The following is a 111,110-nucleotide window of genomic DNA, read 5'->3' as shown; positions in this document are numbered from 1 at the left end:
TCATGAAAGCTTAAATCACCTCCCTCCGGAGGCCTATCGTAAACAGTTAGAAAACTCTAGTTTAGGGTGTCTTAATTAATGGGGAGTGGACACTCTCCATCAGTTATCCCAACAGCAACAAGCCGGACGCGTTATTCGCCGTGGATTACCTCGTGGCTATCAAGACTACCATTACGATGTGAATGGGCGATTGGCTAAGAAAGTGGTGCATCAACACGGCTATCGCCCTCAAGAGTGGCGCTATCTGTGGAACACCCAAAACCAACTTATCCGTTGCTTTACCCCCAGTGCCGATGTCTGGCGTTACACCTACGATGCCTTTGGGCGGCGGCTCAGTAAAACTAAAACGGTGGATAGCGAAAAACACAATGCGCATCCCGCCTTCCCCGTGTTAAAACCTCGTGTGACCGCGTGGCACTACTTGTGGTCCGGTGACCAAATGGTGGAAGAGGCCCCCGTCTATGCCGACGGTACTGTGGCATATGATGCGGGTATTCAATGGCTCTATCAGCCGGGGCCATCACTCCTACTGCTCGCTATCAAAAGGGGCAATTACACTATGTGGTCACTGACCATCAAGGTACACCCCGAGAGATTTTTACTGAAAAAGGGATAGCCAGTTGGGCAGGACGCCTCAATACGTGGGGTCAAATGGCGTTTTGGCAGTCTCAAGACGGTCGAGCCGACAATGACCCAAATTATACCGAATGCCATTTTCGTTTTGCCGGGCAATATGAAGACCGCGAAACGGGCTTGTATTATAACCGCTTTCGGTACTATGATAAGGACAGTGGGCAGTATATTTCACCAGACCCGATAGGGCTATTGGGTGGGTTGAATCCGTATAGTTACGTACACAATCCAACGAAATTTATTGATCCATACGGACTGAGTAGTTTTGATCCATTTATGCATGGAGAAATTACTGATTTTCCTAAAGACCTGCACTTTGGCCAAAATAGAATAGCCCCAAACTTTAGTAGTATTGGTAGTCAGGCCGATCCTTTAATAGCTGGAAGACCTATTCTCGATGTTGCGAATGATATTAAAGTTGGACATATTAGCCCCGATACCTTTGTTATTTCATACACAATTGATCCAGCTACAGGTAAACCTGTAACTCTTAATAATCGTGGCTTAGCTGCTATAATTGAGTCTGGTAAATACCCACAGCACGCAATATATGTTCCATATGAAAAGGTGCCAAAACACTTAGTTAAAGATATTTTAGATAGGCCTCCATCTAGATCTATAAGCATCACACAAAATAAAGATGGATCTGGCCTAAACAAAATAATTTGTTGTAAAAATTAATAAGGGAAAATATGAAACTACTATTAGCGCCTGAAAAATTAGCGTTTAAAGTATCTACTACGGATCTTGAGGTAATTTATACAGAATCAGGTGGGGTAAAACTGAGGATTGATATTCAAGATATTGATAATTTTAAAAGTGATACGTATCGTGAAATAGAAATTCACTTTTTAATGGTGGCTGAATTAAGATGTGTTTCTATGAATTTTTTTGATGCTTATTCTGATAATTATTCTATAGAAGGCCAAGGAATCATAACTAATAGAATTAACTTTTGGGAGCAAAATGGATACCACCCTGATTCAGGAATTTACCAAGTAATGAATTCTGATATATTGAAACATAAAAAAGTACTTTATGACCCATTAAATAGATTTAATTTAAAACATTATTTAATTACTGGAAATGATAGTTATGTTGAAATAGTTTCATCCAATTATGAATGTAATTAAATATAGTTATTAGGCCAGAAGAACCTTCCAATCTTCTGGCTTCTTCGTTTTTAAGAGCCGCTCAGTTTTGCTTTTAGCCGCTTGTATACTCTGTCATCAGCTCGCGCATCGTGTGCCGTATGGCAGTTAGTTGCGCTTGCTGTTGTTGGTTTTGTTGCTTAATCTCTCGGGTGCCTTCGCTGTCGGGGGATTAATACCAAACAGCCGTTTAAAATCTTCACCGTAAAAGTGAAACCTGTCTCAAAACCCGCGTCTTTTAGCCCTAGTCCTTTAAAGTGTATCGTGGGCGGTGGACTGGCTTTGCTGCCGTTCGGGGCATCCCCCACAGTGTAATGACGTTCTGTTTTGGGGCTTGGTACCGTAGCGTGTGATGCGGAAATTCAATGGCTTTATCAGCCAGCGAGCATCACCCCTACAGCTCGCTATCAAAAGGGGAAATTGCACTCTATGGTGACAGACTATCAAGACACACCCCGAGAGATTTTTACTAAAAAGGGATAGCCAGTTGGGCAGGACGCCTCAATACGTGGGGATAAATACATTTTTAGCAGTCCCAAGACGGTCAAGCCGACAATGCCCCGAATTATACCGAATGCCATTTTCGTTTTGCCGGGCAATATGAAGACCGCGAAACGGGCTTGTATTATAACCGATTTCTATACTAGGATAAGAATACCGGACAATATCTATGTCCTGACCCAATAGGGCTACTGGGTGGTGTGAATCCGTATGGGTATGTGCACTGTCCGACAGTTTGGGTGGACCCGTTTGGGTTGGCGGGGTGTTGCCTTGGGCTCACAGCATCCATTAACTGGAAGGGGTTCAATCCTCAGAAGAGAGATTACCAAATTGATGGTGTGACACATAATAACTTATCTGGTTTACAATATCATTATCTTAAGCATGGTAAGAATTCGGTGATATCACTCAGCCTCAATATTTAAATAAAGCCAAAGAGTTTTCTAAAAAACCGCTTACGGAAAGCATGCAGGAAGCTAAGGTTAATAACATTATTATTAAACATGATAAGAGTACTGATGAGATCTTTGTCAGTCATGCTGGTAAAAGAGAAATGCGGACTTATTATATAGATGATGGTCGGGATAGCGATGCATTCCAAACTGCAATTGAATTAGCGAAGAGTTTATAATGAAGATTGAATTTTTATATTCAGAAGTGATTGATTTCTTGAAACTTCATGCATTATTTAAAGAGACTGTTGATGGGCGGGTTCAATTTCTTTTTGAGCTGAGTGAAATAGAAGATAAGCAACCACTAGAGGCAATAAAACAAAAGTATAATGATATAATACTTGATAATTTTAATTATTCAAAATTACTAAAAAATAGTTTTTTTGAAGAAATCATCAAAGATATTACAGGAAATGAAATAATAATTATAGACCGTGATGACAATTTAATTCGTGGTGTTCCTTGTTCCGCCTGTAACTATATTGTTTTTGAAGACAAAGAAGATGCATTTTATGAAATTTGTCCGGTGTGCAGATGGCAAAATGATGGTAGCTCTGGAGATGACTATAGTAGCTGTAACCATAGTTCCATGAATGAATACAAAAATACTGAATTTTTTAAACATCAATTAAATATAGAGAGTAAAAATTACGTGAAGTTTAATAACCAATAGCATATAAACAAGTAAAAACGATTATATTGAGTAATAGACCGGAAAGATCCCCCATGATTTTCCGGCTTTATTTGAGAGCTGCTCAGTTTACCCTTTAGCCGCTCACATACTCAGCCATCAAGTTGCGCTTGCTGTTGTTGGTTTTGCTGCTTCATCGCTCGAATGTCTTCGCTGTTCGGTATCAATACCAAACAGCTGTTTAAGATTTTGACGATAAAAGTGAAGCCTATCTCAAATCCTGCGTCTTTTAACCAATGCCCTTTTAGGTGTATTGCCGGTGATGGATTGGCTTTACTGCCGTTTGGGGCATAACCGACGGTGTAATAATGTTCTATTTTTTGAGATTTAAGGGCTACATTAGCCCCAGTTTTGGTGCATCAACACAGTTATCGCCCTAAAGAGTGGCGATATCACTGGAATACCTAACACCAATTGATGGTCTGTTTCTCTCCCCCTTCCCCGCTGTATAGGAGGAGTTTACTAACGTTTAGGTATTAATAATGACTGAAAACTTACCATTTAACACCGGTTTTATATAAAAATTAAATGAGTATGCATGAATGTTGATATCAGTTTTACTACAGAGATAAAAGCAGATTTAGAGAATATAAAAATACTGAATAGAAGTAATAATCACTAGCTTAATTTTTACTAAAAGAGAAAAAGATGAGTTTAGAATGGCTCTTGGGGACACTATTTAGTTACAGATATACCAATAAATTATCATAATAGGTTATTATTTTTATCGCTCAAATAAAACTCACACTCTAAATAAAAATGGAGGTCTGAGGTCTGAGTGCTTAGTGAAATTGAAGTATATTTAATATATTACTACTATTTATGTGCTCTTTATGTACAAAATCACTTATCTGGTATCCCCCATATAAATACCACGAATACCTCCCCATCATGATCACTTAACATGATGGGGAAATTTAAGAAATAACAATTAAACTCTACTTTATAACTTAAAGTAAAAATATAAAATACTTAAACATGCTAATAAGACTAAAAAATCATTAGATGAGTTTTATTTCAGGAGCACTTATGATTATTCAATGAGAAATAAAAACATTATAGTATTTATCTTGAACCATATTCATATCTATATCAAAAGCATTTAGATAAACCCCTTTAAAAAACTCAAACAGTGTAATTTTAAAAAAACCTAAAATTATAATCAAAACATCAGTAGGGATCGCACAAACACCGCACTCATATCTAGATATTTGCTGCTGAGATACATTCATAATTCCAGCTAATTCCCTACCACTTAAAGAATAACTTTTCCTCAATTTTCTTAATTCTATTCCTACAGCTTTAATAAACACTTCCCTATGGCTCAAATCTAATTCAATTTGTTCAAATTCTAAATTACTAATTTTCATTTTTATTTAACCCCGAGTACAGAACGAAACATAAAGTCTGAATCATTCAATATTTCTTCGGTAATCTAATCAATTATCCTGATTAAATCAAATTATCCTAAAACAATATCCATTGATTATAGAAACCCCAAAAACAACAAATAAGTGTAAAAACTAATGGATTCTCTTGAACTTATAAGCCTTAATAGCCATTAATCCAAAAAAGACTATCATTATTGAATAGTAATAAAAACCAAAAGAAAACTCAGGAGGGAATATATTCAGATTAAATATTCGATTTTTACAAAAAAAAGCATTTAAATTTAATTGATAAAGTATATATTACAAAAAAAGGTAAAAATCATTAAGATTTATTCAATATCTTATAAATTAGGTTAAAAAACAGTCTACGGTGTAATACTTATATTAAAAAACGAAATATTACGAAACACTCAGCATCAAACTGACATAATACAGGCAGTTTACTCCCCTCTACGGCTTATTCAAAAATCTGATTTAGACATTCTCATTTATATTACTTTACTCATTTTATTAGATACATTTTTCTCTTGAAAAGAGTATTTCATCTCTTCATCAAATAAAATTTCAGCAACTCAGTTAGAGCAGAGCTTACTTCAAAATCAATATATATAAATTGAATTTTTTTACCTCATAATAAAAAATGAAGGCACTTAAATTCAATTAGAAGATATATAATAAAATAAAAACCAAGTAAATTCGAAAACAATAAAATAGATATTGATCATCGAAAAAATTAAATCATGCTATATCTCAATGCTAACTGAGTGCATCATGATGATAGCTGAAAATTAATAATCATCTAAAATAATACTATAAATCTGAAATTATTCACTTACTACTTATCCTAAAATAAGACAGCGACAACTAGATTCACCCTATCCTTTTAAGTGATCATATGAACAACAATTTTACGGAAACATATAGCCGTAATAAATACGCCTATTATTCCCTAATAACCACATTTTAATTCACAGCCTGCTTGGCGATACCGTTGCTGAGTTTCACTCGATAGCCCACTATCGCTAATAATTGTTTTAATACAAGATAGGGTTGCAACAGCATGAGGTTCGAACATATCAAACTTTGTGTGATCCGCTAGCAAAATAACCTCTGGTGAACGCGCTATTAGTTTGCGTTTAACTCCCACCTCAAACATAGTAGCATTCGTTATTCCCATCTCAATCGATAATGCATCACAAGACATAAAGACACGATCAACGGCAAAAGCATTTAACGTCTCTAATGCTAGGCTTTCACCTACCGTAAAATAACCAGGCCTGATTAACCCCCCAATGATATAACTTTCTACATTTGGAAACATTCCAAGTTGGTTAGCTATTTTGATGTCATTACAAATGACTTTAACGCTAATATCCCCCAGACACTTCGCTAATTCTAAACAAGTAGAGCCTGAGTCAAGAAAAAAACAGTCGCCTTCATGAATTAATTTACGAGCAATGAGTGCGATTTCACGTTTAGATGCACAATTTAAAGAGCGTCTGACATCAAATTGAGACTCTTTATCTGTCGTACTGTCGTCGAAATTTAAGTGCCCATGAGTTCGCGTCATACCAGGATAATGTTCAGCGATATATTGAAAATCGCGACGAATTGTCGCTTCTGCACAACCAAACAACTCCACCGCTTGTTGCGTTGAAAGCTCTCGACATTTCCAAAGATAGTGCAGCATCTGTTGGATCCGATCAGATTTATACAGACTCATAAGCGACTTCTCTCCGAATTTAATTGCTAAGTTGTTTTATCGTATTTTCATAATCGTCTGTCGAAAACAGTGCTCTTCCTATGACAAGATTATTAATACCAACCTTTTTTAATGACTGAATTTTATCTGCACTGATCCCACCATCAGCCCAATACTCCAGTTGGCTAAAGAGTGGTGGTATTTGCTGAATTTTATCCACTATTGATGGTATAAATTGCTGATTTTCACCATCCGGCTCGCTAGTCATCAACATCAAAGCATCTAATTTATTAATGAGGTATTGATAAGGAGCAACTGGTGTACTTGGATTTAATGCTATACCTGCTTTTGCCTTTATCTTTTTTATTTCAGCAATAATTTCTGAAGGGTTTTGCACCGCCTCAGGATGAAAGAAGATCCATTTGGGGCTAAAAGGAGCAAGCTCCCTTATCCAAAATAACGGTTGAGACACCATTAAATGAATAGATAATGCATGTTCTGTAGCTTGTGCAACTGCTTTTACCAACTTAATACCAAAAGTAATATTGTTGATAAAATTGCCATCTTCAATGTCCAGATGTAATGACCCAATATTCTGATTAGCCAGTTTATTAATAATTGAACCCAGCCAAAGTGAGTCAGCAGAAGCCAAAGACGGGTGTAATATCATCATCACTCCTTCATGGATAAATCAATATGAATTTAGCAACCGCAAAACATCATCATGGGTTTTAGCACAACGAATTTCATCAAGTAATAATGGATTATCAATAAGTTCAGCGATGTACTGTATGAGTCGAATATGATCATCACTTTGAGTTGCGCAAACAGTCATTAATAACCATACAGGGTCACAATCTTCATGACCGAATACAACGGGCTGTTTTAAGGTTGTGAGAGTAATTTGGTTATAGATAGCCCCTTGTTCCGGACGTGCATGTGGCATAGCAATGCCCGGAGCAATTAAATAATAAGGCCCCCAACTTTGGGTGTTTTTAATGATGCCTTGTAAATAGTTAGGCTCAGCAGCACCATGAATAATTAAAGGCGTACAAGCTATGCTAAGCGCTTCTTTCCAATCGGCTGCAACTTGATTTATTTGGATCCATTTAGCATCATCAATCATTGTATATTGACTCCTTTAAGGTTCGGTATATGCTTGATTATTGAGTCCTCGCCTAACTTTTGGCGAAGCTTGCGAGGACTCTTAGTATCACGAGGGAGATAAGTATTTTGCTTATCTCCTTTCTTATTGCCTTATGCTATGCACTTTCTCCATAAATCTTTCCACTCGAGTTTGATCAACAAAGTTGGCAAAAATGCCATCTTTTTTAAAAGTCGTCGCGGTGACACAGCCATCAGCAATACTCAGCTGCTCTTCAACGTTTTCGAGGCAAACCCCAGTGTTGGCAAAGACCACAGTATTCGGCACCGTATCTTTCACTTGTTTCAAAATTGCACTATCTGTTTTTGCTCCAGCAGTTAATCCCGAAACACATAGTGCATCTGGTTTATTATTAAAAACGGTAGACTTTGCTATTGAGCAGATATCTCGTCCACCTAGATATACCGCGGCTTCAGGTACAATATTAAAAAGCGTTTTTACATCCCCTGCCCCAATACGATGTTGATGGCGAATAGTTTCACCAACATTGGTATTCCATACGCCAAAATCACTTGCATAGGCACCCGTAAATATTTCTCGGATAAATTTCGCTCCTGTCGCCATCGCTAAATCGAACGAAGCGATCGGATCCCAAAGAACATTTACACCAAATGGTATACGGATCTCACTCATTAATTGACCAATGATCCGTGCCATTGCCGCGGTTGTCTCCGGCTTCACTTTAGTGAGATAAGGCAGGCTAAATTCATTTGAAAACATAACTGCATCAACACCGCCATTTTGTAATGCCATTAAATCCTCATATGCCCTATCAATTACCCATTGCATACTATGCTGCGCATTAAAATCAGGATCACCAGGTAATGCACGTAAATGGCACATAGCAATGACTGCTTTTTCTGTTCCAATAACATCCTTCAACCAACTCATTTCTATACTCCTTATTCAGGTAATTCACGATTACGTAAGAAAATAACGACACAGGCAACAATGCCAACAGTTAACACGACACCGATAAGACCAAATGACATTAATTCGTAAATAGACCAACCAAACATATTGCCAACTGACAGTGCGCTAATCTGCGCGCCATTTTCGGCAAAGTTAAATCCGCCATTACGTGCCATTTCGGTAAAGAAAGGGGCAAACTGCGTTGCGATGAGCAAAACGGTGCTCATAACAATCACACCACTCAGTAATGTGCGTAATAAGTCACCGCGGTGGATCACCGTGGCCATACAGATAAAGAAAGGAGCAACTGGCAAGTCAGCGAGTGGTAATACATTGTTCAATGGCAGGATACTAGCCAAAATCAACATGATAGGGATAAGAAGCAAACCCACTGCAATTGTGGTTGGATGACCCAGCGTTACGGCGGTATCTAGCCCAATAAACACTTCTCGATCATTAAAATGTTTCTGGAAAAATTTACGAGCGCCTTCAGAGATAGGAAGTAAGCCTTCAACAATTAAGCGGATCATGCGAGGGAATAACACCATGATCGCGGCAACCGTAATCATTAAAGTCGCACAACCTTTAAAGTCTTCTCCTGCTGCAAGCCCAAATAATAATCCCAGTACAACACCGATAATAACCGGATCACCCACCATGCCATAGCGTTTTTGAATAGCTTGTGCATCGATATTCTTTCCTTTTAGGAAAGGGATCTTTTCATAGATAGCATCAAGAAGTACAAATAGAGGAACTGAGCTAGAGCCATACCCTTGAGGAATTGAAATACCCTCCAAACCAACAATCGTTTGTACGCGTTTTGCCGTCCAATCTGCCATTTTTAGCGATAAGATGGCATGACACATAGCACCAGCGATACCATAAACTAAACTCCCCGTCGCAATTTGAACAACTGTTCCGGTAATTGCATAGTGCCAATAATTATAAATATCAACGTTCATTGTTTTCGTTAGGCGAGTAAACAATAACGTGATATTAAGTAAGAAAATAACGGGAATAATGACTGCACCAATCGCCGTTGCATAGCCAACACCAGATGCTGGCCCTGCCCCTACATCAAGTACATGTAGCGATAAGCCAAAACGTTCAATCATAATTTTGATGGGGGGGCTTAGGCTATCAATAGCCATCACGATCACTAGCCCCATTCCGACAAAACCAATACCGACGGTAACCCCAGCTTTAATGGCCTGTAGCCATGGAATGCGAAAGATTAAGCCAATAATTATCATGACGATTGGGACAAATACTGTACCGCCTAGAGAAAGTATATAGTCAAACATAACGTCACCTATGAGGTTTATTGTGATAACAACGTTTTAATTTTTTGTTTTAATGCATCGTCATTAACTCCTGTTAGTAAAGCGGCTCCATTCAAAGTCGGTACGCCATAATCTGTATCCGTTTTCATTGCGGTGATGATCAAATCAACACCGTGGCTGTTTAGTGGGATTTCGTTTAAACAACATTGTGAAGTCGCCACTAAGATGCCTTCACTAGCTAAGTAATCTTGGAGTTTTTGAGCAATCATTGTGGACGTAGACATACCCGTTCCACATGCAACGAGGACTTTTTTCATTTTAATGTAACCTCTTGGTTATTGTCTGAGTCAGACTCGATAGGAAACTGATTAGCGGGAAGTGTCGCTAATGCAGCCAATAACCGGATGCAGTCACTGAGATCTCGTAAGCTAGCAACTTCAGCCGGTGAATGTGTGTAGCGGCAAGGAATAGATAGGCTTGCGCAAGGAATGCCATCTTGTTCAACCTGAATATATCCCGTTTCTGTTATGACACCTGGTGCAACTTCTCTTTGTACCGGAATATGATTTTTGGAAGCTGTTTTTTCTAACATATTGATTAAGCGAACAGGAGTTACTAATCCCGCAAGCGTGCCTCTACCGTGATAGTTTAAGCAAGTAATGCCGACACCCTTGTTAATCACTAAATCCGAATAGTCTTGAAGGTCGGGCGTATCACAAGAAGGCGTAATATCGATCCCAATAGCAAGGTCGGGTTTTACACGGCGTAATACTGGTAAAATCCCACGAATATTAAATTCCTCTTGCACTGACGCGACAATAAATAGTGCGATTTCTAGCTTTTTATCTTTAATCGCATCAGCTAAACCAAGTAAAGCAGTGCATCCAAGTCGATCATCTAATGCTTTACTACACACCATGTCATTACCTAATTCTTGAGGCGGGTTATACAGTGTGATTGGCGTACCGACTTTTATGCCCATTCTTTCAGCGTCAGCCTTATCTTTCGCTCCGACATCAATCCACAATTGATCAATCGAGGGTGATTGCGTACGTTCATCACCTTTAGCAAAGTGATAGGATTTAATACCGATACATCCAGGTATTGAGCCGTGCTCTCCCGCAAGACGGACAACAGATCCTGACATCGTCACCTGTGCAGGCCCTCCGACTCGTTCAAAACGAATAAACCCCGACGGTTCAATTTTTCGCACCATAAATCCCACTTCATCCATATGCGCAAATACCATTAAACGCAGCGCTTTTGCGTCGTCACTTCCATAACGAGCAACTATATTACCGAGGCGATCCTGCCAAACTTCCTTAGCGCTCTCTGTAAAATGTTTTTGCATAACATTGGCAATAGGGGCTTCATGACCTGAAATACCGTCCAAGGTCAGTAAGGAAAAAAGTGTATCTCGAATGGAAAATACCATAATGATGATCCTTCATTGACTAAAACGACATAAAGATGAGCGATTTATATGTAAAAAAAGATGGGATTATTGTGATTAAAATCACAACAAACCATTAAAAATAACAAATAGAAACAATTTTGTGACAAATATATAACAATTTCACTCATGCTGATTGCACTAAATTTTTAGGCATTGATGGCTTTTAAATACTTAACAATGGTGATAGTGAATAGATCTTAGAAGCGTAAATGTCGATTTATCATGGATATAAAGCGCGTATATTGCCTTAATGGACTATGTTAGTTTACACGTCATTCCACACTGAAAGCTGATAACATTTAACTATTGAGCTAAGTGAGCGTTTAAGCAGTGATATTTAATGAAAGGCAAATCGGCAGATTTATAGGGGATTGCATATCACTTTGTAGTAAATTTGCCTATCTTCATATTCATAAGTTGCGATGAAAATGTAATTACAAAACAGGGGTTTTTTAGTTAATTCATACTAAACCGCCTTTTAATATTTATGTTAGTCATTTACCTGTAGTATTTTCTGTAAACCCATCCAATACTGATGATTATTTATGAACCCATTTAAAAAATTGATCACTGGACAATACCCTCTTATATCTGTTGCTATATTTTGGTTTATTTCTCAATTTTTAATTGGGGCGTTATTGAAAACGATCCCGTTGTGGTTGATTAAACACCCTGATGAATCCCTTTTATATTCAATAATTGCGTCATACGGCTTAAAAGTTGTTCTCTCCGTTTGTGTTCTATCTGGGCTCATATCCTTTTTAAGAAGAAAATTCTCAATTATTTACTTGTTGACTACTATTTTTATCATTCTCCATATTATTTTTAATGGATATTTATTTTTTACATTCGCACATTCTATTTTGTCATCCCTCTAACATTGGGGTTCGTTATGGTTATCACAATAAATTAAGGCATTGAACACCCTTGGTGGTGGCTCGATACTTTTTCATAAAATTAATATTTAACGCTGACCATATATTGCAGCCGTAAACTAGCAGGCAAGCAAGCACGATTTCTATTGCTTCGTCGCCACCTAGCATTGAAGCTATCGAGAGCATTCAAACCGCAATAGAACCTGCAAAATCTAAATAATGAGTTAGAATGTACCATACTTCGATTAATGTCCTCTGCCTCGATTTCGATACCACCGTGGAAATTGTGAAAAAGATACTCATCCACAAGATATATACGATAGAAGAAAATAAGGAAGATCACCTAATCTAAAAGCATGTTGGATTAATATTAATTCACACACCTTATCAAATCATCTACTAATTTAAAATTAGGGCGTACTGTAATTGGAATTCGAATCGAAGTGTCCATTCGTGCAGTAATAACAGCTCGATGATACTTTACGCCACTAATGTAAATATCTATTGTTTTTCCAGTGTTTTTAACAGAAAAATCACTCAGCCCAGTACCGCTTTTTAGCATAATAGCTAATGAGTCGTTTGTATCTATATATGTATTGAGTTTCGCTGATTCTATATTTTTACAAGCTATAGAGATTTCACTCTCACTGGTTTTAAAAGACAAGCACTCATTATCAGGTTTGCATTGGTTAGCCGCTATTGTCGATGTAGAGAATAATAAAGCAGCAACAGCTAGTAATTTCATAATCATAAACTCATTTTTTAAGTTACATGGATTATATCAGTTAATCATAGAGAGGGTATGATTAGAATCATTTGTAAATAGCATAGTGAGGAGTATTAGGAAAAGAAAATAACCGTAGAAAATGAGGAAGTTTACGCAGCGCATATATATTTATGGGCTATCATTCGAGCTAAGCGCTAGATATCCAAGAAATACATCAGCAGTAGCCTACCGCACCAACACACTTTCAACGAAGACTTACATCACACTTGGGTAATCTGGGGAGGCTCTATCCGCGCTTCAAGAAATGGGCGACTGGGAAAACATTGATGATATTTTAAATGCGAATGGCACGAATATGACACGCAAGATAATTTAAAAATACTCACTCACACATAACGCACTGATTTAATTAGTGGGTCGTGGGGGGTTCGAACCCCCGACCAATTGATTAAGAGTCAACTGCTCTGCCAACTGAGCTAACAACCCGATGCACTTATTTAACGCCTCTCATTTAGCACAGTCAACATTATTCTGCTAATTTTACTTAACCAATTAAATTTTGGTTGCTAATGTTAACTTGGTGTTATATTCAGATTAAGATATCACCACTCTGATTACAGTCAGTTAAGTTTTTCTTACACTGACTGAGATTTGTGTCACAATATTTTATGCAAACACTGTCACACAATTAAAAATACACTGTGACTGCACATAACCACTTCTTTGGATAGATACTATGGAAGAAAATCAACCCTCAACATCAACAAATCCTCCCACAGAGAGGAATCAGCTAAAACGTAGCCTCAGCAACCGACATATCCAACTTATCGCTATCGGTGGCGCGATCGGAACGGGCCTATTTATGGGCTCAGGTAAAACTATTTCGCTAGCTGGCCCTTCTATCATCTTCGTTTATATGATTATTGGGTTCATCTTGTTCTTTGTTATGCGAGCGATGGGTGAATTATTACTTTCCGATCTTAATTACAAATCATTCAGCGACTTTTCTGCCGACCTGATTGGCCCATGGGCTGGCTTCTTTGTTGGTTGGACCTATTGGTTTTGTTGGGTCATTACTGGTATTGCTGATATTGTGGCTATCACATCCTATGTCAGCTTTTGGGTGCCTAATTTCCCTGAATGGGTGACCTCTTTCATCTGTGTTGTGACGCTGTTAACACTTAATTTAGTCTCAGTCAGATTATTTGGTGAACTGGAGTTTTGGTTTGCCATGATCAAAATTGTCGCCATTATCGCGTTAATTATCGTTGGCGGCACTTTAATCGCAATGAACTTCCAATCACCGGCTGGTCATACGGCATCACTAAGCAATATCTGGAATGACGGCGGAATGTTTCCTATGGGGATTAGTGGCTTCTTTGCTGGTTTCCAGATAGCTATTTTCGCTTTTGTTGGTATTGAATTAGTGGGAACTGCTGCTGCGGAAACCCGCGATCCCGAAAAATCATTACCAAAAGCAATTAACGCCATCCCTTTTAGAATTATTGCTTTCTATGTGCTATCGCTGATAGTTATTATGGCGGTAACACCTTGGCGCACCATCTTGGCGGATAAAAGCCCATTTGTAGAGATGTTTGTCCTGATCAGCCTTCCTGCCGCAGCAAGTATTGTCAACTTTGTCGTACTCACCTCTGCGGCATCCTCTGCCAATAGTGGCGTTTTTTCTACGAGCCGCATGCTATTTGGCCTATCAAAAGAAGGCGATGCACCAAAACAGTTTAGTCGCTTATCGAAAAAAGCCGTGCCTGCAACGGGGTTAATATTTACCTGCATTTGCCTAAGTTTCGGTATTATTTTGATCTACTTTATCCCAGATATCATGCATGCTTTCACGTTGGTTACTACCGTGTCAGCAATCCTATTTATGTTTATCTGGAGCATGATCTTATATAGCTATCTCAAATTCAGAAAAAACCGCCCACAACTTCATCAGGCTTCGCATTATAAAATGCCAGCAGGTATTGTGATGTCGTGGATTTGCTTGGTTTTCTTTGTCTTTATGGTGATCCTGCTCGCCTTCCAGCACGATACAAGGCAAGCTCTTATCGCAACGCCTGTCTGGTTTATTATTCTATTTATTGGTTACCAAGTAGTTAAACGTCGTAAGCAGACCCATTAAAGACCAGATAGCAAAGTGTTCCCATAAAATTAGATACTTTGTTCAAATAACTTATCAGGCCTGATTTCAATACACTTCTGAACTCAGGCCTTTTAACGTTTATCTGTGTCGTAATGGCTTATCCATTCATATCCATAGCCTACCGATATGGCATATTTCTGCGCCAAATATGCTCAGCTCAAACTTCTTCATTTGTGCGAGTACATTTTCAATGCACTTTTTCCTAGCTGTGCAGGCACCTTCTGTTAATGACGCCATTGACTTAAATTAGCATAGAGAATTTATATCTACGGACTATTAAGAATTTGAGCTGTTATTTATTAATTTATTTTGATATTACTTTGAAAGAGGTAAGTCACGAACTTGCCAGTAAAGTTCACTTTATCTCTAATGGGCAACGTTAAATTAAAGGTAAAAAAATGGCAGATTTATCCACATTAACTCTTTTTCATGATCCTACTTCAGAGCCAAGCAGAGCCGTTCACTGGCTTTGTATTGAAGCTAATATTCCCATCAATATCAAATACACATGGTTGACGCGGGGAGAACATCTTTCTAATGAATTTTTAGCCGTCAATCCGTTGCATCAGATACCCGCAATGCAGCACGACGATTTTTGCCTTTCCGAAGCAACGGCAATCATGAACTATCTTACAGATATTCACGGTTGCAGTGATAAATGGTTTGGAGCAACCCATCGAGCTAAGGCTGTCATCAATAAACATTTGTCTTGGTATCATACGAATCTTCGTAAAATATCAACATTGGAATATTTTCTTCCCGTACTGTTAATGCCTGCATATCTTGGGGTGGCAAAACCATCGGTCAATGAGATTGAAGCCAAATTAAATGCACTTCATGATATGTTTGCAAATTTAGATTTTCTGCTTGAAGGCAAAAATTTCTTAGCAGGAAGTGATATTTCCGCCGCAGATTTACTCTACGCTTGCGATATTTTTGCTTTAAGGATTGACCCCAATTTTAAGCAAATGATAGAAAAATACCCCAATATCCGTGGCTGGTTAACAAAACTTGAATCAAGGCCAAGTTATGAGCTTTCACATAAAGCATGGGATCATATTGTTCCGCAAATATTGGCACTAAACGGTGGGTCTAAGGGGTCTCCAGAGTGGATTGCGGATACTTGTGAGAAAGTCATCGGGTAACAAAAGCAGATAAGCGATTTAAACAAGCCTAGAGGAAGCAAGCTGAGCGCCTTACTCAAAGAAAATACTCAATTGGCTTATTTGTTCCGATTATTTTTACTGTCATTTACCGTGAAAAAACAACCAAAAAACTCAAATTTGAATGCTCATAAAATGAGACTATTTAAAAAATAAAATCAATGAAAAAGATCCATTAGTCATTTTATATTTGCTCATAACCCCCCAATAGTTGGTTACCCAACTATTGGGGGTTACTTTATTTTATCAATTATTTCATTTTATATTCCGCTTCAGCCTCATCAAAGCGGGCTTGAGCAGCGGCACTTGGCGCTTTAGTTATCATACTGACCACAATAATTGCAATTGTTGCAAGGATAAAACCAGGGATGATTTCATACAGATCAAACCATTTATATTTCATCCAGACTAATACGGTAACGGCACCAACAACCATCCCCGCAAGTGCACCTGTACGAGTCATTCGTTTCCATAACACAGAAATCAAGACGACTGGCCCAAATGCGGCACCAAAGCCAGCCCATGCGTTACTCACTAATGCTAACACCTTGTTATTCGGGTCACGTGCAATATAGATAGCAATCGCAGCCACTACCAGAACCATGATCCGCCCTACCCAAACCAGCTCTTTTTGGCTCGCATTTTTACGCAGGAACGGCTTATATAAGTCCTCGGTTAACGCACTTGCGCACACAAGTAATTGACAGCTTAATGTACTCATAACCGCCGCTAAAATAGCGGAGAGTAAGATACCTGCAACCCATGGGTTAAACAGTATTCCTGCAAGCTCCATAAAAATACGTTCGTTATTTCCCATCACCGATGAGGCTAGCGCAGGGTTAATTTCGAAGTAAGCAATACCAAAGAAACCAACCGCAGTTGTTCCTCCAAGGCAAAGGATCATCCATGTCATACTAATACGACGCGCAGAGCGAATCGTGCGATGTGAATCAGCAGCCATAAAACGCGCTAAGATATGAGGCTGACCAAAGTAACCTAGCCCCCACCCTAATAATGAAATAATCGCAACAAAATTCAAACCCTTAAACATATCTAAGTATTCAGGGTTTTTCGTTTGAATAACATCGATTGCAGTATCTAGTCCACCTAATGAGAAAATGATCACAATAGGCGTTAAAATAAGTGCAAATATCATCAATGAGGCTTGCACTGTATCAGTCCAACTGACAGCTAAGAAGCCACCAAGGAAGGTATAAGCGATAGTTGCTAACGCACCAAGCCACATAGCTTTTTCATAGCTAATATTAAAAGTACTTTCAAACAGTAATCCCCCAGCAACAACACCAGAGGCACAATAGATAGTAAAGAAAACAAGAATTACAACAGCAGAGATAATGCGTAAAATTTTACTATTATCCTCAAAACGACTGGTAAAGTAGTCAGGTAGCGTCAATGCATTATTATTTTTTTCCGTTTGAACCCGCAAACGCCCAGCAACAAATAACCAGTTAAGATATGCCCCCAAGCTCAGCCCGATAGCAATCCAACTTTCTGAAATCCCAGCGAGGAAAATAGCACCAGGTAGCCCCATCAACAACCAACCACTCATATCAGAGGCCCCTGCTGAAAGTGCTGTGACTACACTACCTAAACTTCGTCCACCGAGAATGTAATCATCGAAATTCTTCGTTGAACGATAAGCTAAATAACCAATAAGTAACATGCCAGTAATATATACGATGAACATAATGATCATCGGAGTGCTTACAGTCATCCGTCTTCTCCATAGAATAGTTATCTTCTTTGGTTGTTGCACTAAATTGCACGCAAGCAAATTAAATAATAAATATAGTGTGTGTTGTGTTTGTATTTAGTTGCACTTGATTAAAAATGCTACCTTAGCATGCTAGACAATCTCATTTCCGATTAACAAGAAATTAACGTTATTTTGTTCAATAAACGATATCCGTATCACAAATGTTAAATTTTTGATGCGAGAATTAATCAATTCACTCACAACTCATCTAGCAAAGCGAATTAATAACATATTGATTTTTAATAAAAATCAGCAAAATCCATTTCTAACCATCTCATTTTACAAATAAAAATACGATATATTTCACAATTCCTTTAGAATAGGCTTTAACAACGTTGCACAAAGTTGCAACATCGTGCTATTGATGTGTAACTTTTTTGTTTCTAGTAGCTAATTATTTAGAGGAAATGGGATGAGTAGTACGACAACTATGGGTGTGAGACTTGATGAAGCGACTCGTGAACGCATTAAAACTGCTGCTCAACGTCTTGACCGCACGCCGCATTGGCTAATTAAACAAGCCATATTTAATTATCTTGAACAGCTTGATAATCAACAGTTCATCCCTGAGATTTCCTCGGGACAAGATAACAAAGATGGCCAAATATCAGAAGAAGAATCCGTTACTGAATCGAATTATCAGCCTTTTTTGGATTTCGCTGAACATATTTTACCTCAATCGGTTAAACGCTCAGCGATTACATCTGCTTATCGTATTCCTGAAACACAAGCACTGCCGATGTTGCTACAACAAGCACAACTCCCCGCAGAGCAAGCAGATGCCGCCCATAAGTTAGCTTATTCCATCGCAGAAAAATTACGTAATCAAAAAAATGGGATCGGCCGCTCTGGTTTAGTTCAAGGCTTATTGCAAGAGTTTTCACTCTCTTCACAAGAAGGTGTTGCACTCATGTGTTTGGCTGAAGCTTTATTACGTATTCCTGATAAAGCAACACGAGATGCACTCATCCGCGATAAAATCAGTACAGGTAATTGGCAATCTCATTTGGGCCAAAGTAGCTCCATGTTTGTTAATGCAGCAACTTGGGGATTACTATTTACAGGCAAACTGGTTTCGACTCACAATGAAGCCAAGCTATCTAGCTCATTGAACCGTATTATTAGTAAAAGTGGCGAACCATTAATTCGCAAAGGCGTTGACATGGCAATGCGCTTAATGGGAGAGCAATTTGTTACTGGCGAAACAATTGCACAAGCATTAGCGAATGCAAGGAAGCTGGAAGAAAAAGGTTTCCGCTACTCTTATGATATGTTGGGCGAAGCGGCGTTAACAGAAAAAGATGCTCAAGATTATATGGTATCCTACCAACAGGCGATCCATGCTATCGGTAAAGCATCGAATGGCCGCGGTATCTATGAAGGACCGGGGATCTCTATCAAGTTATCAGCCTTACACCCTCGTTACAGCAGAGCGCAATACTCTCGCGTAATGGAAGAGCTATACCCTCGTTTGCTATCACTCGTATTACAAGCCCATCAATATGATATTGGAATTAATATTGATGCTGAAGAGGCTGACCGTTTAGAAATCTCCCTCGACCTACTCGAAAAACTTTGCTTTGAGCCGCAACTTGCAGGTTGGAACGGTATTGGTTTTGTTATTCAGGCGTACCAAAAACGTTGCCCATTCGTGATTGATGCAATTATTGATCTTGCTGAACGAAGCAAACGCCGCTTGATGATCCGCCTAGTTAAAGGGGCTTATTGGGACAGTGAAATTAAGCGCGCTCAAATTGATGGTTTAGAAGGCTACCCTGTTTATACGCGTAAAGTGTATACCGATGTTTCATACCTCGCATGCGCTCGCAAATTGTTGTCAGTACCAAATCTGATTTACCCACAATTTGCAACTCATAACGCCCATACGCTGGCTGCAATTTACCAAATTGCAGGTAAAAACTACTATCCAGGTCAATATGAATTCCAATGCCTACATGGAATGGGTGAGCCATTATATGAACAAGTTGTCGGGAAAGTTGCTGATGGTAAACTCAACCGCCCTTGTCGTATCTATGCACCTGTCGGAACACACGAAACCTTATTGGCTTATTTAGTCCGTCGCTTACTCGAAAATGGGGCGAATACCTCATTTGTGAACCGCATTGCTGATGCGACCATTCCACTTGATGAACTAGTATCTGATCCTGTCAAAGACGTATTAGAGTTATCGAAAGCAGAAGGACAAATTGGGTTACCTCACCCTAAAATAGCCCTTCCTCGTGACTTGTATGGAAAGAATCGTGTCAACTCAATGGGGCTAGACCTCTCCAATGAACATCGCTTAGCATCGCTTTCTAGCGCACTTTTAACCGCAGCGATGCAAGAAAAATTAGCTCAACCACTACTTGGTGGGGAATATCAACTGGCTAAATCAGCCGAAAATGCGCTTCCAGTGATTAACCCAGCATGCCATTCTGACATTGTCGGTCATGTTCGTGAAGCAACGTTGGAAGAAGCAGAGCATGCATTAAACATCGCCAATGATGCAGGAGCTATTTGGTTTGCGACTCCACCGTCAGAGCGTGCAGCTATCCTCTTACGTGCCGCAGACATCATGGAGCAACAATTACAGCCTCTACTTGATGTACTGGTTCGTGAAGCGGGGAAAACCTATGCTAACGCGATTGCAGAGGTTCGTGAAGCCGTTGATTTCTTGAATTATTATGCAACTCAAGTCCGCGATGACTTTGATAACAATACCCATCGACCGTTAGGCCCTGTGGTTTGCATTAGTCCATGGAACTTCCCTCTAGCAATTTTCACCGGACAGATTGCGGCAGCTCTCGCAGCAGGTAACACGGTATTAGCGAAACCCGCAGAGCAAACACCACTGATTGGCTCAATTGCAGTATCAATGCTCCATCAAGCCGGTATTCCACGTGAAGTATTGCAATTTTTACCGGGTAAAGGGGAAACAATTGGAGCGAAATTAGTGGGTGATGCAAGAGTTCGTGGTGTAATGTTTACAGGCTCTACGGAAGTTGCTGGATTGCTGCAACGTAATATTGCGGGAAGGCTGGATGCTCAAGGACGTCCAACCCCACTCATCGCAGAAACTGGCGGATTAAATGCGATGATCGTCGATTCGTCGGCCTTAACAGAGCAAGTCGTGACAGATGTTGTCGCTTCTGCTTTTGATAGTGCAGGTCAACGCTGCTCCGCCCTACGTATTTTATGTATCCAAGAAGATGTCGCTGATCGCACAATTCGTATGTTAAAAGGTGCGATGGAAGAGTGCCGTATGGGCAATCCAGAGCACCTTTCTACGGATATCGGGCCGGTTATCGATAATGAAGCTAAAGAGAATATTGAACAGCATATCCAGCAAATGCGTAGCAAAGGTAAAGAGGTCTTCCAAGCTGTATTTGACAATATTGATGACCTACGTGAGCAGTCCGAAGGTACTTATGTTAAACCAACACTGATTGAGTTAGACAACGTTGGCGAATTGAAAAAGGAAATTTTTGGTCCTGTATTACATGTGGTGCGCTACAAGCGCGAACAACTCACCGATCTTATTGAACAAATTAATGCGGCAGGATATGGGTTAACACTTGGTGTTCATACCCGTATTGATGAGACTATCAATCAAGTCGTTATGAAAGCAAAAGTCGGTAACTTATATGTCAACCGCAATATGGTAGGTGCTGTAGTTGGCGTTCAACCATTTGGTGGTGAAGGCCTCTCTGGTACCGGACCTAAAGCCGGTGGCCCACTTTATCTCTATCGGTTGTTAAGTGAACGCCCTGATAATGCGGTATCACGTACACTCGAAAGACAAGACAATGAGTTAGCAATGGATGCCAGCGCAAGACCACAACTCCTCGAACCTTTTGATGCCTTCTCGTCATGGTTGGAGAAGCAAGAAAATCGCATCGAACCAGCTATCTTTGAGCAGTTTGCACGTCATGCACAGGCGGGGACTTCGCGTTTATTACCTGGGCCTACAGGGGAAAGAAACACTTATACTTTAACGCCTCGAGGCACTATTTTATGTCTCAGTGATAACGAGAAAGACTGCTTAGTGCAATTGGCGGGAGTTCTTGCGAGTGGCTGCCAAGCATTATGGCCAGAAAGCGAAATACACCAAAAACTGTATAAGTCACTACCTGAAAAAGTGCGTAACGCAGTTTCAATCACCAAAGATTGGCAAGAGTATAACGGACATATTGAAGCGGTTATTTACCATGGTGACAGCGATCAACTCAAAATCGTCTGTGAAACGGTTGCCAAACGTAAAGGCCCGATTATCTCTGTTCAAGGCTTTGAACGAGGTGAAACTAACTTACTGCTAGAAAGATTAGTTCATGAGCGCTCACTAAGCGTCAACACCGCTGCTGCTGGTGGTAATGCAAGCTTAATGACAATTGGCTAATTAACCACAGCCTGAGCCTAAAAATATTGGGGTCAGGCTGTTTTTTTGGTTTTCAGAATACCTCAATTGATCAGACTCCCTACCCTCAATAACACGCTCCTATTCACGCTTTAATCACTTACCATTATTACTGGCGCTTTATGATATTGGTTAACTAAGAGCGAATTATGCTCAATAAACAATAGTCATTATTGCTTATTCTTTATATGACTTAATTGATCAAAATAATATCTATATTCTGATTCAGGAGTATTAAACTAATAAATATTTGGCAGTGTAATTGGTAATTGAATAATAAAAGTGGGCTTATTTAAAGGGAAAAGCAAAAAGGTGCCCAAAATGGACACCTGACATATTTTAACTATAACATTTTAAGCAAGCACTTGACTTGCTCTGATGCTATTGATTAATTTTTCTCTGATTCCCAGTATAAATATTGCTCATATTTACGGAGCGCAATATTATAATTACTGAAAGCCGATTCAGTCATTTTATCGCTTAATTGCTCTTGGATTTTGCTTGTAGTGAACTCTTTCATTGAGAAGTTTGATGATGAGAGTAGTTCATCTAGGCGGCGCAAACGAACAACATATTCACGAACGGTACTATGGCTCATTTCAGTCTGTAAAAACAAATACTGCTTAAATGACATAATATCAAAGAAGTCAGTATTACTATTGCAATAAATTTCGCTGCAGAAACGACAAAGTGCAGTAAATTTATCCTGTAACTCAAGCCAAGTATTTTCATCGACCAACTCAGTCATCTCAGCAATAGCTTCTTTATTCAAGATACTATCGTTAAAAACGAGAGAGATACGATCCAATGTTTTATGACAATGTGCACAATGTGTTTGGCTGTGTTTAAAGTCTTTAATATAACGACTCAGAGGCCGTTTCTTAACAATAGAAGCAGACATGATGATAAAGCCCTGTGTGTAAGTCTAAAATTAAAATTGTAGCGTGACATGTCACGTTACATTCTGATTATGCCCATAGCATTATTATTATCCGCTATGTTGCATAGTGATACAGATATACCTATATCAAGCTATTTACTTTCACTTAAGGTAAGCATTCATACTAAAAAAACACCGTATGCACTACTTCCCTCTGTGAAATGCATTCTATCGCGTCTATCGCTCTTTGGCGAATTTCTGCGAAGACTAGAGTTTGGTACGAATTTGATTTAGCGTCAACCTATTAAACCAGTCTTTTATTGTCTTTGCATAAAATCAAAGCACGATGAAATTTTATAAGACGCTCACCATACCAACCACTAGGACAGAAACTTTACTGATATTCACCAGTGCATTCAATGGAAATTTAATTTAAAAATCAGTTCTATAGATAAATTGACGCTAAAATAGCAAAAGTGTGACGCAAATCACTTAGCATAACTAAAATTTAACTATTTATGCCGTAGTTGTTTATTTTTTAAATAGTCCATAAGCTACTATAAACACTAAGATGTAAATTATTTTTTACATTTATATGACAATTACACATATGAATTTATTTTCTGATTATATGCAAAATAGTTATAGTTTATAGCAAAAAAGTCTATTAGGTTTATAGAACTTACTTAATGTTCCTCCAGAAAACCAGTAACTTAATGATATACAGCAAGTATATTCCTCTACGTACTTACTCATAGAAAAGGATAGTGAGTTCATCGAACGATGAAAAAATCATCATAGAAAATCTCACGCCATCCACATTTTCTGTGGGTAAAACCCCCTTCAATCTGTGGATAACTTTCTTGGTAAGTGATGAAATGGCACTTTGCATTATCTGAATGAAAAACAAGCGACTCGCGGCAACTGTTCTAACGGCTCTCAATATCCAACAAGTGGATCAGGTACACATATCGTACTTTCAATAACACATTTTCATCGTTCTTATTCCAAGCCTTATTTAATGAATAACTCGTATTGTTTAGACTAAAAAACCAAATAGTAAATTTATAACGATAAAAATATTTATTTTTGATTAACTTATAAACGATTTGTCGAGTTATTTTTTAGGATTTGTCACGTTTGATATTGCAGCAATCTCTTATATACTCGATTTTGCTACTTCAATAACAAATAATTTTAAGGTTGATTATGAAAAAGTTAATTTTAGCTTGCGGTATGGGTTTAATGGCATTGACTATCACTGCTTGCTCTGAAGAAGAGAAAAAAGCAGAAGTAGTTGCAGGTGCAACTGAGACTTGTAACGCATATTTTGCTGAAGTGGATGGTTTAATCGCTAAAGCTTCTGAAGATCCACAAGCAAAAACTCAACTGGACTCAATGAAAGGCCAGCTGGAAGAAGGTAAAAAGCAAATTGCAGCATTACCTAAAGATCAGCAAGATAAAGCTTGCCAACAAGGTATTGATGCACTGAAACAAATGAAATCTGTATTAGGTCTGCAATAATCAGATATCTTTGAAAATATGGAGCCATTAATCCTTGGCTCCATCACTCATAGCGAATCTCTTCATATCTTCCAATCGATGACATCCACGAAACGTATTATTGTTTTTTGAAAGTAATTCCATCTCTATTTACCTACTATAAATTATACGGAAAAAACAGTCATTGTGTGGCTATTAGACGCTATTTTAGATAATACGAAACTAACCTATTAAGATTCATTTTAATCGTAATCTAAATAACCACGTAATGATTAGATTTAAGGTTCTTTTAAATAGAGATTATTCAAAAGGGGAAAATATGAAATTTTATCTAACATCCACACCCACTAAAGCCTACGAAAGTGATACCTTTTTAAGAAAAATTAACAGTAAAGATAAGTTTATTGTCACTGTAGAGTCTGATAATAATGAATTAAAAGTTACCCCTCAAATAGCACCTAAAATAAACTATATTAAAAACACCCCTTTTGAATTAAAGAAAACATTAGAATTTGATATTAATCATATTCATGATAGCGTGAATCATTCCATCTCAGCATCTTTCCAAGATACCCTATCGAGTTTGACACGAGGGAAGCTTCCGTTTTTTAATCAAAAAGAAAAATCGAAGATCTATGAAAAGATTGTTGATGAATTTATCTTGCAAGAACAAAAAACCTATGTTTGCTCAATTATTAACAAAGAAATAGATAAAATAAACAGTCAAATTTTAACAAAAAACCAAGCTAACGATAAAAAAGAAAATATTATTACTAAAGCGGATAAAGCCAAAATATTTTCACAGATAGAGCAGTCTCATGGCATATACCTTGGTGTCGACTTTGATACGCTAGCTCAACCCTCAATTAAGGGGGCCGTTATCTCTGTCAAAGAGCTAGAAAGCAAGCTACACACTCTCGCAAAAGAGTTCTCGGACGGAAATAGCCTAGTAAGAGGCCAAATTAAAGAACTATGTTTAAACACAATTAGTGATTATATTTTCTCACACTATTACCCGAATATCTCATTAAGCAAGATCAGAGAAGATACGGCAACCCTCATCAATAATATTGTTATCGAGAAGTCCAAGCAACAACCATTAATTTTTGTTTGATAAATAAAAAGCAGTAAAGTAATCTTATATCACTTTACTGCTTTATTATGCCCCTTATATTACAGCCAATTACCAAACCGTTTAATATAAAACTGTTTCATTAACTGAGCGACAATACAATAACTGACTAGAGTTAACACCAGCCAAGGGAAATATTCAATTGGTAATGGCTGTAATCCAATCATTTCACCAAATGGCGAGAATGGAATATATAAACCTAGTACCATAATAAACCCGGTGGTTAATAATACAGGTAATGCTGCTGTACTTTGGATAAATGGGATCTTTTGAGTCCGTAACATATGAACGACTAATGTTTGTGATAATAATCCCTCGACAAACCAGCCTGATTGGAATAATGCTTCATGAGCAACCGTATTGGCCTGAAATACATACCACATCAGTGCAAATGTAGTGATATCAAATATGGATGATGTTGGCCCAATCCAAACCATAAAACGGCCAATGTTTTTTGCATCCCATTTGCGGGGACGTTTTAAAAACTCTTTATCCATTTTATCCCAAGGTAAAGCCAACTGGGAAATATCATACAATAAATTTTGCACTAACAGGTGGATGGCTAGCATCGGCAAAAAAGGAATAAATGCACTTGCAATCAATACTGAGAAGACATTTCCAAAATTGGAACTCGCAGTCATATTCAAATATTTAATGATATTGCCGAACGTTTCCCTTCCTTTAATTACGCCCTGCTCAAGAACCATTAAATCCTTTTCTAGCAGAATAATATCAGCGGATTCTTTCGCAATATCGCTACCTGTATCAACAGAAATTCCGACATCCGCATCACGAAGTGCGGGCGCATCGTTAATGCCATCACCTAAAAAACCTACTGTATGGCCATTCGCCTGTAGTAATTTTAAAATTTTGGATTTTTGTAAAGGTGTTAATTTACAGAATACCGATACCTGCTCTACTTTTTGTTTTAACGCCTCATCGGTCATTGCCTCGACTTCAAGGCCAGTCATAATTTCACTAATACTTATCCCAACGTCACGGCAAATTTTTTCCGTAATGATGGCATTGTCACCTGTTAATACTTTTACGGTTACCCCATTGTCTCGCAATGCGGCAATTGCTGAAATTGCACTTTCTTTTGCAGGGTCGAGGAATGTCAAAAGACCACGTAATTCAAGCTGCTGCTCAGCTTGGGCTGAAAGAGGTAAACAAGCCTCATCTTCATTTAAGTGACGAGTTGCAAGTAATAAAACGCGAAAACCTTGACGATTATAGTCACTCACTAACTCACTGATTTGCTTCCTAGCTTGTGAATCTAATAAGAGCGATTGACCATTTTGCTGATAGCTTGTGCATACCGCTAGCATCTCTTCCGCCGCACCTTTGCATATCAACAGAGCCTCACCTTCCGCTGTTTTTACCGTGACAGAAAGTTTACGACGAATAAAATCAAACGGTAACTCATCGATTTTTTGATAAGCACGTAACTGTTCAATCTCCTGTTTCCCTCTTCCTCGGCGAATAATTGCCTGATCCATCATATTTTTCGTGCCGCTTTGATTAAAACTATTTAACCACGCGAGCTGAAGGATTTGGTTATCTTTCTGCCCTGCACTATCTAAATAATGCTCTAATATGATCTTATCTTGCGTTAACGTGCCTGTTTTATCTGTACAAAGGACATCCATTGCCCCAAAATTTTGAATCGCATTAAGCCTTTTAACAATCACCTTGTGTTTAGACATGGCGATCGCCCCTTTGGCTAAATTAGAGCTAACAATCATAGGCAGCATTTCAGGTGTGAGGCCGACTGCAACAGCAAGAGAGAATAGTGTCGCTTCAAACCAATCGCCTTTTGTAAAACCGTTAATCAACAAAACAATCGGAACCATCACCAACATAAAGCGAATAAGTAACCAACTCACACTACTGACTCCACGATCAAATGCAGTTTGTGCACGGGTTCCTACGATTGATTTTGCTAATGAGCCAAGGTAAGTTTTTGCCCCTGTGGCAACCACAATACCTCTTGCTGCCCCACTGGTAACATTGGTTCCCATTAAACAAATATTGGAAATCTCCAATAATTCATTTTCCGTTGGTGAAACCGTTTCAAGACTTTTAGCACTAACATCCCCCAAAGTGTCATATTTCTCTACAGGAATTGATTCCCCTGTTAATATGGCCTGACTGATAAAGAGGTCGCGAGACTCAACGAGTTTGAGATCTGCTGGAACCATATCCCCTGCCGATAACAGTACAATATCTCCCGGCACTAAACACTTTATTGGAATTTCTTTACGGACTGAGCGCCCTGTTTGGTTATCACGACGAAATACGGTTGCTGTCGTACGAACAAGTGACTTTAACGCCTCCGCGGCCTTATTAGTTCGATACTCCTGCCAAAATCGCAATAATCCGCTTAGCAAAACCATCGTGACAATAATAATCACGCCCGTTAAATCAGTCTCTTCACCGTGTCGCTCTGGGATCAGGTAATCGGTGAAAAAACTCACTACAGCCAACGTCATTAAAACAAAAATAAAGGGATTCTTAAATGAAGAGAGTAGCTGTTTCCATGCTGGAGGGGCCTTTTCATGAGCGACTTCATTTTCCCCCACAGAGACTAATCGGTCGAGTGCTTCATTCTCGGATAAACCAAGTAAATGAGTTTGATACGCATTCAGCACTTGCTCTACTGTTTTGTTTGCTTGTTCGCCAACAATAAATTTTTGGCGTCCAGTCACTTTGGCATTTTTGCCAGTTCTGTGTTGATGCCTGATTTCAGTCATAACGTTTATCTCTACTAGGCACTTTGCGTGCGGCTTAAAACGCTATCTAACTGAAAATAAATTATTTATTCATAGTTAGATAGCTCCTGTATTGGCTCCATGACGGAGGGTGATCGTCCATTGCGGCTCCTTTTGTTAATGATGATCTGGCATTCAGGCTGGCAGCTCTGATGCGACTTTCCAATTGATTGCGCTAACACTCTGTTCAAGACTGATCCGACACACTAGCGCTTCAATTTCTTTCTGTTCCGCTGGCGTCGCTAAAAACTCCGCGAGCACCTCTAACTGTTCAGGTTTCAATGTATCGGCACTGCTTAATGACTGTAGACGAATATTTAACCCATTGATGGCCTGTAAAATTAAAGTTCTCACTAAGATTTCGTCTTCTTGATGGCACATCACGCAGATCTTATAGCGCTGCGCTATATCAATCGCCTGCTGCTGTGGCTGTTTGTTAATACGTTGTGCTGCCTCTCGCAGTAAGATATTGGCGCACAAGATAAGCATGGTTGCCATGGTCGCTAAAGAATATTGGCCAAGTCCACATAACACACCAATCCCCGCTGAGCACCAAAGGGTTGCCGCCGTATTCAAACCACGGATATTCATTCCTTCACGCATAATGACACCAGCGCCAAGAAAACCGATCCCTGACACGACTTGTGCCGCAATTCGTCCGGGGCTATCAGGTGAAGTTGTCACTGAGCTTAAAATAAATACAGCCGCCCCAGTTGCAACTAAGGCATTAGTGCGTAGCCCTGCCATACGTTGACGCCATTGACGCTCAGCGCCGATTAATGCTCCTAGGCACATTGCAGAAACTAAATTGAAAATATCAGGAGTAAATAACATGATTGTTCCTCCAAAAATAATTTGGATATATCAGTCATATTTCAAGCCACAGTGTTTTTAACAATATTTATTCACCGCAGAGGCATCATTAGCTATACCTCTGGCAATGTATTCTCTTGCTGCTTCACTGCATCTCAAATTATTTTGGGTAGATGAAAATATGGAAAATAAATTCCATATAGCCTTAAAGTGAATAATAAAATAATTATTCAGACGTTATAGGCATATACCCGGAGGAAATAATGAATAGAAATAGAGCTTCATGATTTTTACTCACAAAATAACAATAAGCTATTGATAGCTCATCACTTTATATTAAGGAGTATCGCGTGCATTTACGCTCGATACTGCCCGCCATGGTGGCAAGCAGTTAAATAGAAAGGTAATTAATTACTTGCCAATAAATTTAGTGTTTGTGTTACAACTCTGACTGTCCAAGTAATTATCTCCTAAGAAAATTTGCAAGAAGTATAGATTGCGTCATTTATGAAGTAAAGCTTTAAAAAAATATTTAACAAATTTAACTTTCAATAGGGCTGACAAATACGCCTTCCCCCCCCTCTTTTTCGTTAAAAAACCAAATACCGCCCGGGTACTCTGGCAAGGAAACTAAATACATTGTACCTTCATTAAAAGGCTCAATTAACAATATCTTCCCTTCACGACGACTCTGTCCGTCTGTTTTAACATAAACACGATCATGAATTTTCATTGATGGCGGTCTCCAGTAAAAAAATCCTCTGAAGCCTAGTTTAGCGGGTATGAAAAAGCCCGTCATTAAAAATGACGGGCTTTAGAAAATCAGTTAAGCAATTAAGCTTAGATTGCAGTTACGTTAGCAGCTGCTGGGCCTTTCGCACCATTTTCAATGGTGAATTCAACTTGCTGGCCTTCTGCCAGAGTTTTGAAACCAGCGCCCTGAATGGCAGAGAAGTGAACGAAAACGTCTTTGCTACCATCAGCAGGAGTGATGAAACCGAAGCCTTTAGACTCGTTGAACCACTTAACTTGACCTTTCATTTTGTCGGACATTTGACTTTTCCTATATAACATCAAAAAAACTTGCCTTTTCGGCATATATGGGCCAGAGTCAACTATTTAATCAGGAAAAAACCAAGATGAAGCGTCACGGTCAAAGGCTATCTGGGATAACTTTCTTCTTTAGAACACAAACTCAGTAATCGTACATCAAATAGGACTGCTAAACAGGCCGAGACTCATTAACTCATGAGTTAAGGATAATAGCAACTATTTTATATAGATTACCCCTAAAAAAATGCTGTTTTTTAAGTTACGTCACTTTTCACGCGGTTAACCGAACAAATTTTTTCGCATTTTGTTGATAGATTAAAAGATTTATTGAACAAATATCCCATTTGTCAGTGAGATTATTCTTATACAGTGACAATTACACTCAAAATTTTTTACAACTGATATATAACAATTCAACTTACGCATGATACTCTTCAAGGTATAGATGCCTTTACAGAGAGCTATCACATTATGGATATCATCAAAAAAATACTTATTGAAGATTTAGACACCATCAATAAAAAAGAAAAACGCGATGGCAAACCTTACTTCAACAGTCAATTCATCGCAAATCATCCTTACCTGTGTATCGGTATGGTCGCGGCCTATATTCCATTAGCAATTTTGGTTTTATATGCCCCTTATTTTGGTCTGTATTGGATGCTAGGTTTTACCGCGCTATTTGTTATTTTAGCGGCTGTCTTATTATTTGATATTAAACCTGTTTACCGTTTTGAAGATATTGGTGTGCTCGACCTGCGTGTTTGTTATAATGGCGAGTGGTTTGTTACCGAGCAAGTTTCTGATGCATCAATTCAAAAGATACTTGATTCAAATGAAGTCAATCATGCAATTAAGCAAGAAATAACCCGTTTGCTAGAACTTAAAGGGATGCTTTCATTTTATGATATTTATCATATTGCCTATCCTGAGATCCCATCACAGGCAAAGGCCCCTTTAATGACTCAGAATAAAGCGCAATATCAATAAGCTAGTATGAAAATCAACCATAATGCACAGTCAGTAATCAAACAGATTATTTTTGTGTTTTTATCGTTGACAGTCTGAGGCGATACCGTTAATATTCGCCTCGTTCTCAGGAACACAACAATTCCTCCATAGTTCAGTCGGTAGAACGGCGGACTGTTAATCCGTATGTCGCTGGTTCAAGTCCAGCTGGAGGAGCCAAATTTTGAAAGCCCGCTTTATAGCGGGCTTTTGCTATTTAAGCAACCGCATTTTTTAAGAATGCATTACGCCAATGCTGAACCCCCTGCGCATTTCGCTGATATTGCCTTATCGGCGCTAGCACCACACTAAAAAAGGCAAAGTAGCCTTCGCACAATTGGTTACGTCCAAATTGATTCAAATGAGCCGGGCAACCGCCTTGGCAAACCATTTTAACCGAGCATTGTTGGCACTCTTTGCGTCGACTCTTATTTTGCCCAAAAGGCAACGAGATAGATGCCTCGACAAAATCACTAAATCCTTGCTGCCCATTAAATTGACCAAGATAGTGACTTTGATTTGCTTGATGATCGCAAGCGTAAATCTCGCCTTGAGTTTCCATCATCATATTCGTGCCACAGCGTTCTGAATGAACACAAGTACTGCTCACCTGAGTAAAGTATTGGCTATATACCTGTTCAATGTTCATCACAAAAACACGCCCGATATGCCCTGACGCTTGCCACTGTTGATACACTGAGCTTAAAAATAGCCCCCAATTATTCGCACTGAGCGTGAATCCTTGATGGATAGCATCCCCCTCCAGCATAAGGGGTTGAAATTGAATATAGCGAATACCAAGTTGTACAAAATGAAGGTAAATCTCTTTGCCTAAATGAGCGACACCATCGTGTACCACCGTCAATATATTGAATTCAATGTCAAACTGTTGCAGTAGTGCGATCCCTTTTATTACGGAGGCATAGCTGCCACTATTTCCCCTTCTATCATGACGGTATTGATCATGGATAGATTCGGGGCCATCAAGGCTCACGCCAATAACAAAATCATGTTGTTTCAAAAAACGGCACCAAGAAGGCGTTAATAACGTCGCATTCGTTTGCAACGTGTTAATAATACGCACTCCGTGAGGCGCATATTTTTGCTGTAACGCAATCGCGCGCTTATAAAAATCTAACCCCGCTAATAACGGCTCTCCACCTTGCCAGACAAAATTGATCTCTTTGGTGTAAGCCGGCTGGGCAGCTATATAATTTTTAATAAATGGCTCCAACATGGCTTTGAGCATTGGCGCCGCTTTCTGCTCATTATGCTGGGGGTAATAACAATAATCACACTTTAAATTACATCCCGAACCAACAGGCTTTAATAAAATATGAAAAGGAATTGCTGATTTTAATGATTTCCCCTGCAATCTGGGAGGATCATAAAAAGAAATTTTCATATTAACCTCCCATCATTTCACCTTTGCAGGCTCAATACGCTTATTTGTCTTCGGATCTATGCCGATATAGTTCCCTGTAGACTCATCGACACCGATGTAATCGATAGCCTCTCCTTTCGCTTCAATAATCATGCCGGTCTTGGCAAATTGTTCGTATTTCTTTTGCAGCTTTTGCACAATTTCAGGGTGTTTTGCCGCTAAATCACGGGTTTCAAGTGGATCTTCTTTTAAATTGAAAAGTTGCCAAGGAGCCATTTCTGCTTTTGGAGAGGCTTTCACTAAACGCCTTAATTTCCAATCGCCTTCGACTAACGCCGCTTGATTATGTAATTCGACACCAAATAGCTGCCGTGGATTAACAGTCGATTTGCCAAGGAAATGGGATTTAAAGCTCGTACCTAACATCGGTAATGGATGGATATTTTTGATCTGCTTATTAGCATCAATACCAGCAAATTCATATAGCGTTGGGGCAATATCGTAAACCGCCATCGGTGTTTTATCTATACTCCCCGCCTTACCAATACCCGGCCCAGTGATAATTAAATCGGTATTGATCCCCCCTTGAGCACTGGTCGTTTTATGGTAATTGGCATAAGGTGCATTACTGACATTCGCCCATTGAGGCCCCACAGAGACAAACGAATTCTTACGCCCAAGATTTTCATAGCTATTATCAAACTGTTTCCAATATTCAGGGTCTGACTCATAATAAAAACCGGATGCAGGGTTTGCACCATTATCTGTCGCAAAAATAATAATCGTATTTTTATCTCTCCCCGTCTCTTTTAGCGTATTAATAACGCCACCAATCTGATCGTCCATATAGGCAATCATTGCAGCATATACTTGCATCGTTTTAGCTGCATAGCGCTTTTCTTCAGGGGTTAATTGTTCCCATTCCTTATCCAAATTTAATTTCGGCATCGGTGTTTTATCGTTAATAATCCCTAATTCTTTCAAGCGATTTATTCTTTGCCGATAAATTTTGCCAAATCCTTCGTCATATTTTCCGTCAAATTTACGGATCCAGTCATCAGGCGCTTGGATAGGATCATGAGGTGCGGTGAAAGCGAGGTAAGCAAATATTGGTTGATCACTCGGAGTCTGTTTAATCCACTGTTCCAATTGCTGCGCATAGTTTTTACTTGAATAAAAATCGCTCGGCAACGAAACTTTCTCGCCATTTAACGTATAATACGTATGGAAACTTTCAACCGTTCCAAGCGGTTTAGCATCATCAAAATGACTGGTTCCTCCTCCCATAAAAGCAAATGCTTGATTAAAACCTCGGTCTGTTGGCCTCGCACCTTTGGTATAACCTAAATGCCATTTGCCTGACATCAACGTGTTATAACCCGCATCTTGGAAGCGTTCAGCCATGGTTACCACTCTATCCGTTAAGCGTAATTCATAACCTGGCTTGCCGACCGTATTTTCATACCACCACATCCCTCCCATTCCCGCTTGTTGGTTTGTGGCTCCAGTCATTAACATTGAGCGTGCAGGAGCAGACATCGGCGAAGTGTAATACTGGCTCATCCTGACACCTTGCTCAGCCATTTTTTGCAAATTTGGTGTTGGGATTTCCCCTCCAAAAGGGCTAATGTCCGAATACCCCATATCGTCGGCAATGATGATCAGAACATTAGGCCTATCATCGACTTCCCCCAATGCCACACCCGACATCACGGAACTTAATGCAATTGCTAGCAGTGTTTTTTTCATCACATCACCATATTGTTAATTTATTGTATCATTAACGTTAAATATAGTTTTGCTTTATGACTATCGTTCTTAGGTATGATATCTACAGGTAATGTTTTTCGCCGACATAACCACCGCATTGCTCACTTAGCAATCACTTGGCATTTTTTTTCATATTTATACTTTACAAGCATGAACAGGATGGGTAATATGCGCCTCGTTCTCAGGAACGCAGCAATTCCTCCATAGTTCAGTCGGTAGAACGGCGGACTGTTAATCCGTATGTCGCTGGTTCAAGTCCAGCTGGAGGAGCCAAATTTTGAAAGCCCGCTTTTTAGCGGGCTTTTTCGTTATGCAGACTTGTTCTAACATTATTTGAATAAATCGCGTTCGTTAGCTAATAACTCTTTATTTCCCTTCTCTATGGTTTGCCTAAAACGTTATGAGAGATCTAAGAAATCAATAATGGTCAAGTGCTTTTTATTCATTTCTAACACTCGATTTTGTAAATATTGCTGAGTGATTTCATAACGGTCATTGTTAGCATATTTCACATAAACCATTCTTAGTAAAAAATAGAGCACAAAAAGTGCCAAGTTGAGCCCTAAGAATAACAACAGAATATGTAGATTAGCTATAAGCTCAGGAGCAAGGGAAAAAGAAAAAGGCATTAGTGAGAATGTCATAGTGAAACCAAAGAGAATGGCGAATTTTAATGAAAACATTACGCTATATCTTTTGAAGAAAAAAAATATATTGAAGTAAATAGGTAAGCTGATTGACTCGTATTATTAATGAGACCAATCACCGCTTTTTTCTCATCATGGATAATCTCAACATCATCCCCTTTTGCAACAATAAATGGCGCTTGGCTCCTCATAAAGATACTATTTTCCTTTCTTCGTTCATGAGTACCACAATAGTAAATATTGCCCTTACTGTGAATATAATGGTAATTATTGGATACATCAATTTCTACCCTTTTATCAGCAACATAGTTACTTATATGTACATTCTTATTAGTAGTTTCCTTTTCCTCAACTTCAAAATGACTAACATGCAAACCTAATTTTTTTATACGATTAATATTTATATCAGGATTACTTTCTATATAATAATGCTCAGTGAAACTCAATTTATTAATTATCTTTCTTAACAGAAAAAACATATAGAAATAGGCTTTTTTATTGAATATTCCAGTTTCACTTTGTCCCTTTTCTTTTTGTAAATTTAGAATCGCCGAATTAAAAGGAGAACATAACATTATCCACAATCCTTTTACCCCATAAATCAAACCTATGTAAACAATTGCCATCAGAATAAATGCTATTCCTGATAGGAATATATCTGCTTTTATAATCATTATCAGGATCGCCATGATAATTAGCACAAAAAAATTAAAGAGAAATACAAAATCTCCCTCTCCTCGCTCGTAATCAGTCGTCAATTCACATCCATTTTCAGCGATTAACCAATATAACCAATAATCACCACTATCGAGTTGACTAACACAAACCTTTAATTTTTCATTTTTTTTGATACTGTCTAATTTGGGAAGTATTTGGGGAAATTGAGAGCTATAACAATATAAAACCTTATTTGATGCTATGATCCTTATAATGTCATCACCACAAATTTGTTGAATATCATATCGGTCAAACTGTACCTCAATGACCGTAGTATCCTTTGGCACATGCTCCTCCTTGTTCTATTCCATTTTTAGTTTTATCGTACGTTAAGATAACGTGCCTACTATTATTAAATCAGTTATCCATACTAAAATATGCAAACCAAGCCACAAAAATAGCAATGACCATTCATCGCAAATACCACAATTATAGCGATCAGTTTATTTTTAGCACCTGTCAGATCCCTTATTCGATGAAAGTTACAGCAATTCGATCACATAACAAGCAATCGAACTTTTATTGCTGTTTCTTCTTTGACTTTTAGAATCAGTAACGCTAATATTCCTCTCGCTTTAAGGCGTTCCTCCATAGTTCAGTCGGTAGAACGGCGGACTGTTAATCCGTATGTCGCTGGTTCGAGTCCAGCTGGAGGAGCCAATCTCTTCTTATTTAATTCATCTTAATTCACCCAACCTTATCTTAAATTTATATTTGTTCTGTCCTATAATCAAACCATTCTTTTTCAAGATAATTGTGAATTAACATAGCTATTTTATCGTTTTCGTTTTATCATTCTGCTCCGGCTTGAGCATTTCGCTCATTACTCTATTTACCCTTTACGGAGCCGGTTTCATGACAACTGCAACAACTTTAACGATCCGCCGCCCAGATGATTGGCATGTTCATTTTCGCGATGGTGATATGCTAAAAACTGTTGTGCCTTATACCAGTCAATTCTTCGGTCGCGCCATTGTCATGCCAAATCTCGTTCCCCCTGTCACGACAATAGAGATGGCTAAAGCATATCGTGAACGTATTATTCAAGCAGTTCCTGAAGGTGATCGCTTTACGCCATTAATGACGTGTTATTTAACTGACACCACGAATGCTGATGAACTAATACGCGGCTTTCATGAAGGGGTATTTACTGCTTGTAAACTGTACCCTGCCAATGCAACAACCAATTCAAGCCACGGAGTCTCTGATATAAAAAATATCTACTCTGTACTTGAGGCAATGGAGCAAGCAGGAATGCCATTATTGATCCATGGGGAAGTCACATCCAGTCAGATTGATATCTTTGATCGCGAAGCTCGTTTTATTGAGCAAGTCATGGAACCTCTTAGAAAAACATTCCCTAAATTAAAGGTGGTTTTCGAGCACATCACCACTAAAGAAGCTGCCCAATATGTACTAGGGGGCGATGACTATCTAGCAGCTACATTAACACCACAACATTTAATGTTTAATCGCAATCACATGTTAGTTGGCGGTGTGCGCCCACATTTGTACTGCCTGCCTATTCTAAAACGCAATGTTCACCAAGAAGCATTGCGTGCAGCCGTTGCTTCAGGCAGTGATCGTTTCTTCTTAGGAACGGATACAGCACCTCATGTTCAACATCGTAAAGAGTCCTCCTGTGGCTGCGCTGGGGTTTTTAATGCTCCAACAGCACTTGCAGCTTATGCAACAGTTTTTGAAGAACTCGGCGCACTTGCTCATTTTGAAGCCTTCTGCTCATTAAATGGCCCTAAGTTCTATAATTTACCTGTTAATGATGGCTTTATTCAGTTAACTAAAGAAGAAAATATAACCACCTCATCCATTGAGTGCGGCCATGATGCACTGATCCCTTTCCTTGCAGGTGAGGATGCTCGCTGGTCTGTACGCGTTGTTGACTAGTCATATCGACGGGAAGCTCATCACTTCCCGTTAGTCCTTTTCCCTTTTTTGTCACTTTTTTGCATAATCTGTCATTTGGATGCAAAAAAAAGCGTATTTTTCTTTTCAATTGGCAAAATCCCCTTATACTGATTGATACTCGTTATGAGTTTTTCGCTCTTAGTCAGTTATCGATATATATTTATCACGCAGTATGATTAGGAGGTGTTTATGAATAGAAAAAATGAAGTGATTCAGACTCACCCTGTTGTTGGCTGGGACATCAGTACTGTTGATGCCTATGATGCAATGATGTTGCGTTTGCATTATCTCCCAGAAAAAAGTGAAAACAGTGAGAACGCCATTGTTGATAAAACAATGTGGTTAACAACCGATGTAGCCAGACAACTTATTGATATTCTACAAGCCGGTATTGATAAAATAGAGTCCGGTGATTATGTAGAGCCTGACTTTAAAACGCACTAGTGAAAATAATGGATATTTGGTAATAACCAAATATCCATTAACACCATCAATAATTCATATCTTTTTAGTATATTAAATTTTTATACTTCTAATAATTAATATTCATAATATAAAAATAATAATAGTTATTTTTATATTAATTGCAAAAACAAACTAAATTAATTATTTTTTATCACTAGTTTATTGACTTTAATATCCATTCCAATTTATTGTAATCCTCTTTCGAACAAGGATGTTCCTTATGAGAATACTCATTATTGATGAATGTTATTATACTCGAATTGGTATTACTGAATACTTATCTTCAAATAAAAAACTTGAGTTTATTAGTGTAGGATGTATTGATGAAGCTATTCATTGTATTAACAATAGTAAACCCAATATCATACTCGTGAATTTAACTTATTATTGTCACCATTCCAATTACTGTTTAACTTTAAAAAAGCTATTAAGCACATCAAATGAGATTAGATTCTATATCTACATTAATGCCCCTTATCCAATATCTGATAAGCCACTATTACTTAAAGATAATTATTTTATTATGTCTAAGAAAATCATTATCCCTACGTTAGATAAAGTGATCAATGATGCGGAACAAATAGAAAAAACAATAAGGCTAACTAATAATTCAAACTCATCAATATTTACACTAAAAGAACAATGCATTATTAATAGTTGGATGAATGAAACACCGAATCATATTATTTCAAAAAAACTGGGGATCAGTAATAGCACCGTTTATTCACAAAAAAGACATATTGTCACCAAAGTCTATGTTAAAAATCGTATTGAGCTATTTTTTATTTATAATATTTTTAAATATCTCTATTAAAAAAAGCCCTTAATCGGGCTTTTTTATGAGTGACTAATTATCGTTATTTAATAGGCCATCACTTAAGCGATGACGTGATTTATTAAATATTTTATTGCTGACTTCACGCCCTGCTCGACGTGCGCGTTGCACTTCTTCTGGCAGTTTCATCTCCTCAGTACAGGCAACACTACAGCAGCCTTCATATTTTTCTGCGCATGAAGGGCACTGAATAAATAATAAATGACAGCCATCATTACGGCAGTTCGTATGCGTGTCACAAGGTTCACCACATTGATGGCAGTGAGCCAATACTTCATCAGTAATGCGCTCCCCCATGCGGTTATCAAACACAAAGTTTTTCCCTTTAAAACGTAACGGTAAACCTTGCTCTTTGGCTTTACGCGCATATTCAATAATACCGCCTTCAACGTGGTATACGTTCTTAAAGCCATTATGCAGCATGTAAGCACTCGCTTTTTCGCAGCGGATCCCACCTGTACAATACATGACTATATTTTTATCTTTTTGTTCCTGTAGCATATCTACAGCCATTGGCAGCTGATCTCTGAAAGTATCAGAAGGCACTTCAATCGCGTTTTCAAAATGACCAACCTCGTATTCATAGTGGTTACGCATATCTACAAATACGGTATTCGGGTCATCAATCATCTCATTCACTTCATGTGCTTTAAGATATTGCCCTGTCTTTGAGGCATCAAATGAATCGTCAGTAATCCCATCCGCAACCACACGATCACGGACTTTCATGCGTAAGACCCAGAAAGATTTACCATCATCATCAATAGCGATGTTAAGACGTAAATTATTCAGTTCAGGGCTAGTGCTATAAATCAGTTCGCGCAACGCTTCGACATTTGATGAAGGCACGCTGATTTGAGCGTTGATACCCTCTTTAGCGATATACACACGACCAAACACATTAAGTGCTTTGAACTTCACATACCACTCGTTGCGAAATTCTACTGGGTCGTGGATGTTGAAATATTTATAAAACGAAATTGTGGTACGTGGCTCAGTCTCCGCCAACATACGCTCTTTAAGAATTTTATTTGAAATTTGATTATGTAACACTGGCATGGTGTTCTTTAAACCCTTATAACTCATTGAGATTAATTTAATAAAATGTACCAGTGTCCACATAGTGCCCACACTAGCCATTATGACTATTATCGCTGTTATTTTGTGAATAAAAAACCCTGAATGTTAAAAGGTTTTATATTGAATATTACAATGCCCTCTCGATAGTAAGTTGCACCATAAATTTATTTCACATTGAAATTAAGTTATGTTATAACATTTTTCGCCTATTTGACTTACTCGTTGAAATGTACCGCTTATGAAATTCAATGTGTTATTCCTCAGTTTGTGTTTAGTCTTTTCTTTCAAGAGTTTTGCTCACCCCCATAGCTTTATCGATATGCAGGTCATACCCGAAATCAACCAACAGCAAGTTATCGGCCTGACATTCACGTGGAAGATGGATCCAATGACCTCCGCGGATATTGCTTATGAGTTAAAAAATAGCCAAGAAGATGACATTCAATGGAAAACGCAAGCGGCAACATTAATGGCAAATATTCTTGCCCAAGACTATTTCACCGACTTTTATTCACAAGGTAAAAAAATAGCTTTTCAAGCGATACCAAGCCACTACCGCTTACAACGTGAAGGGCTACAGCTTATTTTTTCATTTACTGCGCGATTAAAACAACCCGTGCCGATAAAAGGATTGGATATCGAGTTTATGACTTATGACCCGACATTTTTTGTCAGCATGACCTATCCCAATCAACAGGCGGTTATTCTATCTAACACGCTAGACTCCCAATGTAAAATGACGCTCAACGAGCCTAATGTCACTGATGAGTTACGCTTTTATGCCTACTCGCTCGATATCAATCAAACACCTGAAGATGACACCACATTAGGGCTGCAATTTGCTCAAAAGGTGAAGATTGCATGCCAGTAATTCAACATAATAAGCCCAAGCACCTAAACTTAATCATCATTGGTGTAGTTTTCATCGCTCTCTGCGCCGCCGGCGCTTATCTCTACCAAAATTGGTCAGTTTGGTTACAAACCAGTGTTGCTTGGCAGCGCCAGCTCAATCTTTTACTCTCGGAATTACTGCAATCGACTCAGCGCGACCCATTACAAGCAGGTAGCTTGCTAGTCGCTGTCAGCTTTTTATATGGGCTCCTTCATGCACTAGGCCCAGGTCATGGTAAGCTGATCATTAGCACCTATATCGCCACCCACCCAACACGTTTAAAACAAAGTGTTATCCTTAGTCTACTCGCTTCTTTATTACAAGGTGCCGTAGCGATTGTGTTAGTTTCAGCTGTATTAGTGGTTTTCCAGCTCTCTACTCACCACTTGAATATGGTTAGCTTATACAGCGAAAAACTCAGTTATGGTTTCGTTGTTTTGCTGGGTGCCTTATGTTGCTACAAAGCATTTCATCAATGGCGAAAAGCCAGAAATAAACGGACAGCATCAGTCTTACATATCCAGCGCCTTTTGCCGTTAAATTCAACCTCAATATCCGCTATCAAGCCACCGCCTAAAATGGCTCCTCTTTGCCAGTGTGGTCACCAACATGTTGTCTCAAGTCAGCAGTTACAAGCCTCTTTACGCACCCAAGCCATTTTGGTGCTATCTATGGGGCTGCGACCTTGCTCCGGTGCATTATTGGTATTGCTTTTTTCTTATGTGATTGGGGTGTATACGTGGGGGATCTTCGCTGCACTAGCCATGGCAATGGGAACCGCATTCACCATCAGCCTTATTGCTTTGTTTGTCTATTTTATGCGTCATCACGCAATGCGGCTGACCAAAACTCAGGGGATCTCTTTTTCGCCTTACTGCCGCGCGCTCCTTTATTTGTGTACAGGGTTAATTTTTATTCTGTTAGGTGTCTTGATGTATCAAAGTTTGATGCTCACTGAAACAGCGTCACCTTTGCTATCGCCACGAATACGCTGATCAAAAGACGAAAAAAAGGAGGGCTCCCCCTCCTAGGCATCTGCCGAAGTTACGATGAGGTAGCCACATCGTAAAGCGCAATGTCAACTGTCTAAACTTATGGTGACCAGCGCAAAGTGCGCTGGTCTGTTATTACTTTTAACCGATTAATTCAATTCGAGCCGGTAAGCCTTGTCTCACTGAGGCACCGGATACCCAATCTAACCAAGTATTCGCCACTTCACGCGTCGGGTCGGCAAAACCTAAATCATTTAGGTTAATGCCTGAACCATTCGCAGCGTTCATTGGCATTGGCTCACCATCAAGGTAATGCTGTTTAGCCCCCATTTCTTTATGACCATAACCATGTTCGATGGCTAAAACCCCTGGCATAACACCGTCTAACACACTGATTTGTGCTTCAACATGACCACCTGGCGTAGTTATCTTGACCCAATCTCCATGCTTAACCCCCATTTTTTGGGCATCATCAGGGTGAATAGCCACAAGATTGGTAGGTTTCACATGGCGTAAACGTTCAATCATTGTCGTTGAGCTACTCATGACATGGGATTTAAATGACATAAGCTTTAACGGCCATTCTGTTGGTGGGAAAACCTTATTCACATCTTCCCCATTCGCTAAACGAGGCGGATAGTAAGTTGGACAACCACTATAGCGCTCCCCCGTAATCGCATGACGGTTCACCGCCACCGTTGGGTTCCAAATCTGCAACCCTTTCTTCCACTGAGGCCCTGTTGCATCACCATCCCACGCTTTTTCATAAGGCGCAAAACGACCACCGCGAGTATAGATATAGGCAACACGACGGATCTCTTCCGGTTTGAGTGTTTTTTCCATTGCAGGCAAAATCCGTTCCACACCACTGATTTGGATGTCTTCATTTGCTGCTTCTGGCACTGGTTTTTCACCTAACCATGCCATATTTGCAGCGACACGTAGGTAATAATCTTCAGCACAATTAAGTGGATATTTATTTCCATCCATATCTTCAATCACGTTGTCACCAAACCCAGGAAGGTCGAGCGCTTTCGCCACTGCGATACAAAATGCTTCCATTGAAATAGGCTGACCGTCGGCCGTTTTCGCGGTACGTGCTCCAACAATTGGCCAGCGAGCAGTACTGGCTTTCACTTGAACCCCCGACCAAGCCCCACTAAAGCCCCAACTTTCAAAGTTATGGGTATCCGGCACAATATAATCCGCCAGCGCTGTTGTCTCATTCATAAAGGCGTCAATACCAATGATAAGTGGAAGATGTTTTGGGTCTTTCAGCTTTTCTTCCATCACCTGACGAATGCCTGCAATACCGTAAACAGGGTTAGTCATGTTGGTGATCCATGCCTTAAGTGGATACGGATATCCCATCAATGCTGATGCTAATTGTTCAGTTAACTGACCTTTGGCAAACGGATACCATGGTGCTTTTGCAGGATAAGGATTTTCACCAGCAGCAACGCGAGCCTTGAATTCATCTGATTTTTCATAGGATTCGTTACTACGGGATAACACAACACCTTTTGGTTTCACTTTGCCAGCGTAGCTCGTTATCTTGTAACGAGGACCATCGCTTTCACCGTTGAATTTACCACCACCTACTGATACCCCACCTTTCAAATTCAGGTTACCAATAAGCGCATTCAGCATAATGACCGACCACGCGGTATAGAATCCATTACCCCCCATCATACCGCCATGCGAGATCACCGCAGCTTTACGATCATAAGAGGTTAATGCACGCCCCAGTGACTCAATGGTTTTAACTGGGACTTGGCAGCGTTCACTATACTCTTCCAACGTCATGCGCTCAGCCGCTTCTTTCAAACATTGGAAACTAGATTTAACCGTGACTTCGCTACCATCGTGCAATGTCACCTGACGCGTGACAAACAGCTCTGCCTGCGTCACATCATCTGCGGGTTTTAGCTCACCTGACGCATCCTGAACCAAATATGCTTTTTTGCTGTCATCATCTTCCGCCATCTGACCATTAAGATGTGAAGCGATCAATAATTGCCCTGCTAATGGATGCTCGTCATCAGTGATCACTAAATGAGTAGAGTTGGTCCAGCTCTTTTCGCCAACTGCTTTCATCGATTTTTCGCTTGGTACGCGCAAATATGCGGCATTGTAACGCTCATTTTCGATGATCCAACGGATCATTCCCATGACTAATGCCGCATCCGTTCCCGGCTGCACAGGAACCCAATGCCCATGATCATTCGCCAGAGTCGTTGTAAGTGGCAATGCAGGGGCAACCACAACATAGTTAAAATTGTCACGTAAACGTGCAGATGCCAGTTGGCGACCTTGGCGTTTAAATGGGTTACCCGACTGTGCTGGCGATGTTCCAATAAATAGCGCAAAACGAACATTATCCCAATCCGGTTTGACGTGCGCATTTTTATCCAGATCATCCATTAGTGCCCCAGAGCCAGCACGGTATGCCAGACCACAATAGGAGCCATGGGCACCAAAGTTTTTACTGCCAAAAGCATTTTGGGCAAAGCGGCGTATAAAACCATCACGACCATCATCCCCCGCGTTAGTCATCAGCAGTTGGTTGGCTTTGGGGCCTAATTTAGGTTGTGATGGATCGAGAGGCGTTTCAAGGTCACGGATCGCCCGTAAGCCATCAACATGCCCTTCACCAAATAAATCGCCCCCTTCAACCACTTCTTTGATTAATTGTTCAAAACTGATACGTTCCCATTTACCTTCACCACGTTTACCAACACGTTTCATCGGCTCTAGGATACGCAATGGGCTAGTTAACCCTTCCATTAAGGTTGCACCGCGAGCACACGCCGTGGAGCGATGTTCTAACCCACTTTCGCCGCCCATTTTATTAAACGCCGTTTTCAGTGGCATACCATACGGGAAATGTTTTTCGTGAGACAGAGGGTGATATGGATTCCCCGCAATACGTAGCACTTCGTTTTTTGCCGTATCGACACGAGCACGGATCCCACATTGAGTCCAGCATCCAAAACATTGGGTCATCGCAATAACTTGGCTAGGATACTCTTTCCAACCACCGTTAGCTTGCCCCTCTGGGCGCAATGAGTTGCCATGAATACGATCTAATGTGACTTTACCGGAAGTGCCATTGGCGAGGCCATCAACTGCACGCTTAGCCACATCACGGTAACCTGCACCAAATAGTGCTAAACCACCGACAACTAAACCACCTTTGAGCCACTGACGTCTTGAGAATTTAGCCATGTTGCACTCTCCTAGCAAACCAACGAACACCTTCACGAATAATAATAATCAGAGCGATCCACAAACCAAACGTACCAAGTAGAGCTAACAGTCCGTCCGTTCCCATCGGGAAGTGATATGGATTAACTAACACGTTATATTTTGGCACCGCTTGAACTTCCATTAGGAAAACCCAGCGCAAGCTCCACGTTAGCCCCATCGCCACTAATGCCGCTACTGTGATATAAACCATTGAGCGTGTAGCCTTTAATGTCATGATTGACATTGCCAATGCCACAACCCACAGTGCGCATATCCCCATGAGCATCCACCAGCCAGGGCTTGCGACCTCTAGTTGATGACGAACAGCAATACCCGAAACAGTGTCACCCGATAACCACAATGCAAAGCAGACAGCTAACAGAAGCAAGCTAATTGCCTGAAGACGTGCTAAGCGCTGCTGATATTGAGATTCACGACGAGCCCCCAAGCTAATTAACGCAGGAACCGCTTGCATTGCACTAAAGAACAGCAGTACAGGGATCCACCAGCTAAACCAAATAGGTCGTGCGATCAGCACCGAGGCTTCACGACCGGTATATAACAATAAACCTACCGCAGACAGCGCTGACAGTAAGGCCACCCAACGTGTTGCTTTAAATTCTTTTTTCCAAATTAATTTCACCAACAATGCAACAAAGTAGAGGCCGCTAAAAGTGGTAAACAATGGCAGTAAAACTGAGCCCCACCACATCCATGACCAAATAGTTGGATGAGCATAGAAGTGCCAAACACGCGCCGTTTGGTGTAAGTCGGCGGTCAGCGCTAATGGAGCCGTGATCCCCATCGTTATCGTGATAAAGACGGCAATCATCTCTAATCGGCTATTTTCACTCTTACCTTGCCAGTGCAAGTAACAAGCATAAAGTGTCGCGCAAGCCGCGATATCGATAAAAAAGAAGTATTGAACGGCCCAAGGCAACCAGAAAAACTCTTGTGGCTGTGCCATAATTTCCGAAATATAGGTCACTTGTTCGCTCATCAGAATACCTCCTGCCATAATGCGGGTTGCCCTTTACCGGCTAGCGGTTCAACAAAAGCATCATCCAAGCCTAAATAAAACACTTGAGGTAATGTGCCACTTTCCGGTTTCAGCACTTTAATTTCGGCTTTATGTTCTTCGAGCATTTTCCGGATCGTACTGTTTGGATCTCTTAAATCACCAATAATTCGCGCGCCACCAACACAGGACTCAACGCAGGCTGGTAGTAAGCCGACTTCAAGACGATGCGCACAAAATGTACATTTATCTGCGGTTTGGGTCGTATGGTTGATAAAACGCGCATCATATGGGCAAGCTTGTACACAATAAGCACAACCAACACAGCGCTCATTATCAATAACCACAATTCCGTCTTCCCGTTGAAACGTGGCTTGTACTGGGCAAACGGGCACACAAGGCGGGTTATCACAGTGGTTACACAAACGTGGTAATAGGACGTTTGCCACGCCCTCCTGCCCTTTTAAAGAAACTTGATATTGGTTAACCGTCGTACGAAACTGACCTTGCGGTGTCTGATTTTCAACAGAACAACTAACGGTACAGGATTGACAGCCGATACAACGGCGTAAGTCAATCAGCATGCCATAACGTTTTTCAGGGTTACCTTCGCGGCGAGTTGGGGAGAAATTGAGTCCAGCTTCGGCAATCGGTATTAACGATGCCCCCGCGGTGACTGCCCCTAATTGTTGTAGAAATTTTCGTTTACTCAGATCCATAATTGGCTCCAGTAGGACATTGCTAATGCAAAAATAGATGGTAAATATTAGTATGCTTTTGGTTTTACAGGCTTTATTTACCGTTACCTCAACCTATTTTTGATAACCACGGTAATTCTTATTTCTCTTTAAAAACGGTGTGTTATCTTTAATTAGCTTTATTGTATGAGGGGCTGCGTAACGACCCTATTGTGGTTTACCACATACCCGTAACTAAATTGATCTAACGCAACGAATAACCCAAATATGTTAAAGAAATCATCTATGTCTTTGTATCGCCTACTGTTCATCTTGCTTCTTGCTGGCAGTTTTCCTGCTATGGCGGCTGAATGGAAAATCGGGGTACTTGCACTACGCGGTGCAAACTCAACACAATCCCACTGGCAAATATTAGCCGACACATTAAATGAGTCTCTACCGGGTGAACATTTCACGTTACAGCCACTTAACTTGGATGAGATGCGTGACGCAATTGCAGAGCGTAAGATAGACTTTCTGCTGACAAACCCTGCTCAATTTATCCAACTCGATAGTCGCTATCATTTACGCTGGTTACTTTCATTGCGTTCATCCGTAGAGCCTGATAGCGCCACTCGTAACGTTATCGGAAGCCTTATTTTAGTGCGGGCAGACAGTGATATTAACGAGGTAAAAAACCTAATTGGTAAAAAAGTGGGGGCAATTTCTCCAGACGCTTTCGGCGGCTACCTTTTAGGTTATAAGGTACTCAGAGATATGGGGTATGACGCAGAAAAAGATTTTCGTATGCAGTTTCTCGGTTTCCCCGCCGATGCGCTCTTATATGCCTTACGCGATAGCTCACTTTCGGCTGCTATCATCCCTGTTTGCTTATTGGAAAATATGGACAGTGAAGGATTAATTGATAAAAACCAGTTTCGGCCTTTAATTGAGCATGCGAGCACTCTACCTTGTAAGACCAGCACTGAGCTTTACCCTAACTGGTCATTTGCTGCCTTGAATGATATCCCCGATAATTTAGTTGATAAGGTGACCAAAACATTACTTTCATCCGATAAATCTGGCATGCGTTGGGGAGCCCCAGCATCAGTGAACCAAGTCGAAACCTTGTTACGTGATGTAAACCAACATCCACAGCAACGACAAATTTGGCAAGACATTATGAGTTGGTTGATCCAGCATCAACTGTCGCTAGGCCTCGTCTTACTCTTTTTTATCTTACTTGGGGTCAATCATGTTTGGATAGCCTTCTTAGTTCGCCGCCGTAGCCGCCAATTAGAAGAGGCTCACAATCGCTTACGCCAACAGGAAGCGAATTTAGAAAAAGCTCAGCGATTAAATATATTAGGTGAAATGGCCTCAGGGTTTGCCCATGAGCTTAACCAGCCACTTTCCGCGATCCGCCACTACGCACAAGGTTGTATTTTACGTCTCAAAAAAGAGTCAGATGATCATCCCCTGATTAATGCCTTAACAAAAATTGATAATCAAGCGCAACGCGGGGCCGATATTATTCGTAATCTTCGCCTATGGGCTGGGAAACCTCACCAAGAGGTCGCACTGCAACTGAGTGAGCAGCATGTTATACCGACGATACAACATATTTGGCAATTACTACGGGTATCGCAACATTATCCACAGGTCAAACTCATGTTACCGGACTGCCGTGACGTTTCATTGAAGCTACCTGAAACACTGCTGGATCAACTGCTATCAAACCTCATTAGTAATAGCTTGCAAGCCGGCGCGACAACATTATGTTTTAGCTTTCACTTTGCCCCAGAACGGTTTTTACTCGTACTACAAGATGATGCAGGCGGCATGCAGCCTGAACAACTGACTCAAGGGATCACGCCTTTTGCAACCACTAAAAAAGAGGGATTAGGACTAGGTTTAGTGATCTGCCAGCGATTGATCCAAAGCCAAGGGGGCGACATTCGCATTGAAAATAATGTGAGTGAGGCTGGCTTAAATGGGCTAAGAGTAACCCTCATTTTCCCGTACCATCATGGAAAATCGAGCGAAACATAGCCTTATTCAGTAACGATAAATAGGACTTTCGCATACTATTGATAACATTAACTATGTTAATATGTAAAAATACATTCATCATGAATTTAAACATTGATATCCCAATTTGATGAAGTGAGGTTCTATTCATGCCTGTTATCCATCTGGTGGACGACGATCCGGCAGTTACCGATGCTTGCCAATTTCTCCTTGAAACGCTCGGTTATACCGTCGTTGTTTGGAATGACAGTGAACAATTTGTTCAGCAAGCCGACCTTCACCAAGAGGGCGTGGTACTCCTCGACATGCGTATGCCAAAACTGGATGGTCGCCAAGTTCACCAACTGCTCAAAGCCCAACAAAGCACATTAGCGGTGATCTTTCTCTCTGGTCATGGCGATATTCCTATGGCCGTCGAACAAGTCAAACTAGGCGCTGTCGATTTTCTACAAAAACCAATTGATAGCCAGCTATTAGCAAAAACACTTGAGCAAGCACAAGAAAAAACCCAACAAGCCACGGCAAGTTATCTTATTCAGCAGCGTTACCAAACACTGACACCAAGAGAAAAAGAGATTTGCAAATACGTTTTGCAAGGCTTAATTAACCGGGAAATCGCCGATGTGGCCTGTGTTTCTGTTCGAACCGTCGAAGTGCATCGTTCTCGCATGATGGAAAAAATGGCAGTACGGAATTTGGCCGAACTGATGAGTACCCTACAGACGGCCAATTTATTAAATGAATAATTTGTTATACTCACCATACTTTAGGTGGCAACGCTGTTAATTAAGTGAATTTACTCAAATTACGGCCTTAGGTCTCTACTGACCTGCCCCTCAAATTATTTAGAGTATATAATAGATACTATTGATAATTTGATTGCTTTTAGCACTAGCTTGCTTGCTCAGCTCATGGCCTTCTAGTCGCTAAAATCAATCTGTTAATCGCTGTTGTCATAAAAATTTAAACAACTCACAACAGCCTTCAGTCACTAACCTAATTTTTTGGAAACCAATGATACAAGCTCCAAAGTTTGATAAAAGTTTATTACACCCACGTTACTGGCTCACTTGGTTTGGTATCGGTCTGCTTTACGTACTGGTTCTTTTGCCCTATCCCATGATTTATTGGATGGGAACCCGTTTAGGCTTATTGTCCAAACATTTGCTAAAAAAACGCGCCCAAATTGCCGATCGCAACCTAGCGCTCTGTTTTCCTGAAATGAGCTTAGAAAAACGCCAACACTACATTGATAAAAATTTTGAGTCCGTGGGTATGGGGGTTTTTGAAACAGGCATGGCATGGTTTTGGCCTGAATGGCGCATACGCCGCTGGTTCAAAATCGAAGGGCGTGAACATATGATTGCGGCTCAATCGACAGGCCGTGGCATTATTGTATTAGGGATCCATTTTCTGACATTAGAGCTTGGTGCAAGAGCTTTCGGTATGCTTAACCCCGGCATTGGCGTTTACCGCCCAAATGATAATAAATTAATGGACTGGCTTCAGACCCGAGGACGCCTACGCTCTAACAAATATATGTTGGACCGCAAAGACGTCAAAGGGATGGTACGCAGTCTCAAACAAGGGGAAATATTGTGGTATGCCCCCGACCATGATTATGGTCCTCGAAATAGCTCGTTTGCCCCACTATTTGCAGTAAAAAATGCAGCAACCACCAATGGCTCAGCGATCTTATTGCGCTTAGCGAATCCGCTTATTGTTCCTTTTATTCCACGTCGCTTACCCGCAGGAAAAGGTTATGAGTTGGTTATTCAACCTGCTGTCGATGATTTCCCTATCGATGATGAAGTCGCGGTTGCAACCAAAATGAATCAACTTATTGAGCAAGCGATATTATTAGCCCCCGAACAATATATGTGGCTACACCGACGTTTTAAAACGCGCCCCAAAGGAGAAACTTCTTTGTACGGTGATTTAGACAAAATCCATCATTAGATAAAACACAACGGCTGTCAGTTATCTGGCAGCCGTTGTGTTTTAAGCATAAACAGTTGAGCAAGGAGTCTATGTTAAACAGAAACAGTTATTGGAAACGTAATCTTTATGTCGTTTGGTTCGGTTGTTTTTTAACCGGTGCGGCATTTAGCCTGATCATGCCTTTTCTTCCGCTTTATATTGAGGAGTTAGGGGTTACCGATCACAGCTCATTAAACCTATGGACAGGGGCCGTTTTCAGTATTACGTTTTTGTTTTCCGCTATTGCCGCTCCATTTTGGGGGCGTTTATCTGACCGCAAAGGCAGAAAGTTGATGCTACTACGCTCAGCACTCGGTATGGCAATAGTGATGGTGCTCATTGGTTTCGCTCAAAACATTTGGCAATTATTGATACTAAGGGCCTTATTAGGACTACTCGGTGGATTTGTGCCCAATGCAAATGCCCTCATCGCCACACAAGTTCCCGTGAAAAAAAGTGGTTGGGCAATGGGCGTATTAGCGACGGGTGCCGTTAGTGGTGCCCTGATCGGTCCATTGATTGGCGGGTTACTTGCTGACCAATATGGCTTACGCCCCGTTTTCTTTATTACTGCAACGGTCCTCTTTATTTGTTTTATTGTGACCTTATTCTATGTTCGTGAACGTTTTACCCCTGTTTCACGTAAAGACGCGCTGAATAACAAACAAGTATTTGCCTCCCTCAAAAATAAGAATTTGGTGATTAGCTTATTTTTTACCACCATGATTATTCAAGCTGCGATTGGTTCCATCAACCCTGTCATTACACTCTATGTTCGTGATCTTGCAGGCACGACTGAGAATTTAGCCTTTATTAGCGGGGTAATTGCCTCAATTCCAGGGGTTGCAGCGCTACTCAGTGCGCCTAGATTGGGGAAACTAAGTGATCGTATCGGGCCAGAAAAAGTGCTACTTGCAGTATTAGCGGCCTCTATTTTCGTTTTATTCCCTATGGGATTGGTGAGTAATTACTGGGAGTTGGGGGCGCTGCGTTTCTTGCTCGGTGCATTAAACGCCGCTTTATTGCCCGCAGTACAAACATTAATTATCTATAACATCTCACATCAAGTGACAGGGCGCATTTTCAGCTACAACCAAGCCTTGCGGGATGTTGGGAACGTGACTGGCCCGCTAATGGGCTCGTTTGTGGCCGCAAGCTATGGCTTTAGAGCCGTCTTTTTCTTTACCGCTGCCTTAGTTCTATTTAACTTACTTTATTCATGGTACATCATTAAACGTCAATCTCAGGATTGTAAATCACCATCGGCCTGATAAAAAAGAGAGGGTTAAGCCTTCTCTCGCTGTTGAACAAAACATCCCATCACGTTCACTGTGAATAATCGGTAGAGTTATTTATTCATTTCCCTCATTTATTGTAGGTATAACAGCATTTTATGCAAAAAACACAGAAAACATAACATAAATTTATGTTTTATAAGACTATGTTTCTTTTATAATCACCTCTTTTCTTGTCAACAAAATTCCTGTATTGTCGCCTACCTTATCGTGAAAAATGCGAGTGATATCGACTTTTCACCTTAAAAAAACACTTTTCACAATAAATATATTCTGTTTTTCAGTGTTTTTATAATAATGTATGTTAAAAATATGTTTACAAAATGAAGTTAACATATCTCTAAATTTTGGCACCTACCACTTTGTCAGGTGTTTTTTCAAGCACAACTAATCAAAATATAATTTATCGGAGTTCACAGATGAGTCATTCTGCGACTAAAACAAAAACCTTTTTTGGGCATCCATACCCACTGAGTTCACTCTTCCTCACCGAAATGTGGGAAAGGTTCTCTTTCTATGGCGTGCGCCCACTGCTCATCTTGTTTATGAGTGCCGCACTGCTACAAGGGGGAATGGAGTTACCTATTGAGCAAGCTTCCGCTATCGTCGGGATCTTTGCTGGTGGGGTTTATATCACATCACTTCCTGGTGGCTGGCTAGCAGATAACTGGCTAGGGCAGCGCAGAGCGGTTTGGTACGGCTCGTTAATCATTGCATTCGGCCACTTATCGATCGCAATGTCAGCGTTTTTAAGCAATACCTTCTTCTTTGTTGGTCTCCTATTAATCGTGTTAGGAACTGGTTTGTTTAAAACCTGTATCACGGTTATGGTGGGAACACTCTATAAAAAAGAAGATACTCGTCGTGACGGTGGTTTCTCCTTGTTCTATATGGGGATTAACATGGGGTCGTTTATCGCTCCACTGATCATCGGCCCTTTGCATGAAAAATACGGCTGGCATCTTGGCTTTGGTCTTGGCGGTATCGGTATGCTGATTGCACTCTTGATTTTCCGTTTCTATGCCATCCCACAAATGCGCCGCTACGACAAAGAAGTCGGGTTAGATTCAACGTGGAACCGCCCAACTGTCGAGCGTAAAAATGTCGGTAAATGGGTAACACTCGCTATGGCAATCCTCGCGGTATTAGTGATCCTTATCGACAATGGCGTTATCCCCTTTAATGCGGCGACAATCGCAAAAAGCTCAGCCTACATCATCTCCACGTGTGTGGGTATCTACTTCTTTTTCATGTTCTTCTTTGCCGGCCTTAATAGCAGTGAGCGTTCACGTCTCCTCGCTTGTTTGATACTGCTCATTGCAGCAGCTTTCTTCTGGTCAGCGTTTGAACAAAAACCAACCTCATTTAATATCTTTGCGCGTGACTATACCGATCGCCAAATGGGCTCATTTGAGATCCCAACCATTTGGTTCCAGTCTATCAACGCATTGTTTATTATCCTGTTGGCACCTGTCTTTAGCTGGTTCTGGCCTTCTCTTGCCAAACGCAATATCAACCCAAGCAGCATGACTAAATTTGTCATCGGTATCTTATTTGCTGCGGCAGGCTTTGCGGTCATGATGATGGCAGCCAACCAAGTTCTTGCCACACAAACAGGGGTTTCGCCGTTCTGGTTAGTTTCGAGTATTCTTTTACTCACTCTCGGTGAGCTATGCCTAAGCCCTATTGGCTTAGCAACCATGACTCTGCTGGCACCACAAAAGATGCGTGGCCAAGTGATGGGGCTCTGGTTCTGTGCAAGCGCATTAGGTAACCTTGCTGCTGGTATCATGGGCGGGAATATCAATAAAGAGCAACTAAATTCAATGCCTGAGTTGTTCTCACATGTTTCAATCGCATTAGTTATCTGTGCAATCGTGCTAGCTGCATTAATCATTCCAGTCAGAAAAATGTTAAAAAATGCAGATGATAACGAAGTAAACGCAAAATAATTTTCCGTTAGTTATCAATCATCCCCACGCCCGATATGCAGAATTGCCTATCGGGCGTTTTTATTTCATCCTTAAAACTATTATGTTAGTGATTAATTAACGCTATACTTTTCCCCTATTTAACCTGCTTTTGGAAACCGTTATGAGTCTTTCAACACTGCCTGTTTTCTATGTTGATGCTTTTACCAATACCCAGTTTCAAGGCAACCCTGCCGCGGTCGTATTACTTGATGAATGGTTACCAGATAACCAATTGATTGCGATTGCGGCTGAAATTAATTTATCAGAAACCGCATTTTTAGTTGGGGATCATATTCGCTGGTTCACACCGGCGGTAGAGGTCAATCTCTGTGGGCATGCCACATTAGCGGCTGCATTTGTCCTTAATCAGTTTAGGCAACACCCCATTAACCCTTTTATTTTTAAATCCCTCTCAGGGGAGCTGACGCTTTATAAAAATGGCAGTGGGTTTACTCTCGATTTCCCTATTCTCAACACACAACCCGCTTCAATTGCAGATTACCCACAGCTAGCCGATATTTTGGGGGTTGAAATTGAAGCATTGTGGCTAGCTAAAGATCGCTATGTCTGTTTCTTAAGTAGCCCTGACCAAGTGGCACACTGCTCTCCAAATATGTCTGCTTTAGCTGCACTGCCTCTACCTGGCCTAACAATTACAGCAGCAAGTCATGAACCACATATCGACTTTGTTTCACGCTATTTTGCCCCAGCTAAAGGCGTGGATGAAGATCCCGTCACAGGTACCTCGCATTGTGCCATTGCCCCATTATGGGCGGCTCGCTTAAATAAAAATCAGTTAGTCGGCCATCAAATATCGGCTCGTGGTGGTGTCGTACTATGTGCGGTTGAAGATCAGCGGGTAAAATTAACGGGTGAGGCAACACTGTTTTTAACGGGTCATATACATCTATGATCACTAATATATTTACCCTTGAAATATCATCGGTGTAATTTATTTTAAAAGCATATTACACTGAGTTGATAGATGAAAGGCAGCTAGGCGACGACGCATATGCCACTAAATACATACAAATGTATGCCATTATTGCATCAATGCCGTCAGCAATGCTGCCATTTGAAGTATGACGAATATCGTCTCCACAGCAATTATTGTAAGGCCATATTATGCGTTCTGACGTTGATGAGATAATCACGCAAAAAATTGAAGGTTCTATCACAAGTGTTTCAAAGGTTATTTTTCCAACCACCACTAACCACCACGACACCTTATTTGGTGGTACCGCTCTCGCTTGGATGGATGAGGTCTCTTTTATTACCGCAACACGTTTTTGCCGTAAACGCTTAGTGACAGTCTCAACCGAAAAAATCAATTTCACTCACCCGATTCCTTCTGGCACCATCGTCGAATTAGTCGGTAAAGTTAGCCGCGTTGGTCGAACAAGTTTGACTGTCAATGTGTCGATATTCTTAGAAGATATGTATCGTGAAGGACGCGAAGAAGTGATCCATGGTCAATTTAATTTTGTTGCCGTTGATGATAACGGAAAACCAACACCGTTATTTGATATGGAATAGTGTATATCTAGGTAGCAAGCTGTCAATCGAACCCGTTCAACAGGCACTCACCTGCTACCTAGCTGTCTAAAAACAACACGTTCAATCTAGATAGGAAAATTTCCGCGTATATCTTGATCAAATGCTTTTTTTTACTTGATTAGCTAATGATAGAATCCCCTCCCTTCGATAACCTCTCCCGATAGATGGCTCGATAAACATGTCAAGAGAATGACGGGTTCATTTTCTATTCTGGTTTAACTTTAATCATTATTTAAGAATCACTGTGAAAATACTTTTTTCTATTTCTTTAACAACCGCGATTTTGTCAGCCGTTTGGGCGTGGTTAGCGAATTCGTTAGGGCTGATTGGGTGGGCTGGTTTTTTAGGCTGTACCGCTTATTTTGCTTATCCAAAAGAAGGCATTAAAGGGTTGTTCATTACCTTCTTCACTACCGCCAGCGGAGTCGCATGGGGTCTCATTATGCTCCACAGCGATACCTTGTTTAATGGTATTCCTAATTTATTGGAATATTTGATCACGGGTATTGTGGCTTTTATGATGTGCATTCAAGCAAGGCAGCAATGGCTATCATATATTCCCGGCACATTTATTGGCGCATGTGCTCTTTTTGCCTCTCAAGGCGAATGGACAGCCGCCCTTCCTTCATTATTGGTGGGGGTCTTATTCGGTTATTTAATGAAAAAAAGTGGCTTATGGTTATCTGAAAAATTAAAGTGACATTTCAATTTTACGGGGTTGCCGTTTTATCATGACATTGATCAGTTAGTTGTGCTGATTTTTTACAAATAAGAACGACAACCCTCTACTAAAGATTAAACTTTGAAAAACAGCTAAGCGCGCCCATCACCAACATTTATCATTAATTTAAATCAAAATCACAATATAAAAATAAATTTATTACACAAATTTTCGTTATTATCCCCCATTACCTCTTCTGTGATTGACCAAGTAAAACCCCATATAAACGATAAAACACACTCTTTAAGAAAAAATTAGCTAATAAAATCAAACAATTAAATAACCCCACAAAATTCATTATAAAAATGCGACATCAATCACATTTCGGCGCCATTTACTCCCCCCACTTGTAACTTAATAACTATATTTACTTAGTCGTAAAACGAACATCAAAATGACACAAAGGGGAAACTTATGAGACATGGTGATATTTCAAGTAGTCCAACATCAGTGGGTGTTGCGGTTGTGAACTATAAAATACCTCGTTTGCATAATCGAAAAGAAGTTATTGAAAATGCAAATAAAATCTCAGATGTTATTGCAGGAATGAAAACCGGTTTTCCAGGACTTGATCTGATTATTTTTCCTGAGTACAGCACTCAAGGCATTATGTATGATCATGAAGAGATGATGGAAACGGCAGCAACTGTACCGGGTGATGAAACACAAATTTTTTCAGCTGCATGTAAAGCAAATGGTGTGTGGGGCGTATTTTCAATCACAGGTGAACAGCACGAAGAACATCCCTTAAAAGCCCCTTATAACACTCTTATCTTAATTGATGACAAAGGGAATATTGTACAAAAATACCGCAAAATTATCCCGTGGTGCCCTGTCGAAGGTTGGTATCCTGGCGATAAAACTTATGTTTCAGAAGGACCTAAAGGGTTAAAAATAAGTCTGATCATCTGTGATGATGGTAATTATCCTGAAATATGGCGTGATTGTGCAATGAAAGGCGCTGAGTTAATTATTCGCTGCCAAGGCTATATGTATCCTGCCAAAGAGCAGCAAATTATGATGGCAAAAACCATGGCGTGGGCAAATAACTGTTATGTCGCCGTGGCGAATGGAACAGGTTTTGACGGTGTTTATACCTACTTTGGTCATTCCGCTATTATTGGTTTTGATGGTCACACATTGGGCGAATGTGGTGAAGAAGAGATGGGCGTCCAATACGCGCAACTTTCCGTCACGGAAATTCGCGATGCGCGTCGATATGACCAATCACAAAACCATCTCTTTAAAATATTACATCGTGGTTACACCGGTATTTATCAATCAGGTGATGGTGATAAAGGTCTCGCAGAGTGCCCGTTTGAGTTTTATCGTAGTTGGGTTCTAGATGCAGAAAAAACTCAACAGCAAGTTGAAAGCATAACCAGAGAGACTATCGGTGTTTCAGAGTGCCAAGTTTACAATTTACCAACCGATGGCAATAAAATAAAAATTGTAGGCTAATGAATAAACTATAAATTTACTAAATATAAATTGTTATTTTTAAACGTTGTCGTATGCGTCAACAACGGGGAATATTATCGTATTTTATATAAATAGTTTTTCTTGATTTACTACTTAATAAATTATCACTATTTAGGAATAATCCATGCCCTTTATTAATGATATGCTAGCTGAAAGTCATAAAGAAAAACACATTTCAGAGCCCCAAAAAAAGATGGGCCATTTCCGGTTTATTTTTGATCCTGATAAAGTCATTCAATATATTGAAAATACTATTATTGGCCAAGAGGAGGCTTTAAAACAGTTAAAGGATATTCTTTATTGTATTAAAACCAATATTTTTGATCCCGAAAGGCCACTAAGTACCATGCTATTTCTTGGGCCAACTGGTGTTGGTAAAACAGAAACAGTGATCGCTTTAGCAAAAGCGCTTAATAATGGTAAAGCACATTATTGTCGCATAAATATGAATACGTTGTCTCAAGATCATTATGCCGCATCTTTATCTGGTGCACCTCCCGGTTACGCCGGGAGTAAAGAATCATATTCCTTGTTTGATATAGATAAAATCGAAGGAAGCTATAGTACACCAGGTATTGTCTTATTTGATGAAATAGAAAAAGCAAGCAAAGAAGTGATTAGAACACTGCTCAATATTCTTGACACTGGTGAATTGAGCCTTGCAAATGGCCAGAAAGTTATTAACTTCAAAAATGCCATTATTATTATGACTTCCAATTTAGGCTCTAGAGATATTTTAAATGAAAAACAGGGGTTAGTACATTTATTCACCAAAAAATACCATCAGCAAAAAATACTAAAATTGTTAGAAAATAAATTCGAACCTGAATTTATTAACCGTATCGATAGAAAGATTAGCTTTAATAAAATAGATTCAGAACAAGCGAGTAAAATTATTGATATTGAACTTTCAAAACTCAATAAAAGAATCGCTAAAAACGCCGTCACAGTAGTACTGGATACTGCAACAAAAATGAAAATAAATTCAATGTGCGATCGTCGCTACGGGGTAAGAGATATCAAGCGAATATTTAAAATTCATATTGAACCATTAGTTGCCGATGTAATATTACATGAAAAAAGCAGAGAGCACATAGAATTTACTGTCGAAAAAAATCAATTCTCCCTCAAGAGGTGATAAATGAATGGCCTATTACTCATTTTTATTGGTAGCGTTTTAATCATTAACGGTATTTCTATCATTAAAGGATATGACAACAAAGAAACAGGAATATTCAATGGCATTATTGGTTTTTTCTGCTTAATTGGCAATATTGTTTTAATGGTAAATGCTAAAGAAAATACTGCATACCTTGCCATTGCCCAATCAATGTTATTTACATTCACTTATATTTTTCTCAGTTTTATAAAGATATATTCACTATCAGGGAAACTATTTGGTTGGTACTGCCTTTTCGTCTTTTTTAATGCTTTATTCTACGCCTACTACACAAGTGCTGATGCTCGAATGATTGCACTATGGTTGCTTTGGGCTATTCTATGGTTTCTATTTTTCTGCGTATTTTCACTTAATAAAACCATTAAATATCTCGGTGAGTTAACTTTGGTAATCGGTATTGTGACTTGCACCTTACCTGGGCTAATGATGGTAACTAACGCCTGGTAAAATAACGTCTAAATAACAACATCCCCTAAATTGCTAGGGGGTGTTAACGATTTTTAACTTATATTTAAATAATTATACGTTTAAGAAAATGCCTAAAAATAACCGGCTTTAAATGCCGTTTTTAAGGGGTTGTTAATTGATTTTTATTTATTCTTTAGCATGCTTGATATTTCAAAAAAACTATCCCAATCCAGCATTAGCAAAAAAAACCAGCATATCGAAAAATACTATATAATATGCTAATTACAATATAATAAACTTATAAAATACTCCCACTCCGTCACCATCTGAATTTAACTCACCCCATGCCTTGTTTTATATTAAAAATACACATAATCTGCGTGATATCGATTCATCACATTGAAATATCTTCCATCATATAAAAAACGTTAAAACACATTGATATTCTATGTTTGGCGACGTAGAGTATTTAACGTAAAATTTATTGGTTAACCCTAACAACGATTGTTGATAATGTTATTATTCGCTTGATCTATGTCTTCATATAAAAACGAATCACTATCTTTATCTTGCTCACTGACACAATAAGATATTAATAGCACTATGTATAAAATCTACTCATTACTGTTACTTTTCATTCTTTCTATTCACTCAAGTTTCGCGGAAGTTCCAAAAGAGACGTTAAGAATTGTGGAGAATGAAGCCAAAAAAGGTGATATCAAAGCGCAAGTTATGCTAGGTATTGGCTATTACCTAGGCAAAGAGATAAAACAAGATTATCCTAAAGCTAAAAAATGGTTAACTATGGCGTCCAATAAGGGTAACGCAGATGCACAGCTTTTTTTAGCCGACATGTACTTAAATGGTAATGGCGTTGAACCTAACATTGAAACCGCAATCAACTGGCTTGAAAAATCCGCCAATCAAGGCAATGCAGAAGCCCAGAATTACCTTGGGCAGATATACTATCAAGGCGTTGGAGTGAAACAAAACTACATTATTGCTTTTGATTGGTTTAAAAAATCAGCCGATAAAAAGTTCCCACCAGCACAATACCAAGTCGGTAAAATGTATGAAAATGGTGAGGGTACAGAAATGGATGATAAAGCAGCGAGCGAATATTTAAATAAAGCCTGTAAAGGTGGTTTAAAAGAAGCTTGTAAAAAGTAATCTATTCGTTTGATTCACTGCTACAAGCCGTAGCAGTGATACTTTCCTCCCCTACTTTCAACACAGAACAGTTATCCCCTTTCATTTTTAACCAAAATAGCTAATTACATTTAAAATATTAATGATTAATTTCAATATGCTTTGAAATGTTCTAAACTTATAAAATAAAAGATAAAAAGGAGGATTTATGTACAAAACTATTTTAGTTCCGATCGACGTTAGCGAAGATGCACTGACTGATCTCGTCATACCCCATGTTAATGCAATTCAGAAATTAAATGACGCTGAAGTTCATTTCCTTGCTGTCACAGCACCTATTTCTAACTATTTGCGCTATGGTGGAACCATTCTTCCTAGTGATTTCCCTGACGAAGAAAAGCAAGCCGAAGTGATTCTCGATGAATTAAAAGAGAAAGTTAAACGCTTCTCTATCCCAGAAAATAAGATCCACGTCACCTCTTCTGTCGGCTCCGTGAAAGATGAGATCTTGGCTATCGCTGAGGAAATCAATGCAGATCTCATTTTAATCGGCTCTCGCCATCCAAGTATGTCAACATACCTGTTAGGGTCTAATGCAGCATCTGTCGTACGCTATGCAAAAACTTCAGTTTTAGTCGTTCGATAATAAAAATGCGATAGCAAAAAATAGATTTTTTAATAAAATATTCAGCCTTTAAACTCATCAAGATCATCTTTTTACGATGATATCAAGAGATAATAAATACACACAATTTATAAGACTATTACACAAGATTATCAGTTAAATTGAAGGCTCATAAACATTTTCGTGGCTTTCACGCCCTGCTTTTTAGCAGGGTTTTTTCTTCATTAACGATGATAGTTTCAATCGAAAACGCTTAAAAGCCACCCCATCAAAATCCACCTCTCCCTCTTCGATAAAACCATAGCGCCTAATTGCGCCCAGTTTTTTTCGACTTAGTGGGAGGTGGATAGTTATCGACGTTAATGACAGTTGAGCCGCCGCTTGCTCAACTATTTTTTTAGCAATATTTTTACCGTATCCCCAGTAATCTGGATGAAGCACTAACGCTAAATCTGCGTCTCCATTTTCATCTTGGAAACCACCCCAACCGCCAAATACGCCATCAAAAGTTAATGCCCACACACCAAAGCCATGTGTTTGCCAGTGTTGCTCTTTCTGTTTGACCCATTCCTTGCAAAAAGTCTCATCAAATTGATTATCACCTAGCGGCATATGCGCTAATACAAGCGGGTGAGTATTTAATGCGATGATGTCATGACAGTTAATTTGACTTAAACGTTGTAATTGGATATTCATTTTGTCCAGTTTTATCGATTTATCTTGTGTAAAAAACAAATGCTAACACACACACGGGGGTCCATTCCGTGAGTTTTAACATGCGAAATATAAAGTATATATACAGATGATATTTATTGCCCGCAAGGCCACGGGCAATAAATAGAGGCTATTTTAGTTTGATTGATCTAATGCTGATTTCATCACTTTTTGGAAATCTTCCCAAGAGCAGTATCCATTTTTATCTATTGGGCAATTTTTCATTTCTAGCGTGACATGTTTTGGTGGCGTTTCTAAAGACAGGTAACTATTATTTCTAAGTTGCTCTGCTGTTTGATATACATACTCCACTTTAACATAGTCTTTCTTATCGCTCTTATCATGCCAACGTTGGAAGACCAATTTTCCACCAATAGGCGTATATTCATATTGATCAGGTAGTTTATAAGGTTTGAAATCCATTGCTGACATTAAGGAAGCAATATTTGAGTCATGCCCAACCAACATAATAAATTTAGCAGTCTCACCTTTATCAGCGGAAACAAAGCCCTTATTGATATAATTTAATAATGGGTGAGCCACATTCTTCGCAATCAATTTGGGGGAAAATAGCGTTTCCTGATAACCATTTTTAAGGGTATTTAATTTAGTCCATTTATCATCCGTGTTGACCATACCCCAAGCCACTTGTGATTCAGGAAAACCCTCATAGTATTGCAAATCGATAGCATCTACTGCCGAGTTCGCTATTTTAAGTGAGCCAACAACCCCCGGTTCTTTATTCGCTTCAATAATAAAACTGTTTGTTTGCGATGAAAGCTCGCAGAGTTTATCGGTCTTACATTTCTCCGAATTTTTAATGTCGAGCACGGTATCCAATTCATCATAACCAGGTTTAAGGCTGAGGCCCTTTAAATGCTCCTCCATGGCTAATAATGCTTTTTGTTTAAACTCAGGGCTATCGTTAGTAATGATTGGATTAAAAACAGGATCCATCTTACCTATTTCAGGTTGGTGGTGGATCTTCACTGTGCACCCAGGAAATGCGCCCGCAGTGAAAAATTGAGCCGTTGCAATGGTTCTTTGTAAGCTATTCGTGTAAACGAAAAGATCTTCATTACCCGTTGGGCATAATTCATCGGGAACTAATTTATTTTGCTCAATCCATTCTCTAAAGTAGTGCCCCATATACACTTCTAGTGCACCACCTTTTGTTGTTAAATAGCCACTTTGCGCATCCCAAGCTGGCCATTTTTTATCGGTAACTTCAGTTAAGATCCCCGTATTCACAATCGGTGTGCGCAAATTATGACGACTTAATAATAAAACTTGGTCAAGTTGCATATTTTCGACATTATCGGTATTTGCAAGTACTGGAGTCATTGGGGTAAGCAATGCGGCTGATAAACAAACTGTTAAAACTTTATATTTCATCGAAAGCTCCCTACCATTTTGTTGTTGTATATTATCGTTATGATTCCTGCCGTTAATATTCTATAAAAACAATCCCATTATGATTATTTTTCTATAAAATTAACATTCCGTTATAATGAAGTAACTGACTTTTTTTTCTGCGATTAATATCTCAAAAATAGACTTGGCCTGCTGTTTTTCCCTCAATTAAGGATAAATACGCTATTTCTATGAAAGCTATTTTAAAATTGCGCTACGGCATATTAATCAATACACTCAAAGAAACGACATTGGGCTAAAGGCATCATTCATGGGTATTCAACCTGCTACTCCTGCACAATACCAGCAAATTATGGCTGTTTGGGAGTCATCCGTCAGAGCAACGCACGATTTTTTACCTGAAAATATATTACAGACGTTAAAAGTGGCAATCCGTGAACAATATCTTCCCCAATTGGCAACTTATGTCTCAATAGATGAAAATAACCAAATAAGTGGGTTTATTGGCGTTGATCAACATAAACTTGAAATGTTATTTATTTCAGCGGCTCATCGGGGTAAAGGAATAGGTAAACAACTCCTCAATTTTGCCATAAAAGAGCTGGGCATTAATGAAGTTGATGTCAATGAGCAGAATCCACAGGCTGTTGGTTTCTACCAACATATGGGGTTTACACAATTTGCTCGTTCTGAAACGGATGGTGAAGGTAACCCCTTCCCCATTCTCCACATGCAATTAACCACAAAATAATACAAGGTTTCACATGTCAATCATAGAACTTGAAACGCCTCGCTTACGTTTAAGACGCTGGGCCGAACAAGATAAAGAGCGTTTTTTTGATATGAATAGTTCACCGGAGGTAATGCGCTACTTCCCTTCGGTATTAAATAAATCACAAAGTGATCAAATGATGGACACGATTATGGAACGATTTGCCACCCAAGGAGGATGGGGCATATGGGCCGTTGAATTAAAATCGAACCATTCACTGATTGGGTTTGTTGGATTAAATATTCCAGAATATCCGCTTCCTTGCTCCCCTTGCACAGAAATCGCATGGCGATTACTTCCGCAATATTGGCGGCAAGGCTATACAACAGAGGCGGCCAAGACTGTTATCCAATTCGCTTTTAATCAACTTAAACTAAAAGAAATTGTCGCATTCACTGCGGTCGCCAATACCCCTTCTGAAGGCGTGATGAAAAAATTAGGGATGACCAAGGAGGCTGAAAACTTCGCTCATCCAGCACTCCCTGAAGGCCATTGGCTACAAGAACATGTGTTATATCGCCTACAAAACCCTTATTTGTAAATCGATACAACTATTGGCAAATATCTATCCAAGCACCTTTGGTCAGCTCGAGCATCCGTTGAGGCGATATTCTCAGCGCACTGTTTACAGAGCCAGCAGCAGGCAGTACCTCACTGTATTGTTGCAATGAAATATCGCAATATACAGGGAGTTCGGAAGGCAAACCAAATGGACAAACACCCCCAACAGGGTGACTGGTTAGCTCTACCACCTCATCGGCTCTGAGCATTCTCGCTTTCGAGCCTAAAGCCTGTTTAACCTTTTGGTTATCTAATCGAGCTTCTCCAGCACAAACCACAAGCACAACCTCATTTTTCACTTTCAATGATAAGGTTTTCGCTATTTGGTTAGGCTCAACATTATGAACGATGGCAGCTTGCTCAACGGTAGCCGTCACGCCATCGGTTTCAATAATGTCGATATCCGGCGCATGTTGAGCCATAAAGCGTCTAACAGATTCAATACTCATAGTCGTACTCTTTTATTGTTGTTTGCAAGTGATTGTTAATGTATGTCGCTGACTTCGCTCCGATAATTGAAGTCGCTGTTCTAAGCTATGCTGCTTTTTATGTTTGTTTTTCAGAAAAAGTGCTGTTTCAGTTCAATGGGTCACACGCACATTGATTTGCTGAATAACGAAGCGCAAGGTTTATATGGTGATACAGTTCATTGGTTAACCTATCATATTCTGCTTCTAACCCTTTTTCATAAGCTAAAAATGGGGATGAATCATTCCATGACCCCATACCACCGAATACCCAAGCGCCACATGCCACATCAAATAATCGTTCACAAAGCATCTCATTATCTTCAACTGGCTTTTGGAGTTTTTCTGCTTGCGATTTAAAAATAGCAGCAAATCCTGTTTCACCGATTTGTTCAGCTAATTGTTCAATTTTTTGCAGCGTCAGCAAAAATGCCTGCAAGTTATTCCCTTCATTTTGCAATGATGACAGAGATTGCTCTGATACTGATTCAACAAATATGGCACTTTCATCTGCCCATTCTAAAGTTAAAACTATTGAAGTAGGCTTATCGCAAGTGATGACGATTTGTTGCTGTTGATTAAAATAGTATTGGCTGTTTCTTGTTATATTTAAATAACGGCGTAACTGTTCGATAAAATCATCCACCTGAATTTCTCGGATAACTTCTGCGCCTTGTTGGTTACATAAAACCCAATATTTCACATAAGACATTTTACGTAATAATGAACGGTCTTTTTCTCGTTTTAATGCTCGAACGGAACAGTAAGCAATATATTGGTCAGCCCGCATGTTTTTTTCCTCTGCATATGCACGAACCATTAACACTAACAAAAAAATCGCCAAAAAAAAGCCACCGCATTATTGCAGTGGCTTTGAATTAAAAATGGAAAGCGTTACGATTTGTTTTTTTCCGTTTCCGCCTCTTTTGCTTCAATTTCTCGATACCAACGAGGGTGATGTTTTTTCGCCCAACGACGACTGACTTTCCCTTCAATCATCCCCTTAATCGAGCCTTTAACCCAAAATGCCATATACATATGGATCAGAATAGCGTGAATTAAGATGATTGCCGCCGCCGCATGGATAAATAAACTCCAGCGTACTAACCACATTGGGAATAAATGCGCAAAATATGGACGCCAGATAATGATCCCTGTTGCTAAGAGTACAAAAATCATACTCATGATGCTCCAGAACATCATTTTTTGTCCTGCGTTATATTTGCCTACATCTGCAACATGGTGTTCGTTACCTTTAAGAACCTCAACAATGTTCTTGATCCAAGGTAAATCTTGTTTATCTGGAATGTTATGTTTTACAAAACGGAAAAACATAAACATCAACACCACAAAGATTAATACACCAAAAAATGGATGTAGGATCCGCCCCATTTGTGGTGTACCAAAGGTTTCAGTCAACCATTGCAATGTTGGGAAAAAGAGCGCTATCCCAGACAAAGCAACTAAAAAGAAGCAGATAACCACGGTCCAGTGGCATGCTCGGTCAATAAACTTTGTCCGAACAATCATTTTGCTCTTTTTACTCATGACCATCTTCCTCCTCTTCATCATCCACTTCTTTATTAGGGCCAACTCCAACATAGTGGAAAATCAACCCTGCAAAAGTGGCAATAAAGCCGACTACTGAAAGTGGTTTCAAGACTGCCTTCCACAAGTTAATCGGTGTATCAATTTGTGGATCCTTTGGTAACCCATGATATAACTCTGGATTATCCGCATGTTGGAGTACATACATCACATGTGTACCGCCCACGCCTTTAGGGTCGTAGATCCCTGCGTTTTTAAAACCACGTTTTTGTAGTTTATCGACACGCTCAGAGGCATATTCCAACATCTCTTTTTTAGTACCGAAATGAATAGCCCCTGTTGGGCAGGTTTTCACACAGGCTGGCTCTTGGCCTACCGCGACTCTATCCACACACAAAGTACATTTATAAACTCGATTATCTTTCGGGTTTAAACGAGGAATATTAAATGGGCATCCCGCAATACAATAACCACAACCGATACAGTGCTCAGATTGGAAATCCACAATACCATTTGCATATTGGATAATAGCGCCTGCTGAAGGGCAAGATTTTAAACAACCAGGATCCGTACAGTGCATACAGCCATCTTTACGGATAAGCCATTCTAACTTGCCATTTTCAGTCGTTTCGCTAAAACGCATCACTGTCCATGACTTAGCGCTCAAATCCAGAGGGTTGTCATAAACCCCCACACAATGGCCGACCTCATCACGAATGTCGTTCCATTCCGAACACGCCACCTGACAGGCTTTACAACCAATACAGGACGTTACATCAATGAGTTTCGCAACTTCAAACTTATCATCACGCGCTTGTGGTGGAGGCGTAATACTGTTGGTCGCGGAACGTTTAATAATGTCTTGAGATTGCATTCGTTCCCTCCCTTACGCCTTCTCTATATTAACCAAAAACGCTTTATACTCAGGTGTCTGAGAGTTTGCGTCACCAACGGATGGTGTTAACGTATTCGTAATGAAGCCTTTTTGCGTTGCACCTTCAAAGCCCCAGTGGATCGGTACCCCAACCGTTTCTATCGGTTTACCATCGACCATCAACGTTTGTAAGCGCTGTGTCACAACAGCTACTGCTTTAATGAAGCCACGTTGACTGCTCACTTTGACTCTATCGCCATTTGCAATACCTTTTGCCTTCGCCAAGGTTTCACTGATCTCAACGAATTGTTCAGGCTGCACAATCGCATTTAAACGCGCATGCTTCGTCCACGTATGGAAATGCTCCGTTAAGCGGTAAGTCGTTCCGACATAAGGGAACTGCTCATGGTTTCCAAGGCGCTTTTTATCGTCTTCAAAAATACGTGCCGCTGGGTTAGAAACGACATTTGGATGTAGCGGGTTCGTACCTAATGGGGTTTCAAACGGCTCATAATGTTCAGGGAATGGCCCTTCCGCCATTTTATCAATTGCAAATAGACGGCCTAAGCCTTCAGGTTGCATGATAAATGGCCCAGTACCGACTTCAGGTGCCGAAGCATTAAAGTCAGGAATATCATTACCGACCCATTTTTTCCCATTCCACTCGATCAACATCCGTTTTTTATCCCATGGCTTACCTTGTGTATCACAAGATGCACGGTTATAAATCACGCGGCGATTCAGTGGCCATGCCCACGCCCAACCTAATGTATTTCCGAGTCCTGATGGGTCACTGTTATCACGGTTTGCCATCTGGTTCCCTTTTTCGGTCCAGCAACCAGTATAAATCCAGCAAGACGAGGCCGTAGAGCCGTCATCGCGTAACAGTGCGAACGAGCTAAGCAGTTCACCTTTTTTGGCTTGCAAATTACCGTCAGCATCATACAAATCGACCAATGCAACGCCATTGTTCTCTTTCGCAACTTCTTCTGATTCAGGATGGAATTGGCGTTTGTAATCCCAACGCATCTGCATTAATTGATCACGACCTTTCCCGCCTTCTTGCTCATAAAGCTCGCGGATTTTATATAAAATACCGGTTAAGATCTGGCCGTCATTACGTGCTTCACCCGGTGCGTCTGCTGCCTTCCAGTGCCATTGCAACCAACGGCCTGAGTTAGCAATCGAACCATCTTCTTCGGCGAAACAGGTTGATGGCAAACGGAACACTTCAGTTTGGATAGATGCCGTATCAACGTCATTCATCTCACCATGGTTTTGCCAGAAATTAGCCGTTTCCGTCACCAAAGGGTCAACAATAACTAAGTACTTCAATTTACTTAAGCAGCTAACTACTTTGTTCTTGTCCGGGAACGATGCAACAGGGTTAAAACCTTGGCAAATATAGCCATTAACTTGATCTTTACTCATCATGTCAAAATACTTCATGACATCATAAGCCTGATCCCATTTTGGCAACCAATCATAGCCCCATTGATTATCTTTTTGCGCAGCATCACCATAGAAAGACTTCATCAAACTGACAAAGAATTTTGGATAGTTACTCCAATAGTTAACCTGATTTGGCAACGTTGCTTTTGGTGTATTAGCAGCTAAATAGCTGTCTACTGTCACCATTTTTTCAGAAGGCAAAGTGAGATATCCCGGTAGACTTGTTGATAACAAACCGAGATCCGTCAGCCCTTGAATATTTGAGTGACCACGCAGCGCATTCACCCCACCACCAGCCATACCCATATTGCCGAGCAGCAATTGGATCATCGCCATAGTACGAATATTTTGTGCACCAACAGTATGTTGAGTCCAACCTAACGCATATAAGAACGTTGTTGTTCTATCGGCAGCGCTGGTTGAAGCCAAAATTTCGCAGACTTTTAAAAAGTCATCTTTTGGTGTACCACAAATTTGTTCGACGATTTCGGGTGTATAACGAGAAACGTGCTGTTTGAGCAAATTCCATACACAACGAGGATGTTGTAAAGAGTCATCACGCAACGCATGACCATTTTCATCAAATTGATAGTTCCACGTGGTCTTATCATAAGCGCGTTTTTCCGCGTTATAACCACTAAATAGACCATCTTCAAAGCTGAAATCATCCCTTACCAAGAGTGCCGCATTGGTATAGTGTTGTACGTACTCTTTATTAATTTTGTTATTTTCTATCAGATACAGTAGTACCCCTGACAAGAAGGTAATGTCAGTACCTGAGCGAATAGGCACATAGTGATCAGCCACTGATGCCGTACGCGTAAAACGTGGATCAATGACAATCAGTGTGGCATCGTTGTTATTTTTCGCTTCAATTGCCCAGCGGAATCCAACAGGATGTGCTTCCGCAGCATTTCCGCCCATCACAACGACGACATTAGCATTTTTGATATCAACCCAGTGGTTGGTCATCGCACCGCGACCAAATGTTGGAGCAAGACTTGCTACCGTTGGTCCGTGTCAGACACGCGCTTGGTTATCAACCGCTAACATCCCGAGGGAGCGTGCAAATTTCTGAGTTAACATACCGGTTTCGTTGCTCGCCGCGGATGCACAAAGCATCCCTGTCGATAACCAACGATTTACCGTTGTTCCTGGTTCATTTTTTTCGATGAAATTTGCGTCTCGGTCATCTTTCATTAACCGAGCAATACGGGTGAAAGCTTCATCCCAACTTATACGCTGCCATTTATCAGAGCCTGGTGCGCGATATTCAGGATAACGTAGTCGATTTTCACTATGGATGTAATCAAGTAGGCCCGCCCCTTTAGGACATAAAGCTCCACGGTTAACAGGATGATCAGGATCTCCTTCAACATGGAAAATAGCGGATTTAGCATTCATGGCACCATCGCCCATGCTATAGATTAATAATCCACACCCTACAGAACAGTAAGTACAAGTATTACGAGTCTCTTTAGACTGTAGTAATTTATATTCACGTACATTGGCCATTGCCGTTGCTGGCATAAAACCTAACGCTGCTACAGTAGTACCTGCCATCCCGCCGGCACAGATTTTAAAAAACTTTCTGCGACTGACGTTCATTGCTTCCCTCTTTATATTTATTGTCATTACCCTAAATAATCCAAGCATGCGATAGGTGGCTAACAACGCTATTTCGAGACAAAGATAAATTCTATAACTCGAATTAATCGGTGCAGTCCAACACTAAGCAACTTGAAACAAAATGGGTATAAGTCGGTCGCAGAATATCAGCGTATGATAATTATATATTGCCTAAAATCAATGAATGTGAAAATAAAAGGTAAATTAATATTAACTGAGTAGTTAATCTCCAATTAAATATACTACCAATAGAGTAGCTATTTTAAATATTGATACAGATCAATTAACGATAAATTTATAAATTGCAAAAATACAATTCAGATCAAAATATAAAAACCACAAGACCAAACAAAAATAAAACTTAAACCAAATAACGCGCTATTTATCATTATTATTAAATTTAACTTTAGGAATACGTAATTTTACTTTAATTCAAATAATCATCCAACTAAAAACAAAAATCCCTTTTCATTAATAAGCGTTAACTAATTATATTAATTTAAAATTAAACGCTATTTCCAGCCACTAATAATAATACCAGCACCAATAAATACTACTACAGCCCCCACCCAGTCCGTTGTGTTTAATGATACACCATCGACTATACGCAACCATATCAATGCAGTTGCAATATAGATCCCCCCATATGTTGCATAAATTCGCCCACTTGCTTCAGGATGGAGCGTCAGCAACCAAACAAACAACATTAAACATAGTGCAGCAGGCAAAAGTAACCATGCACCACCTTGCTTTTTCATCCATAAATACGGGAAATAGCAACCTGCAATCTCAGCTAACGCCGTTAAAAAGAATAAACCAATAATGTTTAGTGACATAAAAGTATTCTCTACATTAGAACCGTTTTCAAACACGGGAAGATTGCATTAATTGATTATTTGCCTTTAATAATTCAATACATTCCTGTGCACCACGCTTTAACACCTGACCTTTCAAGCAAACAATATGTATCGGTAGCTCTAAACCATTCGGCGTATTTTTAAACTCTAATCGTTTCAGTGAACCCTGCTGTAATTTATCTTTAATTAAAGAGAGGGGTAAATTTCCCCATCCCATTCCAGCTTCAACTAATCCCAATGCCATTGAAAAATTATCTGTTCGCCAATAATTAGTCGCAACTACAGCACGAATATCGCTGAGCTGATGCTGAAAACTAGTAATAATTATTTGACGAGTTTGCACGAGATCTTCCATATATAAGGAAGCTGAATGCCCAATTGATGGATGTTTTGATGAGATGGTTGCGACTAAAGACTCATAGCCAATACAGTGAAACTGCTCTTGTGAATTGACCGATATACCACCAAATGCAATGGCTAATTGAATATGATTTTGATGCAATAAAGGTAAAATATCATCTTGAGGCGCGGTCATTAATTCCACATGCATTAATGGGTAGCGCTGACTCAATATTTTTAGCGCATCAAATAATAAATCAGGGTTAATTCCTTCCGCAATTCCAATCGTTAACGTACTTTCTACCCCTTGAGTCAACTCGCGAGAAAATACATTCAACTGCCATAGATTATCCACAATATTACGTGCATAAGGTGCTAAGGCCAGCGCTTTTTCGGTTGGTTTAGGCTCCCTTGTATGCCTTTCAAACAACAAAAAGCCCAACTCCGCCTCTAAATTGGCGATAGCCATACTCACCGCGGACGGCACACGGTGTAATGCCCTTGCCGCTGCTGAAAAAGATCCTTTTTCTAATACCGTTAAAAAGATCATTAAATTATCACTGTTAAATGGCATCTCTAACCTTTCAATAATATTGATAGTAGCTGACTTTTATTATCATCAATCTTGATTTAATTTACCAGACCTGACGACACAGTAAATGAGATAAAACATGCAAGGTATTAAGCGTAAAATTGTTTTTATCACCGCCTATGAAGTGATTGGCTGGGTGATTTCATCATTAGCACTCGCATTTCTTTCGGGGAATTCAGCGGGTACAACTGGGCCATTGGCTTTGGTAATAACCACTATCGCCGTTAGTTGGAACTTTATTTTCAATGTCGCTTTTGAATATTGGGAATCCAAACAGAAATCCCGAATTCGCACATTTCGCCGCCGGTTTGCCCATGCGGTTTTATTTCAATTAACCTTGGTGATCTTTCTAATTCCATTGATTGCTTGGTGGCTATCAATTAGCTTGTTACAAGCTCTGATATTGGATTTTGCTTTAATTATTTTTATCCCTATCTACACATTCTTTTTTAATTGGGCCTTTGACAAGATATTTGGGCTTCCGGCATCTGCCTTGCCGCAACAGGAGCACAGTCATTAATGAGCTAACTCAAATAGCCATCCTAAATAAGGATGGCTATTTGGTTGTTGACGAAATAGTTAGAATAACCCGCAAACACTAGCCAATCATATTATCATTCACTGACCATCCCATCATTACTCCACCCACTTCTTCAATAGAGTGACTGTTGTCGTTCAAACAATGCCGCTTTCTACCTTCCAGCCAACTGAATGAGAGAGCGTTTTCCCTTCCTTTGAAGCGGATAACATTCCTCGCTGGTAACATGCCTCCATGATTTCATGGGTATACAGAATCAAACTCGCGCAATTCCTTGGCGACGATAACTTTGATCAACAACCATCGCTTCAAGGTAATTCACCGAAATGAGGCCATCATGAATTACCCTATTTCTCTGTAACGGTCATAAATGACTTTTTTAGCTACACTAGAACGTTTTCACCGTTTTAATAGCCCCCTAGTTAAACACTGAACTAGAGGATTCTGTTATTCCAGATCCTCCCCATGACTCGCGATGACTTTTTGATACCAGTAGAAGGATTTTTTTTTCTTTCGTTCACGTGTTCCCCTACCTTGATCGTCAAGATCAACATAAATAAAACCATAGCGTTTACTTAATTCCCCAGTGGACGCAGCAACCAAATCAATACAAGACCATGCTGTGTAGCCGATTACCGGAATACCATCCCCAATAGCCTCAGCCATAGCACGAATATGGCTACGTAAGTAGCTAATCCGATAATCATCATTAATTTCCCCGTCTTCCGTCACTTCATCTTTTGCACCGAACCCATTTTCGACTAAAAAAAGTGGTTTTTGATAACGGTCATACATCATATTCATCGTGATACGTAAGCCCAAGGGATCGATACCCCATCCCCAATCACTAACCTTGATATAGGGGTTTTTCAAGGACTTAACGACGTTGGCTTCGCTGCTATTCTGCTCGCTCATTTCTGAGGAAGTGCAACGGGAAGTGTAGTAACTAAAAGAGACAAAATCGACGGTATTGGTGAGAATCGCTTCATCTTCTGGCTCTACAACAAGCGAAATGTTCTTCTCTTTAAATAAGCGAGTCGCATAAGCTGGATAATATCCACGTACCTGTATATCCGTGAAAAAGAGGTTCTCGCGATCTTTATTCAGTGCCGCCCATACATCATCAGGACGACATGACCAAGGATAAAATCCCCCTCCAGCTAACATACAGCCAACTTGGTTTTCAGGATTAACTTCATGCGCAATACATGTCGCTAAAGCGCTGGCCACTAACACATGATGAGCCGCCTGATATTTAACCTGTTCAGGATCTTCATCAGCCTTGAAAACAAGCCCTGCGGCAGAAAAAGGGCTGTGCAGCATAATGTTGATTTCATTGAAAGTAAGCCAGTACTTTACTAAGCCATTAAACTCTTCAAAACAGGTTCGCGCATAACGGCTAAAAAAATCCACCATTTTTCGGTTACGCCATGAACCATACTCAGTCACCAAGTGCATGGGAACATCGAAGTGGCATAAAGTAACGAGTGGCTCAATATTGTATTTCTTACACTCATTAAACAGATCACGATAGAAAGCAATGCCTTCAGCATTAGGCGCCAACTCATCACCATTAGGATAAAGCCGACTCCATGCGATGGACGTTCTAAACACACTAAAGCCCATTTCCGCGAACAGTGCGATGTCTTCTTTATAGTGATGATAAAAATCAATAGATTGGTGACTGGGGTAATATTCATCCTTACGTAAGCTATAGCGTTGTTCCAACCCCAGTTTAACCGGCATCCGATGACTACCATAAGGGATCATGTCCACCGTGGTCAGCCCTTTTCCACTTTCACGGTATGCTCCCTCAGCTTGATTGGCTGAGATAGCTCCCCCCCAAAGGAAATTCTTGGGGAATTTTACTGTGGACATACGTGTTTCTCCTGATTTATTCATTCACTCAGATAATTATTTGTTACGAACGAGATAAAGCCTGTGCTACCTGTTTTGGTTTATCATCCTGTTTTTCAACAGGAATATCTTCAAACCCAAGTAGCAGTGTCACAATAAATGACATTACCACCGACAAGATCATGACTCCAAATACCCAAACGATACTCATCGGATTTTGTGGATCAAAAAACTGTACGCTGGTGAATAGACCCGGAGCGGCCATAGAGTGACTTGCTAAACCACCGATTCCAGCAATTGCACCACAGAAAAATCCAGTGATTAAACAAGCGATTAAAGGTTTCTTAAGACGTATTACTACGCCATACAGTGCAGGCTCTGTGATCCCGGCGACAATCGCTGAGGCCGCAGCGGCAAGTGCCGTCTGACGTAATTCAGGGTTTTTCGTCCGCCAAGCAACCGCCAGCGATGAGCCACCCAATGAGAGGTTGGCACCAATTTCAGATGGCATCACCATGCCTTCTTTTCCTGTCTCAGCAATTGTCTGAATAATGGTTGGAGTAAATACTCGATGCATACCCGTCATGACAAGCAGTGGCCAAATAGCTCCCATAATGGCGACAGATAACCAACCAAGATAGTCATGAATAGTGTAAACCAGCGCTGAAATGCCACTCCCAATCCAGACCCCCATCGGCCCAATCAGGATAATGGCAATCGGCGAAGCTATCAGCACAATGAGCATCGGTTTAAGGAAATTCTTTGTAACCGCAGGGGTGATTTTATCAATCCACTTTTCAATATAAGAGAGGATCCAAGTCATGCATAATGCAGGGATCACAGTATAGGTGTATTTTACTGGAGTAATTGAAATTCCAATAAAATCGACAGGTTGACCTTGCGCTGCTTTAGCCATTAATTCAATAAATGCTGGATGCACCAACACCCCTGAAATAGCAATGGCGAGCGACATATTGGTTTTGAATTTCAGTGCAGCAGAGGCGGCAACCATAATCGGTAGGAAGAAAAATGCCCCATCACCAATGACATTGAACAAAATAAATGTGGAGGAACTTTTTGTCAGAATGCCAGACATCTCGAGGATCATGGCCAGTAATTTTACCATTGACGCGCCAATAATCGCAGGGATCAGCGGTGACATCGTGCTGATTAAAGCATCGAGAATACCGCTTCCTACACGGCGAAAAGACCAGCTTTTTTTAGCGATAAGTTGAGTTTCCTGCACAGCTCCTTCTGGTAGCAACTTGATCACTTGCTCATAAACCTTTGAAACTGTATTACCAATGATGATCTGATACTGTAAGTCCATCTTCACTACACCCAGCACACCATCGATACTTTTTAAGCGTGCAAGGTCAACAGGCTTATCGCTTTTCAATACAAGCCGCAGACGGGTCATACAGTGAGTAATAGCAGTGATATTTTCACTCCCGCCAATAGCATCAACAATTGCACGGGAAACAGCCACATAGTTCTTTGACATAATTAAATGCTCTCTTGTAATCACACTTTTCATTCAGCGGTATGCAGCTATACCCGTAACGAATACATATTCTGGTTTTTTGTAAACGCACCTAAACCTATGTATTAATAGATATTTAATATCATTGCTTAAGTGTTTATATTACTGGGCAACAAATAGGTAACCGGTTACATATAATATTTAATATATTTGAAAGTAGTTCAAGACGTTTATTATTTTAATTGTTTTTATGTGACAGTTTTCACGTAATAGGATTGGGTTTTGGCTGGGATCCGCTTTGGTAGTGACATAGACCTCTGCATCTCCCTATATAAAAGTGTAAAATGATTTTGATATCAATTTGTCAGGATAAAGATATGTCTACAATGCAGGAAGTAGCGAAACGGGCAAACGTATCAAAAGCGACAGTTTCGCGAGTACTATCTGGAAAAGGCTACACCAGCGAGGAGACCAAAGTACGGGTCTATCAAGCCATTGAAGAAACCGGCTATCGTCCTAATTTACTAGCGCGTCACCTTTCAACCAGCAAATCCGCCTGCATTGGTTTGGTGGTGACCAATAATCTTTATCAGGGCAGTTATTTTAATGAAATCCTGTCACAAGCAGCAAAAAAACTAGAGGACAACGGCCGGCAACTGCTCCTTGTTGATGGAAAGCACAGTGCAGAGGAAGAGCATGCTGCGATTCAATTTTTGCTCGGATTGCGTTGTGATGCGATTATTGTATATTCACGCTTTCTGAGTATTAGCCAGATAGATGAAATAATTGATCAACATACCCAACCGATTATGGTTGTGAACCGTAAACTGAGAAAAAATCACAGTCACTGTGTTGTCTGCGATCATAGGGGCGCCAGTTTTAATGCGACACAGTATCTCATTTCCCGAGGGCATAAAGAAATTGCCTTTATCACTGGTTCAATGGACTCGCCAACCGCGATTGAACGCCTGTCTGGTTATAAAGATGCCTTATCTGCCAATGGTATTGATATTAATGAGTCACTAATTATTTCTGGTCACTGGACACCATCTTGTGGTACTCAGGCCGTAATAAAATTACAGCAGCAAGCGACGCCTTTCACCGCTATTCTAGCCAGTAATGACGATATGGCCATTGGTGCAATCAAAGCGTTGGATGATACAGGTATAACCGTTCCACACCACGTTTCCGTTATCGGTTTCGATGATATTCCATTAGCCCCCTTCCTAAAACCTGCTTTATCCAGCATTAAAGATCCCATAAGTGCAATGATTAATGAGGCGATCCATCGCACTATTTCGATGCTTGATGGTGGCTATTTTTCAAAAGAAAACATCTTTACGTCTGAATTGAAAATAAGGGATTCAGTCGCTGATGGCCCTTATTTGTAGCGACTCACTATTGATCTCGTATGAATTTGGTGGCCATCAATGAGTTTGTTACAAGTTCTGATATTGGATTTGGCTTTAATTATGTGTATCTCTATCTACACATTCTTTATTAATTGAGCCTTTGACAAGATATTTGGCTTACCCAAAACCAGCATTACCACAAGAAGCGCAGATAACTTAATAATACCAATACGCCATCCATCATAAGGATGGCGATTACTTAACTCTTAACAAAAAATAGAGAGAATCTTTTCGCTAGTGGCAGAACGACCAGTACGGTAGGAAAAGCAATTATCCATGATAACATCCAAGAACTTAACCAAGGTGCTAGCATTTCACTATTCAACCCTAACGCTTTAACTGTACTGATTAAAGAAACAATACCACTCATCACTAATGACAAGAAAAAAGGGATCAAAAAGATCAGTGCTCTGGTGGGAAGTTTAGGTATTCCAAAGAGGGTATTTTTATTTTGTGAAGACATCGTGCAGACTCCAAATAAGACGAACACAACAGCATATAACTGTTGCATGACAAGTTATATGCGTTGATTAACGTAAACGCTTACGAGTCCTTAGACTAAAAATCAGCCTGTATTCTATATATAACAATTTTGTTGTCAAACTGGATTACCATTTAATGGTTTTATTTTTATCAATAAAATGAAAACTAACCTAAATATTATTAACAGTAATCCAGAATAATAACGCTATATTATCAATTTTGATTACCACTGATCACCGCCACGAAAATCACAGTAAAGCGAAGCGGTAAAATCAACCTCACCATCCGCTTTCCAGCCCATGACTCCGCCTTCTTCTTCAATAGAACGGATATAGCTCCCTTGTTTCAATTCAAACAACTTACCTTTCCAGATTTGCCATCCAACCGAATGATACAATTTTTGTCCATCATCTGAAGCCGACAGCAGCCCTAATTGATAACACGAAGCTATAATTTTATTGGTTTGCAGCATCAATTGCCGCCCAATACCTTGGCGACGATAACTTTGTTCAACTACCATCGCTTCAACATACCCTACAGAGATAGGCGTATTATCTAGGGCCATATGGCGTTGAATAATTGCAACATGACCAACCAATTTTTGTTGATCAAAAGCCATGACGTGCATTCCACCTAAAGTGTGCGCGAAATCGTCATGCGAAAAATCGCCTTCAAAACCTTCAATTAATAAATCGTAAAGCGCTTCTTTTTCACTCAGTGTCAATTGGCTGGTATGCAGACTGCGGTATTCTATGCCCATAAAAACCTATATTAAAGTCGATTAAAGATACCGATACATTATAACGCCATTGAACCACCAAAAAGCGAAACAATCGTGCACTTTTCTTCACTTAACAGCTTATTATGGCACCGTATGTCGCTCGATTTGCTTTTTAATAAACGAATAAAGTTGCTGAAACTCTTCTTGTGAAGAAAACACTCGTGTAGGGAAAATAATAAAATCATTATCTCCAACCTGGACAAATACCAAATCTTCTTGCACATCAACCTTGTTAACTCGAGGCCATAACACCTTATACATACTGTTATCTTGAATGGACTCAATAAAATAACGGTTAATTTTAATATGTCTAATATATGTCTCATCATTTTGCTCTTTGTGTTCATATTTTTTCATAAAATATTTTTCTAACACACTAGAAAGAAGGAGCGCCATCACTGCTGTGACAATAAATGCTAGGGCTGTGCCACTCATTCTTTGTAAGCGAGCCATACTCGGGTCTATCTCTGTCGATAACAACAGCAATAATGCAATAGCAAAAAAGAATAATAAACCGATGACAAGACTATACAAGCTTAGATTGGCTATATTAAGGACCCAATGATAGGGTTTAGCCACGCTTATCACTTTGTTTGCTTTTATATACTTTTGTATTTTTCGTATTTCAGAAATAGAAAGTGAAAACTTGATGTCATAACGGTCTTTCATCTCACTAATGCCCCCAAACATTGGCTTTTAGTCTATTTTGGCAAGTATCACTATAGAGATATAAAAATGATATTTCCTCATGAAATATCACCCATAATAGTCTTATTCAGACACGTTAAGTTATGATAACAACAATATTTTCACCATTCTATGAAAGGAAAATTGACTAAATCGTATTGGTGAGTTTACCTCTAACAATAACCTTTGCTGGCTTCGCTGTTTCATCCGATGCCCTTCTCACCGCCATGTTAATCACTTGCCAAGAGATTTCTTGCAAATCGTGCGAGATACAAGGGAAGTTAAAACCATAAATTGATGAATAAGAGACCTCATCAATACTAAACAGTGAAACATCATCACGTAATGAAATTTGATGCTTAATACAAGCCTTGATGATCCCCAAAGAAATCTGGTTATTACAGCCGACAAAGAAATCAGGGGCACTGTTTTTTTGTAGATAGCTATCCGTTACTTTATAAGCTTCATCCATCAGAAAATCTGCATATAAAATTTCAACCTTATCGACACTTCCTTGTAATGCAGCTTTAAGCCCTGTCACCCTATCCCGTGCGACATTAGAATCTTCGGGTCCTGAAACAATGACAACACTTTTTGCCTCTTGTGACTGTATAAAACGCCCGGCTTGCAAACCACAGTCTAAATTATCAATATAAACACCACTACAGTGCTTAATATCAACTTCTCGGTCGACTAAAATAACGGGGATATTTAGCAGCTCAAGCTGCCGAAAATAATCGGGCTTATAAAAACGATCAGACGAAACCACAGAAAGAATGATGGCGTCAACATTATAACCTATCAACTTTTCAATGATACGCGCCTCATTTTCCTTTGACTCATAAGAATCAAAAACCAATGTGTCGTACCCTACTTGATAGGCTTCTTGTGTCATCAACTTCGCTAAACCACCAAAAAATGGGTTCCCCATATCGGGGCTAACAATACCAATCGTTTTTGATGACTTAGCACGTAAATTGCGCGCTACGGCATTAACGACATAACCGATTTTGTCTGCCGCCTCTAAAATCCTTTTCAGCGTCTCGGGATGAACTTTATCTGGCTGAGAAAAAGCGCGTGATGCGGTGATTTTGCTGACATTAGCAAGCGCTGCGACATTTTCTAATGTCACTTTCTGTGACTTATGATCGGCCAATTTCATCTCCTTATTAAATTAAGTATCATTTCGTACCATTATAGTATCATTTAATCGTTTCAGTCATGCAAAACCGTAATATTATTCGACCCCTTCTAAACGTCGTACTCTTGGGTCGGTAAAAATATCAAATTCATCACGACTTTCACTTGAGAACTCAGAAACAACCGCTCCCATACTGCCAGCTTTAAACCAATGTAATGTATTAGGTTTTATCGTATACTGCTCTCCCGGTTTGAGTAAAATAAAGCGGTCACACTGATACCACTGCTCATCACCTTCTGGTTTAGGGCAAATCGGTTCCCCCGATTCATTTTTATTCAATGTTAACGAATCATCATCAACAAATAGGTATACTTCCCCCCACCGACAACGAAAAGTTTCTTGCTTACCCATTGAAGAGCCAAACGGTGGATGCCGATGCTCAGGGCAAACCTGATGGGGAAACAGCACCAACTCTTTAGCACAATAACGTTCGCTATTACAATAAGTTAACAGTTGTAAGCCTGAACGTGGATAGTCTGGTAATCCAAAACTGGCGATCTCAATTCGTGCTTTTTCTTCTTCTGTGAGACGGATATGTGCTTTTTCCAGAAAATTAACGACTTGCTGCCGATAGTGTGCTTTATTCATGCTCTGCTCTCCTCAATGATACCGATAACATTATAACGGCATCCCCCCCTCAAAAAATGTGATCAGGTAGCCTATTCTTCCGCTTTTGTTTACAAAAATGCCACTCATTTAATGAAACTATAACCTGCGTCACATAAAAATAATAAAATTCGATCTAATATCCGCATCATAAAAATGATATCGATACCATAAAAATGAGCCAGAGGTAATCATGAAAGCATTAGTACTCGAAAAAGCAGGGAAAATTTCTATTCAAGATTGGCAAAGTCCTGAAGTCCTTGGAGAGGATGATGTCGAAATTAAAATTCATACCGTAGGTATTTGCGGTAGTGATGTTCACTACTACCAACATGGTCGTATCGGCCCCTTCGTCGTTGAAAAGCCAATGATTTTGGGCCATGAAGCATCCGGCGTAATTACCGCTGTTGGTAAAAATGTCACTCATCTAAAAGTTGGCGATCGCGTATGTATGGAACCCGGTATTCCTAATTTACAATCCACGCAATCGCGCGCTGGCCTGTACAACCTCGATCCCGCTGTACGCTTTTGGGCGACTCCTCCTGTTGATGGTTGCCTACGCGAGAGCGTTATTCATCCCGCTGCGTTCACTTTTAAATTACCTGAAAATGTCTCTTTTGCTGAAGGCGCAATGGTTGAACCACTCGCTATCGGTATGCAAGCCGCGACCAAAGCTGAAATCAAGCCCGGTGATATCGTACTCGTTATTGGTGCGGGAACTATCGGTATTATCACTGCGTTGTCTGCACTCGCTGGCGGCTGTTCAGATGTCATCATCTGTGACCTCTTCGATAAAAAACTGGAAGTCGCTAAACAATATCCAGGCCTACACCCTATCAATAGCAAAGATACTCAAGCTATCGCCGATAAAGTTAATGAACTCACTGAAGGTAATGGGGTGAATGTCTTATTCGAATGCAGCGGAGCGAAAGCGGTGATCGCTAATATCACTGAGCATATGGCACCGGGTGGAACTGCCGTATTAGTTGGTATGCCAATTGATCCTGCGCCTTTAGATATTGTTTCAGCGCAAGCGAAAGAAATTACGTTTAAAACCATTTTCCGTTACGCAAACATGTACCCACGTACTATCCGCCTACTCAGTTCCGGTAAGCTCAACGTAAAACCTTTGTTGTCAGCCACTTATAAGTTTAAAGACAGTGTTGAGGCTTATGAGCGTGCAGCTGAAGGCCGTCCAACCGATATTAAGATTGTGCTGGAAATGGAGTAATACATGACATTGTATGCTGGGATCGATTGCGGTACACAAAGTACCAAAGTCGTTATCGTGGATAGCGAAAGCGCACAAATTTTGGGTGAAGGCTCTGCGCCTCACCCACTCATTAGCGAAGCATCTGGGCGCCGTGAACAGCATGCTTCTTGGTGGACAGACGCACTTGTCAGTGCGTTTCACCAAGCGCTCAATAATGCCAGTATTGATGGTAAAGAGATAGCCGCAATCGCCGTTTCAGGCCAACAACATGGTTTTGTGCCTTTGGATGCCCAAGGCAAAGTGATCGCACCGGTTAAACTGTGGTGTGATACGGAAACAACGGCAGAAAACCAAAAGATCATTGATGCTTTAGGTGGCACTGACGGTGCGTTATCTCAACTCGGACTCATGCCTCAAACAGGTTATACCATTTCTAAAATTTTATGGTTGAAAACTCACCACCCTGAACTTTGGGAACAGTTAGAGACGGTATTACTGCCACATGATTACCTCAATTTTTGGCTAACGGGCGTTCGTGTGGCTGAATTTGGTGATGCATCTGGTACTGGCCTGTTAAATATTCGTACCCGTGAATGGGATGTTCATACCATCAATCTAATTGATGATTCAGGCCGTCTACAACGAGCTTTACCTCCACTTGTCACTGCTGAAACCTGCATTGGCACCGTACTTCCTGAAATCGCCCATAAACTTGGCATTTCGAGCCAAACGAAAGTGGCATCAGGCGGGGGTGACAACATGATGGCTGCAATTGGTACTGGTAATATTATACCGGGTATCATCACCATGAGCTTAGGTACCTCTGGCACACTATTTACTTATTCGAATACACCTGTTGTCGCCGATTCAGAAATGATTGCCGGTTTCTGCTCTTCAACCAATGGTTGGCTGCCTTTGATTTGCACAATGAATGTCACATCAGCCACCACGACGATACAAAAATTTTTGAATCTTGATCTTAATGGTTTTAATCAGGCCTTAGAGCAAACAGAGCCGGGTGCTAATGGGTTACAAATACTGCCATTTTTCAATGGCGAACGTGTTCCTCAGCTGCCTCTCGCTAAGGCGAGCATCCATAATATTGATAGTAATAATTTAAATGCACAAAATTTGAGCCTTGCTGTCGTAGAAAGCGCCACTTATGGTTTGCGCTTTGGCATTGATTTATTCCGTAAACAAGGGATACAAACCAACGAAATCCGCCTAACTGGTGGCGGGGCTAAAAGTGCCAAATGGCGTCAAATTGTCGCGAACATTATGAATTCCCCTGTTATTTGTGTGACTAACAGCGAAGCTGCCGCACTGGGAGCGGCTATTCAAGCTGTTTGGTGCGACACCTTAACAGAGCAAGATAATAAAACAGAATTATTAGCAAAAATTTGCCAGCGTTTCGTTCACCTTGATGAGGGCACGCTGGTCAATCCTGATAGTGAAAAAGTTTCTCGCTATGAAGCTTTATATCAAGACTATCTTTCGTTACTCCAAACTGAATATCCAGAGGTGGCTGTATGACAAACTCAGCGGGCATTCAGGCGGATGAACTTTTACATATTACTGGGGTTAAAAAATCGTTTGGGCCAGTCGTTGCGCTGAAAAATGCGCAATTTAGCCTGAAAAAAGGATCTATTCATGCTTTATGTGGCGGCAATGGCGCAGGTAAATCGACCTTTTTAAGTATCCTAATGGGGTTCATTCAGCCTGACTCAGGCGACATTTTTGTGAAAGGAAAACGGTGTCACTTTCATCAACCAAAGGATGCACTCAATGCCGGTATAGCGATTGTTCAACAAGAACTGAGTTCGATTCCTGATCTGACAATTGCAGAGAATATTTGGTTAGGTCGCGAGCCTAAAAAACTCGGTTTCGTTGATTTCAAAAAAATGAATCAACTGACAGCAGATTTAATGGCTGACCTACATTTTGATCTTTCGCCAACAGAAAAAGTGCGCAATCTCAGCGTTGCTGAACAACAACTGGTGGAAATTGCTAAAGCACTTTCTCACTCAAATGCTGACATCATCATTATGGATGAACCAACATCCGCAATAGGTGAAGAGGATGCGCAAAAAATCTTTGATGTGATTACGCGTTTAGCTCAAAAAGGCAAAGGGATTATTTATGTTTCCCACCGCCTATCCGAGATATTCCAAATCGCGGACACTTTTTCGATTTTCCGTGATGGCACATTTATCACTGAAGGGGCGATTGCCGATATTACTCGCGAACAATTAATTGAGCATATTATCGGTGGCGAATTTAAAGATGAATTCGCCAAATTCAACCAACCAACTAATGAAACTATTTTAACTGTCGAACAATTAAGTTGGCTCAATAAAATAAAAAATATCAGCCTCACCCTGAAAAAAGGCGAGATCCTTGGAATATATGGGCTGGTTGGGTCGGGCCGTAGTGAGTTTCTTGATCTTATTTTTGGTATTGAACACGCCTCATCGGGAACCATTAAAATTAATGACATCCAATTAGGGAAACACTCCCCTCAAGATGCCATTAAAGCGGGCATTGCTTATGTCACTGAAGACAGGAAAGAAACGGGGTTAATGCTGGGTCGTTCAATTAACGAAAACATTAATATCGCTTCATTCTCTGATATTAGCCGAGCGAGTTTTATCAATGAGAAGAAAGAGCAAACTCGTGCAGATGACATGATTAAACTCTTCAACATTAAAACACCAGATGCCGATCAACTTGCAGGAAATCTTAGTGGTGGTAACCAACAAAAGGTTGTCTTAGGCCGTTGGGCGCTTCTCGACCCTGAAGTGATGCTACTCGATGAACCAACCCGTGGAATCGATGTGGGAGCCAAAAAAGAAATCTATCGTTATATGTCGGAGTTCGCTTTAAAAGGCAAAGGGATCATCATGGTTTCTTCTGAACTGTCAGAAATTATCGGTATGAGCGACCGCATTATTGTATTCCGTGATGGTGAATTAGCTGGTGAGTTATCGGCAACTGAAGCAACTCAAACAGAATTAATGAAACTTGCTGTTTAATTCAGCACATTGGTTTTTATTCAAAAAATAAAGAGAAAAACTATGAATAGTACTTACTCTACGCCAACAACGGGGATGTCCTTTTTAGCCCGCAATAAGAAAAACATGCACAAGTACGGCATTATCATGGCTTTCTTTGTACTTTGCCTAATTGTTGCTGTGATAGGTGAAGTGCAAGTTGCGCGCGGCGAATGGACTAACAACTATTTTCTTAGTCAAGACAATATGTTGATTGTCTTACGCCAAATATCAATTAACGGTATCTTAGCGATTGGCATGACCTTCGTCATTATCACCGCGGGGGTTGACTTATCGGTTGGCTCAGTCCTCGCTCTGAGCGGTATTGTAGCAGCGCGTTTTGCAACCACAAATGCAGGCCTATCCATTGGCGACACCGCGAATGCCGTTATGATGCCAATGATCATCGCATTAGGCATTGGTATCATCTGTGGTCTCATTAACGGAACTATTTTAGCAAAATTCAACCTACAACCGTTTATCGTGACCATGGGGATGCTCTCCGCTGCCCGTGGCCTAACCCTATTAACTACCGACGGCAACCCCGTATCACAACTCAATAATGACTTTAGATGGTTAGGTAATGGCTATATCTTTGATATCCCCGTGCCCGTCGTCATATTAATCGTGATCTTTGCACTCGCTTGGGTATTGCTAAATAAAACAACATTTGGTCGTTATGTCTATGCGGTTGGTGGCAATCCTAAAAGTGCAAGAACATCCGGTATTAGTGTCATCAAAGTCAAAGTGCTGGTTTATACCCTGTGTGGTGCATTGGCAGGTATTGCTGGGCTGATCCTTACCGCAAGAACTGGCTCTGCACAAACCAGTGCCGGAGGAGCCTATGAACTAGATGCTATCGCTGCCGTCGTTATTGGTGGAACCAGTATGTCTGGTGGCGTTGGTACACTGGTTGGCACCTTCTTTGGTGTGCTAATTATCGGCGTTATGAACAATGGATTAGATTTGTTGGGTGTCCCCTCTTATTACCAACAAATCATTAAAGGTGCGTTGATCGTCATCGCAGTTCTGCTCGACCCTTCACGTAAACAAAGACGTGACTAATTAAAACAACACTGACCCTCACTGTGAAAGGTATCATAATGAAAAAAATGACTAAAATTGCAGCTCTTACCACTGCACTATTCATGAGTAATATGGCGCTTGCAGCCAAAGAGGAGCCTGTCAAAATTGCTATTTTGATGTATGGCATGAAAGCTGAATTTGTTCAATTAATGGAAAAAGCCGCCAAAGAGCACCCTGCGGTTAAAGAGGGTGAAGCGGTGATCACCGTTTACGATGGTCGCTATGATCCGATGGTGCAAAACAACCAAGCGGAAACAGCAATTCAGACTAAAGCAGATGCTATCATCATCAACCCAATGGATTATGAAGCGAACATTGATGTCGTCACTATGGCAAATGATGCCAAAATCCCTGTGATCGTGACTAACGCACGCCTCAACACGGATAAAATGACCGCTGAAGTTGTTTCTGATGACGTTTTAGGTGGTTATATGGAAGCAAAAACCGTCCTCGATAAAATGAACTGTGAAGGTAATGTTGTGATTATCGAAGGCCCTAAAGGGGGTAGCGGTGAGATCCAACGCGGTGAAGGTAACGATAAAGCTATCGCTGAATGTGGCCCCGGAAAAATTAAAGTATTAGAACGCAAAACAGCTAACTGGTCACGTGCAGAAGCAATGCCACTCATGGAAAACTGGTTACAAAAACACCGTGGCAAAATCAACGGCGTCATCGCTCAAAACGATGAAATGGCTTTAGGTGCTATCGAAGCCATTAAAGGTGCTGGCCTTGATGTAAATAGCTTTGCTATTGCTGGTGTGGATGGTGTTTCTGATGCGATCCTAGCAGTGCAGAACGGAGAAATGGTTTCTATCCTACAAGATGCCAATGCTCAAATGCAGGGCTCGATTGATATCGCAATGAAGTCAGTCAAAGGCGACAGCTATCAACCCAAATCAGCTATTTGGAAACAATATGCCGATCAACTGCAATGGAATGACGGTAAAGATAAACGTTACCAAATCCCTTGGACTGTAGTCACAAAAGACAATGCGCAACAACTGTTAGACGCACGTAAGTAAGTTATTTTTATCGCCACTCATACTTTGGGTGGCGATATTCAGCTCACATTATGAACAATCGGTAATTTCGTTATTTCCAATTCCGCTTCCCCTATTTTCGTGCATTCGACCTTTTCCCCATCCTTATAAATAAAATAGTAACGTTTATGATCCCCTGCCTTTTTCACTAATGAATCACCATTTAAGAAATTATAAATTTTATAGTTTACATTGTGTTCGTTATAACTAATGGCCGGGTGAGAGACAATAAAGCGGCTTCCCCATTTCAATGTGCTAATTAAATAATTTGTATGTAGTACGGTCATCACTCCCCTTTCAGGGCATTTAAGATCATATTCTTTCATCGCTTGCACAGGTAAACAAATCGCACACAACATCGCAATCGAAATCCCCTTTTTTAGCATTTTCCCTCCGTATTATTAGCTTATTAATATATTACTCGCATCACCATTCGGGTTTTTATGAAAACATTGCCTCTACACAATTGCAATATTTTTCCTGTGAAATCATAGCGCTATTCTATTTATAAATAGAAAAAATCGATATTACATATAAGAAATATAGGTATAACAGGGAAAGGCGTTGGAAAAGAATTAGGGGCGAATAAGAGCAAAATAAAAAACGAAAATACCCTACCACCTAAATGTTGAGATGGCCTCACAGAGCGTGAGGCCATCAGTGATATTATTTATTTTTCCATATCAATGCTGTCGGCATTGACATCTTTAATATGATCCCGCGTTAAACGGTAAACAACCGGACTTAACAATAATAGAGCAATCAAGTTCGGTATCGCCATCATCGCGTTTAAGGTATCTGCAAGTAGCCAAACAAAATCAAGAGATTGGGTTGCACCAATCGGTAATGCAATAAGCCATAACACCCTAAAGACCTTAATTGCCCTCACCCCAAATAAATATTGCACACATTTTTCACCGTAAAAACTCCATCCTAGGATAGTGGTAAAAGCAAATATGGCTAACGCAACGGCAACAATATAATTCCCACCGGGGATCGCTGATTGGAAAGAAGATGCGGTTAGTGTCGCCCCTGTTTCACTTGTTAACCATCCACCAGTAATAATGATAGTAAGACCTGTTACCGAACACACAATAATGGTATCGATAAAAGTACCTAACATTGCGATCAACCCTTGGCGGATCGGGTTTTGTGTTTTTGCCGCAGCGTGAGCAATAGGTGCACTTCCCAAACCAGCCTCATTGGAAAATACGCCACGCGCAACACCAAAGCGAATTGCCGCCCATACAGCAGCACCTGCAAACCCACCCTGAGCCGCAACCGGTGTAAATGCTGAGGTAATCACTAAAGAAAATGCAGCTGGGATCTCCGTAAAATTGAGCCCTAATACCAATAAACCTGCACCAAAATAAGCCACGGTCATGAATGGTACGAGTTTCCCTGCAACATCAGAGATACGACGCAATCCACCAATTAACACAGCACCAACTAAGATTACAAGTGCCCCAGCAGTCAACCATTTATGCACGCCGAAGTTACTTTCCAGCACATCGGCAACAGAGTTCGCTTGTACAGTATTCCCAATTCCAAAACTGGCGCAAGCACCAAAAAGAGCAAATAATGTACCTAACCAAATCCATTTAGGCCCTAAACCATTTTTGATGTAATACATTGGGCCACCAACATATTGTCCATACTTATCGACTTCTCGAAAACGTACCGCAAGCACAGCTTCTGAGTACTTTGTGGCCATACCAACCAATGCCGTGATCCACATCCAAAACAGCGCGCCTGGCCCTCCCATCACCACAGCGGTGGCAACCCCTGCGATATTACCAGTACCGATTGTCGCCGATAATGCTGTCATTAACGCATTAAAAGGCGATATTTGCCCTTCACCCCTATCCTCATTTTTCTGAAACAGTAACTTAAACCCTGTACCCAATTTACGGATTGGCAAAAATGCCAATCGGAGCTGCATATAGATCCCAACACCGAGGATCCCAATCAACATGGGAACTCCCCACACAATACCGTTAAGTTCTCCTAACCAAGCTGTTATCAGTTCCATTCTGCCCTCACATAAGCTGTATTCACTTTATTCTTTATCCGTCTGTCACAATTCAATAACATTTCTGTATAAAATTTAATAAAGACGATAAATCTATTAAGTGCGAGAAAAAAATGTCTTAAATAGCAAGATAAGTTAAAGAATGTGAGTAATGTCACCTCGTTGCGATTAGAAATTAAGCTTTTGTTAGACAATATGTGAGCTTTGCTACTCAAGAGTTCAAGAGTAGCCTATTAACATTTAATGATATGAATGACAGGTTTTAACGAATATTCTTATTTTATCGGAACAATATTCAATGATTAAATTAATTTTAATTTAATCATTATTTCTCAAAACGCTATTCCATCCTATGAAAACGATTACAAATTAAATAAGATTATGTATTATTCAGTCAGTATATGCTGACGTTATATGACTATCGAATATAATGAAATTCACCCTTTCAGAAAGGATTCCACGATGATTGGCAATATTCAGCAAACAAAACAATGGCTATGGGGATTGCTTTTCTTATTGTTCTCTATTCCCACTTTTGCGAATACACTTTCTATTCCCACGATGACCAGTCACGTCGTGGATGAAGCACATTTATTAACAACAGAACAGCGCGATAGTTTAGCTCGACGGTTAGCGCTATTTCAGCAACAAACTGGGTCGCAAATTGCCATTTTAATCGTAAAGAGTACTTCCCCATTAGATATTGAAAGCTATGCAGAAAAAGTATTCAATCAATGGAGGATTGGCCGTATAAATATTGATGACGGTGTTCTTTTACTCGTCGCTGTCAATGACCGTACAATGCGTATCGAGGTGGGTTATGGGTTAGAAGGGGCAATCAGCGATAGCCTTGCAAAGCGTATTTTAGAATATGATTTTATACCTGAATTTAAGCGCGGTAATTATGCAGGAGGTCTCAACCGTACTATTGATTCCCTAATCGCCTTAATAAAAAATGAGCCACTCCCTGACGCCAAAACTCCTAGCTTTTTTATTTCTAAACAACCTGCTCCCTTTGGTTTATTAGATGCTTCACTTGCTATCGTACTAGCGGCAAGCGCTTATATCTGGCTTTTTATCATATATCATCTTATTAAATTACATAAACTTAAGGCTGCAATTCCAATCGCTATCATTCTCTTGTTAACTGCTTACACTGGCGGCTTTAATAACCCCGCAGGTAATGGCATAAAGTTTGGAGAAGATTTTTTATATACAGAATTACCACGTTGGAGCCAATTCCTTTTTCTCAAAATACTACCCACCTGGATGGTGTTCATCCTCGCTTTCACTATGTTTGTTGCGATATTTCTACTTTTATTTTTGGCTGTTGCTATTATTTATAAAATACTTGGCCTCATTATTAAGTCAGAAAAAAAGCGTCTTTCGATTACTATTGCCTTCTTATTTACTGGTTTTATTTTTCTATTTGCACTCGTCATATCAGAAGGTGATTTTGTTATTTCATCCGTTATTTCAAGTAGTGTTGGTTGCATCATTGGCATTGGTCATTATTTTGGTTTTATCAATGTGTACATTGGTGGGAGCAATAATAATGGCCGAGGCGGCAGTGGTGGAAGCCGAGGCGGTGGCGGATTTAGCGGAGGTGGTGGCGGGAGCTCCGGTGGAGGCGGCTCTTCAGGGTCGTGGTAAATTTCCTTAAGACTACGCCATAGTAGCCATTCACGGGATACGCCTAACACGAGATTTCAAGTTAGGTTGCTAAAATAACAATTTATACCCTCTTATAACTGGCTTTTAAAAATTAAAAGCCAGTTATACTCTGAGAGGGCGATTCTTGGACACGGACTAAAGCTCCTTTATAAAAATTTCGCTATCAATAGAATGACACTTCCGTCGTACTATCTTTGATTAACTTAATGTCCTGACCATTTTCATTTATTGTTAGTTCAAAATGACACTTATGTGCAATATTTTGGCTATTGTAATCACATTTAGAGTCTACTTGTAGAATAGTCTGACCTAACACACGAATTTTCATTAACAGATCAAATGGCTTAGTGATATCTTTCCCATATGTAATAATGGTTTCAGATATTACTTTATTATCTTTGTAATATTTTATCGTTGTTGGTAGTTTAAACTCATTATAATTATTTTCGCTAAACTTTGTTTTATTATCTGCCAATACAGAGCCGATAATAATCCCTTCTTTGTTATATCGATATATCAGTTTTCCATTATTATCCTTTCTTGATAATATCGTACAGTTATTACCGATTTCCATTTCTACAGGGCCATTATTATCCCTACCAACTAATTTATTTTTAACTCTCTCAACAAAGAGATAATTATGTACACCACTGAGGTATTCATCCTTTTTTTGGTTTAAAGCAAAACTATCTATGCAGCCATCACGACCAATTTTTAACAATGACTCATAGTTAATAGACTTGTCTTTATTGTAAACGACGGACCTAATTTCTTTAACATTTCCTTTAACTGGATTAAAATCATAGAGTTGTGCCATGTTGAACACAACAGGATTATATTGTTGCTTTTGAAATGCCAAAGATTCAGAAGCGATAAAAAAAGTAATTAGCGGTGTAATTGCCAATAGGTATTTATTACTCATTTTTAATTTTATACCTCTAAACGACTTGTATGCTGTGGTTTATTTTCAATAATCATTAATTTAATTTATTATCAATATAATATTTTACATAAAAATCAGTTAGTTAATAAAAAACATTACACGTAATAATAGCATGTATGCCCCTAAATATGCTAATGGTAACCACCTAAATAAATAAGATTTATCTCATCTTTTCGAGCCATCCGATGAGCAAACTTGAGTGAAATTTAAGCAAAAAGACACTTAAATTAGGAAAAATAACTTTTAATTATATTATACTTACGAAATATTCCAAGCACTGTAAAAATATCTTTACTCTTATAAATCCGAAGTCATAGTATGCATAGAAACAGGTACTGTTGTTAAGGTTAAATGGCTTTAATTTTCACACCCCAGAATATTGATATAAGTAAAAATAACTATATTTTCATTCACTCACCATCAAGCGTAATAAAATAGCTTATCGCTCATCATTTAATTTGATAAAAAAATTACTACTCATTAACATAAATGTTCAATGCACAATCATTATAAATCGATAACATCAGAACATGTGCAAAGTGAGATGAGTGATGATGGCATAGCGACAAAATCATCCTTTCCGCAATTCCCCGTCTTATCACACACCAATCTATATCATACGGTACTTTTTATGGTCGAAGTGATTTGCGCAGTTCAGAAGATTAGATACCTAAATGTGAAGAAATTGCCATAACACTATTCACCTCTTTATATGGCAATATGGCGCCACCCGACGTTCATAGATGAAGAGCACACCGAGGACACGTCTTGATCGCTTATGTATCCCCTCTTTAGCTATAGAGGTGATGTTTTACAAGCAAAGGTCAAAAACAGTTATTTCAATCCATCAGTAGGGTTGAAACTAGCATAAATTTATATCAATGTTCCTAGTCAGTGTGGTACGTTTATATATTACGATATTGATAATTCAACAATGGAAAAGAAAAAAATATACTTTATCTATATGCCTAGCCCTATACTTGGCAGAAACCCTATACAAGGGGTAACAGGTTCCGGTATTTTCGGCGCTTTGTTTAATTTATATACCGAAGATAACTATATATTAGCCCTACAAAAAGCGATAGCACAGAAAAATTTAGACTGGCATGTTTACCGAGATGACACCGAATCAGATATAAAAAAACTTATTCAACAAGGTGCTAGACTTCTGGTCTGCGCCCTAGGTTTGAAATACATGTTTTATAGAAAAGGATTCGACAGAAAAAACATTATTTATCTCGACACTTTTGAATATGCGAATAATGTCACAACACCTGTTATAGATAGAATTGTCGAATTAGAAAATTTGCAGTGAATATACGTTTATTCATCTTTATTTACGCATGTGGAAGTACCATACGCCGTCTCTAAATCAACATATAAATGTACTGTTTTTTCAACAACATAAAACACCAACTCTATCAACACATCTATCATTAAGACCTTAAATTAAGGTTGTTTCTTAAGAAAATAAGAAGGAACTAGTTAAATTGAAAATACTGTTTCATTTTTTTTGAAAAACACAAAAATGCAGTTAACAGCAAACATAATGCAGTTTCCTCATACTTCCCCCAAAGTGCCCCCAACCTTTCAAGATCACTATCATAACGAATAGGACCTTCTGGGATGCTGGCCCACCCACCACTAAAATTAGAATATAAGAATGAAATAAGAAAACAAAACCATCCTAATAAGGTAAATATTCTGGCTAACCGATTTCTTTTAAATGATAAATACAAAGCAGCAACTTGAATGACTAATACTAATAACATGATTGCGTTAAAGAAGTAAGTTTCAATTTTCAAGTAAAGAGGAATGTTCATCTTGTAAACAACAAATAAAAAAGATGTGTTTTTTAAAAAATAAAACAAAAATGAAGATATATTAATTATAATAATTATCTGAATTATCCATAATGAAATAGGTTTTTTCACTTAATATCCTTATCAGCTTACTAAAAATTTTAGACAAGAATACAGGATATTTAACTTACTGTCACCATTTCGTATTTCATAACTTCCTTTCATTAGTGGGCTGTAATTTTTTCATAATCTAGCTTCAATAAATGATAACTTTCATATTGAGCCAGTACATTCCTATAACATTTTAATTATCGTTATTTGACCAAAGGAGTATAAAATCAATTAGATAACCTACTGACTGGCATTCATTTAATATGTTTAAAAAAGTCGCTAGGAAAGATTTTATTCCTCTGCCCCATAGGTCATTATCAGATTACGTTTAAAAACACCAAACTTACATCATCTATAAGATACGTATATGAGATAACACGAAAATATGAGTATACTCTACAAGTGACGGTTATTTGTTGTTGTAAACTTCAAGTCATGACCTATAACAGAAGCCCATGTGGTAGATTTATAAGGCCACTTCACTATAGTGACCTTTTGTTAAACTCTCTGAAAATTATTTTTGCTCGCTTTTTTCAGTAGGATCAAACGGTAGACCGTTAGCAAAAATAAAGGATAAAGCAACAATCAAAAATGTAGCGACCACGAATAATTTGTCTATCACTTTTTTCATATCGATCCCCCTAGTTTTAATCTATCAAAAATTATGACAAGTTCTATGATTTAGCAAGTAGCCTTTCATTGAGACAGCATTAAAGAAGATATATGCCAATAAGCCCGTTGTACGGGCTGTTTGACGAAAATAACTTGACGCTAAAAATGACTTAATACTTCATATGTTATTGATTGTTCTGAGCTATCAAGCACTTTAATTTTTGCGCCTTTGTATGAAATAATATTACTTTTCTTTAAATCATACTGGATATCATTATTAAAGCCTTGGTTTTCAATATTAGAACCTATTTGCCTATAGCCTATATTTACAGAGTCACCATTTTTCCCATTGAAAATTAATGCTTCTTCAAAGGAATTTCCTGCAGGATTACTTAATTTCACCTTATCAAATTTAGCCTTATCGCTACAGATAAAGACATTAAATTCGGTGACGACACATAGCTCATGACTCTCTTTTTTTACTAATAATGAAGTCCATGGTTGCCCAATAACTTCAACGACCACACTACCAGAATCATTCGTATTCGTAGGCATATAAAAATCACCTTTATCGCTTTCCCCTACCTTTTTAAAGGTTCCTGGCGTCACTTTATAGGCTAAATCTATCTGAGTTGAATCGAGCACTTTGATCCCATCAATCTCACTAATTACTCCATCCCTTACTAAGGGTTGCCCAATACTTATCGTGTTTACAGTTCCTATTTTTGGCTCGCTCACCTTATGTGAAGAAGGGGTATAGTTATATTCCGTAACTGCGCATCCCGATAAGGCAACCATACAAACACATAAGACTGATAATTTTCTCATTTAACTAAATACCTATATGGACAGAATAATAAAATATTTTACATACCGAATGTTACATTTATTAATAATGACCAACAAGTTATTGTCGAGTAACAGTAAAATGCGATTATCTTTTATCACCTAGTTATTCTTAATATTGCAGTTAATCGATGATTTTACCCCACTCTTTCATAGCAAAATTCCATTTATGTTAATTAATATACCGACAAACAATATGATGAAAGAGGTGAGTGACGCTGATATTGAGTTAAACGTTCGTTGTACTAGCTAATATTGCACCTCTCCCATAAATCGAGATGCTTTATATGTTACTTTAGCTGCACAAGTCCGAGCATTTTAGTTTTTACAAGCTTTCTTCCTAAAAAGATGATAGAAAGGGTTTCTGTCACAATAATAAAAGGCTTGATGGTCAGAGAAAGCATTTAGCTGTCTGTGGCATTGAAAAATATCTGGGTATATTGGGGCAGGGTTGCTTTGAAAATATTGGTACTTTTCCGAGCTACCGCAACGTCTATGTAATCTATTTTATGTTTTAGGCACGACACAAAAGCGACCATGCCCAACCTCACATTGAAGATATCCAACCTATTAACGATACACAAAACGTATAGAACCTATTTATTACACAGGAGCAGTTAATGCAAAACGAGGCAACATACTCGGTTGAGCACGGCGTCAAGGTATACCTTGTGAACTCATTTACCCAGAATAATTCTGGCGGTAATCCTGCTGGGGTGGTTCTCAATCCCCCAAACCTAAGCATTGCACAAAAAATAGCTATCGCACGTCAAGTTGGTTTTTCCGAGACTGCATTTGTCTATACTGGCGAGGAGACGGATTTTGAAGTGGATTTTTTCACATCGGAAGGGGAAGTCGATTTTTGCGGGCATGCAACACTAGCCGTTTTTTTCACTCTAGCCTCACTTAATTTGATTACACCAGGCTCTTATACACAAAAAACCAAAGCTGGTATTCTAAACGTAACCGTCAGTCCTGACAGTATCGTCATGGATCAAGCTTTACCTATCATGCGGCATGGGCCTGATGTTGAAGATATCGCCGCTGCCATCGGTATACGGCCCGAGGCTATTACAGGAACTGGCTTTCCCATTGAAATCATTTCAACAGGTTTGCCTGATATCATCATTCCCGTGCAGGCTGGCCAATTAGATATTCTGCACCCCGATCATGACGCTATCGCAAACTTAAGTCGTGAATTCGGTACTATCGGTTTCCATGTCTTTGAGCTGAGCCACCATGCCCCCATCACGGCCCACTGCCGAAATTTTGCCCCTCTATATGGCATAGATGAAGAATCGGCAACTGGCAGTGCCAGCGGCGCGCTAGGGTGCTATTTGGTCAATCATGTCTTACCTAATGAAACTCACTTTCTGTTAGAGCAAGGGCGAGCAATGGGCTGTTCTTCGATGATCCAAGTGACGATTGATAGACAAGCACAGGCGATTCGTCGTGTTAGAGTTGGAGGGCAAGCCACGATGATTGGTACAAGAGTAATTAGTATTTAATCAAGCACATCACAATTATCGTCCAAGTAAACCGTCGATAACGTTTTGCACTAATGGAGAAACAGCCATAGGCATTTCCACTCATTACCGATTAAATTCAGGTATTAATAGATTTGAGCGATTATAATAAAATGAATCCCTAACAAAAACTGCCACCACTAAGACTAGCGTATTTATACATATGTAGGATTGTAAGATAAATATTTTTACATATGACGAGCTTTTTCTATACTGAGTTTTGACAGTTTTTTTACTTTACAGGTGCATAAATTAAGGAACCGCATATGACAATACTAGTTACAGCTCAAGAGCAAATTATCGTGGGGCAGGAAAAAGTAATCGAAAGTTTGGCCCCTGAAGGTACATTTGCAGCTGTATTTGAAGATGATGGAGAAACAGGATACTTCTATGCGCTAGATGAATCTGCTGACGGCAACCCAATTCAGGACGCCCTCCATATTTACAATGTAGAGGATATTTCAGATAGAAACATTCCATCTGATGTCAAAATTGGCTGGTCAGAAGATAGTCTTAAGTGCGTTCTGTTAATTAATAATTACCCACATGGTATATTTAATTTTGAGACTAAAAATGGGTATTGTCGTAGTGGTTTTCCGCCACCAACAAATCATAAATGGTCTATTTTAGGACACGAATGGAATGATACTGTTCATGATTTTTTTAAGTAACGCGTCTGGCATTTTTTAGTTATTACTTTTTAAAAAACGATATCTCAACTGTCCACTTCCCCTAAAATAAGATAGCTATAATTAGAGTTTCTGCCCAAAAATTACAGAAGCCGTTATGAAAACGTTCGTTTTACTGAAACGCAAATTGTCAGCAACTAGAAAATTCTAAATGGGTGTGTCTCAATTAGTAGGGAGTGGACATCGTCTGTATCGGCTTGGATTAAGCATATAATCAGAAAAGAATTACAAAGCCGTGGCATTGAGTTAAAGAACTGGCCGAATTGGGTAGCTAAATAGCTACCCTTTTTTATGGAGTCCGAAAACTCTACGAACTCCTCAACCAATGGCAAAGAATTATTAGTTTAGCAGGTGGTTCGTTAATTCTCCTCCAAACGTTGAACTAACCAACGTTGTGCCAATTCAGTCAATTGATCCTTTCTTTGTACTGAGGGTGTATCTATATCAAGGAAAGCGCAATTACGAGCTTCTAAATAAGCCAGTAATTTCAATTGATCCGCACTCATACAATAAAAAGAACACTACCCCCATAACTACCAGTAAAGCTCAACTATCAAGTCAGTGAATTGGGTTCGAAGGTTTTGATTAACTAATTAAATGCAATAATGACGACTGCATTTCCAGTGTAATACCCAGGTGTTACCGTTCCTGATGCATGTAATTCAGAAGTGAATGTAAATGAATTCGCCGCATTATTTCCAGAAATGTTCATGTTCACGCCATTCCAGCCATTTTGATTGTTAATTAATGGATTTGAATAAAAGTTAGAAGTCGAATTTAAATATACATAACGCTCACCCGTGGTTGAACGAGCAAATAAATTGATATTTGTAGCCTGTGTACAAGTGATATTGCCAGAAACTGAGTTTGTTTTACCATTCAAACTTGTGTTACTGAGAGCCCCGTGATTAACAAAAGCAGGCAAAGAAATACTACATGTTTGATTTGTAGGTGGGATTTTACCACAGACGCTACCTGGCCACTGGATTGCATTCCTAACGCCTGGGGTTGGTTTATGGTTAACATAGAATAATCCAATACAAGTTGCATTTGGGCTATCAATGACAAACGATGCACGATAAGGAATTCCTTTTGCGCTACGAAAAGCCGCTGCGACTTCTTCCGCTGTTCGATACTGGTTAATTCGAATGCAGTTACCATAATCTAAGCAAGATCCACTCAACGACGGCGCACCAGATGCATACAGAACATCAGGGCCTACCCAACATTCGGTTGATCCATAACAAGGGTTAGTAACACCACTTGCTTCACTCCAAGAAAGAATGTCCATCGCAACACGAGGCCAAGCTCCAGAGGTCATACTCACAGGCATTACATACGCAATCGCATTGGCAGGGCGAGAAGGAAATAGAGACGCTAATGCGATGATTAATAATAAAATACTCAAACGGCTTGTATTTAACATTCCGTATATTTTTGCTTTTTTCGCATACATAATGATTTACTCATAATCTAATTTGAACGTGGCACTCGCAGCCCATGAACCAAGCACAATTGATTTATTTTGCAATGCAACTGGCTCAGCTCTCACATACGCTTGAAATCGTAGGTCATTATTATTTCCGGCATACAACCCTTGGGTATAACTGCCACTATTAATTTTGATTGCCGTACCGGAAATACTTTCAATACCAACCGCCACACCTGTTGCTTGGCTTCCAGCATCTAACGCTAATAAACCAGGTAAAGCCAAACTTTCTGCGCCCATAAATGTGACTTTCACTTCATGGCCTAATGCTAAATCGCAATTGATTAAGCGAATGGTAAAAGGCTGGCTATTTGTTTGAGTATTCAAATACAGGTATTTATCCACTATCGTACCGAAATCTAATTCAATCGATTCGTCGCCAGGATAAACGTCACAAGCATCTTCAATTAGCGTGCCATCAAATTCCACATTTGCAGAAAAAGTGGCAGTGACCCCCAAAAACCATAAGCCAAAGGCAAAGCTCATATTACGTTTAATATTCATAGTTATGACTGCCGCCTCCTATTCAAAAATAATGGTTAACGTGCCTGATGCAGTAAAATTATCCCCTACGAGCTCGCTTCCTGATCGCATGACAGGAACTGCTGAAAGGGATGGTAGTGAAGCCGCATTAATCAAAAAGGGTTCATTCAATGGTTGAGGTTGGCCATTTTTCTGAATTTGAATTCCTAATTTGCCATTATTCAACGGTGTCACCGTTCTTAATGTCGCATTATCAAATCCACTTCCCGCAGGTGTTCCTCCGAATATCAAGCTGATATCCCACGGTTGTGTCATATCGCCAACACAATTTAATTGAAAAGGAATAGGTTGCTTGAAGGCGGTACCATTGATTTTTCGTACACCGACTTTACCAAATGAAACTTTTATCGGGTCGTCATGGCTTAATTGGCAAACAGGAGGAATAATTAACGTGCCATCAAATGCCCAAGCCCAATTTGCTTGCGCTGAAGATATGGACATCACCATTATAAATCCTGCCATCCAATGCTTAATTTGATTGTTATTCCACATAATCATTCTCACTGATACTCAATTTTCAGTGTTGCCAGCGCTGTAAAAAATCCGCCATCGGTATTCGTAAAATTGGCATCACTGTTTTTTACTGGAGCAACCTCCAAGGTTGGCAGCGCTGTATATAACACATTGAAAGGCTGGTTAATAACTTGCTTAGCATTGTTCACATAAAAGGAAAGCCCGAGTTTTGGGTTACTCGTTTTTAATGCGCCATTGCTATTAAATGATGTTCCATCGCCGACAAGCGTGAGCTTTATAGCGTTTTTCGCTAGATTTGTGCAGCTGAGTCTCATTGGTACAGTACGCTTGTATTGAACTCCATCGATACGTGGAAGCAATATATCGCCAAAATGTATAGTTTCTTGCTGGTTGTTATTCAAAATGCACACGGGCGGTGTCACCAATAATCGACCTTTTAGCTGGATACCAAGTGTTGCTGCTTGGCTTTGGCTAAACAGGCTAAGAATCATGCAGACCGAGAGAAGATAACGGAATAATTTCATTGATATCATCCTATTGGTAATCCAATACCATCGTGAGATTGCCCGTAAAATCCCCACCTGATGTTAAGTTTACGCCTGTAGGTTTAACAGGGACGGCATACAAAGCAGGCGAACTCCCATAATTAAAATTGAATGTCGCACCATTACTAAGGCGGGTTCCATCACGGTAAATGGCAATACCTAAATTCGGGAGATTGGTCGTCACGGATGACTCACCATTAATTTGCCTATCAGTCCATTTCAGCGTCATCTTTAATGTATTCTTATATAAGCCATTACATATCAAGTTATAATTAATAGGTGAGCGCCCATAAGCACCATCAATCTTTGCCTGATGTATATCGCCAAAATCTACAGAGGTCGTTGTTGCACCGCCAAGGGTACATTCCGGCTCACCGTATACCGTCACGCGAATTTGGATATTAGAGCTTAGATTTGCAGCGATAGCATTGTAAGAAAAGCTGAGTGAAATCAGAGTACCAAAGAGAATTACCTCAGCTAGAACACACGCTTTCAAGCCTATAGTAAAAAAATAAGCTCCTCTCATCTCCATGCTCCTATTCATAACTTACCTGAAATCTAATTAACGCCTGATAAGCTCCAGCATTTAGTTGAGCAGAGGTACGTACTGGCGTTACATAGTAAGTTAATTGGTTTTGCCCAGGTGAAACCAACTGTGGTGTACTGTACTCACCTAAGTTAATTGGTGAACCCGCTGCATCACTTAATTGCAGGCCAATCCCCTGAACACCGATAACAGCTGCCAAGCGCGGGTCTTGAATATCTATAGGAGCCAAAAAGCGGACCTTCATTGACGGCATTTGTTGGCTCCACAAAAGATTCCCCTGTGCAGTGCGGCTGCGGCTTTCACCACTTAAACAATCCTCTAAACGCAGCTCAATCGCAACAGGGTTACCTGTTTGCCCGACATGCTGAAGCTGTCCTGTTCCCACAGTACCTAAATTAATAGTTTGATATGCTGATAACATTGCTAAACGACAAGCACTTTCCGTCAAGGCTCCATGGACATATAGCGTGCCATGTGAACCATCTACATCCCAGTTATCAACTTTATTTAGGGCTGTTCCCATCGCCATGTTACTGAATAAATTCAGCGCTAAACTTCCTAAGCCCACATAACGGAGCATCCTGCTTGTGTTTGTCATGATATTCTCCTGCTATCTCATCGCGCATTTCAAATCAGTCTATTTTTTTTCAGGTACCACATGGCAGCTATTTCCCTGACATGTAAACGACAGTGTTGGACGACCACCGTAATCATTGATATAGGTCAGCACAGGTTTATTACCTAATGCGTCTGCACTGACGTTCAGTGCTTTGCTGCTTTTTGGTGCCACCATCACTGGCTCAAACCCTGCGACCGTTTGTCCATTTTTGTTGGGAACAGCATCGACAAAAGAAACGTAATAGGCAGTTGGGTTATTAATCGTATACTGGTTACCCTGACGCGTAAGAGTTACTTTTTCCTGCCATGGGTTATCCATTTGCTCACGTGTCGGAATGATTGCTTTCGGTCTATAAAACAATTTGATACGTGTCTGTAACGCCAGTTGCAGTGTATTGGGCTTATCACTTTTTGGTGGAATCTCACGCAAATTAAAGTAATACACGGATTCTCTGTCTTGCGGCAGTGCAGCAGCACTTGGCAGCGCTTGGATTTTGATTTGGCTTTTTGCCCCTGGTTCAACACGCTGCACCGGTGGCAATACCGTAAATGGGTCGCTTATTTTTTCACCTTTCTCATTCTCCACCCAACCTTGAGCAAGATAAGGTAATTGTTTGTTTTCATTACTGATATTTAAACTGATCGATTTTTCATCTCCTGTAATAATCGCTCGAGTTCTGTCTAAGGCAACTGCTGCTTGAGCAGAAGATAGCGTTGTTGAAGTCAACACAACGCTAGCCAATGCGAATACTGCTCTATGGGCATTTTTTTTGTTCATCAATTTGTTTTTCATCATGTTATTCATCATATTGTTATCTTCTATGGTTAAGGAACACTCATCGCTCTTTGCGTACCACCATTTTTATTATTTTTGTAACCAGCGACTTAGTCCCTTTGGCGCCATTCTTTCAACAACAGGCACAACAAGTTCTGCTGTTTTCGGCATTGCTTCTAATGCACGACTGGCTGATTGTGTCTTTATGGTCGCTGGCGATGCGGCTTTTGCTCCCGGTTTGTGGCACGGTAGTAACCAGCTTGCCTGTAAATAATCATCTTCTGGCAAGGTATTAGGGAGTGTGATTTCACACTGCACTTGGTCATCCCAACGAACTTGCAAGGTATCTTTTGCATTTAAACCAGTGAGATAGGTATTTCCATCATCACCCACCATACCGACTTGCTGACCACGACCGTTTAAGACTATTGCTCCGAAAGGTGGTGTACTATTGTCCGATAGCCTTAACAACGCCATCGCACTATTTCCTGCGACAACATCAAATTGACGGTAGCCAATTGCCCCTTCTGTTAAAGTGCCTTGCTTTATAGATTGAGACACTTGTGCTTCATCTGGTAATGCATTCAAATCAACGCTAATTTGGTTGCGGTAATAGCTATTCACGTCACTAATAACGGCTTGTCCAAAGCGGTTAGTACGTACAATGGAGCCGTAACCACGTAATGGGATATTAGGCACACCATCGGTATCAACAAATATGCGAGTACCACCAATTTGACTACCACGATGTAGTACGGCACCTTTCTCTGTTGCGGTGAAACCACCTTGCAAAGAGAACCCTGCAGATCGATAACGGTCTTGTTGGTAAGTTGCGTTTGCGTTGAGCTGTGCTAAGTCTCCCTGATGAGTGTAATAGCCACTCACGAGCGCACCTGAACGCGCCCATCCGGTACTTAGCTGATAGTTATTTCTCTCATCGATGGTACTGTAGTAACTCACACGCTGTGAGTTATCATTTTTATCCCAACTACTGTTATAACTAACGGAGCTTTTTTCACCCCAAGGCACTGTGAGTGACGCATATACGCCATCATCATTACTTTCACGATAACGATTTCGATAGGCCGTCAAGTTGAGGCTAAGATTCTTCCATTTACCAATATCAAAATAGCGCGCTAACGAAATACTATAGCGGTCGTTATCGGGTTGATCCCAATAGGTTTGATGGTAATAATTGATGAACGCACTCAGCCCTAACTCTGAAAACTGTTGGTTATAAGAGATGGTATACATTTCTTTGCTGTTGTATTGGCGAGCACCTGTTTCCTGCGCATCCAAATACTCAGACATACTCATAAAACCTTGCTCAGAGAATCGATATCCTGCAAATGTCACTTGGCTGTTATAGGTATCAAAACGTTTAGAGTAACTTAAACGATACGAGCTCCCACGATACGTCTTATCGTCAATACCACTTAAGTTGGTTAAATGCGCCCGAGCATGAGTGACATCAAATGACAATGCACCGAATACCATTAAGTCACGACCAATCCCTATAGCCGCGGATGCATAGTTTTCTGCACCAATTCCACCACCATACAGTGACCAGCCGTTGTTAACCCCCCAAGAGAATTCGCCACTTGCAAAGGTATCGCCACTAACATGATGGCGCCAATTTGTTGGGCGCCCTGCGGCTAATTTGTAACGCAGTTGCCCCGGACGTGTTAAATACGGAACACTTGCAGTATTTACAGTGAAATTCTGTGTTGAGCCGTCTTGTTCTTTAACTTCAACATCGATTTGCCCAGCTAATGCATCATTTAGGTCTTGGATACGAAATGGGCCCGCAGCGACTTGAGTTTGATAAATAATGCGTCCTTGTTGGCTCACGATGACGGTTGCATTACTTTTTGCTACCCCAGTAATTTCTGGTGCGTATCCACGTAGATTAGGTGGTAGCATATTGGTATCGGTAATCAGGCTAAGCCCTGTAAACCTGAAACTATCAAAAATATCAGAGGTTAAATAATCCTCACCTAAGGTGAGTTTTGCGCCTAAGGATTTGATTGCTCGGTAGACATAATAACGAGTCCAATCTAGTGATGTGGTCGTGCTTTGCCCTTGTTGCTTATCAATACGCATTTGCCAGTCAGCACGAACACGCCAAGCACCCAAGTTAACACCAGCAACCCCATTACCGCTGGTACTGTAGTTAGTTTGTTGTCCTGAGCGGGTTTGTTGGCCCACTTGTGCATTTAAGTTGTAATCAAACAATGCGCCGGGTAATCCTTCTTCCCAACGTGCAGGAGGATCCCAATTCTCAGCGGTATATTCGAGGTAGGCTTGCGGCAAACTAATATACATAGCCGAAGTCGCAAGGTCGGCTTTAACTTCAGTTCCGGGTAAACTTTCAAGTGATAAACACTGTCCTTCGTGCCACCACTTCAATGTCGACATCAATTCAGGTTTGATACCGAATTTTTCAACTAAAGCAGGGCTCAGGCAAGGGAGGCTTTCATTCGACTCACCTTCAGGTGCATAGTAAAAGACAGTTTCTTCCGGCATGCTTTGCTTGTTTAAGAAGACCGTAAAACTGTATTCACCAGGCATGAGATAGCCTGGACGCGCAAATTGGCTTAGATCAATGTTGTTACGATCATTGACGTCTAGCATATCCATATTAAATGTAATATCGGATGCGTGACCACCAAAGCTAATAGCCAACGCGACTAAAAGCCCTAATCTGCAAGGCCGAGTTATCTGTAACACAGGCGTGTGAATGAAATTCAGGGTCATCATCTCGACCTTCTTTTGCGTTCTTTTATCCGTAATGTCATTTCGCTCACGAAGCTCATCCTACAAAGGGAGTTTCATTTATAAGAGGAACCGACTATTCATAATCCAGTTTGAAGCGTAATTGACTGTAGTATTGGCCTGATACCAATGGGCGGTTATTCGCCACCAACCGTAGCCGATAGGTGAGATCTTTTGTTCCAGCTGTTAGTGCGCTCACTGACATTCCTTGGCCTGGTATGGCAATTTCACCATCTCCCTCACGTTGAATTTGTAATCCAACACCTTGAGCTTGTCCGTTTACACCAAATAACCCCCTGTCATGGGAGCCATCGAATGTTACGCGAAAGTATTGCCAATTCGGTTTGTCAGGATTTTGGCGTTCAAGAACACAATTCACTAATCGGATAACAAAAGGGCGAGCAGGTCCTTGTCCATCACGGCGAATTTGAGTCAGTGCAATACTTCCCATATCAATAGTTTGATCACGGCTGCCGACATCAATTGCACATGCTGTTTCAATAATGCTTCCATTCATACTCACTGAGCCTTGAGCATGTGCAGTTGATACCGCAGTCAACGTGCCTATACTTAAGATCAATGAAAACACTCCACTGGTTATCGAATGATTCATTGCTTCCTCTCTTACACCCAATTCAGTCGGAATGAACCAACAAATTAATTTGTTGGCTCAAGATGAATTACTCGTAAGACAAAGTGAAATCCGCTACTGAGCTAAAGTCACCGGCAGTGATAGTGTCGATATCGCCACCATTACCTTTTAAGTAAGCAGCGAAATTCAGTGTGTTGTTACCATTTTGAATTTGTTGGAATGGTGTAGCTGTTCCTAAAGTCACCACATTGCCGCTACCATTAGTGATCTGAACACCAGCGCCAGCACCAGTACCAACAATACCCAGTGTTTTATTGGTATTGTCGAAAGATGCAGCAGCACCACTAAAGGTTAATTGAACACCTTTAGCCAGTTTAGTGATATCACAATTATCTAAAGTGATTTCGAATGGACGTGGAGTTGATTTACCGCCATCAACTAATGCCATGTTAGAAATTTGGCCTAATTCAACTGTTTGGTCGATTGAGTTAGGAGAGATTGAGCATGGTGCATCGATAATAGCGCCTTTGAACGTTATTTTACCGTGGCCTTGATCCGCTGCATTTGCTGCAGAAGCTAATCCCAGAGCCATAAAAGTTGCCATTGCAATAGATTTCATTTTCATGAATATAAAGTCCTATGTTTTTTGTTAAATAAAGAATGAGTGTCAATTTTTATTGCTCATTGCTCATTGCAGACACTCTATTTGCAATGAACTGGAAAAAAGCAGAGCACTAGCATTTGATTTTAAAAAAATCAAATGCTAAAAATTAAAATTTAATTATTAATAATTAAAATAACATATTTAGTCTTCTATCAAGAAAACTTGAATTGGTACTTTAAATAACTCAGATAATTGAGAAAGAAAATCAATATTAATATGGTTACCTCCTGATTCATAACGGGAAATTTGCTGCTGACTTACGCCGATATATCTCCCTAACTCCTCAGCAGTTAAATTCATTTCTTTTCTGTATCTTTTTATTTTCTTTCCTACAATAATATTAAATGTTGGTTTTATTATATTTCCTGACATAAGGTTAAGCCTATTTCATAAATTGACTAGTTCCAGAAAACCATCCTTCAGCTTTAAAATAACATTCCATATTATGGATATAATTTATTGAGTTATTTTGAAATCCAACGCCATCTAATAAACAATTAATATCAATATCAAGCGAGTTCGCAATTTGCTTAATCTGCTCTAGGTGTAGTCGAATAACTCCGCGCTCAATACGTGAAACATGTTGCTGAGAGCATAAAAGTAAATCAGCTAACTCAGAACCACTTAGCCCTTTAGCTCGGCGAGCTTTATGTATATTGCTCCCAACAATTTCTTTAGGAGATAAGTTAGATTGCATAAAATCCTCCTCATGAAACTGAATGATTTACTAATTTAACTGTTGTCAAAATGCACCAAATTGACAACAGTTGCATATTGATAGTTAAACATTTCATTAATCAACTGAAATTCTTGATTTTATTTTTTATTTTTAAAACTATCGGTTGATTGTTCTAAATAAAACATTTCAAAATATTACAATGTGTAAGTTTGAAGTGTTATGGAGAGCTTGAGCGTGTGAAAAAATTAATAAATTCAATGATCTTTTAATAATGGAATGTACTTATTTTTAGTAATATATACATAGCGTTATTTACACGCCACGTATTTGACGTGTATTTTCATTTAGCTTAAGATGCACCTAATTCATTAAGTTTGTCAATTTGGTGCATTTTGACAACCCTTTTAACGCCTTTATCTCACCATACTCCCCGAAATCTTGCTGGGTTACTTGCTGTGTATCTTACGGTATGTTGTATATTCGTGTGCCCCAAATAATCCTGAATTAAACGCGTATCGGCGCCTCTATCCGCTAATGCATAACCACATGCATGTCGTAACATGTGGGGATGAATACCTAGAGTTAGTTCAGCTAGCTCACCAAGTCGTGAAAAAAGTTGATAAAAGCGCTGACGAGTCATGGCAGTCCCTCTTTCAGATAAAAATAACCACTGACTTTCTTTCCCTTTCCATGTATTTCTAATTTTTAGCCAAGCTTTAATGAGAGGGATCTCTTCATCAATCAGTGGGTGATTAACTGAAAAACCATTCTTTAAACGATGTACATAAAGCTCATTACTTTCTAAGTTAAGATCAGATAATTTTAGCGATAGGGCTTCGCTTGCCCTTAGACCATGTATAAAGCACATATAAATTAAGCAAGAATTACGTTCGGGATGTCGCGACAAATGACAAGCAGCTAAAAGTCGAGATATTTCCTGTTGGGTTAAATACTTACGAGTGGACATGAACGTTTCCCCATTTAGTCAAAAAATGGGCAATTATATCTAAATCAATCGACCTGACATATTAATTTTTTAGATAAATATAATTTTTTCAGCCCATATACAAAAATAAAAAACAACTTAAAACCCATATTTAGGGTAATAAAAGAGAGATTAACTAAATTTTATATTTAGTTAATTATTTTGGCACTATTGCAAAGTTTGATTTTTATAAAAAATGAATCGTTATAGCCACAATATATTGGATTTTTGATCATCTGAATGACAATCTATAGTAGAGAAATTAATCTCAGTAAAACTTTGCAACAGTGCCTATATAACTACCTTATTTACCGCATTCTGTTTGAATAGCCACCGACTTGATAGACACCTTTTAGTTAGACAAAATAGCGAAAAGAGAGGTGTTTATGAGCAGCAAACAATATCCAGAAAAATTGAAAATTGAAAATTGAAAATTGAAAATTGAAGCAAATCACGAAAAAAGGACATAGTATAGCCCGCGCGGCTAACCGACTGAGCACAACAACGCATAGTCTTTACGCATGGATTAAAAAATATAGCCAGACTCTTCGCAATATCAAATTATATCTATTGAAAGTGATAACATTCTGCGACTTAAAAAAGAGTTACAAAGAGTCACTAAAAAGCAGGATACATTAAAAAAGCCGCGTTGTACTTTGCAAGTCAATCCGACTTAAATATGCCTTTATTAAAGCCAACCAACATGGTTATGAAAGTACGGACTACGCTTGTCACTCTCAGCCTGAATAGTCATTGTGGCCATAACTTTACCTGTAGCTGTTTTAACTCTCTCAGGGGATTTTATTACCGTTCCTGATGTGGTGATTCTGGTTGATTTCGCTTTTCTCATTTTTGATTTACTCACCTTCATACCATCATAGTAAATGCTGTATAACTTGCTTTAATTTGAAACCGAAGATGTACCTACTGCATACTCATAAAACACTAGTGATAACAAAGATATTAATCAATCCAATCTAATTTTGGTCAATGGCAAGCATTAGGTTTTATATAGCCCAATCAATAGTACCACCGTGGTTTATCACAGTACCATTTTGGTACGTTATTACTATGAGTCTTTTTGATATCAAAATAACCACACCGTGTTTGCTTATGGTTATTAAAAATTATTTTCCTATTAAAAGCCTTTTCTCAATTAATAGTATTTAGTAGGCTAAAATGAAAAACATGCTAGCTAGGGTAATATCTATGTCTCAAGATTTTAACGTTTACCTCTCTTCTAAGTCACTCCCATCACCTTTCGAGTGGCAGGCGGAAATAGCCAAGGTTAATAAATCACTGATTATGGATACTGATTTTGACTTACTCACCTTTTCTGGTTTTCTTCCTTATCAATTAGATAACGAGATTACCGGCTTTGAATACGGCTCATGGTTTATGGATGATGATCATAAAAAAGAAATTAATATACCTACAGCTGATTTCTGTATTTTATTCTCAGTTGGTAACCGACCGCTTGAATTGATAGCAGCTGTAATATCCGCATACTGCCTTGTAAAGCTAACTGATGGAGTCCTGTCAGATCCCCAAGCAGGTATTCATATACCGCCATCTCAGATTGACTCTTGGATGAAGGCGATGTTGGCAAAGTAGCCCTAGCACTCTACGCCCATCAATATACTGAGCATGATTATACGTTCCACGAATAGAGTTTATTAACGTGTGCTAGCTGTGTCTCAATCCATGCAGTGTTATAACCTTGTTCATGTAGGATGGTGCTCATTGTGTGCCTGAAGCCGTGGCCTGTGGCTCGCCCACTATAGCCCATGCGCCTAATCATCGTATTCAGTGCCATATCTGGTATGTGCTTTCTATAATCAGTGCGACTAGGGAATATATATTGATAACTGCCACTGATGGGATGTGTCTGTTTCAGCAAATCAAT

General features: G+C 39.8%; 102 protein-coding genes, 4 tRNA genes and 3 pseudogenes (1 of these 109 only partly in view). 47 read left to right on the top strand and 62 right to left on the bottom strand.

Going from position 1 to position 111,110, the window contains the following annotated elements:
• Positions 1 to 85: 85 nt before the first annotated feature.
• From PSF11_RS02340 to PSF11_RS02330, 3 genes are read left to right on the top strand one after another with little or no spacing between them, the layout of a single operon-like run.
• A complete protein-coding gene (locus tag PSF11_RS02340) occupies positions 86 to 616 on the top strand; it encodes an RHS repeat domain-containing protein (protein ID WP_072502166.1) in 531 nt (176 codons plus the stop codon).
• Positions 499 to 1,314, top strand: a complete 816-nt coding sequence (locus PSF11_RS02335; protein WP_376739123.1) for an RHS repeat domain-containing protein — start codon at positions 499 to 501, stop codon at positions 1,312 to 1,314. Before PSF11_RS02340 ends, PSF11_RS02335 begins: the two co-directional genes overlap by 118 nt.
• Positions 1,315 to 1,325: 11 nt before the next feature.
• Positions 1,326 to 1,766: a hypothetical protein gene (locus tag PSF11_RS02330; RefSeq protein ID WP_072502164.1), complete on the top strand. Its 441-nt coding sequence runs from the start codon at positions 1,326 to 1,328 to the stop codon at positions 1,764 to 1,766.
• A gap of 158 nt (positions 1,767 to 1,924) precedes the next feature.
• On the opposite strand, the gene PSF11_RS02325 is transcribed toward PSF11_RS02330, so the two are convergent.
• A complete protein-coding gene (locus PSF11_RS02325) occupies positions 1,925 to 2,092 on the bottom strand; it encodes a SymE family type I addiction module toxin (RefSeq protein ID WP_154611413.1) in 168 nt (55 codons plus the stop codon).
• A 659-nt stretch (positions 2,093 to 2,751) separates the two neighbouring features.
• Between PSF11_RS02325 and PSF11_RS02315 the strand changes: the two genes are divergently transcribed.
• Together PSF11_RS02315 and PSF11_RS02310 are read left to right on the top strand one after the other, a co-directional pair.
• Positions 2,752 to 2,916: a hypothetical protein gene (locus tag PSF11_RS02315; protein ID WP_154610408.1), complete on the top strand. Its 165-nt coding sequence runs from the start codon at positions 2,752 to 2,754 to the stop codon at positions 2,914 to 2,916.
• Positions 2,916 to 3,410 carry a CPCC family cysteine-rich protein gene (locus PSF11_RS02310; protein WP_004918541.1) on the top strand — a complete coding sequence of 165 codons (495 nt, stop codon included), beginning with the start codon at positions 2,916 to 2,918 and terminating at the stop codon, positions 3,408 to 3,410. The genes PSF11_RS02315 and PSF11_RS02310 overlap by 1 nt, the downstream gene beginning before the upstream one ends.
• A gap of 110 nt (positions 3,411 to 3,520) precedes the next feature.
• On the opposite strand, the gene PSF11_RS02305 is transcribed toward PSF11_RS02310, so the two are convergent.
• The 11 genes from PSF11_RS02305 to PSF11_RS02255 all read right to left on the bottom strand — a co-directional run bounded on the left by PSF11_RS02305 (position 3,521) and on the right by PSF11_RS02255 (position 13,425).
• Positions 3,521 to 3,745, bottom strand: a complete 225-nt coding sequence (locus PSF11_RS02305; RefSeq protein ID WP_071881667.1) for a SymE family type I addiction module toxin — start codon at positions 3,743 to 3,745, stop codon at positions 3,521 to 3,523.
• 720 nt (positions 3,746 to 4,465) lie between these two features.
• The gene (locus PSF11_RS02300; RefSeq protein ID WP_004918538.1) at positions 4,466 to 4,798 is read right to left on the bottom strand and encodes a helix-turn-helix domain-containing protein; all 333 of its coding nucleotides are present in this window, start codon (positions 4,796 to 4,798) and stop codon (positions 4,466 to 4,468) included.
• Between the two features lie 970 nt (positions 4,799 to 5,768).
• The gene (locus PSF11_RS02295) at positions 5,769 to 6,542 is read right to left on the bottom strand and encodes a DeoR/GlpR family DNA-binding transcription regulator (RefSeq protein WP_004918537.1); all 774 of its coding nucleotides are present in this window, start codon (positions 6,540 to 6,542) and stop codon (positions 5,769 to 5,771) included.
• Between the two features lie 19 nt (positions 6,543 to 6,561).
• Complete coding sequence (locus PSF11_RS02290) at positions 6,562 to 7,191, bottom strand: epimerase (protein ID WP_072502163.1); 630 nt, start codon at positions 7,189 to 7,191, stop codon at positions 6,562 to 6,564.
• Positions 7,192 to 7,212: 21 nt separating this feature from the next.
• Positions 7,213 to 7,647 carry a PTS sugar transporter subunit IIA gene (locus PSF11_RS02285; protein ID WP_004918535.1) on the bottom strand — a complete coding sequence of 145 codons (435 nt, stop codon included), beginning with the start codon at positions 7,645 to 7,647 and terminating at the stop codon, positions 7,213 to 7,215.
• A 123-nt stretch (positions 7,648 to 7,770) separates the two neighbouring features.
• Positions 7,771 to 8,577, bottom strand: coding sequence for a BtpA/SgcQ family protein (locus tag PSF11_RS02280; protein ID WP_004918534.1), 807 nt, complete (start codon positions 8,575 to 8,577; stop codon positions 7,771 to 7,773).
• 11 nt (positions 8,578 to 8,588) lie between these two features.
• A complete protein-coding gene (gene sgcC / locus PSF11_RS02275; RefSeq protein ID WP_004918533.1) occupies positions 8,589 to 9,902 on the bottom strand; it encodes a PTS sugar transporter subunit IIC SgcC in 1,314 nt (437 codons plus the stop codon).
• A gap of 17 nt (positions 9,903 to 9,919) precedes the next feature.
• The gene (sgcB, locus tag PSF11_RS02270; protein WP_004918532.1) at positions 9,920 to 10,198 is read right to left on the bottom strand and encodes a PTS sugar transporter subunit IIB SgcB; all 279 of its coding nucleotides are present in this window, start codon (positions 10,196 to 10,198) and stop codon (positions 9,920 to 9,922) included.
• Complete coding sequence (locus tag PSF11_RS02265) at positions 10,195 to 11,316, bottom strand: M42 family metallopeptidase (RefSeq protein WP_004918530.1); 1,122 nt, start codon at positions 11,314 to 11,316, stop codon at positions 10,195 to 10,197. The genes sgcB and PSF11_RS02265 overlap by 4 nt, the downstream gene beginning before the upstream one ends.
• 1,266 nt (positions 11,317 to 12,582) lie before the next feature.
• Positions 12,583 to 12,957 (bottom strand): hypothetical protein, encoded by a 375-nt coding sequence (locus tag PSF11_RS02260; protein ID WP_225829581.1) that lies wholly within the window; start codon positions 12,955 to 12,957, stop codon positions 12,583 to 12,585.
• Between the two features lie 395 nt (positions 12,958 to 13,352).
• Positions 13,353 to 13,425: transfer RNA gene (locus PSF11_RS02255), tRNA-Lys, on the bottom strand.
• 250 nt (positions 13,426 to 13,675) lie between these two features.
• Here PSF11_RS02255 and cycA point away from each other — a divergent pair.
• Entirely contained in the window at positions 13,676 to 15,079 is a 1,404-nt protein-coding gene (cycA, locus tag PSF11_RS02250; RefSeq protein WP_072502161.1) for a D-serine/D-alanine/glycine transporter, read from the top strand.
• A 419-nt stretch (positions 15,080 to 15,498) separates the two neighbouring features.
• Complete coding sequence (locus PSF11_RS02245) at positions 15,499 to 16,245, top strand: glutathione S-transferase family protein (protein ID WP_004918526.1); 747 nt, start codon at positions 15,499 to 15,501, stop codon at positions 16,243 to 16,245.
• Positions 16,246 to 16,513: 268 nt separating this feature from the next.
• Here PSF11_RS02245 and putP read toward each other — a convergent pair whose 3' ends face one another.
• Positions 16,514 to 17,998, bottom strand: a complete 1,485-nt coding sequence (gene putP / locus PSF11_RS02240; protein WP_014658023.1) for a sodium/proline symporter PutP — start codon at positions 17,996 to 17,998, stop codon at positions 16,514 to 16,516.
• A 454-nt stretch (positions 17,999 to 18,452) separates the two neighbouring features.
• Here putP and putA point away from each other — a divergent pair, with 454 nt between their 5' ends.
• Positions 18,453 to 22,436 (top strand): trifunctional transcriptional regulator/proline dehydrogenase/L-glutamate gamma-semialdehyde dehydrogenase, encoded by a 3,984-nt coding sequence (putA, locus tag PSF11_RS02235; protein ID WP_014658022.1) that lies wholly within the window; start codon positions 18,453 to 18,455, stop codon positions 22,434 to 22,436.
• A 406-nt stretch (positions 22,437 to 22,842) separates the two neighbouring features.
• Here putA and fliZ read toward each other — a convergent pair whose 3' ends face one another.
• The gene (gene fliZ / locus PSF11_RS02230; RefSeq protein WP_004918523.1) at positions 22,843 to 23,355 is read right to left on the bottom strand and encodes a flagella biosynthesis regulatory protein FliZ; all 513 of its coding nucleotides are present in this window, start codon (positions 23,353 to 23,355) and stop codon (positions 22,843 to 22,845) included.
• A 1,188-nt stretch (positions 23,356 to 24,543) separates the two neighbouring features.
• Between fliZ and PSF11_RS02225 the strand changes: the two genes are divergently transcribed.
• Both PSF11_RS02225 and PSF11_RS02220 read left to right on the top strand, forming a co-directional pair.
• Complete coding sequence (locus PSF11_RS02225; protein WP_004918520.1) at positions 24,544 to 24,858, top strand: DUF5339 domain-containing protein; 315 nt, start codon at positions 24,544 to 24,546, stop codon at positions 24,856 to 24,858.
• Between the two features lie 298 nt (positions 24,859 to 25,156).
• Positions 25,157 to 25,951, top strand: a complete 795-nt coding sequence (locus PSF11_RS02220) for a hypothetical protein (RefSeq protein WP_225829582.1) — start codon at positions 25,157 to 25,159, stop codon at positions 25,949 to 25,951.
• 59 nt (positions 25,952 to 26,010) lie between these two features.
• Here the strand turns inward: PSF11_RS02220 and mgtA are convergent, their stop codons facing one another.
• The 4 genes from mgtA to cspE all read right to left on the bottom strand — a co-directional run bounded on the left by mgtA (position 26,011) and on the right by cspE (position 30,606).
• Positions 26,011 to 28,722: a magnesium-translocating P-type ATPase gene (mgtA, locus tag PSF11_RS02215; RefSeq protein ID WP_053110766.1), complete on the bottom strand. Its 2,712-nt coding sequence runs from the start codon at positions 28,720 to 28,722 to the stop codon at positions 26,011 to 26,013.
• A gap of 153 nt (positions 28,723 to 28,875) precedes the next feature.
• Complete coding sequence (locus PSF11_RS02210; protein WP_072502160.1) at positions 28,876 to 29,574, bottom strand: MgtC family protein; 699 nt, start codon at positions 29,572 to 29,574, stop codon at positions 28,876 to 28,878.
• Between the two features lie 520 nt (positions 29,575 to 30,094).
• Complete coding sequence (gene dsrB / locus PSF11_RS02205; RefSeq protein WP_004918512.1) at positions 30,095 to 30,286, bottom strand: protein DsrB; 192 nt, start codon at positions 30,284 to 30,286, stop codon at positions 30,095 to 30,097.
• A 107-nt stretch (positions 30,287 to 30,393) separates the two neighbouring features.
• A complete protein-coding gene (gene cspE, locus PSF11_RS02200) occupies positions 30,394 to 30,606 on the bottom strand; it encodes a transcription antiterminator/RNA stability regulator CspE (RefSeq protein WP_008911725.1) in 213 nt (70 codons plus the stop codon).
• Between the two features lie 471 nt (positions 30,607 to 31,077).
• On the opposite strand from cspE, the gene PSF11_RS02195 reads away from it, so the two are divergent.
• Both PSF11_RS02195 and PSF11_RS02190 read left to right on the top strand, forming a co-directional pair.
• On the top strand, positions 31,078 to 31,596 hold the full coding sequence (locus tag PSF11_RS02195) for a YlaC family protein (RefSeq protein WP_004918510.1): 519 nt from the start codon (positions 31,078 to 31,080) through the stop codon (positions 31,594 to 31,596).
• 122 nt (positions 31,597 to 31,718) lie between these two features.
• Positions 31,719 to 31,794 (top strand) — tRNA-Asn (locus tag PSF11_RS02190).
• Between the two features lie 37 nt (positions 31,795 to 31,831).
• Here PSF11_RS02190 and PSF11_RS02185 read toward each other — a convergent pair.
• Positions 31,832 to 33,019 (bottom strand): anaerobic sulfatase maturase, encoded by a 1,188-nt coding sequence (locus tag PSF11_RS02185; protein ID WP_072502159.1) that lies wholly within the window; start codon positions 33,017 to 33,019, stop codon positions 31,832 to 31,834.
• 12 nt (positions 33,020 to 33,031) lie between these two features.
• Positions 33,032 to 34,747 (bottom strand): arylsulfatase, encoded by a 1,716-nt coding sequence (locus PSF11_RS02180; protein ID WP_004918507.1) that lies wholly within the window; start codon positions 34,745 to 34,747, stop codon positions 33,032 to 33,034.
• 218 nt (positions 34,748 to 34,965) lie between these two features.
• Between PSF11_RS02180 and PSF11_RS02175 the strand changes: the two genes are divergently transcribed.
• Positions 34,966 to 35,041 (top strand) — tRNA-Asn (locus PSF11_RS02175).
• A gap of 125 nt (positions 35,042 to 35,166) precedes the next feature.
• On the opposite strand, the gene PSF11_RS02170 is transcribed toward PSF11_RS02175, so the two are convergent.
• Complete coding sequence (locus PSF11_RS02170; protein WP_004918506.1) at positions 35,167 to 35,451, bottom strand: hypothetical protein; 285 nt, start codon at positions 35,449 to 35,451, stop codon at positions 35,167 to 35,169.
• Positions 35,451 to 36,419: a hypothetical protein gene (locus PSF11_RS02165; RefSeq protein ID WP_225829584.1), complete on the bottom strand. Its 969-nt coding sequence runs from the start codon at positions 36,417 to 36,419 to the stop codon at positions 35,451 to 35,453. The genes PSF11_RS02170 and PSF11_RS02165 overlap by 1 nt, the downstream gene beginning before the upstream one ends.
• Positions 36,420 to 36,716: 297 nt before the next feature.
• Between PSF11_RS02165 and PSF11_RS02160 the strand changes: the two genes are divergently transcribed.
• From PSF11_RS02160 to PSF11_RS02145, 4 genes are all read left to right on the top strand, one after another.
• Positions 36,717 to 36,792, top strand: a tRNA-Asn gene (locus PSF11_RS02160).
• Positions 36,793 to 36,987: 195 nt separating this feature from the next.
• Positions 36,988 to 38,037, top strand: a complete 1,050-nt coding sequence (gene pyrC / locus PSF11_RS02155; RefSeq protein WP_004918504.1) for a dihydroorotase — start codon at positions 36,988 to 36,990, stop codon at positions 38,035 to 38,037.
• A 210-nt stretch (positions 38,038 to 38,247) separates the two neighbouring features.
• Positions 38,248 to 38,502 (top strand): biofilm formation regulator BssS, encoded by a 255-nt coding sequence (gene bssS, locus PSF11_RS02150; RefSeq protein ID WP_004918503.1) that lies wholly within the window; start codon positions 38,248 to 38,250, stop codon positions 38,500 to 38,502.
• Between the two features lie 241 nt (positions 38,503 to 38,743).
• Positions 38,744 to 39,337 (top strand): LuxR C-terminal-related transcriptional regulator, encoded by a 594-nt coding sequence (locus PSF11_RS02145; protein WP_014658016.1) that lies wholly within the window; start codon positions 38,744 to 38,746, stop codon positions 39,335 to 39,337.
• A gap of 33 nt (positions 39,338 to 39,370) precedes the next feature.
• Here the strand turns inward: PSF11_RS02145 and trhO are convergent, their stop codons facing one another.
• Complete coding sequence (gene trhO, locus PSF11_RS02140; RefSeq protein WP_014658015.1) at positions 39,371 to 40,417, bottom strand: oxygen-dependent tRNA uridine(34) hydroxylase TrhO; 1,047 nt, start codon at positions 40,415 to 40,417, stop codon at positions 39,371 to 39,373.
• Positions 40,418 to 40,676: 259 nt separating this feature from the next.
• Between trhO and PSF11_RS02135 the strand changes: the two genes are divergently transcribed.
• Positions 40,677 to 41,309 (top strand): DUF1007 family protein, encoded by a 633-nt coding sequence (locus PSF11_RS02135; RefSeq protein WP_060561359.1) that lies wholly within the window; start codon positions 40,677 to 40,679, stop codon positions 41,307 to 41,309.
• Complete coding sequence (locus PSF11_RS02130; protein ID WP_105874261.1) at positions 41,300 to 42,325, top strand: nickel/cobalt transporter; 1,026 nt, start codon at positions 41,300 to 41,302, stop codon at positions 42,323 to 42,325. The genes PSF11_RS02135 and PSF11_RS02130 overlap by 10 nt, the downstream gene beginning before the upstream one ends.
• A 138-nt stretch (positions 42,326 to 42,463) precedes the next feature.
• On the opposite strand, the gene ttrA is transcribed toward PSF11_RS02130, so the two are convergent.
• The 3 genes from ttrA to ttrB are packed head-to-tail and all read right to left on the bottom strand — an operon-like array spanning position 42,464 to position 47,308.
• Positions 42,464 to 45,550 carry a tetrathionate reductase subunit TtrA gene (gene ttrA, locus PSF11_RS02125; RefSeq protein WP_072502158.1) on the bottom strand — a complete coding sequence of 1,029 codons (3,087 nt, stop codon included), beginning with the start codon at positions 45,548 to 45,550 and terminating at the stop codon, positions 42,464 to 42,466.
• Positions 45,543 to 46,571, bottom strand: a complete 1,029-nt coding sequence (gene ttrC, locus PSF11_RS02120; protein WP_272682732.1) for a tetrathionate reductase subunit TtrC — start codon at positions 46,569 to 46,571, stop codon at positions 45,543 to 45,545. Before ttrC ends, ttrA begins: the two co-directional genes overlap by 8 nt.
• Complete coding sequence (ttrB, locus tag PSF11_RS02115; RefSeq protein WP_004918495.1) at positions 46,571 to 47,308, bottom strand: tetrathionate reductase subunit TtrB; 738 nt, start codon at positions 47,306 to 47,308, stop codon at positions 46,571 to 46,573. Before ttrB ends, ttrC begins: the two co-directional genes overlap by 1 nt.
• A 264-nt stretch (positions 47,309 to 47,572) precedes the next feature.
• On the opposite strand from ttrB, the gene ttrS reads away from it, so the two are divergent.
• The 13 genes from ttrS (at position 47,573) to PSF11_RS02050 (ending at position 61,688) form a co-directional block, all read left to right on the top strand.
• Complete coding sequence (ttrS, locus tag PSF11_RS02110; RefSeq protein WP_081368615.1) at positions 47,573 to 49,318, top strand: tetrathionate respiration histidine kinase TtrS; 1,746 nt, start codon at positions 47,573 to 47,575, stop codon at positions 49,316 to 49,318.
• A gap of 128 nt (positions 49,319 to 49,446) precedes the next feature.
• A complete protein-coding gene (gene ttrR, locus PSF11_RS02105; RefSeq protein ID WP_004918493.1) occupies positions 49,447 to 50,043 on the top strand; it encodes a tetrathionate respiration response regulator TtrR in 597 nt (198 codons plus the stop codon).
• A gap of 268 nt (positions 50,044 to 50,311) precedes the next feature.
• Positions 50,312 to 51,256 (top strand): Kdo(2)-lipid IV(A) acyltransferase, encoded by a 945-nt coding sequence (locus PSF11_RS02100; protein WP_004918492.1) that lies wholly within the window; start codon positions 50,312 to 50,314, stop codon positions 51,254 to 51,256.
• Between the two features lie 71 nt (positions 51,257 to 51,327).
• Complete coding sequence (gene mdtG, locus PSF11_RS02095; protein WP_004918491.1) at positions 51,328 to 52,548, top strand: multidrug efflux MFS transporter MdtG; 1,221 nt, start codon at positions 51,328 to 51,330, stop codon at positions 52,546 to 52,548.
• A 443-nt stretch (positions 52,549 to 52,991) separates the two neighbouring features.
• The gene (locus PSF11_RS02090; RefSeq protein ID WP_004918490.1) at positions 52,992 to 54,524 is read left to right on the top strand and encodes a peptide MFS transporter; all 1,533 of its coding nucleotides are present in this window, start codon (positions 52,992 to 52,994) and stop codon (positions 54,522 to 54,524) included.
• A 142-nt stretch (positions 54,525 to 54,666) separates the two neighbouring features.
• Positions 54,667 to 55,458 carry a PhzF family phenazine biosynthesis protein gene (locus PSF11_RS02085; RefSeq protein WP_036943694.1) on the top strand — a complete coding sequence of 264 codons (792 nt, stop codon included), beginning with the start codon at positions 54,667 to 54,669 and terminating at the stop codon, positions 55,456 to 55,458.
• Between the two features lie 212 nt (positions 55,459 to 55,670).
• Positions 55,671 to 56,081: an acyl-CoA thioesterase gene (locus tag PSF11_RS02080; protein WP_014658007.1), complete on the top strand. Its 411-nt coding sequence runs from the start codon at positions 55,671 to 55,673 to the stop codon at positions 56,079 to 56,081.
• A 265-nt stretch (positions 56,082 to 56,346) separates the two neighbouring features.
• Complete coding sequence (locus PSF11_RS02075) at positions 56,347 to 56,802, top strand: DUF1097 domain-containing protein (RefSeq protein ID WP_014658006.1); 456 nt, start codon at positions 56,347 to 56,349, stop codon at positions 56,800 to 56,802.
• A 435-nt stretch (positions 56,803 to 57,237) separates the two neighbouring features.
• The gene (locus tag PSF11_RS02070) at positions 57,238 to 58,284 is read left to right on the top strand and encodes an aliphatic amidase (protein ID WP_004918358.1); all 1,047 of its coding nucleotides are present in this window, start codon (positions 57,238 to 57,240) and stop codon (positions 58,282 to 58,284) included.
• A 145-nt stretch (positions 58,285 to 58,429) separates the two neighbouring features.
• Complete coding sequence (locus PSF11_RS02065) at positions 58,430 to 59,443, top strand: AAA family ATPase (protein WP_060560717.1); 1,014 nt, start codon at positions 58,430 to 58,432, stop codon at positions 59,441 to 59,443.
• A 3-nt stretch (positions 59,444 to 59,446) separates the two neighbouring features.
• Entirely contained in the window at positions 59,447 to 59,932 is a 486-nt protein-coding gene (locus PSF11_RS02060; protein WP_036943690.1) for an AmiS/UreI family transporter, read from the top strand.
• Positions 59,933 to 60,496: 564 nt separating this feature from the next.
• Positions 60,497 to 61,063: a tetratricopeptide repeat protein gene (locus PSF11_RS02055; protein ID WP_004918352.1), complete on the top strand. Its 567-nt coding sequence runs from the start codon at positions 60,497 to 60,499 to the stop codon at positions 61,061 to 61,063.
• Between the two features lie 187 nt (positions 61,064 to 61,250).
• Entirely contained in the window at positions 61,251 to 61,688 is a 438-nt protein-coding gene (locus tag PSF11_RS02050) for a universal stress protein (protein ID WP_004918350.1), read from the top strand.
• A 183-nt stretch (positions 61,689 to 61,871) separates the two neighbouring features.
• On the opposite strand, the gene PSF11_RS02045 is transcribed toward PSF11_RS02050, so the two are convergent.
• Entirely contained in the window at positions 61,872 to 62,363 is a 492-nt protein-coding gene (locus PSF11_RS02045) for a GNAT family N-acetyltransferase (RefSeq protein WP_014658003.1), read from the bottom strand.
• Between the two features lie 153 nt (positions 62,364 to 62,516).
• The gene (agp, locus tag PSF11_RS02040) at positions 62,517 to 63,776 is read right to left on the bottom strand and encodes a bifunctional glucose-1-phosphatase/inositol phosphatase (RefSeq protein WP_072502965.1); all 1,260 of its coding nucleotides are present in this window, start codon (positions 63,774 to 63,776) and stop codon (positions 62,517 to 62,519) included.
• A gap of 289 nt (positions 63,777 to 64,065) precedes the next feature.
• Between agp and PSF11_RS02035 the strand changes: the two genes are divergently transcribed.
• Together PSF11_RS02035 and PSF11_RS02030 are read left to right on the top strand one after the other, a co-directional pair.
• Entirely contained in the window at positions 64,066 to 64,506 is a 441-nt protein-coding gene (locus PSF11_RS02035) for a GNAT family N-acetyltransferase (protein ID WP_004918344.1), read from the top strand.
• Between the two features lie 13 nt (positions 64,507 to 64,519).
• Positions 64,520 to 65,068: a GNAT family N-acetyltransferase gene (locus PSF11_RS02030; protein ID WP_080998005.1), complete on the top strand. Its 549-nt coding sequence runs from the start codon at positions 64,520 to 64,522 to the stop codon at positions 65,066 to 65,068.
• Positions 65,069 to 65,078: 10 nt separating this feature from the next.
• Here the strand turns inward: PSF11_RS02030 and PSF11_RS02025 are convergent, their stop codons facing one another.
• The 7 genes from PSF11_RS02025 to PSF11_RS01995 all read right to left on the bottom strand — a co-directional run bounded on the left by PSF11_RS02025 (position 65,079) and on the right by PSF11_RS01995 (position 72,828).
• Positions 65,079 to 65,537: a YbaK/EbsC family protein gene (locus tag PSF11_RS02025; protein ID WP_036943686.1), complete on the bottom strand. Its 459-nt coding sequence runs from the start codon at positions 65,535 to 65,537 to the stop codon at positions 65,079 to 65,081.
• Positions 65,538 to 65,664: 127 nt separating this feature from the next.
• Complete coding sequence (locus PSF11_RS02020) at positions 65,665 to 66,345, bottom strand: hypothetical protein (RefSeq protein WP_036943684.1); 681 nt, start codon at positions 66,343 to 66,345, stop codon at positions 65,665 to 65,667.
• 104 nt (positions 66,346 to 66,449) lie between these two features.
• Positions 66,450 to 67,103, bottom strand: coding sequence for a formate dehydrogenase-N subunit gamma (gene fdnI, locus PSF11_RS02015; RefSeq protein WP_004918336.1), 654 nt, complete (start codon positions 67,101 to 67,103; stop codon positions 66,450 to 66,452).
• Entirely contained in the window at positions 67,096 to 67,977 is an 882-nt protein-coding gene (fdxH, locus tag PSF11_RS02010) for a formate dehydrogenase subunit beta (RefSeq protein WP_004918334.1), read from the bottom strand. Before fdxH ends, fdnI begins: the two co-directional genes overlap by 8 nt.
• A 12-nt stretch (positions 67,978 to 67,989) precedes the next feature.
• Positions 67,990 to 71,037 carry a formate dehydrogenase-N subunit alpha gene (fdnG, locus tag PSF11_RS02005; protein ID WP_272682731.1) on the bottom strand — a complete coding sequence of 1,016 codons (3,048 nt, stop codon included), beginning with the start codon at positions 71,035 to 71,037 and terminating at the stop codon, positions 67,990 to 67,992.
• 533 nt (positions 71,038 to 71,570) lie between these two features.
• The gene (locus PSF11_RS02000; RefSeq protein WP_014657996.1) at positions 71,571 to 71,894 is read right to left on the bottom strand and encodes a YnfA family protein; all 324 of its coding nucleotides are present in this window, start codon (positions 71,892 to 71,894) and stop codon (positions 71,571 to 71,573) included.
• A gap of 28 nt (positions 71,895 to 71,922) precedes the next feature.
• Positions 71,923 to 72,828, bottom strand: a complete 906-nt coding sequence (locus PSF11_RS01995; protein ID WP_004918324.1) for a LysR family transcriptional regulator — start codon at positions 72,826 to 72,828, stop codon at positions 71,923 to 71,925.
• 97 nt (positions 72,829 to 72,925) lie between these two features.
• Here PSF11_RS01995 and PSF11_RS01990 point away from each other — a divergent pair, with 97 nt between their 5' ends.
• Positions 72,926 to 73,366: a PACE efflux transporter gene (locus tag PSF11_RS01990; RefSeq protein ID WP_004918323.1), complete on the top strand. Its 441-nt coding sequence runs from the start codon at positions 72,926 to 72,928 to the stop codon at positions 73,364 to 73,366.
• 465 nt (positions 73,367 to 73,831) lie between these two features.
• Here the strand turns inward: PSF11_RS01990 and PSF11_RS01985 are convergent, their stop codons facing one another.
• Both PSF11_RS01985 and ascF read right to left on the bottom strand, forming a co-directional pair.
• Positions 73,832 to 75,262 (bottom strand): 6-phospho-beta-glucosidase, encoded by a 1,431-nt coding sequence (locus PSF11_RS01985; protein WP_072502963.1) that lies wholly within the window; start codon positions 75,260 to 75,262, stop codon positions 73,832 to 73,834.
• Positions 75,263 to 75,305: 43 nt separating this feature from the next.
• Positions 75,306 to 76,745, bottom strand: coding sequence for a PTS cellobiose/arbutin/salicin transporter subunit IIBC (gene ascF / locus PSF11_RS01980; protein WP_040132984.1), 1,440 nt, complete (start codon positions 76,743 to 76,745; stop codon positions 75,306 to 75,308).
• 356 nt (positions 76,746 to 77,101) lie between these two features.
• Here ascF and PSF11_RS01975 point away from each other — a divergent pair, with 356 nt between their 5' ends.
• Positions 77,102 to 78,115: a LacI family DNA-binding transcriptional regulator gene (locus PSF11_RS01975; protein WP_036943676.1), complete on the top strand. Its 1,014-nt coding sequence runs from the start codon at positions 77,102 to 77,104 to the stop codon at positions 78,113 to 78,115.
• A 220-nt stretch (positions 78,116 to 78,335) separates the two neighbouring features.
• On the opposite strand, the gene PSF11_RS01970 is transcribed toward PSF11_RS01975, so the two are convergent.
• From PSF11_RS01970 to PSF11_RS01950, 5 genes are all read right to left on the bottom strand, one after another.
• Positions 78,336 to 78,599, bottom strand: a complete 264-nt coding sequence (locus tag PSF11_RS01970; RefSeq protein WP_014657992.1) for a DUF2798 domain-containing protein — start codon at positions 78,597 to 78,599, stop codon at positions 78,336 to 78,338.
• 243 nt (positions 78,600 to 78,842) lie between these two features.
• The gene (gene aac(2')-Ia / locus PSF11_RS01965; RefSeq protein ID WP_004918308.1) at positions 78,843 to 79,379 is read right to left on the bottom strand and encodes an aminoglycoside N-acetyltransferase AAC(2')-Ia; all 537 of its coding nucleotides are present in this window, start codon (positions 79,377 to 79,379) and stop codon (positions 78,843 to 78,845) included.
• Between the two features lie 102 nt (positions 79,380 to 79,481).
• The gene (locus PSF11_RS01960; RefSeq protein WP_225829641.1) at positions 79,482 to 80,069 is read right to left on the bottom strand and encodes a YcxB family protein; all 588 of its coding nucleotides are present in this window, start codon (positions 80,067 to 80,069) and stop codon (positions 79,482 to 79,484) included.
• A gap of 166 nt (positions 80,070 to 80,235) precedes the next feature.
• A complete protein-coding gene (locus PSF11_RS01955) occupies positions 80,236 to 81,249 on the bottom strand; it encodes a LacI family DNA-binding transcriptional regulator (protein ID WP_171830839.1) in 1,014 nt (337 codons plus the stop codon).
• 75 nt (positions 81,250 to 81,324) lie between these two features.
• A complete protein-coding gene (locus PSF11_RS01950; RefSeq protein WP_004918301.1) occupies positions 81,325 to 81,876 on the bottom strand; it encodes a D-lyxose/D-mannose family sugar isomerase in 552 nt (183 codons plus the stop codon).
• A 211-nt stretch (positions 81,877 to 82,087) separates the two neighbouring features.
• Here PSF11_RS01950 and PSF11_RS01945 point away from each other — a divergent pair, with 211 nt between their 5' ends.
• The 5 genes from PSF11_RS01945 (at position 82,088) to PSF11_RS01925 (ending at position 88,265) form a co-directional block, all read left to right on the top strand.
• Positions 82,088 to 83,125, top strand: a complete 1,038-nt coding sequence (locus PSF11_RS01945; protein WP_272682730.1) for an NAD(P)-dependent alcohol dehydrogenase — start codon at positions 82,088 to 82,090, stop codon at positions 83,123 to 83,125.
• 3 nt (positions 83,126 to 83,128) lie between these two features.
• Entirely contained in the window at positions 83,129 to 84,640 is a 1,512-nt protein-coding gene (xylB, locus tag PSF11_RS01940) for a xylulokinase (protein ID WP_072502960.1), read from the top strand.
• The gene (locus PSF11_RS01935; RefSeq protein WP_061064186.1) at positions 84,637 to 86,139 is read left to right on the top strand and encodes a sugar ABC transporter ATP-binding protein; all 1,503 of its coding nucleotides are present in this window, start codon (positions 84,637 to 84,639) and stop codon (positions 86,137 to 86,139) included. Before xylB ends, PSF11_RS01935 begins: the two co-directional genes overlap by 4 nt.
• Positions 86,140 to 86,181: 42 nt before the next feature.
• Positions 86,182 to 87,222 carry an ABC transporter permease gene (locus PSF11_RS01930; RefSeq protein WP_036943664.1) on the top strand — a complete coding sequence of 347 codons (1,041 nt, stop codon included), beginning with the start codon at positions 86,182 to 86,184 and terminating at the stop codon, positions 87,220 to 87,222.
• Between the two features lie 83 nt (positions 87,223 to 87,305).
• Complete coding sequence (locus PSF11_RS01925; RefSeq protein WP_376738367.1) at positions 87,306 to 88,265, top strand: substrate-binding domain-containing protein; 960 nt, start codon at positions 87,306 to 87,308, stop codon at positions 88,263 to 88,265.
• Between the two features lie 38 nt (positions 88,266 to 88,303).
• Here the strand turns inward: PSF11_RS01925 and PSF11_RS01920 are convergent, their stop codons facing one another.
• Both PSF11_RS01920 and PSF11_RS01915 read right to left on the bottom strand, forming a co-directional pair.
• Complete coding sequence (locus PSF11_RS01920; RefSeq protein WP_004918288.1) at positions 88,304 to 88,669, bottom strand: hypothetical protein; 366 nt, start codon at positions 88,667 to 88,669, stop codon at positions 88,304 to 88,306.
• Positions 88,670 to 88,953: 284 nt separating this feature from the next.
• Positions 88,954 to 90,315 carry an alanine/glycine:cation symporter family protein gene (locus tag PSF11_RS01915; RefSeq protein WP_004918286.1) on the bottom strand — a complete coding sequence of 454 codons (1,362 nt, stop codon included), beginning with the start codon at positions 90,313 to 90,315 and terminating at the stop codon, positions 88,954 to 88,956.
• Positions 90,316 to 90,777: 462 nt separating this feature from the next.
• Here PSF11_RS01915 and PSF11_RS01910 point away from each other — a divergent pair, with 462 nt between their 5' ends.
• Complete coding sequence (locus PSF11_RS01910; protein ID WP_072502959.1) at positions 90,778 to 91,968, top strand: TPM domain-containing protein; 1,191 nt, start codon at positions 90,778 to 90,780, stop codon at positions 91,966 to 91,968.
• A 184-nt stretch (positions 91,969 to 92,152) separates the two neighbouring features.
• Here the strand turns inward: PSF11_RS01910 and PSF11_RS01905 are convergent, their stop codons facing one another.
• The gene (locus PSF11_RS01905) at positions 92,153 to 92,911 is read right to left on the bottom strand and encodes a YnfC family lipoprotein (RefSeq protein WP_004918281.1); all 759 of its coding nucleotides are present in this window, start codon (positions 92,909 to 92,911) and stop codon (positions 92,153 to 92,155) included.
• A 955-nt stretch (positions 92,912 to 93,866) separates the two neighbouring features.
• Here PSF11_RS01905 and PSF11_RS01900 point away from each other — a divergent pair.
• Entirely contained in the window at positions 93,867 to 94,247 is a 381-nt protein-coding gene (locus tag PSF11_RS01900) for a hypothetical protein (protein WP_072502958.1), read from the top strand.
• A gap of 166 nt (positions 94,248 to 94,413) precedes the next feature.
• Here the strand turns inward: PSF11_RS01900 and PSF11_RS01895 are convergent, their stop codons facing one another.
• Positions 94,414 to 94,866 carry a hypothetical protein gene (locus PSF11_RS01895; protein WP_004918277.1) on the bottom strand — a complete coding sequence of 151 codons (453 nt, stop codon included), beginning with the start codon at positions 94,864 to 94,866 and terminating at the stop codon, positions 94,414 to 94,416.
• 750 nt (positions 94,867 to 95,616) lie between these two features.
• Entirely contained in the window at positions 95,617 to 96,285 is a 669-nt protein-coding gene (locus PSF11_RS01890) for a hypothetical protein (RefSeq protein ID WP_014657981.1), read from the bottom strand.
• 638 nt (positions 96,286 to 96,923) lie between these two features.
• Here PSF11_RS01890 and PSF11_RS01885 point away from each other — a divergent pair.
• Together PSF11_RS01885 and PSF11_RS01880 are read left to right on the top strand one after the other, a co-directional pair.
• Positions 96,924 to 97,811, top strand: a complete 888-nt coding sequence (locus PSF11_RS01885; RefSeq protein ID WP_072502957.1) for a PhzF family phenazine biosynthesis protein — start codon at positions 96,924 to 96,926, stop codon at positions 97,809 to 97,811.
• A gap of 284 nt (positions 97,812 to 98,095) precedes the next feature.
• On the top strand, positions 98,096 to 98,500 hold the full coding sequence (locus tag PSF11_RS01880; RefSeq protein ID WP_036943657.1) for a DUF2251 domain-containing protein: 405 nt from the start codon (positions 98,096 to 98,098) through the stop codon (positions 98,498 to 98,500).
• Between the two features lie 377 nt (positions 98,501 to 98,877).
• Here PSF11_RS01880 and PSF11_RS21170 read toward each other — a convergent pair.
• From PSF11_RS21170 to PSF11_RS01815, 14 genes and pseudogenes are all read right to left on the bottom strand, one after another.
• Positions 98,878 to 99,024 (bottom strand): annotated as a pseudogene (locus tag PSF11_RS21170) (phage antirepressor Ant); the annotation flags it as partial.
• Positions 99,025 to 99,107: 83 nt separating this feature from the next.
• Positions 99,108 to 99,974 (bottom strand): MrpH family fimbial adhesin, encoded by an 867-nt coding sequence (locus tag PSF11_RS01875; protein ID WP_004918264.1) that lies wholly within the window; start codon positions 99,972 to 99,974, stop codon positions 99,108 to 99,110.
• A 6-nt stretch (positions 99,975 to 99,980) separates the two neighbouring features.
• The gene (locus tag PSF11_RS01870; protein ID WP_004918261.1) at positions 99,981 to 100,511 is read right to left on the bottom strand and encodes a fimbrial protein; all 531 of its coding nucleotides are present in this window, start codon (positions 100,509 to 100,511) and stop codon (positions 99,981 to 99,983) included.
• Between the two features lie 18 nt (positions 100,512 to 100,529).
• Positions 100,530 to 101,048, bottom strand: a complete 519-nt coding sequence (locus PSF11_RS01865) for a fimbrial protein (protein ID WP_004918259.1) — start codon at positions 101,046 to 101,048, stop codon at positions 100,530 to 100,532.
• Between the two features lie 2 nt (positions 101,049 to 101,050).
• Positions 101,051 to 101,548, bottom strand: a complete 498-nt coding sequence (locus PSF11_RS01860) for a fimbrial protein (protein WP_014657978.1) — start codon at positions 101,546 to 101,548, stop codon at positions 101,051 to 101,053.
• A gap of 10 nt (positions 101,549 to 101,558) precedes the next feature.
• Entirely contained in the window at positions 101,559 to 102,095 is a 537-nt protein-coding gene (locus PSF11_RS01855) for a fimbrial protein (protein WP_014657977.1), read from the bottom strand.
• Between the two features lie 10 nt (positions 102,096 to 102,105).
• Positions 102,106 to 102,714: a fimbrial protein gene (locus PSF11_RS01850; protein ID WP_040132977.1), complete on the bottom strand. Its 609-nt coding sequence runs from the start codon at positions 102,712 to 102,714 to the stop codon at positions 102,106 to 102,108.
• 39 nt (positions 102,715 to 102,753) lie between these two features.
• Positions 102,754 to 103,542 (bottom strand): fimbria/pilus periplasmic chaperone, encoded by a 789-nt coding sequence (locus tag PSF11_RS01845; protein ID WP_014657975.1) that lies wholly within the window; start codon positions 103,540 to 103,542, stop codon positions 102,754 to 102,756.
• Positions 103,543 to 103,599: 57 nt separating this feature from the next.
• Entirely contained in the window at positions 103,600 to 106,269 is a 2,670-nt protein-coding gene (locus PSF11_RS01840; protein ID WP_072502956.1) for an outer membrane usher protein, read from the bottom strand.
• A gap of 91 nt (positions 106,270 to 106,360) precedes the next feature.
• Positions 106,361 to 106,897: a fimbrial protein gene (locus PSF11_RS01835; RefSeq protein WP_014657974.1), complete on the bottom strand. Its 537-nt coding sequence runs from the start codon at positions 106,895 to 106,897 to the stop codon at positions 106,361 to 106,363.
• Between the two features lie 67 nt (positions 106,898 to 106,964).
• Positions 106,965 to 107,501 carry a fimbrial protein gene (locus PSF11_RS01830; RefSeq protein WP_014657973.1) on the bottom strand — a complete coding sequence of 179 codons (537 nt, stop codon included), beginning with the start codon at positions 107,499 to 107,501 and terminating at the stop codon, positions 106,965 to 106,967.
• A 180-nt stretch (positions 107,502 to 107,681) separates the two neighbouring features.
• Positions 107,682 to 107,912, bottom strand: coding sequence for a helix-turn-helix domain-containing protein (locus tag PSF11_RS01825; protein ID WP_272682729.1), 231 nt, complete (start codon positions 107,910 to 107,912; stop codon positions 107,682 to 107,684).
• 10 nt (positions 107,913 to 107,922) lie between these two features.
• Positions 107,923 to 108,237, bottom strand: coding sequence for a helix-turn-helix domain-containing protein (locus PSF11_RS01820; RefSeq protein ID WP_004918238.1), 315 nt, complete (start codon positions 108,235 to 108,237; stop codon positions 107,923 to 107,925).
• 400 nt (positions 108,238 to 108,637) lie between these two features.
• Positions 108,638 to 109,186, bottom strand: coding sequence for a tyrosine-type DNA invertase (locus PSF11_RS01815; RefSeq protein ID WP_014657972.1), 549 nt, complete (start codon positions 109,184 to 109,186; stop codon positions 108,638 to 108,640).
• A gap of 459 nt (positions 109,187 to 109,645) precedes the next feature.
• Here PSF11_RS01815 and PSF11_RS21225 point away from each other — a divergent pair.
• Together PSF11_RS21225 and PSF11_RS01810 are read left to right on the top strand one after the other, a co-directional pair.
• Positions 109,646 to 109,909 (top strand): annotated as a pseudogene (locus PSF11_RS21225) (transposase); the annotation flags it as partial.
• Positions 109,910 to 110,413: 504 nt separating this feature from the next.
• Positions 110,414 to 110,818: a hypothetical protein gene (locus tag PSF11_RS01810; protein ID WP_014657971.1), complete on the top strand. Its 405-nt coding sequence runs from the start codon at positions 110,414 to 110,416 to the stop codon at positions 110,816 to 110,818.
• On the opposite strand, the pseudogene PSF11_RS01805 reads toward PSF11_RS01810, so the two are convergent.
• A pseudogene (locus PSF11_RS01805) lies at positions 110,744 to 111,110 on the bottom strand (tyrosine-type recombinase/integrase) (its annotated part continues 36 nt past the right edge of the window); the annotation flags it as partial. The gene PSF11_RS01810 and the pseudogene PSF11_RS01805 overlap by 75 nt on opposite strands.

Source organism: Providencia sp. PROV119, assembly GCF_028482435.1.
Lineage (GTDB): Bacteria > Pseudomonadota > Gammaproteobacteria > Enterobacterales > Enterobacteriaceae > Providencia > Providencia stuartii.
Note: the sequence above shows the minus strand (reverse complement) of the source record. Positions and strands in the feature narration are given on the sequence as shown.

Bases quoted from the DNA above. Each gene is read 5' to 3' on its own strand.
- PSF11_RS02335 (WP_376739123.1), top strand. From the start codon at position 499: ATGGCTCTATCAGCCGGGGCCATCACTCCTACTGCTCGCTATCAAAAG.
- PSF11_RS02330 (WP_072502164.1), top strand. From the start codon at position 1,326: ATGAAACTACTATTAGCGCCTGAAAAATTAGCGTTTAAAGTATCTACT.
- PSF11_RS02315 (WP_154610408.1), top strand. From the start codon at position 2,752: ATGCAGGAAGCTAAGGTTAATAACATTATTATTAAACATGATAAGAGT.
- PSF11_RS02310 (WP_004918541.1), top strand. From the start codon at position 2,916: ATGAAGATTGAATTTTTATATTCAGAAGTGATTGATTTCTTGAAACTT.
- PSF11_RS02300 (WP_004918538.1), bottom strand. From the start codon at position 4,798: ATGAAAATTAGTAATTTAGAATTTGAACAAATTGAATTAGATTTGAGC.
- PSF11_RS02295 (WP_004918537.1), bottom strand. From the start codon at position 6,542: ATGAGTCTGTATAAATCTGATCGGATCCAACAGATGCTGCACTATCTT.
- PSF11_RS02290 (WP_072502163.1), bottom strand. From the start codon at position 7,191: ATGATATTACACCCGTCTTTGGCTTCTGCTGACTCACTTTGGCTGGGT.
- PSF11_RS02285 (WP_004918535.1), bottom strand. From the start codon at position 7,647: ATGATTGATGATGCTAAATGGATCCAAATAAATCAAGTTGCAGCCGAT.
- PSF11_RS02280 (WP_004918534.1), bottom strand. From the start codon at position 8,577: ATGAGTTGGTTGAAGGATGTTATTGGAACAGAAAAAGCAGTCATTGCT.
- sgcC (WP_004918533.1), bottom strand. From the start codon at position 9,902: ATGTTTGACTATATACTTTCTCTAGGCGGTACAGTATTTGTCCCAATC.
- sgcB (WP_004918532.1), bottom strand. From the start codon at position 10,198: ATGAAAAAAGTCCTCGTTGCATGTGGAACGGGTATGTCTACGTCCACA.
- PSF11_RS02265 (WP_004918530.1), bottom strand. From the start codon at position 11,316: ATGGTATTTTCCATTCGAGATACACTTTTTTCCTTACTGACCTTGGAC.
- PSF11_RS02260 (WP_225829581.1), bottom strand. From the start codon at position 12,957: ATGAAATTACTAGCTGTTGCTGCTTTATTATTCTCTACATCGACAATA.
- cycA (WP_072502161.1), top strand. From the start codon at position 13,676: ATGGAAGAAAATCAACCCTCAACATCAACAAATCCTCCCACAGAGAGG.
- PSF11_RS02245 (WP_004918526.1), top strand. From the start codon at position 15,499: ATGGCAGATTTATCCACATTAACTCTTTTTCATGATCCTACTTCAGAG.
- putP (WP_014658023.1), bottom strand. From the start codon at position 17,998: ATGACTGTAAGCACTCCGATGATCATTATGTTCATCGTATATATTACT.
- putA (WP_014658022.1), top strand. From the start codon at position 18,453: ATGAGTAGTACGACAACTATGGGTGTGAGACTTGATGAAGCGACTCGT.
- fliZ (WP_004918523.1), bottom strand. From the start codon at position 23,355: ATGTCTGCTTCTATTGTTAAGAAACGGCCTCTGAGTCGTTATATTAAA.
- PSF11_RS02225 (WP_004918520.1), top strand. From the start codon at position 24,544: ATGAAAAAGTTAATTTTAGCTTGCGGTATGGGTTTAATGGCATTGACT.
- PSF11_RS02220 (WP_225829582.1), top strand. From the start codon at position 25,157: ATGAAATTTTATCTAACATCCACACCCACTAAAGCCTACGAAAGTGAT.
- mgtA (WP_053110766.1), bottom strand. From the start codon at position 28,722: ATGACTGAAATCAGGCATCAACACAGAACTGGCAAAAATGCCAAAGTG.
- PSF11_RS02210 (WP_072502160.1), bottom strand. From the start codon at position 29,574: ATGTTATTTACTCCTGATATTTTCAATTTAGTTTCTGCAATGTGCCTA.
- dsrB (WP_004918512.1), bottom strand. From the start codon at position 30,286: ATGAAAATTCATGATCGTGTTTATGTTAAAACAGACGGACAGAGTCGT.
- cspE (WP_008911725.1), bottom strand. From the start codon at position 30,606: ATGTCCGACAAAATGAAAGGTCAAGTTAAGTGGTTCAACGAGTCTAAA.
- PSF11_RS02195 (WP_004918510.1), top strand. From the start codon at position 31,078: ATGGATATCATCAAAAAAATACTTATTGAAGATTTAGACACCATCAAT.
- PSF11_RS02185 (WP_072502159.1), bottom strand. From the start codon at position 33,019: ATGAAAATTTCTTTTTATGATCCTCCCAGATTGCAGGGGAAATCATTA.
- PSF11_RS02180 (WP_004918507.1), bottom strand. From the start codon at position 34,747: ATGAAAAAAACACTGCTAGCAATTGCATTAAGTTCCGTGATGTCGGGT.
- PSF11_RS02170 (WP_004918506.1), bottom strand. From the start codon at position 35,451: ATGTTTTCATTAAAATTCGCCATTCTCTTTGGTTTCACTATGACATTC.
- pyrC (WP_004918504.1), top strand. From the start codon at position 36,988: ATGACAACTGCAACAACTTTAACGATCCGCCGCCCAGATGATTGGCAT.
- bssS (WP_004918503.1), top strand. From the start codon at position 38,248: ATGAATAGAAAAAATGAAGTGATTCAGACTCACCCTGTTGTTGGCTGG.
- PSF11_RS02145 (WP_014658016.1), top strand. From the start codon at position 38,744: ATGAGAATACTCATTATTGATGAATGTTATTATACTCGAATTGGTATT.
- trhO (WP_014658015.1), bottom strand. From the start codon at position 40,417: ATGCCAGTGTTACATAATCAAATTTCAAATAAAATTCTTAAAGAGCGT.
- PSF11_RS02135 (WP_060561359.1), top strand. From the start codon at position 40,677: ATGAAATTCAATGTGTTATTCCTCAGTTTGTGTTTAGTCTTTTCTTTC.
- PSF11_RS02130 (WP_105874261.1), top strand. From the start codon at position 41,300: ATGCCAGTAATTCAACATAATAAGCCCAAGCACCTAAACTTAATCATC.
- ttrA (WP_072502158.1), bottom strand. From the start codon at position 45,550: ATGGCTAAATTCTCAAGACGTCAGTGGCTCAAAGGTGGTTTAGTTGTC.
- ttrC (WP_272682732.1), bottom strand. From the start codon at position 46,571: ATGAGCGAACAAGTGACCTATATTTCGGAAATTATGGCACAGCCACAA.
- ttrB (WP_004918495.1), bottom strand. From the start codon at position 47,308: ATGGATCTGAGTAAACGAAAATTTCTACAACAATTAGGGGCAGTCACC.
- ttrS (WP_081368615.1), top strand. From the start codon at position 47,573: ATGTCTTTGTATCGCCTACTGTTCATCTTGCTTCTTGCTGGCAGTTTT.
- ttrR (WP_004918493.1), top strand. From the start codon at position 49,447: ATGCCTGTTATCCATCTGGTGGACGACGATCCGGCAGTTACCGATGCT.
- PSF11_RS02100 (WP_004918492.1), top strand. From the start codon at position 50,312: ATGATACAAGCTCCAAAGTTTGATAAAAGTTTATTACACCCACGTTAC.
- mdtG (WP_004918491.1), top strand. From the start codon at position 51,328: ATGTTAAACAGAAACAGTTATTGGAAACGTAATCTTTATGTCGTTTGG.
- PSF11_RS02090 (WP_004918490.1), top strand. From the start codon at position 52,992: ATGAGTCATTCTGCGACTAAAACAAAAACCTTTTTTGGGCATCCATAC.
- PSF11_RS02085 (WP_036943694.1), top strand. From the start codon at position 54,667: ATGAGTCTTTCAACACTGCCTGTTTTCTATGTTGATGCTTTTACCAAT.
- PSF11_RS02080 (WP_014658007.1), top strand. From the start codon at position 55,671: ATGCGTTCTGACGTTGATGAGATAATCACGCAAAAAATTGAAGGTTCT.
- PSF11_RS02070 (WP_004918358.1), top strand. From the start codon at position 57,238: ATGAGACATGGTGATATTTCAAGTAGTCCAACATCAGTGGGTGTTGCG.
- PSF11_RS02065 (WP_060560717.1), top strand. From the start codon at position 58,430: ATGCCCTTTATTAATGATATGCTAGCTGAAAGTCATAAAGAAAAACAC.
- PSF11_RS02060 (WP_036943690.1), top strand. From the start codon at position 59,447: ATGAATGGCCTATTACTCATTTTTATTGGTAGCGTTTTAATCATTAAC.
- PSF11_RS02055 (WP_004918352.1), top strand. From the start codon at position 60,497: ATGTATAAAATCTACTCATTACTGTTACTTTTCATTCTTTCTATTCAC.
- PSF11_RS02050 (WP_004918350.1), top strand. From the start codon at position 61,251: ATGTACAAAACTATTTTAGTTCCGATCGACGTTAGCGAAGATGCACTG.
- PSF11_RS02045 (WP_014658003.1), bottom strand. From the start codon at position 62,363: ATGAATATCCAATTACAACGTTTAAGTCAAATTAACTGTCATGACATC.
- agp (WP_072502965.1), bottom strand. From the start codon at position 63,776: ATGAAATATAAAGTTTTAACAGTTTGTTTATCAGCCGCATTGCTTACC.
- PSF11_RS02035 (WP_004918344.1), top strand. From the start codon at position 64,066: ATGGGTATTCAACCTGCTACTCCTGCACAATACCAGCAAATTATGGCT.
- PSF11_RS02030 (WP_080998005.1), top strand. From the start codon at position 64,520: ATGTCAATCATAGAACTTGAAACGCCTCGCTTACGTTTAAGACGCTGG.
- PSF11_RS02025 (WP_036943686.1), bottom strand. From the start codon at position 65,537: ATGAGTATTGAATCTGTTAGACGCTTTATGGCTCAACATGCGCCGGAT.
- PSF11_RS02020 (WP_036943684.1), bottom strand. From the start codon at position 66,345: ATGCGGGCTGACCAATATATTGCTTACTGTTCCGTTCGAGCATTAAAA.
- fdnI (WP_004918336.1), bottom strand. From the start codon at position 67,103: ATGAGTAAAAAGAGCAAAATGATTGTTCGGACAAAGTTTATTGACCGA.
- fdxH (WP_004918334.1), bottom strand. From the start codon at position 67,977: ATGCAATCTCAAGACATTATTAAACGTTCCGCGACCAACAGTATTACG.
- PSF11_RS02000 (WP_014657996.1), bottom strand. From the start codon at position 71,894: ATGTCACTAAACATTATTGGTTTATTCTTTTTAACGGCGTTAGCTGAG.
- PSF11_RS01995 (WP_004918324.1), bottom strand. From the start codon at position 72,828: ATGCCATTTAACAGTGATAATTTAATGATCTTTTTAACGGTATTAGAA.
- PSF11_RS01990 (WP_004918323.1), top strand. From the start codon at position 72,926: ATGCAAGGTATTAAGCGTAAAATTGTTTTTATCACCGCCTATGAAGTG.
- PSF11_RS01985 (WP_072502963.1), bottom strand. From the start codon at position 75,262: ATGTCCACAGTAAAATTCCCCAAGAATTTCCTTTGGGGGGGAGCTATC.
- ascF (WP_040132984.1), bottom strand. From the start codon at position 76,745: ATGTCAAAGAACTATGTGGCTGTTTCCCGTGCAATTGTTGATGCTATT.
- PSF11_RS01975 (WP_036943676.1), top strand. From the start codon at position 77,102: ATGTCTACAATGCAGGAAGTAGCGAAACGGGCAAACGTATCAAAAGCG.
- PSF11_RS01970 (WP_014657992.1), bottom strand. From the start codon at position 78,599: ATGTCTTCACAAAATAAAAATACCCTCTTTGGAATACCTAAACTTCCC.
- PSF11_RS01960 (WP_225829641.1), bottom strand. From the start codon at position 80,069: ATGAAAGACCGTTATGACATCAAGTTTTCACTTTCTATTTCTGAAATA.
- PSF11_RS01955 (WP_171830839.1), bottom strand. From the start codon at position 81,249: ATGAAATTGGCCGATCATAAGTCACAGAAAGTGACATTAGAAAATGTC.
- PSF11_RS01950 (WP_004918301.1), bottom strand. From the start codon at position 81,876: ATGAATAAAGCACACTATCGGCAGCAAGTCGTTAATTTTCTGGAAAAA.
- PSF11_RS01945 (WP_272682730.1), top strand. From the start codon at position 82,088: ATGAAAGCATTAGTACTCGAAAAAGCAGGGAAAATTTCTATTCAAGAT.
- xylB (WP_072502960.1), top strand. From the start codon at position 83,129: ATGACATTGTATGCTGGGATCGATTGCGGTACACAAAGTACCAAAGTC.
- PSF11_RS01935 (WP_061064186.1), top strand. From the start codon at position 84,637: ATGACAAACTCAGCGGGCATTCAGGCGGATGAACTTTTACATATTACT.
- PSF11_RS01930 (WP_036943664.1), top strand. From the start codon at position 86,182: ATGAATAGTACTTACTCTACGCCAACAACGGGGATGTCCTTTTTAGCC.
- PSF11_RS01925 (WP_376738367.1), top strand. From the start codon at position 87,306: ATGAGTAATATGGCGCTTGCAGCCAAAGAGGAGCCTGTCAAAATTGCT.
- PSF11_RS01920 (WP_004918288.1), bottom strand. From the start codon at position 88,669: ATGCTAAAAAAGGGGATTTCGATTGCGATGTTGTGTGCGATTTGTTTA.
- PSF11_RS01915 (WP_004918286.1), bottom strand. From the start codon at position 90,315: ATGGAACTGATAACAGCTTGGTTAGGAGAACTTAACGGTATTGTGTGG.
- PSF11_RS01910 (WP_072502959.1), top strand. From the start codon at position 90,778: ATGATTGGCAATATTCAGCAAACAAAACAATGGCTATGGGGATTGCTT.
- PSF11_RS01905 (WP_004918281.1), bottom strand. From the start codon at position 92,911: ATGAGTAATAAATACCTATTGGCAATTACACCGCTAATTACTTTTTTT.
- PSF11_RS01900 (WP_072502958.1), top strand. From the start codon at position 93,867: ATGGAAAAGAAAAAAATATACTTTATCTATATGCCTAGCCCTATACTT.
- PSF11_RS01890 (WP_014657981.1), bottom strand. From the start codon at position 96,285: ATGAGAAAATTATCAGTCTTATGTGTTTGTATGGTTGCCTTATCGGGA.
- PSF11_RS01885 (WP_072502957.1), top strand. From the start codon at position 96,924: ATGCAAAACGAGGCAACATACTCGGTTGAGCACGGCGTCAAGGTATAC.
- PSF11_RS01880 (WP_036943657.1), top strand. From the start codon at position 98,096: ATGACAATACTAGTTACAGCTCAAGAGCAAATTATCGTGGGGCAGGAA.
- PSF11_RS01875 (WP_004918264.1), bottom strand. From the start codon at position 99,974: ATGTATGCGAAAAAAGCAAAAATATACGGAATGTTAAATACAAGCCGT.
- PSF11_RS01870 (WP_004918261.1), bottom strand. From the start codon at position 100,511: ATGAATATTAAACGTAATATGAGCTTTGCCTTTGGCTTATGGTTTTTG.
- PSF11_RS01865 (WP_004918259.1), bottom strand. From the start codon at position 101,048: ATGATTATGTGGAATAACAATCAAATTAAGCATTGGATGGCAGGATTT.
- PSF11_RS01860 (WP_014657978.1), bottom strand. From the start codon at position 101,548: ATGAAATTATTCCGTTATCTTCTCTCGGTCTGCATGATTCTTAGCCTG.
- PSF11_RS01855 (WP_014657977.1), bottom strand. From the start codon at position 102,095: ATGAGAGGAGCTTATTTTTTTACTATAGGCTTGAAAGCGTGTGTTCTA.
- PSF11_RS01850 (WP_040132977.1), bottom strand. From the start codon at position 102,714: ATGACAAACACAAGCAGGATGCTCCGTTATGTGGGCTTAGGAAGTTTA.
- PSF11_RS01845 (WP_014657975.1), bottom strand. From the start codon at position 103,542: ATGATGAATAACATGATGAAAAACAAATTGATGAACAAAAAAAATGCC.
- PSF11_RS01840 (WP_072502956.1), bottom strand. From the start codon at position 106,269: ATGATGACCCTGAATTTCATTCACACGCCTGTGTTACAGATAACTCGG.
- PSF11_RS01835 (WP_014657974.1), bottom strand. From the start codon at position 106,897: ATGAATCATTCGATAACCAGTGGAGTGTTTTCATTGATCTTAAGTATA.
- PSF11_RS01830 (WP_014657973.1), bottom strand. From the start codon at position 107,501: ATGAAAATGAAATCTATTGCAATGGCAACTTTTATGGCTCTGGGATTA.
- PSF11_RS01825 (WP_272682729.1), bottom strand. From the start codon at position 107,912: ATGTCAGGAAATATAATAAAACCAACATTTAATATTATTGTAGGAAAG.
- PSF11_RS01820 (WP_004918238.1), bottom strand. From the start codon at position 108,237: ATGCAATCTAACTTATCTCCTAAAGAAATTGTTGGGAGCAATATACAT.
- PSF11_RS01815 (WP_014657972.1), bottom strand. From the start codon at position 109,186: ATGTCCACTCGTAAGTATTTAACCCAACAGGAAATATCTCGACTTTTA.
- PSF11_RS01810 (WP_014657971.1), top strand. From the start codon at position 110,414: ATGTCTCAAGATTTTAACGTTTACCTCTCTTCTAAGTCACTCCCATCA.